Below are 115343 nucleotides of genomic sequence, written 5' to 3' on the forward strand. Positions count from 1 at the left end.
AAAGTAATGTAGCAGGATCAATTCCCAGTCTTGAGATTCGTTCCATGATTTTTGGCCACTCCACTTCCATAAAGTTCTTTTGTTCGGCGGCGAGTAAATTTTTTCTCGCACCTTCTAAAATATACATTCCAAGTCCCCTTCGTTTTTCGACAAGTCCTTCATCAACCAGCTCGGAATAGGCTTTTGAAGCTGTTATCGGATTAATCTGATATTCTACTGCAACCTTTCTAACCGAAGGGAGAGCCTCTCCCTCCTCAAGTATCCCATCCATGATCATTGAAAGAATTTGATCCTTCAGCTGGAGATATATAGGTCTGTCATCTGTCCATTGTTCTGTCACAGTATTTTCCAATCATAATAAATTTGTCTCAGTTTTGCTTTTGTGGACGATCCCATTCATTGGATGATTTATGCAACAAATGTTTTTTCAGTATGACTTTCTATTCCAAATCCCAATTGATGCTGACTGCCATTTGAAATTACAGACAGTATAAGCAGGCTAAGGACGGCAAAACCGGCAAAAATTCTGCGGTTATTGTTTTCAAGAATTTTTGTGTCGGCTTGTGGTTTGTTTCCTACAAGTCCTAGAAAGCTGTTTGGGCTAATTGCGTTTTTATATAAATTCAACATTTTTTAGTTCCTAAATTTCAATTTTACGTGTTTTAGTGTTTAAGTGTTGTAGTTATATATAACACTATATCGATTAAAGTCAATATCAAATATAAAATTTTGTGAAAAATCATAAAAAACATAATGAAAACAGTTAATTAAATATTATTTTATTTTCATTTTCTGGAAGGAATAAGTGTTATATAATGGTCAAAAGGGTGCTGCAGAGGTGTTTATTTAATGGAAAAAGAATCAAAATATCGACTTGTTGAGGCTGAAATTTATAGCGTTACCAGGGACGAACCCAATATAATAGCCAATATGTCTTCCATATCTTGTCTTCTTAATCTGGCATTTGAGGATTACTACTGGGTTGGATTTTACATCGTTGATCAGGAAAAGGAAAACGAACTTGTCGTGGGACCCTATCAGGGGACGCTTGGCTGCCTTCGTATTTCTTTTGACCGCGGTGTTTGTGGTAAGGCGGCGAGCACCCGCACAACACAAATAGTCGAAAATGTTCATGAATTTCCGGATCATATTGCTTGTGACAGTCGGTCAAATTCTGAAATTGTCGTGCCGGTTCTAAATGGCAAGGGTGATCTGATCGCTATATTTGATGTTGACAGCACAAAATTTGCCTCGTTTGATAAAACTGACCAGATTTGGCTGGAAAGAATTTTAAATACGGTTTTTTCAAAATATTAAAATGAATGAGTTCAATATGATTAAAAAAATTGCCCTTACCTTTCTATTGGTGTTTGTCGTTGGGTGTGAACAGCAATCGACTGATTTGAATAAGCAGGAAACCGAAATTGCAGATTCAATTCTAACAAATGGCAAAATATACAGTTTTTCATGGGGCGAGCCTTCTATAGAGGGAATACCTGCTGGCGATGCACCGATTAAAGACGGGAACTGGCAGCCGGATGCAGAGGCGGTCGCTATTAAAGATGGTGTCATATTAGCCATAGGCTCTAATCAGGATATTGAAAAATATAATGGGCCGCAGACAAATGTCATTGATGTAAAAGGAAACTATATTTATCCGGGATTTGTTGATACGCACGCTCATATAGAAGAACTGGGAGCAACACTTGATGATGTTAACCTGAAAGGCGTTGAAACAGAAGAAGAAGCGGTACAGCGAGTTGTTGATCATATTAAGAAATATAATGTTCCAAAAGGGCAATGGGTTGTTGCCCGGGGATGGGACGAGGGGCGTTGGGCTGATAAATATCCGACTGAGAAACTATTATCGGAACGGGTTCCTGATAATCCTGTCCTTATGGATGGCACGAATGGATTTGGTGCCTGGGGTAATAAGCTGGCGATGGCTGCAGCAGGAATAACGAAGGAAAGCGAAAATCCGGTAGGGGGCATTATTCACCGCTATGAGAATGGTGAACCAAACGGCGCAGTAAGAAATCGTGGTGTTGCCCTTTATCGTGAAGCCGTCCCGCCATTAAGCCATGAGCGGATGATGAACAGATTAAAAAACGGGCTTCAGTTAATGGCCAATGATGGCTATGCCATGGTTCATCATGCTGGCGCCAATACCCCGATCATGAAAGCCTATCAATCATTGAATGACGCAGATGAATTGCAAATCAGAGTTAGCGCGATGATCAGCGGCCGTGATAAGCCACAAATGCTGGAATGGATAAAGTCAGGGCCGATCAGATACGACAGCAATAAATTATTTGTCCATTCAGTTAAAGGATATTACGACGGTTCACTCGGTGCACGTGGCGCAAAAATGATTGAAGAATATTCCGATATGCCGGGGCAGTTTGGTGTATCAGGCGAAGGTTATGGATTTTTCACCAAAGAAATCAGCGATATAATGCAGGCAGGATTTCAGATAAACATCCATGCAATTGGTGATGGCGGCAACCGCGAAGTCTTGCATTTTTTTAAAGATAATATTGTAAAAAATCCGGAACTTCAAAAACTGCGTCACCGAGTTGAGCATGCACAGGTTGTTCACCCGGATGATTTCAAGCTTTATAATGATCTGGATATCATTGCAGCGGTACAGCCGCCGTTTGTGGCAGAAGATAAAGTCTGGACCGTTGACCGGATTGGGCCGGAACGGGCCAAAGGGGCCTATGCCTGGCGCACATTCCGTAGAAACCATGTTCCCCTAGCCTTTGGGTCTGATCTGATGGGGTATGACTGGAATATCTTTTATGGCCTTCATTCAGCCATAACGCGTCAAAGCCGTGATGGTGAGCCGGCAGGCGGGTGGTATCCGGAGGAAAAACTGACCGCAGAGGAAGCAATTCGAGGTTATACAAGCTGGGCGGCTTATGCTGCTTTTCTTGAAGATGAAACCGGCACCCTGGAGCCCGGAAAGTGGGCAGACATGACGATTACAGATATTGATTTACTTAATGTAGGAGCGCATAATCCAGCGGAGCTTCTTAATGGAAAAGTTGTAATGACCATTACTGGAGGAAATACCGTTTTTCAGAAGGATTAAAGCATGAATGACCATCAGGACAATGCGGGGATCATTACTCATCCGCCCGTTTTTTATATAGTCGCAATGGTTATTGGCCTGATTCTGGATTATATATTCCCGCTTTCTTTTGGCCTTGAGGGTAATGAAAAATTGGCAGCAATTATTCTGTTCATATTGGGCACCATTATCATAATTCTTGGGTTTAGAATTTTTGCCAGCAATAAACAGAGCCCCAGCGTTCATGCATCCGTTTCCAAGATTTATCAATCAGGTATTTATGCCTATTCAAGGAACCCCATTTATCTTGGGGTTGCACTAATGATGCTGGCAGTGGGACTATATCTTGATAAACTCTGGATACTTATCATGATGATCCCTCTAATCATTATTCTGAACAGATTGGTGATTGAAAAAGAAGAAGCTTATCTTGAAGCTAAATTTGGCGACGAATATATAAACTATAAGAAAAAAGTCCGCCGCTGGATTTAAGGTCTATTTGTCCATACATCACAAAAAATTGATGTGAATTCACTTTTTTCAAATTCGATTTAGCTTAAAATCAGCCGTTCTTAATTACAAATAATCCATAAAAATAATTGGGTGGAAAATGTCGACAAATCTGAAAAAAATTTCACTATTTATGCTAATTGCGCTTTTACCTGTTTTATCACAGACTGCTCATGCAGATCAGTATGATGATCTGATTAAAAAGGCAGTTGAGAACCCTGCAAGAAAAGAAGGCAACAGGTCAAAGGACCCGCTACGTAAACCAACCGAAGTGGTAAAATTTATGGGCGTAAAACCCGGCATGACAATTTTGGATATGTATGCTGATGGCTCATATTATACCGAAATTCTGTCCTCAATTGTTGGTGAAAACGGACGGGTGATAGCTCAGATGTTTCCCGATGCAGGAAGAGACCCAGATAATCCAACATCGACTTATATAAGAGCATCAAATCATCTTAAAAATGTTGTTCCTATATATTCAAATATCAATGATCTGGATTTTAAGGAAAACAGTCTGGATCAGGTTTTTATCATCCAGTTTTACCATGACTTTTATTATAAAGGTATTGAAGTAGACTTTGATAAAATTATGGCAACATACCACAAAGCCCTGAAACCTGGTGGCATCATAGCTATTGTAGATCATGAAGCGATCAAGGGCGCTCCTAGTAGCACGGGTGATACACTTCATCGAATTGATCCGGCAATTGTCAAAAGTGATATGGAAAAAGCCGGGTTTATTTATGAAGGTGGCATGGACATTCTTTTGAACGATACGGATGATAAATCCATTTCCGTTTTTGATGACAGTGTCCGTGGTAAAACAAGCCGCTTCATTATGAAATTCAGGAATCCCTGATAAAGTAGAATCAGACCCATTCTAAATAATGAATTATAACTACAATTCACGCTGATTTTTTGCTACTCTGATCATGAAGGGCGAATTTATAATGGATATTAATTTGGAGGAAGAAAGATGGTGACTAAATTTTTGAAAACTTCACTAGTGTATTTGATCTTTAGTATCTTTGCAAATGGCCCTGCTCACGCGCAGAACAATGATGCACTGATTGATGCTGCGGTGGCAAATCCAAACAGGATGGAAGCCAATAAAGTTCGTGATCCGCTGAGAAAACCGGGCGAAGTCATTAAATTTATGGGGGTCGGTCCTGGTGATACTGTGCTTGATATGGTTTCTAGTGGGGGTTATTACGCAGAAATACTTGCAGGGGTTGTTGGTAAAAATGGACGTGTGATTGCTCATTCTTTTCCGAATGCGGGAATGGACCCTGATAATGAATATGCGAAATATATTCGTGAAACACCGCACATGAGCAATGTTGTTCCAATATATGCAAGCTTTAATAGTCTTGATCTGAAAGAAAATAGTCTGGATTATGTTTTTCTGATTCAAAATTTCCATGATTTCTATTTTGAGAGATTTAATGTCGATGTGGATAGAATTCTTGGTGTATTTAGAAAAGCTTTGAAACCAGGTGGCATAATGGCGGTAATTGACCATCGTGCTATTGATGGATCTCCAAGTAGTACAGGCAATACGGTCCACAGAATTGATCCGGCAATTGTCAAGCGTGATATGGCGAAAGCAGGTTTTGAACTTGTTGGAGAGCTTGATATTCTTCAAAATGATACCGATGATCTTTCAAAATCTGTTTTTGATGAAAGTGTACGCGGAAAAACCAGCCGTTTTATTTTGAAATTCAGAAATCCATAAAGGCAGATTTATCAGTATTTTTAAAATCCCCCTGTATAATATACGGGGGATTTTTTTATCATTGCACATTCTCCGTGCTTTGAGTTATACAGGCTCGAAATTATTTAACCGAATGTGAGACGTAAATGGCATCTTATCAATATAGCTTCGTTATGAAGGGGCTCGGAAAAACGTATCCGGGGGCAAAACCGACTTTTAGTGACATTACGTTGTCATTCCTGCCGGATGCTAAAATTGCCGTAATTGGTGTAAACGGTGCCGGTAAGTCCACTTTGATGAAAATCATTGCCGGTATTGATAAGGATTATACAGGCGAAGCCTGGGCGGCCGAAGGTGTACGTGTAGGGTATCTTGAGCAGGAACCCCACCTTGATCCGAAAAAAACCGTATTCGAAAATGTCATGGATGGCATGGGGGAAATTAAAGGCATCGTTGATGAATTTAATGAAATCAGTGCAAAGTTTGCCGAGCCAATGTCAGATGATGAAATGAATGATCTGATTGCTAGACAGGGAGAGCTTCAGGACAAGATTGATGCAGCAGATGCCTGGGATCTGGACAGTCGTGTTGAGCTTGCGATGGAAGCCTTACGCTGTCCACCGAAAGATGCTGATGTTACGGTTCTTTCCGGCGGTGAGCGCCGACGCGTTGCTTTATGCCGGCTGCTCCTTGAAAAGCCAGAAATTTTGCTTCTTGACGAACCAACCAACCACCTGGATGCAGAATCCGTTGCCTGGCTAGAGAACCATCTCCAGGAATATAAAGGAACTGTTATTCTGGTTACCCATGACCGTTATTTTCTGGATAATGTTGTGAACTGGGTGCTGGAATTGGACCGTGGCCGGGCCATTCCCTATGAAGGCCATTATTCTTCATGGCTTGAGCAAAAGGAAAAACGCCTTCTGCAGGAAGAGCGAATGGAGGAAGGCCGTAAAAGAACCATGAAGCGTGAGCTAACATGGATTCAGCAGTCACCAAAAGCCCGTCAGGCTAAAAGCAAAGCCCGTATTAAGGCATATGATGATTTGCTTGCTGCCGCCCAAGAAGGTCGTAATGGTGAAGCGCAGATACAAATTCCGGTCGGGCCTCGTCTTGGTGGTGTGGTTATTGAAGCTGAGAACCTTAATAAAGGGTTTGATGATCGGCTTCTAATTGAAAATCTCAGCTTTAGATTGCCACCGGGGGGTATTGTCGGTGTTATCGGCCCGAACGGTGCCGGTAAATCGACGCTCTTTAAAATGATTACGGGTATTGAAAAACCGGATTCAGGTTCTATCCGTGTTGGTGAAACCGTGCTGCTTGGCTATGTCGATCAGAGCCGTGATGGTCTTGACAACAACAAAACGGTTTGGGAAGAAATATCAGACAAACTTGATGTATTTGATTTTAATGGTCGGAAAGTTCCAACCCGTGCTTATGTTGGCAACTTTAACTTTAAAGGGACTGATCAGCAAAAGAAACTAGGCCAGCTTTCCGGTGGGGAAAGAAACAGGGTGCATCTTGCCAAAATGTTAAGAACGCCTGCTAACGTACTGCTTCTTGACGAGCCAACCAATGATCTTGACGTGGAAACATTGAGTGCCCTTGAAGCGGCGCTCGAGGATTTCGCTGGATGCGCCGTTATCATCTCGCATGATAGATGGTTTTTAAACAGGATTGCGACGCATATTCTGGCGTTTGAGGGAAATTCCCATGTGGAATGGTTTGAAGGAAACTATGAGGATTATGAAGCAGACCGCCGCAGAAGATTGGGTGATGCTGCTGACCGTCCTCATAAAATGCAGTATAAAAAGCTTACGCGTTAGAGGATGTTTTTTCTCTATAAATGAAAACGCGTGCAGTATAGCCAAGTGCAAGAAGATATAGGCTAAGAGATGTGACGGGTGTCCACCAGGTTAGGTCAGGCCAACCGGTAAACAGCATTAGTCCCATAACGCCTCCAAAATACCCGCAATATACAACGGATTCTATATGCCGGCTAGAAAATGAATAACGACCTTCTATAACCGTATAGCCTCCTGTTCCGGCAAGATAACCGCCCACGATTTGTTCTATAGAAAAGTAATTTACAAGGGCACCAGTCAATACAAGGATACAGGCAACTATCGTAATCACTGTAAGGCTGAACCTCCATGCAAAGCCTGGATTTATTCCATATTTTAAAAGTATCGCAATTTGTGTCATCGCTGAAATAAGGAGGATAGTGCCAATGAGAGCCACTTCATCAACTGATCCAAAAAAAGGTAAAAGAATGCCGATCAGACCAAGAACCGTATAAACCGGCCATTGCATTAGCAACATTGTACGACTTGCTTTGATAGCACTGCTTCTTTTTTCATCATTTGTTGAAGGCATCAGGTTCGCCTGACTTACAGTATCAATATTTTGTGTCATGACTCAGCTCTTGTTATATTTTTTATATATAATAAGTACAAAAGAGATAAAAAAACAAGATCAAAGACTGCAGAACTTAAAAATCTTCATCAAAATCTTCGTCAAACAAATCATCTTCTTCACTGGTATCAAGATCACCATTGTTAATATCATAAAGTCTTAATTGACGATAACTGCTTCGATATGTGGCGTATAAATCTGTAGAAGATTTGCTTAAGTCGTCAAGGGTTTCAAGATTCTCTTCCCGGTAAATAAGACCTCTGAGGGCCAGTCTGCCATACCGGACATATGTCCAATGTTTATGGGCAAGCCAGAAACTGACTGGATCATAAAAGAAATCAAGTACAAATCCTGAAAAATCCCTGACATTGGAAGGCCCAAGAAACGGCAACATCAGAAAAGGCCCATCCGGAATTCCCCATACTGCAAATGTTTCTCCAAAATCTTCATCATGACCTTTAATGCCCCATCTTGATGCAGTATCAAAAACACCCAGTAATCCGAATGTGGAATTGATTAGAAAGCGGGATATTGATGTTCCCGCTCGCTTTGGCTCTGCCTGTAATACATCGTTTACAAAGGTTACTGGCTCTCGCCAGTTAACGACGAAATTTGCGATACCATTTCGTATATCCGGGGGACCCCATAAGCGATATAGCCTTGCCGTTGGTTCCAGAATTGTTTCATCAAAAAGTATATTAAAAGCAAAAATTTGCCTGTTCATTGGCTCAAGTGGATCATTGGCTTTTTCATAAGCCATTAAAGCTTCCGGATTTGATTCTGGAGGCCTTTTTGCACAGGAAGTTGCAAACAGAAGAATAAGTGTAACCACAGTAAACTTTATGAACGGAAGTCCAATCGATTTGCCGCCATTGTAATATTCAGGTCTTTTTCTTCTGTAAAGAATAGATTTCATAATCGATTTATAGCTATTTTTAGTGAATATTTTATGAATACAAAAACAGAGACTATTAGAGTCTGTTATAGAATATTCAATGCAATTAGCAACTATAAATCGGAATGTAAAAAAGCATATTTCAACTTGAAGATATGTTTCTGGCAGTAATTATTTACCTGTAGATCTTACCTCTGCAATTTTTATGTTATGCTCTAATATCTTTTTAATTCGCGGTATGTCTGAAGCTCTGCTGAAAGCACTTTTGTAGTCTGCTAGTGCCTGCTCAAAATTTTCAGTTTTATAATTTAATGATCCACGGCTGTTATAGGCCTGCCATCGTTTGGGGGATTGCTGAATGGCTTCATTGCAGGCGTCCATAGCTTTCTCATATTCCTTATTTGCTGTTAGGCTGACGCAAAGGGCATTATAGGCATCATATCTGTAATTTGATTTTTCCCCGGCTCTTTCACTCTGAGCGAGACTAGTAACAAGTTTAGTTGCTTCCCGGACAGCCCCGCTTGTGTCTCCTTCATTAATTAAATTTCTAATGGCATTTATGGTATCATCACTAGCGAAGTCTATTCTTGCTCCGACGACAGCACCTGTCCAGGGTTCATAATTCTGAGCTTTAACCGCAGATGAAATGGAAAGAAGAAAAAATAGAAAAGGGGTAGTAAGAAATATATGGCTATATAATTTGAACATTGTAAGATCAATGCACCTTTCTGGCTGTGATAAATATAGAGTCCGGCAATATTTAAGCTCTATGGCACAACAAGCTAAAATGAAGCTTGTTGCGCCAATGATATATTAATTTTTTGATTGGGCAAGACTGATGTTATGCTCCAGAATTTCTGAAATATTGTTTATTTTTGGGGCATGTTCCAACGCAAGCCGGTAATCTTTCTCAGCCTCAGCAAAATTCCCTGACCTGAAATTAAGAGATCCTCGACTGTTGTAGGCAAACCAGCGGGCAGGAGCTTCTGCTATAGCAGTGTTGCAGGCTTCCATTGCCTCATCATATTTTTTTTGTGCTGTTAGACCAAGACACAAGGCGTTATATGCATCATATTTATATTGGGATGTTTTGCCAGAACGCTCAAAGTTTTCCAGTGAAGAAATATACTTCTTTGCATTATTTACTGCACCTACATAATCCTGATTGTTCAGCATCCTGCGAATTGCGGACATTTCGTCAGTAGTAGCAAGGTTGATATTGTCACCTGGTATTGTCCCTACCCATGGTTCTGTTGCTCCCTGTGCATTTGATAGTGAAGGTAATATAGTCAGTCCAGCAACCAGCAGAAAGCCGGCTAAAACTTTTTTGGTTTTTAATAGTTCTTTCAGATTATTACGCATATTCATTCCTTTTAAAATTCTCTGAATTTCGCCAGTAGAATAATCTTTATCGTCTAAGGCAAAATTGTTTGGTTTGCTCCGTTCCATATACATATTATTTGGGTATTCTCTGAAAAAAGTCAAATCACATTGGAATATGAATTGATCACATTAATGTTATTTACATTATATAAATATATCTTTATATATTTCTTTATAAGGATAGGTGCATGGAGAACCGGAATATGGAACTTGGCCTGGATGATTTACTTGTTGCTTTAAAGGCTGCAGGTGAGGAAACGCGTCTACGCATACTCGCGCTTTTTAGGACAGGAGAACTGACCGTTACAGAATTAGTTTCTGTGCTGAGACAAAGTCAACCAAGAATTTCCAGGCATTTAAGATTGTTATGTGAAGCTGGACTTCTGGAACGGCACCGTGAAGGAACCTGGATATTTTACCGTTTGGCTGATGGTGGTGCCAAAGCTACGTTGGCAAAATCACTTCTCGATTATATTCCCTATTCTGATCAAATATTGCAACATGATCAGGAAAGACTGGCAGAGGTTAAAAAAGAGAGAGATAAAAAGGCTGCAAAATATTTCCGGGAAAATGCGGCAAACTGGGATAAAATAAGATCTCTATATGTGCCGGAAAAACAGGTTGAAGAATATCTTCTGAAAATATCTGCCGATATGGAAATTAATGACTTGCTTGATGTGGGGACAGGCACAGGGCGGATGCTTGAACTCTTTGCCGGACGGGCGGCTCATGGGACAGGCATTGATCTTAGCCGTGACATGCTTGCCATTGCCAGATCGCACCTGGAAAATAAGGCCATAAGCCATATGCAGGTTCGCCAGGGGGATATGTATGATCTAGCATTAAAGGATGAATGTATGGATTTGGTGCTTTTTCATCAGGTTCTGCATTTTGCCGATGATCCGTTAGCGGCCATTAAGGAGACCAGCCGAATTCTTCGCTCCGGAGGTCATGTAATCATTATCGATTTTCTTCCTCATAAACTGGAAAAATTAAGGGAGGAGTATGCGCACAGACGTTTAGGCTTTTCTAATAAGGAAGTAACCGACTGGTGCAAAATGACTGGTCTTCAGATTACGTCTATGGAGATCATGCGGGGCAGTGAGCTTGATATTGCGATTTGGGTAGCCACAAAGAATAATAAATCATGAAGTTAAAAAGTATGAATAATAAAAATACCAAGGACTATTTACTGCCTAGCCTGTTTGCCGAACGTGCACAGGGTATAGAGGTTTCTTTTGAATTTTTCCCGCCTAAGACGGAGCAAATGGAAGAAACACTCTGGCAAAGTATCAGAAAACTCGAAAATTTAAATCCGTCCATGGTTTCGGTAACATACGGAGCCGGCGGAAGTACGCGTGAGAGAACCCATAAGACGGTTTCCCGTATTTTAAAGGAAACAGCACTAACGCCCGCCGCGCATCTGACATGTGTTGGGGCTACTAAGGGCGAAGTCGATGATGTTGCCCGTGCCTATTGGGACGAAGGGGTACGCCATATTGTCGCCCTGCGCGGCGATATGCCAACAATAGGTCAGCCTTACAAACCCCATGCGCTAGGATATGAGAATGCGGCTGACTTGGTTAAGGGCTTAAAGAAAATAGCAGATTTTGATATTTCGGTTGCGGCCTATCCTGAAAAACACCCGGATAGTGCAGATGTTGATGCGGATATTGACAATCTGAAAAGAAAAATAGATGCCGGGGCAAACCGCGCCATTACCCAATATTTCTTTGATGTGGATATTTATTTTCGCTTTATGGATAAGGTCCTTGCCGCGGGCATTGATGTCCCGATTGTCCCGGGGATTATGCCGGTCACAAATTTTAATATGGCAAAAAACTTTTCAGAACGTTGTGGAACGTCTGTGCCGGCATGGCTTGAAAATCTTTTTTCCGGCCTTGACGATACACCCGACATCAGGCGGCATGTGGCGTCCATGATCACGGCTGAACAATGTCTTAAACTTTATAGGGGTGGCGTTAAGAACTATCATTTTTATACACTGAACCGCGCGGAACTTACATTTACCATCTGCCACATTCTAGGCATCAGACCAGAGGGAGAACCATCATGACCGATAGAACAGCCCTTTTGAAGCGGGCTTTGGCTTCACGCATACTTGTGCTCGATGGTGCGATGGGAACAATGATCCAGTCTTTTAAACTTGGCGAAGAAGATTTTCGTGGAGAGCTTTTTAAATCAAAAACCAAAGATATAAAGGGTAATAATGATATTCTTGCCATGACCAAACCGGATTTGATTTATGGTATCCATAAAAAATTTCTGGAAGCCGGGGCAGACATTATTGAAACCAACAGCTTTAACGCCACCAGCATTTCACAGGCCGATTATGATATGGAAGATGTCATATGCGACCTTAATGTTGCCTGCGCAAAAGTGGCGCGTAAAGCGGCTGATGAATTTACAGCAAAAACACCAGATAAGCCCCGGTTTGTTGCCGGGGTGCTTGGCCCCACCAGTCGTACGGCTTCACTCTCTCCGGATGTTAATGACCCGGCCTTTCGGAATGTCAGTTTTGATGAACTTGTCGAAAGTTATAAGGAAGCCACAAGGGGGCTTATTGATGGCGGGGTTGATATCATTTTGATTGAAACCATTTTTGACACGTTAAATGCCAAAGCGGCAATTTTCGCAGTTCAGTCGGTTTATGAGGAAAAAAATGTGGACCTGCCGATCATGATATCCGGTACAATTACCGACGCATCAGGCAGGACACTGTCAGGACAAACGGCTGAGGCGTTCTGGTATAGTATTCGCCACGCCAACCCGATCAGTGTAGGCTTTAACTGTGCCCTCGGTGCCAAAGAACTGAGACGTCATGTGGTGGCACTATCAAAAGTTGCCGAAACAGCGGTATCCGCCCATCCCAATGCGGGACTTCCCAACGAAATGGGTGAATATGATGAAAGTCCGGAAGAAATGAAAGCTCAGTTAAAGGAATGGGCCGAAAGCGGCTATCTTAATATTGTCGGCGGATGCTGCGGAACGCGCCCTGACCATATTAAAGCGATTGCTGCCGGGGTGGCCGGAATTAAGCCGCGCAAAATTCCCCATTTTGAGCCCCATATGCGCCTTAGTGGCCTTGAACCCTTTAAGGTAATATAAAATGACAAAAAGACAGGGTATTTTTATCAATATTGGTGAGCGGACCAATGTCACCGGATCAGCAAAATTTAAAAAACTTATTTTAAATGGCGAGTTTGATGCAGCTCTTGAAGTGGCACTGCAACAGGTAGAGGCAGGCGCCCAGATCATTGATGTCAATATGGATGAAGCCATGCTTGATTCAGAAGCGGCCATGGTCAAATTCCTAAATCTGATCGCTTCAGAGCCTGAAATTTCACGGGTGCCGATCATGATTGACAGCTCAAAATGGTCAGTTATCGAAGCGGGCCTTAAATGCGTGCAGGGCAAGGCAATCGTCAACAGTATCTCGCTTAAGGAAGGTGAAGATATATTTATCAGTCAGGCAAAGCTGATAAAGCGTTACGGCGCGGCAACCGTCGTTATGGCCTTTGATGAAAAAGGGCAGGCAGATACGCTGGACCGGAAATATGAAATATGTGAACGATCCTATAAAATTCTGACTGAAAAGGTTGGCTTCCCGCCGGAAGATATCATTTTTGATCCCAATATATTTGCTGTGGCAACCGGTATTGAGGACCATAATAATTACGGGGTCGATTTCATAGAAGCGACCCGCAAAATTACAGATAACCTGCCTTACTGTCATGTTTCCGGCGGCGTTAGTAATGTGTCATTCTCTTTCCGGGGTAACAATCCGGTACGAGAGGCAATGCACAGTGTCTTTCTGTATCATGCCATTCAGGCAGGGATGGATATGGGGATCGTCAATGCCGGTATGATGACTGTTTATTCTGAAATTCCGGATGAGCTAAGGGAGAGGGTTGAAGACGTTATCCTTAACCGCCGCAGTGATGCAACAGACCGACTACTTGAAATCGCCGAAAAATATAAAGGTGAGGCAGGAGAAGAAAAGAAAGAAGACCTTGAATGGCGGAAGGGAACCGCAGAGGAAAGGCTCTCCCATGCACTGGTTAAAGGAATTACCGCTTTTATTGAAGCGGATACCGAAGAGGCCAGACAAAAATTTGACCGACCGCTTGAAGTGATCGAAGGACCGCTGATGGCGGGAATGAATATTGTCGGTGACCTGTTTGGCTCAGGACAGATGTTTTTGCCGCAGGTGGTAAAATCGGCACGGGTCATGAAGCAGGCGGTTGCTTATCTGCTGCCTTTTATTGAAGCAGAGAAGGTGGAGGGTGAGGCATCATCATCCAATGGTAAAATCTTAATGGCAACCGTGAAAGGCGATGTTCATGATATTGGCAAAAATATTGTGGGCGTTGTCCTCCAATGCAATAATTATGAAGTGATTGACATGGGTGTCATGGTGCCATGTGAAGATATTCTGCAAAAAGCCAAAGATGAGAATGTCGATATGATTGGTCTTTCCGGTCTTATTACCCCATCATTAGAAGAAATGTGCACAGTCGCCGCTGAAATGGAACGGCTGGATATGAAGCTGCCGCTTTTGATCGGCGGGGCGACGACATCAAAAGTTCACACGGCTGTCAAAATTGCTCCGAATTACAGCGGACCACTTGTTTATGTGCTGGATGCATCGCGGGCGGTTGGGGTTGCCGGAAGTCTTCTGAATGAAACGACGAAAGATAAATTCAGTGCTGAAGTGGCTAAAGACTATCTTGATATGCGTATCAAATATGAAAATCGGGACAAGTCGGATAACCAGGTCACGATTGCTGAGGCACGCGAAAACCATTTTAAAATTGACTGGAACGGATATGTCCCGGAAAAGCCGAGTTTTACGGGCCTTAAAACCTTTGAAGATTATGATCTTTCCGATCTGGTCAATACCATTGACTGGACGCCGTTCTTCCGCACCTGGGAGCTGGCGGGAACATATCCTCAAATTTTAACGGATGAAGTTGTCGGGAAAAGTGCCTCTGACCTGTTTAAAGATGCGCAAGCCATGCTGCAGAAGATCGTTGATGAAAAATGGCTTAAAGCCAAGGCCGTCATTGGCTTCTGGCCGGCAAATGCGGTTGGGGATGATGTGGAGCTTTATACTGACGATGAACGATCAGAAACAATAGAAACCATCCATTTCCTGCGTCAGCAAATGAAAAAAAGAAGTGGCAAGGCCAATATGTGCCTTGCTGATTTTATTGCCCCGAAAGAAACAGGCATTCATGATTATATGGGTGGCTTTGCCTTGACAGCGGGCATCGGTATAGAAGAAAAACTAGCGCTCTTTAAGGGAACCCATGACGATTATAATGATATCTTACTTAAGGCACTTGCTGACCGTTTGGCAGAATCCTTTGCAGAGCATATGCACCTATGTGTCCGGAAAGAATTCTGGGGTTATGCCCGGAACGAGAATTTTGATAATCAGGATCTGATTAAAGAACGATTTCGTGGCATAAGACCGGCCCCCGGTTATCCGGCCTGTCCTGATCATACTGAAAAACCGGCACTATTTTCATTGCTGAATGCAAGGCAGAATGCCGGTATTGAACTGACGGACAGTATGGCTATGTTACCGGCCTCTTCGGTCAGTGGCTATTATATGGCGCATCCTGAAAGTCAGTTTTTTGGTATCGGAAAAATTTCCAAAGACCAGGTCGAGGATTATGCAAAAAGAAAAGACATGGATCTGGCCACTATGGAAAGATGGCTGGCCCCAAATCTTGCTTATGCGCGAAAATAGTCAATAGGCTTGCGAAGTTCCTTTTTATTCTATAAAATGCTACTCATCAGTAACATAATGCGGATTAGAGGGGTAATTAGGTGACAAAAAAACCTGAAACACTTTCAGACTGGCGTAAGCTTGTATCGGGTGAACTCCGCGGCAAGTCACCGGATGAACTTAATTGGTTGACCCCGGAAGGGATTAACGTCAAGCCACTTTATACGGCCGATGATTTATCGTCCATTGCTCATAAGGATAATCTACCGGGATTTTTCCCTTATACCCGCGGTGTTCGTGGCAGCATGTATGCCGGACGTCCGTGGACAATCCGCCAGTATGCCGGTTTTTCAACAGCAGAAGAAAGCAATGCTTTTTATCACCGGAACCTTGAAGCAGGTCAGATGGGGCTTTCAATTGCCTTTGATCTGGCAACGCACCGTGGATATGACAGTGACCACCCTAGGGTTGAAGGCGATGTGGGTAAAGCCGGGGTAGCTATTGATAGCGTAGAGGATATGAAAATATTATTTGACGGCATCCCGCTTGATAAAATGTCGGTGTCAATGACCATGAACGGCGCTGTTATTCCATGCTTAGCGTTCTATATTGTCGCGGCGGAAGAGCAGGGGGTGTCCCGGGACCAGCTCAGCGGCACCATTCAGAATGACATTTTAAAGGAATTTATGGTACGTAATACCTATATCTATCCGCCGGAACCCAGCATGCGTATCGTCGGTGATATTATTGAATATACATCAAAGGAAATGCCCCGTTATAACAGCATTTCCATTTCCGGTTATCATATGCAGGAAGCGGGGTCAAACCAGCTTCAGGAACTTGCCTATACCCTGGCCAACGGCATGGAATATGTTCGCACCGCTATGGCAAAAGGGCTTGATATTGATGATTTTGCCCCGCGACTGAGCTTCTTTTTTGCGATTGGTATGAATTTCTTTATGGAAGTGGCCAAATTGCGCGCAGCAAGAACTATTTGGGCACAGATCATGGAAAATTTCGGCGCCAAAGACCCGAAAAGCATGATGCTTAGAACCCATTGTCAGACATCGGGGGCTTCGCTGACTGAAAAAGACCCCTATAACAATGTGATCCGCACAACGATTGAGGCCATGGCGGCCATGCTTGGCGGCACCCAGTCCTTACACACAAATTCATTTGATGAAGCTATGGCCTTGCCTACCGATGCCTCTGCGCGGATAGCCCGAAACACTCAGATTATATTGCAGGAAGAAACAAATATGACCAATGTGGTCGACCCGCTTGGCGGATCATATTATGTGGAAAGCCTGACAGATCAACTGGTTCAGGAAGCCTGGAAAATTATTACTGAAATAGAAGAAATGGGCGGGATGACCAAGGCGGTGGAAAAAGGTCTTCCTAAACTGAATATTGAAAAAGCGGCAGCCATGAAGCAGGCCCGCATAGACAGGGGCGAGGAAACGGTTGTCGGGGTCAATAAATATCGCCTGAAAGAAGAAGATGATATAAATATTCTTGAAATTGATAATATCGCAGTTCGCAAGGCTCAGATTAAAAAACTGAAAGCCGTTAAGAAAAACCGTGACGCGGATAAATGTCGGGTAGCTCTGGAAGCATTGACAGACGCGGCAAGATCAGGCGACAATCTATTGGAAAAAGCGATTGAAGCGGCACGGGCAAGGGCAACTCTTGGGGAAATTTCCGCTGCGATGGAAGAGGTCTTTGGAAGGCACCGTGCAGAAATTAAATCAATTTCAGGTGTATATGGTGCGGCCTATAAAGGGGATAAAAATTACGTGGATATTCAGGATAAAATTACTGCGTTTATGGAGAAAGTCGGACGTCGGCCCCGGATACTGGTTGCCAAAATGGGGCAGGATGGTCATGACCGTGGTGCAAAAATAATTGCAACCGCTTTTGCGGATATCGGCTTTGATGTTGATGTCGGACCGCTGTTTCAGACACCCGCTGAAACGGCACGCGAAGCCATTGAAAATGATGTTCATATTATAGGTGTATCATCACAGGCAGCTGGCCACAAAACACTTATTCCAAGCCTGATAAAAGCCTTAAAAGCAGAAGGCGCAGACGATATCATGGTCGTTGCTGGCGGGGTAATTCCGGCACAGGATTATGATGATCTTTATAATGCAGGGGTCAGTGCCATTTTTGGTCCGGGTACCAATATTCCTGAAGCGGCTTCCAAAATACTTGATGTCCTTGAGGACAGGATACTTTGAACGATCAGTTTTGACACTTAATGTAATTTTTCCAGAATTTTATCGGCAATTTCAATATAGGCTTTGGTATGTGGACTTTCCGGCTGGCTGATCACAATCGGTTTGCCGTAATCGGAACTTGAGCGGATATCCATATCAAGCGGGATCGATCCCAGAAAATCCATATTCTTTTCTTTTGCCGTTTCACATGCACCACCGTGGCTGAAAATATCGGAACGCTCCCCGCAGTGCGGGCAGATGAAATAACTCATATTTTCTATTATACCGAAGATATTGGTATTGGTTTTATCAAACATGGTGATTGCTTTGCGCGCATCAATCAGGGCCAGATCCTGTGGGGTGGAGACGATCACTGCTCCATCCAGCCTGATATTTTGTACCATGGTGAGCTGTGCATCGCCCGTGCCGGGTGGCAGGTCAAGGACCAACACATCTATGGGGCCGAATAAATCCCATTTTACATCACGGAGCATTTGCTGAATTGCGCCCATAACCATGGGGCCGCGCCAGATTGTGGCAGCGTCCTTTTCCATAAGATAGCCGATCGACATGCTGACGATATCATAATTTTTCAGTGGAGTTATTTTACCGTCACCTAAGCTTTCCGGCCTGGCGTCTGGAAGCCCCATTAATCGTGGTACACTTGGCCCATAAATATCAAGATCGAAAATGCCGGCTTTAAGGCCGAGCTTTGAAAAGGCAAGAGCAAGGTTAATGGAGGTTGTTGATTTTCCGACCCCACCTTTGCCACTTGCAACGGCGATGACATGTTTTACGCCGGGAATGGCAGCGGGACCCTGCGGAGGAGGAGTGCCATGTCCGCCAAAGGCTCTTTTTTCACCGAAGCCTGGCTTTGGGGATTCATTCTTGGCATCGCGTTCAGCAGTCAGAACTGAAGTCACCTTTGTCACGCCATCAATCTGCATTAGCAGCCTGTCACATGTACCTCTCAGTTTTTCCATTAACTCAACCTCTGAAGGGTCAATATTCAGGGCAAATCCTACTGCACCATCTTTAACGACCAGCCCCTGGACAATGCCCAGATCAACAATATTTTTATTCTTTTCTGGATGATTGATGGTTTTTAGGGCTGATAAAAGCTGTTCTCGCTTGACGTCTGTCATTTCATGCTTACCTATAGTGCAATTAACTTTGTTCTACCGTTGATGTAGAACGGTAGTTAGCATATAAGATAGATATAATTTTTTAAAAGGGAATTCTGTGGATAATTGTATAATTCCTGTAAATATTTACAAGGAGCAATAGATGTCTTGGCAAAATAATGGTGGTGATCGTGGACCGTGGGGACAAGGCCCCAAAAAGGGCGGTGGCGGACAACCGCCGGACATTGATGAGCTCATTCGCAAAGGTCAGGATAAATTCAGAAGCGCTTTCGGCGGCGGCGGAAGTGGTGATGGTGGTGAAAATTTTGGAAGTGGTAAAAGCGTAAGCTTTATCATATTGGGTGTCGTCGCCCTTTGGTTATATCTTTGCATTTACATTGTTGATACAGATGAACAGGCTATCGTTTTACGATTTGGAAAATGGGTTGAAACCACAGATCCGGGCATTCATTTTATGTTTGCGCCTTTTGAAACAAAGCAGATTACAAAAGTAACAGCGATTAATGTCATCCAAATCGGATTTGGAAACAGCATCACAGCACAAAAAGAACGTCAGATGCTCACCGGTGATGAAAATATTGTCGATGCACCATTTTCAATTATGTGGAAAGTTCGGGATCCTGCAAAGTTTCAGTTTAACTTACGGGATAAGGAGGAAAGCGTTAAATCCATTGCTGAAAGTGCGATGCGTGAAGTTGTGGCAAAAACCGATGTTCAGAATGTTATGACCAATAATAAAAACGGAATTGAACTCGAAGTGATGCAGATTACTCAGGAAATTTTAGACCGGTATGATGCCGGTATTGAAATTACCCAGGTCAAAATGGAAGATGTGAAGCCACCAGCAGAAATTTCAGATGCCTTTAACGATGTACAGAAAGCGGAAGCCGATAGGGAACGTGTAATTAGTCTGGCGAAATTGGAACAAAATAAAATTGTTCCGCAGGCACGCGGTAAAGCGGCAAGTATGATACAGGAAGCAGAAGGGTATAAACAGAAAGTGATCGCCGAAGCGGAAGGTCAGGCATCCCGTTTTGAAGCTATTTTATCGGAATATCAAAAAGCAAAGGATGTAACAAAAAGACGTCTTTACCTTGATACGATGCAGGAAGTTTTGTCAGGCACGAATAAAATTGTCATTGATAATAAAGGCGGCGGCGTTGTGCCATATCTTCCGTTACCGGAACTCAATAAAAAATCGAACGATCAGCAATAGGATAGAGAGATGAGAAATATTAAAGCTATTATTGCACTTGTGATCGTCGGTGGCGGATTGATATTATTCGGAGCTGCGACGTTTCAGATAAAAGAAACCAACCAGGCAATTGTTCTGGAATTTGGGGAATGGAAAAGAACGGTTAAAGATGCCGGTCTTCATTTTAAAATTCCACTGATTCAGGATGTCATTTATTTCGACCGCCAGATCAGAATATTGGATATGCCAGAAATTATTGCGATCACATCCGATCAGAAAAGGATGATTGTTGATGCGTTTACGGAGTTTCGAATTCAGGATCCTCTAAAAGTCTATCAGGCGGTTCGAAATGAGAAAGGCGCTGAAAACAGATTATCAATTATTACCAACTCAAACCTGCGTAAAGTTTTCGGTGTTGAAGAACTCAATAAGGCATTAAGTGGCGAAAGACGTGAACTGCGTCAAAGTATTCGTGATGCGGTTTTTCAGGAAGCTTCTGATCTTGGGATAGAAATTGTTGACTTAAGGATTAAGCGTACTGATCTCCCTGAAGAAAATAGTGCACCGATTTTTCAAAGCATGATCGCCGACCGTAATCAGGTTGCCCGTGAAATCCGTGCCCGTGGTGAGGAAGAAGCCTTAAGAATTACGTCCAAGGCAAAACGTGATGAAACGGTAATTCTTGCTGAAGCGACTCGTGATGCGGAGAAACTACGTGGTGAAGGCGATGCAATTGCAGCAAAAATATATGCTGATGCCTATAGTAAGGATGCAGAATTTTATGCGTTTTACCGTTCAATGGAAGTTTATAAAAATGCAATGAAAAATGGGGATACATCAATGGTTCTGTCTCCCGATAGTGAGTTTTTCAAATATTTTGAAAGTATGGGAGGCAATTAACCCATAATTAATCGGCAGTTTAAATGACAGAATTTATAATTGCACTTGGCCTGTTATTTATTATTGAAGGCTTTATTTATGCCTTCTTTCCGGCATCAATGAAAAGAATGATAAAACTGGTGCTGGAACAGGATGAAAATTCAATAAGATTAGTGGGTCTGATCGCTGTCTTTATTGGCCTGGTCATTATATATATATTCAAATGACAGTTTTATAGGTTCTAATCCGTAATATTACCGTAATTTCGTCATATTTGAGGATAATATGATACTAAGTAACAATAAAATTTAAATTTGGTCTATCAGGAAAAAAATGATGAACATTAGTAAACGAATAGCAGGAGCTTTCTTCATATTGGTATATATGATTGTTGCTCCGTCATTATTAAATGCTCAGGGAGCACCAAAAAGTTTTGCGGATCTTTCCGAAAAATTGCTCCCTGCTGTAGTAAATGTTTATACAACGCAAAATATTCGTGTTGATAGAGGTGGCAGAGGTAATGGCTATAATTTTCCTCCCGGATCCCCATTTGAGGATTTCTTCAAGAGATTTCAAAATCCCGATCAGCAAGATGATGACAGTGGGAACAGCCGTCCACGTATGCAACAGAGAAGATCTCTTGGGTCCGGTTTTATCATTGATAAAGAAGGTATCATTGTTACGAATAATCACGTTATCGATGATGCAGATGAAATTTCAATAAAACTTCATGATGGTAGAGAATTCACCGCGGAACTTATTGGTAAGGATGACAAAGTCGATCTTGCTGTTCTCAAAATTGAAGTCGATGAAGATCTGCCGTTCGTTACCTTCGGCGATGATAAGAAATCCCGGGTTGGTGATTGGGTTCTGGCGATTGGCGAGCCGTTCGGCTTAGGTGGAACAGTAACAGCGGGCATCATTTCTGCGCGTAACCGTGACATACAATCAGGCCCATATGACCAGTATATCCAGACCGATGCATCCATTAACCGCGGCAATAGCGGTGGCCCGATGTTCAATATGGACGGTGAGGTGATTGGTATTAATACGGCAATTTATTCACAGACCGGTGGAAATATCGGTATTGGATTTGCCATCCCGTCAACTCAGGCTAAAGTCGTTATTGACCAGTTGCGTGAGTTCGGACGGACAAAACGCGGCCGTATCGGTGTTCGCATCGGCCCGGTTTCCAAGGAGATTGCGGAAAGTCTGGGTATGGATGAAGCGGTTGGCGCAATTGTCAGTACCGTTGAAGATGACAGCCCATCAAGCAAAGCCGGTGTACAGTTTGGCGATATAATTGTTGAATTTGACGGTACCAAAATTAAAGAAGTCCGTGATCTGACAACAAAAGTGGCCAATACAAAAATCGGCAGCACTGTTAATATGATTGTGCTCAGGAAAGGCAAGCGCATTACTTTGAAGATTACAGTTGATGAGCTTGATGAAGGTACAACAGTGAAGGATGATGCTGCTCAAAAAGACACCAAAGAAGAGCTGGAATCAGTTCTGGGTCTAAGTCTGACCAATCTTGATGACAAAGCTCGTGAAGAGCTTGAAATCGAAGATAATATTGACGGTGTTCTTATTACCAGTGTTGACTATGATTCCGGCAGGGAAGGGCTTCGCTCACTGCGTCGTGGCGACGTGATTGTGGAAGTAACCCAGCAGGAAGTCAAAACGGTGGAAGACGTGAAGAAGCAGATCGAAGAGCAGCGTAATGCTGGTCGGACAGCCGTACTTCTTTCAATTTACCGAAGCGGTCAATATGCACATATTCCCGTCAAGCTGGATAAGCCGGAATAGCATAATATTTGACAAATAATAATAAGAAGGCTCGGAATAATTCCGGGCCTTTTTTTATTTGAGCGCTTTGCTTGCAATTAAAAGATAATTACCATAGGATTTTTTCTAAAATAAATTCTAACGGGAGAAATGAAGTGGGCCGCAAAAAAATAAATTTGGCTAACCTGATTAAAGCAACGGCATTACTGGCAGTGACAGCGACCAGTGCAAATGCTGCTGAAACCATTCGTGGTTTTACGAAGGAAAATAGTGACAAACAATATGCCCTGGAAGCAGAGTTGGATAAAAGTATCAATAAACAGAATATGGATGACTGGATGAAGTTTATGACATCCAGACCGCATGCAACAGGACAGCCATTTGATAAGGAGGTCGCCGAATTTGTAGCTGCCAAATATAATGAATGGGGATATGATACAAAAATTGAAACCTATAATGTTCTCATGCCAACACCAAAAGTTCGTGTTGTTGAGCTGGTTGAACCTGAAAAATGGACAGCTTCACTAAAGGAAGTGTCAGTTCCGGAAGACCCGACTTCTAATGAAGACGACCGTCTACCGGTTTATCATGCCTTTTCACCGGATGGGGATGTGACGGCAGAAGTGGTCTTTGTTAATCAGGGCCTGAGGGAGGATTATGAAGATCTGGCACGGCGCGGGGTTGATGTAAAGGGAAAAATCATTCTCGCCAAATATGGCGGTTCGTGGAGGGGCATAAAACCAAAAATGGCTGAGGAATATGGTGCGATCGGCGCGCTTATTTATTCTGATCCGGAAGATGACGGTTATGGTCAGGGGGATATTTATCCGGAAGGGGCATGGAAACATCCTACCGGTGCTCAGCGCGGATCAATCATGGATCTGCCGACCCGACCCGGTGACCCGCTCACTCCGAATGTCGGGGCGACGGAAAAAGCAAAAAGAATTGATTTGAAGGATGTGGAAATTTTTGTCGGTATTCCGACATTGCCAATTTCATATAGCGACGCCCTTCCAATCCTGAAGGCTCTAAAAGGTCCGGTTGCACCGCCGCGTTGGCGTGGTGCTTTACCGGTTACCTATCACATGGGGCCTGGCCCGGCAAAACTTCATCTTAAACTTGAGTTTAACTGGGATGTTGTTCCGACATACGACATTATTGCCACCATGAAGGGTTCGGAATTTCCGGATCAGTGGATTATGCGCGGCAATCACCATGATGCCTGGGTGCATGGTGCGGCTGATCCGATTTCAGGACTTGTAGTCGAAATGGAAGAAGCCCGTATTCTTGCTGAATATGCAAAGAAAACAGGATGGAAGCCGAAAAGATCAATTGTTTTTGCGACCTGGGGGTCTGAAGAGCAGGGACTTATGGGGTCTGTCGAATGGGTTGAACAACATGCCAAGGAAATTTCTGAAAAAGTTGTCGCCTATATCAATACGGATGGTAATGGTGCAGGGTTCCTTGGTGCAGGCGGTTCCCATACTCTGGAAGCGTTCTTTGACCAGATTGCTCATGCTGTAAAAGACCCTATTCAAGGAATGACAGCGGCTGAAAGAGTTCAGTCAAAAAATCTTATGTCTTCGAACTCGATGACCCGGTCCCGTGCTGAAAAATCCAGCCATTATTATCTAAGCGCACTGGGTTCAGGTTCTGACTATTCAGGATTTTTCCAACATCTTGGTATCGCCTCAATGAATATAGGATTTGGCGGCGAATTTGATGGTGGGTCATATCATACCAATTATGATAGCTATCATTATTACACCAAATTCCGTGATCCTGGTCTTTATTACACAGGCGCACTAGGGGAGGTTACCGGTCGTGTTGTCACCCGTCTTGCCAATGCAGATGTTCTGCCATTTGAATTTGGTAATATGGCGCGCACGGTTTCTGAATATGCTGATGAAATGGTTTCCGCCATGGAAAAAACCCGCAAAGAAGTTGAACGTCATAATATGCTGGTAAAAGGCGGCCATTATAAAGCTGCGGCAAATATTCGTGAAGGCTACGTTGTTCCAGAACTCAGGGAAGAAGTCCCCTATATCAATCTGTCACCGATGCAAAATGCGGTTGAGCGTCTTAAATTGTCTTCCAAGGCATTTGATGACGCCTATAAGGCAATGTCTGAAGGTGGATATAAACTGAGCAAAGGCAATGTTAACAAGCTTGACAAGCTGATGTATCAGATTGAGGCCAGATTGACCAGACCGGAAGGCTTGCCTCGTCGTCCGTGGTATCGCCATCATATTTATGCACCAGGATACTATACTGGATATGGCGTTAAAACGCTTCCCGGTGTCCGTGAAGGTATTGAGGAATATAAATGGGGCGAAACCCAGGAACAAATGGCCAAGCTGGCTGAGGTCCTGAATGCCTATTGCGATCAGCTTGATACTGCAACGAAAGTGATGCAGTAAACGTGAAAATTTAATTTATAAAAAAGGCCGGACATTTAATGTCCGGCCTTTTCCGTTTTAGAATGTGATTGTGAATTTTATAAGCTGAGCCGCCGATCGGCCAGCAGAACATTTACGCCGGGAAGGTCCTTTCCTTCCATCCATTCCAGGAATGCTCCCCCTGCTGTTGAGACGTGTGTAAACTTGTCAGCAACACCGGCATGGTTTAAGGCAGCAACGGTGTCACCGCCACCGGCGACGGATATGAGTTGCCCTTTTTCTGTAAGCTCGGCCGCCTTAACAGCTAAAGCAACGGTGGCGACATCAAACGGTTCAATTTCAAAAGCGCCCATTGGGCCGTTCCAGATCAGCGTTTTGCACTCTTCCAGATCTGCAGAAATGTCTTTTACAGTGTCCAGGCCCACATCAAGGATCATTTCGTCGCTTTGGACATCATTGATACTGGTTGTTCTGTTAGCGGTGTTTGCGGCAAATTCCTTCGCGACAACCACGTCTGTTGGCAGATGGATTTTACAGTCATTTAAAGTCGCATTTTCCAGAATTGAGACAACAGTACCGGATAGTTCGTGTTCACAGAGGGAAGAGCCAACATCAATGCCTTGAGCAGCAAGGAATGTATTTGCCATGCCGCCGCCGATAATAAGATGGTCAACTTTTTCGACCAGATGAGTAAGCACATCAAGTTTGGTGGAAACTTTGGCCCCACCAACCAATGCGGCAACCGGATGCTTTGGCGACCCCAATGCCTTTTCAAGAGCATCAAGTTCCTTTTCAAGGGCAAGACCGGCAGCACTTGGCAAGATCTCCGCAACGCCAACTGTGGAGGCGTGGGCACGATGGCAGCAGGAAAATGCATCATTAACAAAAAAATCGGCATTTCTGGCAAGCTGCTCAGCAAAGTCCGGATCGTTTTTTGTTTCTTCTTTATAAAAACGTACATTTTCCAGGAGAAGCACTGCGCCATCTTCCATTGCTTCTGTGATCGCCACAACTTCATCACCAATGCAGTCATCAACATAGGAAACCGGAAGCTTTAAAATATTGGCCAGCGGTTGACCCAGAGGCTCTAGCGACATTTCAGGATTTCTGACCCCTTGTGGCCGACCAAAATGGGAGAGGATTATGACCCTTGCGCCCTGATCGGAAAGGGCCTTTATGGTAGGGGCCACGGATAAAATTCGTGTATTGTCGGTGACAATACGCTCGCCTTCTTCATTTACCGTCATTGGTACATTTAGATCGGCCCGAAGCAGGACCCGCGTTCCTTCAAGCGGGCCCAGGCTTTCTATGTTTCTGAAGCGCGCCATCAGCCGACTTCATGAAGAACTTTTGCGGTATCAGACATGCGGTTGGCAAAGCCCCATTCATTGTCATACCAGGTTAGAATACGAACCAGGTTTCCGCCCATCACTGATGTTTGTGATGCGTCAAAGCTTGAGCTGTGGGCGTCATGGTTGAGGTCAATTGAAACAACAGGCTCATCAATATAGGCCAGAATATTTTTAAGCCTTCCATTGGCGGCTTCTTTAATGGCGGCATTAATTTCTTCCGCTGTTGTATCCCTTTTGGAAATGAATGTCAGATCAACCATAGAAACATTTGGTGTCGGTACACGAACAGAAGTACCATCAAGCTTTCCGGCAAGTTCAGGAAGAACCAGACCAACGGCACGCGCAGCACCAGTTGAAGTTGGGATCATGCTAAGGGCGCAGGCACGAGCACGTCTTGGGTCTTTATGAAGCGTATCAAGAATTCTCTGATCCCCTGTGTAAGCATGAACGGTGGTCATGATCCCTTTTTCCATACCGACAGCTTCATTTAAAACCTGTGCAACCGGGGCAAGACAGTTTGTGGTGCAGGACGCATTGGAAACAATGGTATCACCAGCTTCCAGAGTGTTATGGTTTACGCCATATACGATTGTTTTACTGACACCGGTGGCCGGCGCAGAAATCAGAACTTTTTTGGCTCCCGCCGCAATATGGGCGGATGCTTTTTCCTGTGATGTAAAAATACCGGTACATTCATATACGACATCAACATCAAGCGCACCCCATGGAAGGTCAGAAGGATTGCGCTCAGCAGTTACCGCAATTTTATCTTCACCAATGATGATATTATTGCCGTCGACACTTACGTTAAATGGGAACGACCCATGGACGCTGTCCCGTTTCAGCAAATAGGCGTTCATCTCCACGTCACCAAGATCGTTAATCCCGACCACTTTTATATCTTTGCGGCCACTTTCATAAATACCGCGAAGGGCCAAGCGGCCAATACGACCAAAACCGTTAATTGCGACACGAATTGCCATAATATTTTCTCCAGTTTATTAATTATAATTTTTCTTTTATTGATGCGACCAGATTGTCTTTTGTCACACCAAAATATTTATATAAGTCTTTTGCAGGGGCAGATGCGCCAAACTGATCAATGCCAATTTTAACACCATCACGTCCTACATATTTATCCCATCCGTAAGTTGCGCCGGCTTCTATGGATGCATAAACCTTTGCATTGCCCATGACACTGTTTTGATAGCTTTTTTCCTGGGCGTCAAACTTTTCTGTCGAAGGCATCGAAACCACGCGGGTGGACGTACCACCTGCTTCAAGTTCCTTTTGCGCCTCGATGGCAATTTCTACTTCTGAACCGGTGGCAATAATTACTACATCTGCATCACCACTTTCTTTACTGATGATATAACCGCCTTTTGCCGATAAATTCTCATCCGTATGTTCAAGCCGTGCCTGTTTTAATCCCTGACGGGTAAGAACAAGGATAGATGGTCTATCTTTATCTTCCAGCGCTGCAAGCCAGCATTCAGCTGTTTCAATTGCGTCGCAAGGGCGAAATACATTAACATCCGGCATTGCCCGGAGCGAAGCCAGATGCTCAATCGGCTGATGGGTTGGGCCGTCTTCGCCAAGTCCTATGCTGTCATGGGACATAACATAAATCACCCGTTGCTTCATTAGGGCACTTAGCCTTATTGCCGGGCGACAGTAATCGGTGAAAACCAGAAATGTTCCGCCATATGGCACATATTCACCGTGAAGCGCCAACCCGTTCATCGCGGCAGCCATTCCAAACTCACGCACGCCATAATACATATAACGCCCGGAGAAATCATTTTCCATAATCGGGCTGAGATCTTTGGTCAGTGTCATGTTAGACCCGGTAAGGTCAGCCGACCCACCAATTGTTTCCTTCAGGATCGGGTTAATGACTTCAAGCGCCATTTGCGATGCAATGCGGGTGGCCGGGCCAACAGGATTTTCGGCCAGGTTTTTCTTGAAAAGATTGATTGCCGGAACAAGATCGGCCGGAAGATCTTTGTTTAGGCGGCGATTAAAATCAGCTTTGATTTTGCTGTCCAATGCATCAAATTTTTCTTTCCATGAAGATGCAATATTTTTGCTTCTTGCTCCTGCTTTTCTCCATGTGGAAAGAATATGGTCAGGAACCTCAAAAGGTGGATATGACCAACCAAGGAATTCGCGTGCGGCGGCAATTTCATCATCGCCAAGCGGTGCACCATGCGTTGCTGAGGTTCCGGCTTTATTCGGAGCACCGTACCCGATAATCGTTTTGCAGGCGATTAATGATGGTCGATCATCTTTTTTTGCAGCTTCAATGGCTGCATCAACCGCGTCCGGATCATGGCCATCAACAGCAAGTGTGTGCCAGCCGGATGCTTCAAAGCGTTTTCTCTGATTATCGGAAACAGTCATATCGGTGGGGCCATCAATACAAATGCTGTTATCATCCCAAAGCACGATAAGTTTACCAAGCTTCAAATGGCCGGCAAGGGAGATGGCTTCATGAGAAACCCCTTCCATCAGGCAGCCGTCACCGGCAATAACATAGGTATGATGATCGATGATGTTTCCCATCCTGCTGGCGCTTAATTTTTCGGCAATCGCAAATCCGACAGATGTTGCGATTCCCTGACCAAGCGGACCAGTTGTCATTTCAATGCCCGGAATTTCGCCATATTCAGGATGACCGGCACAGGGATGATGAAGTTGGCGAAAGTTTTTAATATCATCAATCGTCGGGCTTTTATATCCGGCCAGATATAAAAGTGAATAAAGCAGCATAGAACCATGACCGGCAGAAAGGATGAAGCGGTCACGATCAGGCCATTCCGGCCAGTCCGGATCAAACTTCAAATGTTTGCTGAAAAGTACTGTGGCCGCATCGGCCATTCCCATCGGCATACCCGGATGCCCGGATTTTGCTGCCTGAACCGCATCCATGCTGAGGGCACGTATTGCGTTTGCCATTTCCTTTGTTGACGCTGTCATTTTAATAGAACAAAACCTTATAATTTTAAATTAAACAAACCCTGATTTTTGTCAGAGTAATAACATAACAATTCCCACCCGATAATTACCAAGCGCACAATGGACTTTCTGGGCCTCAGGGTCAATAATGTTATGCGAAAAACTGCTGTTTTTATGCCAAGTTTTTACTTTTTTTTGCGGTTTTTAAATTTCTTCAGCTTTTTGGTGGATTTTTTTGGTAAAATATTGCTAGTCTCACGGCTCATGTTTGGAAAAAATTGTCAGGAGTTAAAATGGTTGAGAAAGAAAAAAGGCTATCCGCAGATAAAACCGTAATGGCACTGGAAGAAGTGCTTGCAAGGCTTGAGCGGGCCATTTTATCAAAACAGGCAAAATTCAAGTCCGGCTCAAGTGAACAGGCTGATTTCATAAATCAGCTGGAAAAAGAAAACCGGGCATTGTCAAGAGAACTTGAAGTGGCAAGAGATAATGTTGAGAAACTTGAGGAGCGTCTGGAGAGACTTGAAAAAGCGGGCGATTCGGCTCAGCAGGAAATCGGTATCATGATCAGGCAGCTGGACAGTCTGATTGCAGAGCAGAATACTCAGTAATAAGGACAGGATTATGGGACAGGTTACAGTAAAGTTTAATAATCAGGAACATCATCTTGCCTGTCAGGACGGTGGCGAAGAACGGCTTAGAATGCTTGCAGAATATATTGATAAACGTGCTGCAAGTCTTGTTGAACGGATGGGGCCGGTCGGTGATTTGAGATTGCTGTTGATGACAGCCATTATCATTGCGGATGAAATGCAGGAAATTAACGACGGAGAACTTCCAAGCAACGCCGAAGCAGAGGCAGAAGTAAAACGTATGGATGTTGCAATGGGTAAAGCCGTCCTCAGGATTGAGGAACTTGCCCGGAGCCTAGAGGCCTAGTTAATCTGCCGGGTCAATCCCCCAAAGTTCGGCATATTTTTTATACATATCTATCCGGTTATAATGTTTTCTCACGTGGGCTAGATTGGCATCGCCTATGGTTTTTTGCGCATTACGGTCAGTGATCAGTTTTTTCATAGCTTCATTAAAGGTCTGATCATTTCCGGGGGCGACGATAAAATCCTTATTTTCGTCTGAGACCATATGTTTTACATCACCCACATCCAACCCGACAATTGGCAGTCCTGCAGCCATGGCTTCATTTACAGAATTGGGCATTTGTTCGGTGTCAGAGGATATGGCAAAAATATCAAGCGCCCCGATAGCTTTGGCAGGCTCAGAAATATGCCCGGTAAATAAAACTCTGTCTTCAATGCCAAGATTTTTTACCAGTTTATCAAGCTTTGGCCTTTCAACGCCTTCGCCCATGATCAGTAGTCTTGTTTTTATGTCCGGGTTTTCTGATATAACAGTGTGAAAACAGTTGATCATTCTTGAAATATTTTTTTCCGCCCGGAGCGGCGCAATAGTGCCGATGATGACTTCATCAGTATTTTTCTGAAAACCGGAAATGGAATAATGTTCAGCGGCATTGCTGAATTTTTCAAGATCAACCCCGTTTGGTATATATTTTATCTTTTTTTCAGGAATTTTCCATTTTGTTCGGGCAATTTCAACCAGCTTCATTGACGGAACAGATAAAAATTCAATATTGCGCAGGGCAATTCTCCTGAATAAATTTCTGCGCGGGATAGTATTCGTTGCCTCCTCCGGTCCAAAACCGCTTTCCACGTGAATGTGGCGCATGATCGGTCCGAAACTGTTGGCCAGCGCCCATTCTACGGCACCCCAATTATAAGTGATCAGTAAATCACCGTGACAGTTTTTTAGATATTTTCTGTGTTTTTTAATCCTGTGAAGCAAACCACCGCGAATGTCGTGATGGGACATGTCAATTACAACGTTCAGACCATTCTGTATAATATCTTCACTACTATAATCCTTATTGGTGGAAATGATAGTGTGCCGTGCTTTAGTGCCAAAATAATTAATTGAATGGCTGATTTTTATTGGCACACCTCCCCGTCCGAAAGACGGAAAAACATGGATTATATGGGGAGCGGTTTTTTTCATTTTTTACAATAATGGGTACTCAATTTATAAAATAAGCTAAACTTTTATGTTAAATTACACGATAATGCAATCTTGACATTGAGTTAAGCAAAAAGAAGCCTTACATATATGTTGCGGGTTCTGTTTTGTTAGTGGCTTAACTTATCCCCGGGGCGATAATTCTCCATTGGGAGCTGCCTCTGTCTTGGCCGTGGCCTTGTTATTGCGGCGCCCACCTATACGTATTAGGTTCTGGAGGATATATAACAGTCACGGCAAACCGGTCCCGCACCCTAATTTTAGTTGTGTCTGGAAGTAGCAGGTAAATGTCTGATAAAAAATCATTAAGAGAGGCATCTTTAATCCGCAGGGCAGAAGCCAAAGCCAAAGATAATGGCATGGCAGCCAGAAAAATAGCCTCACAGGTAATCATGCTTCCTGAACTTGATGAAATCAGAACTATTTCAGGATTTATCCCCATTAATGATGAAATGGACTGCTTGACGATATTAAAGGTTTTGCATGCGGCGCGTTTTCCATTATGTCTTCCAACAATCAGGGCGAAGAAAGAACCTCTTGAATTTAATTCCTGGGACTTAAGGGAACCACTTGATAATGGCCCCTTTGGCACAAAACAGTCCACAGGGGCAATTGTTTCACCGGACGTTTTGCTGGTACCGCTTCTTGCCTTTGATAAAAATGGCGCCCGTTTGGGTTATGGTGGCGGCTATTATGATCGGACACTTGAAAAGCTGAGGAATAAAAACCCGGATGTAATTGCAATCGGCATAGCCTATGATGATCAAAAACTTGATAGCGTTCCAACGGAAAGCTATGATCAACCGTTAGATATGGTTATAACCGAAAAAACAACATACAGGTTTAAATAAGTGAGAATTATATATCTTGGTGATCTGATCGGCCGCAGTGGTCGCAATATTGTCGCAGAAAAATTACCCGAAATCAAAGACCGGCTAAAACCAGATGCAATTATTGTTAATGGTGAAAATTCAGCAGCCGGGTTCGGTATTACTGAAAAAATAGCGCGGGAACTTTTTGATCTCGGCGTTAATGTTATATCAACGGGTAATCATGTCTGGGATCAAAAAGATATTAAAAGCTATATCAATAATGAACCGCGACTGATCAGGCCGATCAATTATCCGGAAGGAACGCCCGGTAAAGGCTCAACAATTTTTGAAGATAAAAGGGGCAGGCGTCTTCTTGTTATAAACGTGATGGGTAGGGTCTTTATGGATCCTCTTGATGATCCCTTTAAAGCTGTTGATGACGAACTTAAAAGACATCAGCTTGGTTCAACGGTCCATTTTGCTCTGGTTGATATACATGCGGAGGCAACATCGGAAAAAATGGCCATGGGCCATTATCTGGACGGACGCGTATCTTTTGTCGTTGGAACACATAGCCATATACCAACTGCGGATGCCCAAATTTTTGATGGCGGCACAGCTTACCAGACGGATGCGGGCATGTGCGGCGACTATAACAGTGTCATCGGTATGGATAAGGTGGAACCAATAAGCCGGTTTACCAAAAAACTTCGCGGGGATCGTTATTCTCCGGCTCTTGGTCCTGCAACCCTATGTGGCGTATTTGTCGAAACAGATGACAAATCCGGTCTTGCCAAAAGAATTGCGCCAATCAGAATGGGCGCGAGGCTTATTGAAACTTTTCCTGAACTTTAGCTAAAAGTTATTCACAAATTGCAACGGTTGCTTTATCAAGGGGTTATAAAGCAATTTAAGATGTTTTAATCCCGAATTCGGGACAAAAAGAGAGAAGAAAATGGCAGGCCATTCCAAGTTTAAGAATATTATGTATAGAAAAGGCGCGCAGGATAAAAAGCGCTCCTCGCTATTCAGTAAATTATCAAAAGAAATCACCGTTGCGGCAAAAATGGGCGGTCCTGACCCGGACTCAAATGCACGGCTTCGTCTCGCTGTTCAGAATGCCCGCACACAAAGTATGCCCAAGGATAATATCACCCGTGCCATCAATAAATCACAAGGCGGTGATAGTGATAATTATGATGAAATCCGTTATGAGGGGTTCGGCCCCGGCGGTACTGCGATTATTGTTGAAAGTCTTACTGATAACAGAAACCGTGCAGCAACGGATATCCGCACGGCTTTCTCGAAAAACGGTGGAAATATGGGTGAAAATGGCAGTGTTTCCTATCAGTTTGACAAGGTGGGGGAAATTATTTTCGAGGATAGCGATATATCCGCAGATGATATGTTTGAATTGGCGCTGGAGGCCGGTGCGGAAAATGTTGAAACGGATGGCACCACCCACGAAATTACCTGTGCAATGGAAGAGTTGAATAATGTTTCAACAGCTCTTGAAAAAGCAGCTGGCGTCGAAGCCAAATCAACTAAACTGGTGTGGAAAGCTCAGAATACCATTGAACTTGGTCTTGAAGATGCAACCAGACTAATGAAAATGATTGATGCCCTGGAAGATCTTGATGATGTTCAGGACGTTTATGGAAATTATGAAATTCCTGATGATGTAATGGAGCAGCTCGACGCGTGATCAATAGTCGGCAACGATTGGTGGGGTTTGATCCCGGTCTGCGAAAAACCGGCTGGGGGATTATTGACGTCGAAGGATCACGCTTAAGCCATGTCGCAAATGGTATCATAAAAACAGACAACAGTCTTTCACTTGCGGAGAGACTGGTGCAGCTATACGAAGGGCTTGGACAGGTCATTGCTGACTGGCAACCGGTATCCGCAGCCGTTGAGGAAACGTTTGTTAATAAAAATCCAAACTCAACCTTGAAACTTGGTCAGGCCAGAGGAATATCACTTTTGGTGCCGGCAATGGCGGGAATTCCCGTTTCTGAATATTCCCCAAATCATATAAAAAAAGCGGTCGTGGGCTCAGGACATGCGGGAAAAGAACAGGTAACCGCTATGCTTGGAATATTGCTGCCGGGAGTAAAAATAAACGGTGAAGATGCCGGCGATGCACTGGCAGTCGCAATTTGTCATGCACATAGCGGGGGGGTACACGGAAGACTTGCTGAAGCTATGCGTAATGAAAACCTGAAAACCGCTGGTGCTCAAATCATAATGAAAGGGGCAAGGTCATGATCGCCAAGCTCAGGGGAATTCTGGACAGTTATGGTGAAGACTGGTGTATCATTGATGTTGGGGGTGTTGGGTATCATGTTTTTTGTTCATCAAAAACGCTTAATAATTTGAACGCAGTCGGACAGGAAGTCACTCTCTATATTGAAACGCATATTCGTGAAGATCATTTTCATTTATATGGCTTTGCGACTGAACTGGAACGGGATTGGTTCAGGCTGGTTCAAACAGTTCAGGGGGTTGGGGCAAAAGTGGCGCTGGCCATTCTGTCCGTTGCTGGCCCTGATGAGCTTTCAAGCTCTATAGCAGCGCAGGATAAAACAGTCGTGGGTCAGGCCGCAGGTGTCGGTCCCAAACTGGCAACCCGGATCGTCAATGAGTTAAAAGACAAAGTCGCTAAATTTGCTGTGTTGCCTATTAAATCAGCTGGAGGAACATCCGTTAAGCAGACGGCACTTGCTGATGCGGTTTCCGCACTCACCAATCTGGGCTATAAACAGGCGGAAGCTTACCGTGCCGTATCAAAAGCATTAAGTGACGGGGCGGATGATGATGTCCAGACCCTAATCAGGCTTGGATTAAAGGAGCTGTCTAAATGACCGATCAGGAAGACCGCATCATCAGTAGCGAAAAAATGGAAGGGGATTTTGAAGCTTCCCTTCGTCCTGCAACATTGGCCGAATTTATTGGACAGCGTAAAGCCTGTGATAATTTAAAAGTGTTTATCGAGGCCGCGAAAGCACGGGGCAAATCCCTTGATCATGTGCTTTTTTTTGGCCCTCCGGGCCTTGGAAAAACCACTCTCGCACAGATAATGGCAAGAGAACTGGGCGTGAATTTTCGGGCTACAGCGGGGCCGGTGATATCAAAATCAGGTGACCTTGCTGCGCTTCTGACCAATCTTGAAGAAAATGATATTCTTTTTATCGATGAAATTCATCGTCTTAATCCGGCGGTGGAAGAAATTTTATATCCGGCGATGGAGGATTTTCATCTAGATCTGATCATTGGTGAAGGTCCGGCAGCAAGATCGGTAAGGATTGATCTGCCACCATTCACGCTGGTCGGGGCAACTACGCGTTCGGGGTTGCTGACAACGCCGCTGCGGGATCGTTTTGGCATTCCGACACGGCTTAATTTTTACGAACCGGAAGATCTTGAGAAAATCGTAAGCAGGGCAGCCCGCGTGCTTGGTGTTGAAATGACCAGGGACGGGGCCCTTGAAATTGCCAGACGTGCGCGGGGTACACCGCGTATTGCCGGTCGACTGCTGCGGCGGGTCAGCGATTTTGCCCTAGTCGCCGGCAGCGGACCGATCACTGCTGAAATTGCTGATAGTGCCCTAAAAAGGCTGGAAGTCGATAAACGCGGCCTTGATGCCATGGACCATAAATATATGAAATGCATTGGCGAACATTATGGTGGTGGCCCGGTCGGTATTGAAACCCTCGCGGCCGCTTTAAGTGAGCCAAGGGATGCTATTGAGGATATTATTGAGCCTTATCTGATGCAAATGGGGCTCGTCCAGCGGACGCCAAGAGGGCGCATGCTTTCCCCGCAGGCATTTGAACATATCGGCCTAAAAGCACCGAAGAATTTTGAAGCGGCCCAGCTTAACCTGCTCGAAAATGAGACAAAAAAGTAAATATGACTGAAATTTTGCCACATTCTGGAACTATTAAAGAAAATATACATTATTTTCCGCTACGTGTTTATTACGAAGATACTGATGTCGGCGGAGTGGTTTATTATGCCAATTATCTTAAATTCATGGAGCGTGCACGTTCCGAGATGCTCAGGGTACTTGGTATTGATCAAAAGGGTATGTTAGATTATAACAACCCGGAAGACGTCAGTTTTGTAGTAAAAAGAGCGGAAATTGACTTTAAAAAACCTGCTCGATTTGATGATAATTTGATTGTGAGGAGCGAAATCATCGACCGCGGCGGTGCCAGCATCGTTATCAGGCAAATTATCACTAAAAAAGAAGAAGAACTGGTTCTGGGAATAATAAAAATTGCCGCAATCGGCAAAGACGGAAAACCAAAAAGATTGCCTAAGGCAATTGCAGAAAGATTTGAATAATAAATTTAACAACGTGAAGTTTTTTTAGGGACATAGGAATGGCACAAGACGTTGCACAAAGTGCAGTAGAGGCGGTAGAAGCAATTGACTTAGGTGGTACTTCGCCGGATTTTTCATTTTTCGGCATGTTTTGGCAGGCAAATTTTACTGTTCAGGTCGTTATGCTGATTTTGCTTGCAGCATCAGTTTGGTGTTGGGCAATTATTTACGACAAATACAGAAGATTACGGAAAGTGCATGAAAGCGCAGATGAATTTGAAGGTGAATTCTGGTCTGGAAACAGTCTTGAAGACCTGTATGAGCGGACACGACATGCTGCCGATCATCCACTTGCCATGCTTTTTGTAGCCGCAATGCGTGAATGGCAAAGGTCTTCCATTGCCAGCACAGGCAGAATTGCCATGGGCGCCCAGGAAAGAATTTACCGTGTCATGCAGGTTACTGTCAGCCGGGAAATGGAAAGACTTGAGCATTATTTAAGTGTGCTGGCCACCGTCGGCTCCACAGCACCATTTGTTGGTCTGTTTGGAACCGTTTGGGGTATTATGAACAGTTTTCAGTCAATCGCCTCGTCAAATAATTCATCACTGGCGGTCGTGGCCCCCGGTATTGCAGAGGCGCTTGCCGCAACGGCCATGGGGCTGGTCGCCGCGATCCCGGCTGTGGTTGCTTATAACGTACTTTCAGCGGATTTAGGCCGATATGCCAACAGGCTTGAGAGCTTTGCTGAAGAATTTGGCACAATTCTCTCGCGCCAGATGGATGAGGAGTAAGCTTATGCAGATGCATAGTGGTGGCGGCGGACGCCAGATGGGACGCACGAAACGATATCAGCAAATGAGTGAAATTAACGTTACACCTTTTGTTGATGTTATGCTCGTACTGCTTGTGGTTTTTATGGTTGCAGCGCCTTTGCTCACAGTAGGTGTGCCGATTGACCTACCGAATTCACGGGCAAATAACCTGCCAGAAAATGATACGCCGCTGTCCATTACCATTGATAAGGAAGGTAAAATTTATCTTCAGGATGAGCAGGTGGAACTCAACCAGATGGTTGCCCGCATTAGCGTAATTTTTGAAAACCGCAAGGAAGACCGCATTTATGTTCATGGGGATAAGGGCGTAAGTTATGGACGGGTCATGGAAGTAATTGGCATGTTAAACGGGAACGGTTTTTCACGGGTCGCCATGGTAACCGATCCACCACGGTAATATTTGAGTTTTTAAGGTAAATGAGAAACGCACTTATCATATCAGGAATTTTTCACGCCGCTTTTTTAATTATAGCGGCGATGGATATTGCTTGGTTTGACAGTGTGGAAGATTCAGAAATGGTTGTCATCCCGGTTGAAATATTGCCGTTTGATGAAGAAACCAGAACCATGGAAATTGCCAAATTGCCGGAGCCACAGAAAGAAAAGCCTGAACCGCCTAAAAAACTTCCTGAGCGTCAGGCAGAGTTACCGCCTCCGCCACCTTTAATGCAGTCGTCAATGCCTTTGCCGGAAGAGGCAAAAAAGCCGGCCGTAAAGCCAAAACCGCCTGAGAAAAAGTCTGAGCCACCACAGGTTGCCCAGCGGGCCAAGCCGAAACCGCCCAGCAGGTATGATGCGGACAGAATTGCACAGCTTCTTAACAAAGTGCCGGAGCAGGAAAACATCACAGACAGGCTTGCTGAAAAATTTGGGCCACAGGAACAGAAGGCAACTTCACTTGATGTACAACGTCAGACAATGAGCATCAGTGCAGCAATTCAAAAAAAAATTGAAGAGCAGTGCTGGAACCCGCCTTCTGGCGCTCTTGATGCGGGAAGCCTCAGGGTTAAGGTTTATATGTATCTGACTTTGGACGGTAATCTGGCAAGGCCGCCTGTAGCAGATGATTATGTCAGAATGTCCGGGGCGATGAAGGTCGCAGCGGACAGCGCGCTACGGGCCGTAAGAATGTGCGCCCCCTATAGTGATTTAAAATTGCCAAAAACAATGTATGATCAATGGCGGGAAGTCATCCTGAACTTTGACCCTTCAGGAATGATTTCATAATGAAGAAAACGAGAAACAATAGAGACAATTGGGAGATTGAAAGTGAATTTGTTTAAGATTTTGTTGGTATCTGTTATTGGGGTTGTTTCTGCAACTGTATCGGCAAATGCTGTGATAGAAATTGATATCACGCGCGGTAATGTTCAGCCGCTCCCAATTGCTGTTACACCGCTTGCCGGAAGTGGAGCACAAATGACAACAGCCGGTTCCGTTATGGAAATCGGCAAGCAGATTTCCCAGGTTGTAACCGCTGATCTTGAACGCTCGGGTCTTTTTAATGCAATTGATCCTCGCGCTTTTATTAATTCGGATAACGCGACGGCGGCTCCCCAATTTGCAAACTGGCGTGCTGTTGGTGCCCAGGCTCTTGTAACAGGGGCGACAATTTTGCGTGAAGATGGCCAGCTGCGGGTGGAATTCAGACTTTGGGATGTTTTGGCAGGATCACAAATGGCCGGACTTGCGCTGACGGGCTCGCCACAAAGCTGGCGCCGTGTAGCGCATAAAATTTCAGACGCCATCTACAAAAGGCTTACGGGGGAAGAAGGCTATTTTGACACCCGGATCGTGTATATTTCGGAAAGTGGTCCATATCTAAACCGTATTAAGCGTCTCGCGATTATGGATCAGGATGGGTATAACCATCAATTCATGACAGACGGGTCTTTCATGGTACTTAATCCCCGTTTTTCACCAACATCACAGGAAATTACATATCTTTCCTATTATAACGATACACCGCGTGTTTATCTTTTTAATATCAATACCGGCAAATCGGAAATGTTGGGTGAATTCAGGGGCATGACCTTCGCGCCACGTTTTTCACCGGACGGTAAAAATGTCATTATGTCAAAAGCCGAGCATGGCAATACCGATATTTTTGTTATGGAGCTGGCAACCCGCAGGATTAAGCAGCTGACGACAAATTCAGCGATTGATACCAGCCCGAGTTATTCACCCTTTGGTCGTTATATTACATTTACATCTGACCGTGGAGGCACCCCGCAGCTTTATGTGATGGATGCGGATGGCGGCAATATTAAAAGGATCAGTTTTGGTCAGGGCCTTTATTCAACACCTGTCTGGTCTCCCCGTGGTGACCTGATTGCGTTTACTAAGCAGACTGGAGGCAAATTTTATATAGGGGTCATTCGTCCGGACGGGTCCGGCGAACGGATATTAACCGAAAGTTATTTTGAGGAAGGGCCGACATGGTCACCAAATGGACGGGTCATCATGTACTATCGGAAATATCCTTATGATAACAGGGGAGGAGGCGGAGAAACCCAGTTATGGTCGATTGATTTGACTGGATATAATGAAAGACAGGTCTTAACGCCCCTTGATGGATCAGACCCTGCCTGGTCACCATTATTGGATAGACGTTAAGGGATTGATAATGAATTGGTGATAATATTAACAAATAGTTAGTATTATGCCGCTAAATAGCGAGTATTGTTGCTTGATTCCTCTATAATCTACGTTTATAGTCGATGTAATTATGTAGGCCAAAGGAATGTATGATTGGATGCGTTTGTCAATTCTTATGGGGAATGACAGTAGTTTTAGGAAAAAAATAAAAAGATAAATATGTGAAGGATCACTAAATGCTAAATAAATTTTATGCAAAATTATTAATTATGGCCGGGGCAGCACTGGTTTTAAGTGCGTGTGCGAATTCAGGGAGTGATACAATGGATAACACACCTCCTCCTGAGCCAGCACCAGCACCAGCACCGGCGCCAGCACCTACACCGGCACCTGTTGACACAACAACTCAGGAATACCTTGAAAATCAAGTTATGGGCGGTGGAATGGATGCTTCATTGGTGCATTTCGCTTTTGACCGTTATGATATTGATGCAACAGCACGTAACATTCTGCAGGCGCAGGCAAACTGGATGAAAGCCAACTCATCTGTAAATGTTATTATTGAAGGTCACTGTGACGAGCGCGGTACACGTGAATATAACATTGCTCTTGGTGATCGTCGTGCCAACGCGGTTAAAAACTACCTTGTTGCGATGGGTGTCAGCGCGTCACGTATTCGTACTGTCAGCTACGGCAAGGAACGCCCGATCAGCACAGTCGATGCGGAAAACCGGCGCGGAAAAACACGCGTAAATTAATTTTATTGTAGCTTAGAAGATGCCCGTGCGACTAACCTGGTCATGCGGGCATTTTTTTTAGAAGAAAAATTGAAGCAGAGCGGAGCGCTATATGTTGAACAAAATTTTGATAATGAAAGATATATTGCCTGGATTTTTAGTATTCTCCCTGTCAGCAGTGATTTTACTGGGCACAACGGATCATGTGTCTGCTCAATCAACCAGAGAACGTCTTACGGCAATTGAAAAACAGCTCAATGCATTGCAACGAAGGGTATTTACGCCGGGTAGCCGTTTTCAGTCAGGGAGTGATGGCGGAAGTAATGACGCGGCAGGCATTGATACATCTGCTGTTGCCGCCGCCCCGGCCGGGTCCGAAGGTCAGCTGATTGCTGAAATAAATATTCGTATTTCCGAACTTGAAACCCAGCTTCGCCAGATGACAGGAAAAGTGGAAGAGGCAAATTTCAAAGTTGAAAATATGGCTCGTCAGCTTGAGACCATGCAAAAAGATTATGAATTTCGCTTTGCCGAGCTTGAAAAAGGGGTTGGTGCAGGAACTTTGCCAGCGATGGGTGGTGCAGCGGCCTCTATGCCGTCTGGAGGTGCCCCGCTTCCTACAGGATCGCCAAAACAGCAATATGATTATGCATATGGTCTTGTGTCCAATGCACAATATGAGCAGGCCGAAATCAGTTTCCTTGAATTTTTAAAAGCGCACCCCGATGATGAGCTTGCCGGCAATGCCCAGTATTGGCTGGGTCAGACTTATTACGCCCGTGGGAATTATACGGATGCTACCCGCACCTTCCTGGAAGGGATGAGCAAATATCCGGACAGTTCGAAAGCACCGGCATATCTTCTTAAGGTGGGAATGTCGCTTAATCTGCTGGGCGAAAAACAGGAAGCCTGTGAAGTATACCGCGAACTGAATGCCCGTTTTCCGAACAGTTCTGAAAACACGCGTATGCGGCCCGTTGAGGAAAGAAAAGCAGGATGCAATTAGGCGGCAGAAATAATTTTTCCGCTTTATCTGCTGACGAATTCGAAACAATCATTGACCCGCTAAATATTGGTTCCCCCGACAATATTGCAGTTGCCGTTTCCGGTGGCGCCGATAGTATGGCGCTTACGCTGCTTTTAAATGAATTTTGCCAAAGCCGTCATATTTCTCTTGTTGCATTAACGGTTGATCACGGCTTAAGGCAGAAATCAAATCAGGAAGCGGAACAGGTTGGGAAATGGTTAAGTGAACGGGGAATTGAACATCATATTCTGACCTGGGTTGGTCACAAGCCCGACACCAATATTCAGGACGAAGCCCGTAATGCCCGTTATGCGCTGATGGGGCAATGGTGTGTGGATAATAAAATTGAACATCTCTTTCTTGCTCACCATATGAATGATCAGGCGGAAACTTTTCTGATCCGGCTATTTCGGGGGAGTGGAATTGACGGCCTTTCTGCTATGGACAAAATCGCTTCATTTCCGTTATCCGATGCAAATGGTCTTTATCCCAAAATTTATCGGCCTCTACTTGATATAAGTAAAGACCGGCTTGTTGCATTTTTAAGGGCCAATGGCCAGGAATGGATCGAGGATCCGAGTAACCAGAATGAGAAATATACCCGTATTCAAATTCGGGAACTGTTACGAAGTTCAGAAATAGAGGGCTTCGATATAGAACGGCTGTCATCGACAGCGGATAAAATGAGACGGGTAAGGTCACTACTTGAAGGGCAAACTGAAAAAGCCGAATCGGAATTTGTGAGCTATAATAAATATGGATACGCAACTTTAAATTCTGAATTTCACCAAAAACTTCATGAAGAAATTTCCCTTAGACTTTTAAGCAACATTCTTAAGAAGGTTAGTGGAAATACATATCCACCCCGTTATAATAAACTTGAATTTCTGTTTCAAAGTTTGAAATCGGACGATTTCTCAGGGCAAACACTTTCAGGAGTGATCCTTTTTAAAATTTCTGAAAAGGACATAATTTTCTGTCGGGAATATAAGGATATTGATAAACGGGTTAACATTAAACAGGCGAAACGATGCTTGTGGGATAACAGGTTTGTCGTTGATACAAAAAGTATTTCGGGAGAAATTGTTCCATTAGGGCAGGATATAATAGAGAAAATTGTTCAAAAAGTACCGGATTTCAAACAAAGACTATCTGATTTATTTAAGGATCATAGAATAAGGGACAGAGTAATACCCACTTTGCCCTGTATAATTGATGTGGAAAATAAACTTTGGCTTCCAGACTTTTTGCTTCAGGAAACCGGCGTTACAGATTTTAATGGATTTTCAGTTGTTTTTAAGAAATAAAAGCTATCCTAAATAAAAATTGTATAACAAGCTTGTTTCAAATTAAATTGCACCTATTTAATGTATATGAAACAATGGTTTTCAATATCGCTAATTAACTAAAGGTTCGACGCGTGAACAATATGAAACGTAATTTTGCATTCTGGCTTATTATATTAATCTTACTGCTTGCTTTGTTTAGCGCCTTTAAAGGGCCATCAGGCGGAGATGCGCGAGCCGACATTTCCTATTCCGAATTTCTTTCAGGCGTTGAATCCGGGAAAGTGACCAGTGTCACTATTCAGGAAAATAATATCGCCGGACAGATGGCGGACGGCACAACATTCCAGACTTATGCGCCATATGATGCCACCTTGATTGATAAGCTTAATCAAAAAGGCGTTAATATTAATGCCAAACCGGTTGAAAGCAGCCCGTTTCTGAATTTCCTTTATTCAATGCTTCCTTTCTTATTGCTGATTGGTGTGTGGATATTTTTCATGCGGCAAATGCAGGGCGGTAGCGGTAAGGCAATGGGTTTTGGAAAATCAAAAGCCAAATTGCTTAACGAAATGTCAGGCCGTGTGACCTTTGACGATGTGGCGGGCATTGAAGAAGCAAAAGAAGAGCTGGAAGAAATTGTCGAATTTTTAAAAGACCCAAGTAAATATCAGCGTCTGGGCGCGGTGATTCCGAAAGGTGCGCTGCTTGTTGGTCCTCCGGGAACCGGTAAAACATTGCTTGCCCGTGCCATTGCCGGTGAAGCGAATGTGCCATTCTTTACAATTTCCGGTTCTGATTTCGTAGAAATGTTTGTTGGTGTTGGTGCCAGCCGGGTTCGTGATATGTTTGAACAGGGAAAAAATAATGCGCCCTGTATCATATTCATTGATGAAATTGACGCAGTTGGCCGTCATCGTGGTGCCGGCCTTGGTGGCGGAAATGATGAGCGCGAACAGACTTTGAACCAATTGCTTGTTGAAATGGATGGTTTTGAGGCCAATGAAGGGATTATCCTTCTTGCTGCTACCAACCGTCCTGATGTGCTTGATCCAGCCTTATTGCGTCCAGGTCGATTTGACCGTCAGGTGGTTGTATCAAACCCTGATATTCTGGGCCGTGAAAAAATACTAAAAGTCCATATGAAGAAAGTACCGCTGGCTGCTGATGTAAAACCACGCGTTATCGCGCGCGGAACACCCGGCTTTTCTGGTGCTGATCTGGCCAATTTGGTGAATGAAGCGGCATTGCTCGCTGCACGTAAAGGAAAACGTGTGGTCACTATGGAAGATTTTGAGCAGTCAAAAGATAAAGTGATGATGGGTGCTGAACGCCGTTCAATGGTCATGCAGGAAGAAGAAAGAAAGCTGACCGCATATCATGAAGGCGGACATGCTCTGGTAGCCCTTCACTGCCCAGCATCTGACCCGATCCATAAGGCAACAATTATTCCGCGCGGGCGTGCTTTGGGGATGGTTATGCGTCTTCCAGAACATGACCAGCTTTCAAGAAGCCGTGAAAAAATGCATGCGGATCTGGCAGTTGCTATGGGTGGCCGCGTTGCGGAGGAGCTTATCTTTGGTTATGATAAAGTAACTTCAGGGGCCTCTTCCGATATTTCCTACGCGACTAAAATGGCCCGTGCCATGGTTACGCAGTGGGGTATGAGCGATAAACTGGGACCTCTTGAATATGGTGAAAACCAGCAGGAAGTGTTTCTGGGACATTCTGTGGCACAAAGTCAGAATGTATCTGCGGCAACAGCAAAAATCATTGACGAGGAAATCCGTAAGATTGTGGATACCGCTTATAAAAGGGCAACAAAAATTCTGACTGAAAATATTGATGACCTTCATAAGCTGGGTAAAGGTCTGCTTGAATATGAAACACTTAGCGGTGAAGAGATTAATGATCTTCTGGCGGGTAAGGAAATTCAGAGAAACCTGAGCGATGATGACAAATCGGATAGCAAGCCTACGGGTTCTGTACCCTCGACAAAGAAACCTAAGGATAAAGGCGATAATATTGGCTCAGAACCGGTAACAGAAAGCTGATAAAGCCATTGTCAGGCGACTTGACTAAAAGATCTATATACGCGCAGCCCCTGGGTTTACTCAGGGGCTCTGCTTTTAATGATGGTAACTTTAAAAACCTTGCTGGTGGGGATATTTATTTTTCTGCCCTAAAAATAATCTGTCGTGAACAGAATGAAATAACTGAACAGACCATCCCGGTATCGGCGCTTGATGACTATTTAGCAAGACAATCGGAAAATTTTGGACTGGAATTAGAAAAGCTTTTAAAAAATATTACCAGTGCAAGGGAAGCTATTCATTTAATTTCTGCGCCGCCACTTGATCCATGTAGGCCTCTCATACAGGGAATATTAAATGTTACGCCAGACAGTTTTTCAGATGGGGGGGCTTTTATTGATCCGGAAAATTCAGTTGCCCATGCCATTCATATGATCGGGGCAGGGGCAGATATAATTGACATCGGCGGGGAAAGCACGAAGCCCGGCGCGAAGCCAGTACCAACCGATATGGAAAAAGAAAGAGTAATACCGGTTATTAAGGCTTTATCTGAAAAAAATATCCCCATTTCAATCGACAGCCGTAATGCCGATGTTATGAAAGAAGCGATCAATGCTGGCGCGAACATCATAAACGATGTCAGTGCACTTTCCCATGATCCGGACAGTATCAAAATAGCAAAAGAAACGAATGTGCCTGTGATACTGATGCATGCGCTTGGAACCCCTGAAACAATGCAGGATAATCCGGTATATGAAAATGTGTTGTTGGATATTTATGATTATCTTGAAAGCAGGATTAATTTTTGCATTGAAGCAGGCATCCCCCGAAACAGAATAATCATTGACCCGGGGATCGGTTTTGGGAAAACGGTTGACCATAATCTTCAAATAATTTCGAACCTTGCCCTGTTTCATGGTCTAGGGGTTCCGATCCTAGTTGGTGTATCCCGTAAAAGCTTTATTGGAAAAATCACTGGTGAAAGTAAGGCGGAGAACAGATTGGCTGGCTCTCTTGCCGCTGCTATGCTATGCTTGGAACAGGGGGCGCAGATTATCCGAGTACATGATGTATTGCAAACCCGACAGGCGATAGCAATTTTGCTATCGGCAGGCAGGGGGGAAGTCACATTTTAGCCAAACTTTTTTCGAATATTCAGTTTCTATTAACATACTCGTGCTATTAAATGGTTATAGTTAATTTCCCAAAATGAGATAAGAGCAAAAATGACAAGAAAATATTTTGGAACCGATGGGATTCGCGGTAAAGCGAATGAAGGGAAAATGACAGCAGAGGTTGCCATGCGCGTTGGTATGGCAGCAGGACGCCATTTTACCCGTGGTGAACATCAGCATAGGGTCGTTATCGGAAAAGATACGCGACTGTCAGGTTACCTTCTTGAGCCTGCACTCACATCCGGCTTTATTTCTATGGGTATGGATGTTGTGCTTCTTGGACCGATGCCAACGCCGGCAGTTGCCATGCTCACCCGGTCTCTTCGTGCGGATCTTGGCGTTATGCTCTCGGCTTCTCATAATCCATATTATGATAACGGGATTAAACTTTTCGACCATGATGGCAATAAGCTTTCTGACGAAATTGAGCTTGAAATTGAAAAAAGAATGGATAATGGATATGACAAGCATTTGGTCGAATCCTCTAAACTCGGCCGCGCTCAGAGACTTCATAATGCCGTAGGACGATATATTGAATTCGCAAAAAACACATTTCCAAAACATTTGCGCCTAGACGGTCTCAGGGTAGTTCTCGACTGTGCCAATGGTGCTGCCTACCGAACCGCCCCAAGCGTACTTTGGGAATTGGGTGCAGAAGTCATTGCCTTAGGAACGTCTCCGAACGGAACAAATATTAATGATGCCTGTGGGTCCACAAAACCGCAGGCGATGTGTGATAGAGTTATAGAAACCCGTGCGGATATTGGTATTGCTCTGGACGGTGATGCTGACCGGCTCATTATCTGTGACGAAAACGGTAAAATTATTGATGGTGATCAGGTCATGGCGACAATTGCGACCAATTGGCATCAGAATGGTAGATTAAAAGGCGATGCCCTTGTCGCAACAATCATGTCAAACATCGGCCTTGAAAAATATATTAAATCAATCGGATTGCGTCTGGAACGGACATCAGTCGGCGACAGATATGTTGTTGCCGCAATGCAGCAGCTTGGCTGCAATATTGGCGGTGAACAGTCCGGCCACATTGTATTGAGCGATTTTAATACGACGGGTGACGGTCTGGTGGCGGCTTTGCAGGTGCTGGCCGTTCTGACGGAAAAAGGACGTCCGGTCAGTAATTTATTTAAATCGTTTGAGCCATATCCCCAACTTCTTAAAAATGTCAGATATAAAGAAGGGGATGAGCCTCTTGAGAACAGTCATGTCAAACAGGCAATCTCTGATGGTGAAAGCAGTTTAAATGGTGATGGCCGTGTTGTCATTCGTAAGTCAGGAACAGAACCACTCATCCGCGTTATGGTCGAAGGGTCTGATGATAACCTGATCAACACTGTTGCCAACGATATTGTCGCTTCTGTCCAGGCAAGCGTGCGAAGCGAATAATTGATGAAAGGCAAGGTTTTAACAATCGCCGGCTCTGATTCAAGTGGTGGTGCAGGGATTCAGGCGGACATTAAAACCATTTCTTCACTGGGCGCCTATGCCATGTCGGCCATTACGGCCATAACGGTTCAGGATACCAATATGGTCAGTGACGTTTTTCCTATTCCGGCAAAGATTGTAAAGGCTCAAATATTATCGGTTCTTGGGGATATTGGTGCCGATGCTATCAAAACAGGCATGTTGCTTTCTCCGGATATTATCCTGGCTGTTAGTGATGTTCTAAAAGAACACGGTAAGTCAATTCCACTCGTTGTTGACCCGGTGATGATGTCCACCAGCGGCCATATGCTTTTAAAGCCCCACAGTGTAAATACGCTGGTCAACGAAATTCTTCCAAAAACGACGTTGCTTACCCCTAATCTTGCCGAAGCAGCAAAACTAACCGGGACCGAGCTTCTCAAAAATATGGACGACATGCGCCGTGCTGCAGACGATCTACTCAAAATGGGGCCTGGCGCAGTTCTTATTAAAGGCGGGCATCTAAAAGGTGATATCCTGACCGACCTTCTGGTAACTCAGAATTCGGAAAAAATATTTTCTTCCCTTAGAGTGCCGGGAAAGGATAACCACGGAACCGGCTGCACCTTGGCGTCGGGCATTGCAACGGGTCTGGCACAAAATATGACATTGGTGGATGCTGTGGCGCGTGCCCACAATTTTGTTCATAAAGCGCTGGAGCAGGCACCGGGCTACGGCAGTGGCTGTGGACCCATAAATCACCTGGTTTCGGTTGATTAAAAGCATACTGGACTAAAGTCGTAATACTATATAGTATCCTTTGAATAAATAATGCATTGAAGGTTATTTGAGGGAATTTTTATTATGATTAAGGTGAAATCCACATTTTTGGGATTGTTTGTAAGTGCTGTTTTTATTGTGACGTCTCAGGCACAAACTCAAAATCAGATCAACGACAAATTCAGGCAGCTGAATGAATATCTGCCCACAGCCAACAGTTATCGAACCGCATCAGGCGCACCCGGTTACGCATATTGGCAGCAACGGGCAGATTATAAAATTGATGTAACTCTTGATGATGACAAGCAGACATTAACTGGGAAAGCAACAATCAAATATTATAATAATTCGCCGGATGCCCTTAAATATATCTGGATGCAAATGGATCAGAACCGTTTTGATCCAAAAACATCCATGGACAAAAAAAGCGAAACCATGCCGAAAACGACAAAAGGCATGACCATGGAGCGCTTTAGAAAATATGTAGATGAAAGGTCTTTTGACGGTGGGTTTAAGGTCACATCGTTGACGGACAGTACTGGAAGTGATCTTAAGAATGTTGTGGTTGGCTCAATGATGCGAATTGACCTTCCGGAGCCACTGGCGGCCGGTGCAATAACTGAATTTAATATAAGCTGGTGGTATAATATTCCGGATGCGAAGAAATATAAACTTTCCCGTCAGGGCTATGAATTTTTTCCACGCGACGAAAACAGAATTTATGAAATAGCCCAATGGTACCCGCGTGTAACAGCCTATTCTGATTATGAAGGCTGGCATAATAAGGAATATCAGGGGAGCGGCGAATTCACACTGGAATTTGGTGATTATGATGTTGCGATCACTGCGCCATCAGATCATATCGTTGCTGCATCCGGCGAGCTTCAAAATAGTGCAGACGTGCTTACACAGGATCAACGCGACCGGCTGATTGAAGCGCGAACAGCGTCAGTGCCTGTGTTTATTGTGACGCCAAAAGAAGCTGTTGAGAATGAAAAAAGCCATTCTACACAAATGAAAACTTGGCGGTTCAAAGCCGAAAATGTTCGGGATTTTGCTTTTGCTTCAAGCCGCAAATTTATCTGGGATGCTATGGGATATTATATGTCAGAAAATGGTGAAACCGTTATGGCGATGTCATTTTATCCAATGGCGGGTGAACCATTATGGTCTGATATTTCAACCCATGCGGTGCGGCATACATTGAATGTTTATAATAAATACGCTCTTACCTACCCATATCCAGTGGCAATTTCGGTTAACGGCCCGATTGGTGGCATGGAATATCCGATGATCAGCTTTAATGGCGCCCGTCCGACTACCCATGAAGATGGGACCCGAACCTACAGCCGTCGGACAAAACATGGACTGATTGGCGTAATTATCCATGAAGTGGGTCATAATTATTACCCGATGGTCATCAATTCAGATGAAAGACAATGGACCTGGATGGATGAGGGGATGAATACTTTTGTGCAGAACCTGGCCCACCAGGAATGGAAAGAAGATTATCCGCTTGGCCGGATTGATCCAAGAAATATTACCGGCTATATGACCAGCACCAATCAGGTGCCGATTATGAGCAATGCTGAATCTGTAATACAAAAAGGTAACAATGCATATGCCAAACCGGCCACAGCATTTAATATTCTCCGTGAAAGTATTATGGGACATGAGCTTTTCGATTTTGCGTTTCGTGAATATGCACAGCGCTGGAAATTTAAACGCCCAACACCGGCAGACTTTTTCCGCACTATGGAAGATGCCAGCGGTGTCGATCTCGACTGGTTCTGGCGTGGATGGTTCTATACCACGGATCATGTGGATATTTCCCTTGATAATGTCCGTCGCTTTACTATCGACACGAAAAATCCGGAAATTGAGGAAGCCTTCAAGCGTAAGCAGGAAATGGAAAAAAGAACTCATCCAAGCTATTTCAGCAACGATGATCTGCCAAAACGTGTTGATGAATTTCCGGGCATCAAGGATTTTTATAATGATCATGATGAATTTACGGTAACAAACAAGCAACGCAACGAATATAACAAGCTGATTGCGGACCTTGAGCCGTGGCAGGTCGATATGCTTAAAGATGACAGTAACATTTATTTGCTTGATTTTACCAATATTGGCGGTCTTTTGATGCCCCTTTATCTTGAAATTGAATATACAGACGGAACAAAAGAAGAAAAACGTTTCCCGGCTGAAATTTGGAAGCTGGACTATAATCAGGTGACAAAAATGATTGTTACCGATAAGGAAATTGCTTCCGTGGTTCTTGATCCGAAATATGAAACTGCGGACACGGATATGTTTAATAACTTCTTCCCGCGCCGCATTCTGGAAAGCCGCTTTGATCTGGTTAAGGAAAAAGCAAATCAGGGCCGCGATATGCTGAAAGAAAATCTGGAAGAACCTAAATCTCTTGATGATTATAAAAAAGAGAAACAAAAAGAAGATGATAAGAACAAGAAATCATCAGAAGAAAATTTCAAAAAGCTATTGGATGAATATAAATAGTGACTTTTGGAAATTTTTCTAAATTACTGATCATTATATTAACATTGTGCGTGGCCGGTATCGGGCACGCACATCGTTTTTATGCATCATTTACACAGATTGAATTACAGCCGACAAAAGGCACAATTGAAATTACCCATCGGATATTTACGCACGATATTGAAGATCTGCTAATGCGCTATCAGGGATCAACCGGTGAGCTTTCGGACGAGGTCATCGAATCATTTCTGAAAGATTATATTGTTCAGGCATTCGCCATCTATTCTCCGGACGGGGATATGATCCCGCTGAACTGGATTGCTGTTGAAGTGACCCTTGATAATATTTTTGTCTATCAGGAGGCGCCGCTTCAGGAAGGACAGCAGACTCTGATCATTGCCGATCGGATTCTCCAGGATCTTTTTGACGATCAAAGCAACACAGTGAACCTGAAACTGGACGGAAAAGTGAAAAGCCATACGTTCCAGAAAGACAGCAAAATGTACCAGATTTCCTTTAATGGAAGGACGGGTGATTACCCTTTTGAAAATTAATTTTTCCATTTTTAAATCTCCTGATTGACAATTAAAATTACTTCTCTATAGTCCGCTGTGGGCTATCCTTCCCCAACGAGGGACAGCTATTCTGGAAGGAATAGGAGACATAAAATGTTACCAGAAAAGAAACCAGCGTCAGCGCTGTTTTCGTCAGGACCGTGTGCTAAACGCCCGGGCTGGACGATAAAAAATTTAGAAAATGCCCCACTTGGCCGTTCTCATCGTGCCGCAATAGGCAAGTCCCGTTTAAAAGAAGCAATTGATAAAACCCATGAATTACTGGGTCTGCCGGCTGATTATCTTGTCGGTATTGTTCCCGGTTCTGATACCGGTGCCGTCGAAATGGCCCTTTGGTCACTGCTCGGGGCCCGTGGTGTTGATATGCTTGCCTGGGAAAGCTTCGGCAGTGGTTGGATTACAGATGTTGTAAAACAGCTTAAACTTGACGACGTCCGTAAAATAGAAGCACCATATGGCCAGCTTTCCGATTTATCTATCATTGATCCGTCTCGTGATGTGGTCTTCACCTGGAATGGGACGACATCCGGTGTCAAAGTTCCAAATGGGGACTGGATTTCTGATAATCGCGCAGGATTGACCATTTGTGATGCAACTTCAGCTGCCTTTGCAATGGACCTTCCATGGCATAAGCTGGATGTAGCCACATTCTCCTGGCAAAAAGTTTTGGGCGGTGAAGGTGCGCATGGTATTCTTATATTATCGCCGCGTGCTGTAGAGCGTCTTGAAAATTACGCACCGGCCTGGCCACTTCCAAAAATATTCCGCCTTACCAAAAACGGTAAACTGATAAGCGATATCTTTAGTGGTGCAACCATCAATACACCTTCAATGCTTTGTGTTGAAGATTATCTGGATGCCCTTAACTGGGGCTTTGAGGTTGGTGGGCTAAAAGGCCTAATCAAACGATCCGAGGATAATTTAGCCGTACTACGTAACTGGGTTGAAAAAACCGATTGGGTTGATTTTCTGGCGGAAGATCCACAGACAATTTCAAATACTTCTGTGTGCCTCAAAATAACTGCAGACTGGTTCTCGGCACTTAGTGACGAGGATAAAGCTGCGGCAGCCAAGAAGCTTGCAAAACTTCTGGATGAGCAGGATGTTGCTTATGACATCGGCGCTTATCGTGATGCACCAGCGGGTCTTCGTATCTGGGCAGGATCCACGATTGAAGCACAGGACCTTCGTGATCTCACCCCTTGGCTTGACTGGGCTTACGGCGAAGTTCGCAAAAGCTATAATTAATATTTTTTATTTAGATCAAAATTGAAAGGTACACCTTATGGTTAAGGTACTTATTTCTGATAAATTAAGCCCGCTTGCCAAAGAAATTTTTGAGCGTCGCGGCATTGAAACGGACCAGATTGTTGGTTTGACCAAAGAAGAACTTGAGGAAAAAATTCATGAATATGATGGTCTGGCGATCAGATCAGCAACAAAAGTAACACCAAAAATTCTGGCTGCGGCTAAAAATCTGAAAGTGGTTGGCCGTGCCGGTATTGGTGTTGATAATGTGGATATTCCGGCCGCAACAGCAAATGGTGTTGTAGTAATGAACACCCCATTTGGGAACAGCATAACAACAGCTGAACATGCAATTGCCCTGATGTTTGCAGTTGCAAGACAAATTCCGGAGGCCAGTGCGTCAACCCACGCAGGGAAATGGGAAAAATCCCGCTTTATGGGGGTTGAGCTGACTTCTAAAACACTGGGTATCATCGGATGCGGGAATATCGGTGCTATAGTTGCAAACCGTGCTCTTGGCCTTAAAATGAAAGTGGTTGCCTTTGATCCGTTTTTATTAGAAGAACGGGCAGAGGAAATCGGTGTCGAGAAAGTAGATCTTGATACACTTTTGGCCCGCGCTGATTTCATTTCGCTTCATACGCCACTTACTGATTCAACCCGTGGCATTTTAGGCAAAGAGGCTTTTGCAAAAATGAAAGATGGTGTGCGCATTATCAATTGTGCCCGTGGTGGTCTTATTGATGAAGCAGCCTTAAAGGACGCTCTGGACAGTGGCAAGGTGGCTGGTGCAGGACTTGATGTATTTGAAGTTGAGCCGGCCAAGGAAAATGCCCTGTTTGGTCATGAAAATGTTGTGGCCACACCGCATCTTGGTGCCTCTACTGCTGAAGCACAGGTCAATGTTGCCGTTCAGGTGGCAGAGCAGATGGCTGATTATCTTCTGGATGGTGCTGTAACGAACGCATTGAATATGCCAAGTCTGACAGCGGAAGAATCAAAGCGCTTAAGTCCTTATATGTCATTGGTCAGACAGCTCGGTAGTTTTGTAGGCCAGCTGACTGAAGACGCGATTAAGGAAATTCAAATTGAATATCAGGGCGATGTTACAGAACTGAATGTCCGTCCATTGACATCAATAGTTGTTGAAGGTCTGTTAAGTCCTTTAATGGGCAACGTTAATATGGTCAATGCCTTAAGTATTGCAAAAGAGCGCGATATCAATGTGATTGAAAGTAAACATGAAGGTGAAGGTGATTATCATACACTTGTGAGTGTGACTGTGGTTACGGATAAAGGTGAATTCTCTGTTGAGGGTACTTTGTTTGCTGATCGTCGTCCGCGGATTGTTCAGGTTGATGATATTCGTCTTGAAGGTGAACTGACCGAAAATATGATATTTGCAACAAATGATGACCAGCCAGGATTTATCGGTGCCCTTGGTACAATTCTTGGTGAAGGTAACCTGAATATTGCGACATTTAATCTTGGTCGTCACAATGAAGGTGGCCGCGCAATTGCACTGGTGGCGGTTGATCAGCCAGCGCCGGCGGAAATAATTGCCAAGATCAGCAAGATTAATCAGGTGCGCCGGGTAAAAGCCTTAAATTTTTAAAAAAGTAGAAACTGTATCCAAAACATTCTACTGATTGGGAGAGCTTAAAGGCTCTCCCTTTTTTTGTTTAAATTCAGCTTTTATTTTTGGGAATTAATGCTAAAGGTGATATAAGCACTTCGAATCTTTTTATGAAATTGAGACGGCACCACTAAAGAATGATTGAACCTAATGAAACAGCTCTCCTGCCAGAAGGATTGCATGATAGTCTTGTGGGTGATGCTGCACATGAGCGGAAAACAGTTGAAAAACTTCTGAATATTTTTTCAGTTTATGGATATGATCTGATTTTGCCGCCACTTGTCGAATTTGAAGAAAGCCTTTTACTTGGTCCTGGTAAAGCGCAGTCCAGGAATATGTTCAGGCTACTTGATCCTGCATCACAACGTATGATGGGGGTCCGCACTGACATGACGGGGCAGGTTGCCCGCATTTCACATACACGGCTTGGAAATGCGCCAAGACCGCTTCGCTTAAGTTATGCGGGGGATGTGCTTAGAATTAATGGCACGCAGCTACGCCCGGAAAGGCAGTTTACGCAGGCAGGCGTCGAACTGATCGGCTCAAACACAACAGAAGCTTATATTGAAATTATTCTTCTTGCATTTGAAGCCCTTAAAAATGCCGGGGCCAAAAAAATTAGCATTGATCTGGCCATGCCGTTATTGGTTCCAACGATTACCGAAGGGCTTGGACTGGATAAAAAAATGAGCGATCAGGTGCGTCATGCACTTGATTCAAAGGATATAGGCGAGCTTTCAAATATTGAAGGTGAAATTGGGTTGATCAGCCGTGCATTGCTCAAGGCGGCCGGGCCCGCTGATAAAAGTCTGAAAATTCTTTCCGAATTAAACCTGCCAAGAGAGGCCGGTGATATGTGTAATGAACTGGAAAAGCTTGTTACGCGCCTTAATGCTTTGGCCTCCGATCTGGTGATCACGGTTGACCCTGGTGAATTTACCGGGTTTGAATATCAGACAGGGATCAGTTTTTGTCTTTTCGCTGGCGGGGTTCATGGTGAAATTGGCCGTGGGGGACGATATATTGTTAATGCGGAACTGGGAGAGGGTGAACCGGCAACCGGATTTTCCCTTTATCTTGACAGTCTTATGCGAGCACTTGAAATCACTGATAATGACAAAAAAATATATGTTCCTGTGGGCGCAGACCGTGAATTGCTGACAAAGCTCCATTCCCAAGGATACAGAACAATAAAGGGATTGGAAGAAGTCTCAGACATTAAGGCAGAGGCTTTAAGAATGAATTGTGAATTTGTTTGGCTTGAAGACAAAATTAAAAAACTAACCGAATGAAAGGTTTAAAACGTGTCTAATGTTGTTGTGGTCGGCTCCCAGTGGGGCGACGAGGGAAAAGGGAAAATCGTTGACTGGCTTAGCGAGCGCGCCGATGTTGTTGTGCGTTTTCAGGGTGGCCATAATGCTGGACATACACTTGTCATAGATGGTCAGGTTTATAAATTAAGTCTGCTCCCTTCTGGCATCGTTCGTGGTGGTAAACTGTCCATTATAGGAAATGGCGTAGTGGTTGATCCTTGGGCGCTGGTTGAGGAAATGAAAAAACTCAGCAGTCAGGGTGTCACAATTGATGCAGAAAGTCTGCTTATTTCTGAAAACTGCGCGCTGATCCTGCCCCTTCATGGTGAACTCGACGGTATTCGTGAGGATGCATCAAAAAACCGTACCGAGTCAGGGCCGATGATCGGCACGACACGGCGTGGTATCGGTCCCGCATACGAGGACAAGGTTGCCCGTCGTGCCATCCGTATTTGCGACCTAAAATCGCGCGAAACGATCGAAAAACGTGTTGATGTCCTGCTGGCGCATCATAATCCTCTTCGTAAAGGATTAGGATTTGATGAAGTGGACCGTGAAGAGCTTATTGAGAAGATTGTCAATGTTTCAAAGCACGTTCTTCCCCTTGTCGGCGCCAGCTGGCGTGTGCTTGATCAGGCAAAGCGGGATGGTAAGAAAATCCTTTTTGAAGGCGCACAAGGCGTTATGCTCGATATTGACCATGGTACGTATCCGTTTGTGACCTCGTCCAATGTTGTTGCTTCACAGGCGGCGGGCGGTTCCGGTTTTGGCGTTAATAATCTGGGCTATATTCTTGGCATTACAAAAGCATACACAACCCGTGTCGGCAGCGGGCCATTCCCAACGGAACTTATTGATGAAGTGGGCCGTGGTCTGGGTGAACGTGGTCATGAATTTGGTACCGTAACCGGGCGTAGTCGTCGTTGTGGCTGGTTTGATGCTGTGATGGTCCGTCAGGTCATGAAAATATCGGGCATTACCGGTATTGCCCTCACCAAGCTTGATGTGCTTGACGGGATGAGCGAGCTTAAAATCTGCGTCGGTTATGAGCTTGATGGCCAGAAACTGGATTATTTCCCGGCTTCAACCGATGATCAGGCAAAGGTTACACCAATTTATGAAACAATGGACGGATGGAGCGAAAGTACATTTGGGGCAAGAAGCTGGGTTGATCTGCCAGCACGTGCCATTAAATATGTTCGCCGCATTGAAGAGCTTATTGAAACGCCGGTGGCAATCCTTTCAACCAGTCCGGAACGTGAAGATACAATATTGGTCAAAAACCCGTTTGAGTAAAATTTCTTGTTAATCCTGTTCTAGCATGCCGTCATCATTGGCGGCCTGCTGCATGGCGGATTGCAGCTTTTCAAAGGCGCGGGCTTCGATCTGACGCACACGTTCGCGGCTTATATTATATTCCAGGCTAAGTGATTCCAGTGTTTTGGGGTTATCACTTAATCTGCGCTCGGTGATAATATGCTGCTCACGCTCATTTAATGTACTCATGGCATCAGCCATAAGGCCGCGTCTATAATCCATTTCCTCGTTGTCAGCATAGGCGGTTTCCTGATCAGGGGTATCCTCGTCAACCAGCCAGTCCTGCCATTCGCCTTCTATATCAGCGCGCATTGGTGCATTAAGGGAATGATCACCGCCGGACATACGGCGGTTCATCTGCACCACTTCATCTTCCTTTACATCAAGTTTATCAGCAATTTCCTTAACCTGTTCCGGGTTCAGATCCCCGTCATCGATGGCTTCAAGCTGGCCTTTGATGCGGCGCAGGTTAAAAAATAATTTTTTCTGTGCGGCTGTGGTGCCGATCTTTACGAGTGACCATGAGCGCAGAATATATTCATGGATTGATGCCTTAATCCACCACATGGCATAGGTTGCCAGTCTGAAGCCTTTATCCGGATCAAACCGTTTCACTGCCTGCATCATGCCGACATTGCCTTCCGAAATAAGGTCCCCGATGGGTAATCCATATCCGCGATATCCCATAGCGATTTTGGCAACCAGTCTAAGATGGGACGTCACCAGCTTATGGGCAGCTTCTGTGTCGCCATGCTCAGTCCAGGCTTTTGCCAGCATAAATTCCTCGTCCGCTTTAAGCATCGGAAATTTACGAATTTCATGCAGGTAGCTTGTCAGACTGCCTTCCGGCGATAACGTCGGTAAATTATTTTCTGCCATTTTGCTTTTTACCCCTGGTCCTTTTATTCATTCTAAGCCTATCTGAAGATTAGGGCGGTAATTAGGCGGCCTCTAATGCATTTATAAGGCATTTCATATCATTTGGTAATTCTGTTTCAAATGTCAAGGTTTCCTTGGTAACAGGATGGATAAAACCTATCAGATATGCGTGAAGGGCCTGTCTTTTAAATGTTGAAAGGGCGTCCTTTGCCCGGTCGGAAAAGTTTTTTTGTGGGTTATTTCTTCTACTATATAGCGGGTCACCAACCAGAGGATAGCCCATATGTGCCATATGTGCTCTTACCTGATGCGTCCGTCCGGTTTCAAGTCTGCATTCAACCAGCGACAGGCTTGGAGCAATACCCTGCATCACATTTGTTCTGGAAGTGACTTTTCTTGGCGGTTCAAGTCTTTTGACCACCTGATAATGGGTAATTGCCTCCTTTCCATTTTCCCGAACGGCAATTTTTAATCTGTTTTTGCTGTCACGTCCCAATGGCAGATCAATGGTACCGCTGGTCGGATTGGGCACACCCCAGCAAATGGCAAGATATGCGCGTTCAATTGTATGTTTTGCAAATTGCTTTGAAAGCCCTTTATGTGCGGCATCTGATTTTGCGACGACCATCAATCCACTGGTGTCTTTGTCTATTCTATGAACAATGCCCGGGCGTCTGACACCATTGATACCTGAAAGGCTGTCGCCGCAATGATGGATTAGGGCATTTACCAAGGTTCCGGTGTTATTTCCTGGTGCCGGATGCACTACCAGTCCTGCCGGTTTATAAAGAACCAGCAAGTCATCATCTTCATAACGGATATCAAGCGGGATATCCTCACCTTCTGGTTCCGGCTCAACAATTTCCGGTATTTCTATGGAAAAAGTTTCGCCTGCCTTCACTTTATGTGAAGGGTCGTTCATAATCTTTCCGTCCTTTGTCATTAAAACTTGACCTTCTGTGATCAGACTTTTAAGACGGGAACGACTGATAGTGTCCAGTTTAAGGCTAAGAAATTTATCAAGGCGCTGACCCTGATCGCTTTCTTCAACGACTGTTTCATATTTATAAGGTGCTTGCTTTATCATGACAGAAGAACCAATGCCAAAAAATTACAGATTACTCAAGGGAATAGTGATAACTTTGGGTATATTAATTGTCGCCATGGTCATTTTAATAATCACGGCCTCCATCATGAAATATAATGACCAGAAGAGCGCAGAAGCCGCTTTGGTTGAAAAATATCAGTCTTCCCAGAATATAGTTTCCGAAAATATGAAACCCTTTAAGCTTGATTTACCTCTGGAAGCTGGAGAAAAAGTCATGTCTGTAAGCAGCAATGATAGGGGCATTCTTGTCAGCATAGGAGAAGAGGGAAGAATTCAAAAAATTCTTCTGATCGGTTATAGTGGGAAAGTATTGGGCACGATCAATGTAAACTGATTAATCTTCCTTAATGGGAAGAGAAAATTTTACAAGTCCCTTCATTTTATTTGGATCAATCGGCTTGCCACGGCGGAGTATGGAAATTCTTCCTGCGCGGGCCAGTGATTTTGCCTGCTGTTTTACGGCAAGCATATATTTTCGCCATTGGTCATCGGGATCACTTTCCCTGGCGCGGTCTTTGGCAATTTTAATAGCGATATCATTAGGGCTCACATGGCTTCCGCCAGCGATTGCCTCCAATATATAAAGCCGAATTGGATCTTCCTTATTTTCAGCTTCTGCATTTTGTTCATTTACATCAGTCATGTTCGCCGTTTAACATGTTTTAAACAGAGATGCACTATAATTAAATTAATCAAAGTAAAAAGTATTAATGGAAGATCGTTTATAGATGTCGCTTACATATCTGCTCTGGGGAATTTTTATTGGCCTGATTATGGCGGCACCAATTGGCCCGGTTAATATTATCTGTATCAGACGGGCTCTTACAATGGGGTCAATGAACGGGTTTGTTGTGGGTCTTGGCGCCGCGCTGGCGGATGGTTTTTTTGGTGCGCTTGCAGCCTTCGGATTAGCCGGCCTGACACGGGTCCTTAATGATTTCAACGGATGGATTGAAATTGTCGGCGGAACAGTGCTCTTAATTATTGGGGCCAAATTATGGTTTAGCCATCCCCATGTTGCAGATGTTAATGACAGTTATAAGGATCGGTTAAAAGCCGCCATGGGCACATTTCTGCTCACTATGACTAACCCTCTTACAGTGCTTGGTTTTGTCGCCGTCTTTGTCAGTCTTGGCCTTGGGAATATGGGCAATAATTATCTGAATGCGACGGTTATTTCTGTTGGCATAATATTGGGATCAACCTTATGGTGGGCGATATTATCATTCGGTGCGGGCAAAATATCAAAAAAACTGACCGATGAGCATCTGGAGAAGGTCAATAAAGTATCTGCGGTTATTATTGTTATTTTTGGGCTCATAGCCATATTAAAAAACCTGGCTTTATAATTTCATGTTTCCCATTGCAATGAATGGCCCGTTCCGAAATTCCGGCTTATTATATTTAAAGGGCGTACCATCCGGGTTGGTAACTGATCCTCCGGCCGCATTTAAAATGGCATGACCTGCGGCAATGTCCCACTCCATGGTTGGTCCAAATCTCGGGTAGATATCAGCTTTCCCCGTTGCGACAACACAAAATTTTAAGGAACTCCCGGCAGAAGTTTTGTTCTTTATATTAAGAGTATCAAGGAAAGCTCTGGTTTTTTCATCCAGATGGGATTTGCTGGCAAGCACTGTTAAATTATCTTTATCAGCTTTGCGAACTTTTATCCGCTTTTCTTCACCAATTAATTTACCACCCTTCACTTTCTGAACAGTGGCCGTGGTCGGGTTTTTTGTAATATATAGATCACCTGATGCCGGGGTATAAATTATTCCAAATGTAGGATTTCCGTTTTCAATCAGTCCTATATTGACTGTAAAGTCAGTTCCACCGGCAATAAACTCTTTAGTGCCATCAAGCGGATCGATAAGCCAGAATTTATCACTGACTTTGGGAATATATCCACGGCTTGCGCTTTCCTCGGCAATGACAGGAATTTCAGGGGCGATTTTCATTAAATCACGCAGTATGATTTTTTCAGCGGCCTGATCGGCTATTGTTACCGGTGTCTGGTCATCTTTATAGCTGACACCGACTTTACCCCCTCTTATTTCCATTATTTTTTCACCGGCTTCTATGGCTGAGTTGGGCAATATGCCTAGATATTGGTCATAAGGGCTTTGTGTCATATTTCTCTGCTTAAGGAAGATTAAGTTTAGTTTATATGTTGTCGTTTGGATAATGATCGCTATTATATGAAGCTAATATGAATTACCGCAAGATAGAAAGTTGATTTATGAAAGAATTGGATTTTGCAGCACTCTTATGTTCACGCCTCTGTCACGATTTAATCAGTCCGGTCGGGGCAATTTCAAACGGCATTGAAATACTGGCTGACGAAGATGATGAAGCGATGAGAACAGAAGTTGTGAAATTGCTTGAACTCAGCGCAGGGCAGACTTCAAATCGACTGAAATTTTATCGGCTTGCCTTTGGTGCTGCCGGGGGCATTGGCTCACAAGTACCAATCAGAGACGCCAAAAATGCCACTATGGCTTTATTTGATGGCACGCCAATGACACTGAATTGGAATTCTGAATTAGGGGAGCTTGATAAAAGTGCGGTTAAACTGCTAATGAATATGACCCTGGTTGCCAGTGAAACATTAATTCGTGGCGGCGAGCTGATGGTCGGTATTAATGTCGCCGGTCAAAAGATAAAAATAGAAGTATCCGTGAGGGCTGACCGCGTTATTTTCCAGGATAAAGTCCGTGATATGATATGTGGCGCCTTGGACAAGATGGAAGCTGATCCGAAGTTGGCACCGGCCTATCTGGCTGCAAGTGTAGCCCATCAGCTTGGCAGTAAAGTGGATTATATAAATCATAATGAGAATAGTTTTACTTTAAAAGCACTCATCTGATCTGTGTATGACGCTATAGTATAATTTTATTAAAATTCAAAAATCGTTAAAAGCTTTACCTCATTTTAACCTATTTCCTAGAAATTAGTGGATGGTATACCCGTAACTAGTAAAAAAGGTAATAGGCATGGATGATTTGCTGAATGAGTTTTTAACGGAAACATTCGAAAGTATTGAAGTTGTAGACTTGGAGTTGGTCGAGCTTGAAAAAGATCCCAACAATAAGTCTGTTCTGGATAATATCTTTAGATTGGTACATACGATCAAAGGAACCTGTGGCTTTCTGGGTCTTCCCCGTCTTGAGGCAGTGGCCCATTCAGGAGAGAATGTACTAGGAAAATTTCGTGATGGCGAAATGAAGGTTACCCCGGAAGCGGTTACCCTGATTTTGAGCGCGCTTGACCGCATTAAAGAAATTCTCGTGGGTCTTGAGCAAAATCAGGAAGAACCCGCAGGTGATGATAGCGAAATCATTAATCAACTGAATGCCATGGCTGAAGGCAAACTTCATCTTGTTGAAAAGACAGAAGTTACTGAAGAAGCATCTATTGAAGTTTCAGACGTAAGGCCGACAGTGCCGGGTGAAGTGACCCTTGATGAACTGGAAGCGGCATTTCTGGCGGCACCAGGACCAGATGATGAAGACCCTGTTGAAGAGGCCGTCAATGACAGCATCCAGAAAACAGTGGCAGCAGAAAAAGTCAAAAATGAAGACGTTGCCAAAGCAAACGGTTCTTCGAAAGAAGGCAGCATTGCAAATCAGTCAATCCGTGTAACAGTTGATGTCCTTGATAACCTGATGAACATGGTTAGTGAACTGGTTCTGACCAGAAACCAGTTGATGCAGATTTCCCGTCGTACAGGGGAAAGCGAATTTGAAATTCCGCTACAGCGCCTGAGCCAATGCACAACAGAGCTGCAGGAAGGTGTTATGAAAACACGTATGCAACCAATCGGAAATGCCTGGTCAAAGCTGCCTAGAATTATTCGTGATCTGCAGATGGAGCTTGGCAAAAAAATTGACCTCCAAATGCTCGGTGCAGAAACTGAACTTGATCGTCAGGTTTTGGAACTGATTAAAGATCCACTAACACACATGATCAGAAATTCTGCGGATCATGGAATTGAAAAAATTGAAGACCGTATTGCCGCCGGTAAAAAGGAGACAGGGACTATTCGTCTTAATGCTTTTCATGAAGGCGGCCAGATTATTATTGAAATATCGGACGATGGTGCCGGATTATCAGTTGAGAAATTGAAGGCAAAGGCCCTTTCAAACGGTCTTGCGAGCGAAGAGGAGCTCGCTGAAATGTCTGATCAGCAGATTCAGCGCTTCATCTTCCATGCAGGGTTCTCGACGGCTGCAAAAGTAACAAGCGTCTCTGGCCGTGGTGTCGGTATGGATGTTGTCCGCAGCAATATTGAGAAAATCGGAGGTGCGATTGAGCTTAAATCCACCGAAGGAAAAGGAACAACTTTCCTAATTAAGATACCATTGACCCTTGCAATCGTTTCTGCCCTTATTGTTGAGTCCGGTACCGAAAGATTTGCCATCCCGCAAATTAGTGTTCTGGAACTGGTCAGGGCATCGGGGGATTCAAACCATAAAATTGAGTATATTAATGCTACGCCAGTATTAAGGCTGCGTGATCGATTATTACCACTTCTCCATTTAAATAAAATCCTTGGATTTGAAGAGGGGGACAAGGTGGATGCGAACAGTCTGCGTGAAGATTTCATCATTATTACACAGGTTGGGGATTTCACATTCGGGATCGTTGTTGACCGTGTATTTGATACAGAAGAAATCGTCGTGAAACCCGTGGCACCAATTCTACGTGATTTAAATGTTTTCTCCGGCAACACAATATTGGGAGACGGGACCGTTATTATGATTCTTGATCCAAATGGCATTGCCAGTGAAGCAAATGAAGCGATGTCGGAACTTTCTGACCAGCGGGCTGAGCAGGAGGAAGACGTGTCTAGGTCTACATTTGATGACAAAGAAGCAATTCTTCTGTTCCGGGCCGGTGGTGACACCAAACGGGCTGTTCCGCTTTCACTTGTGTCACGACTTGAGGAAATTGACGTCAGCAAGATTGAAATTTCGGAAGGCACTAAAATGGTTCAGTATCGTGGAAAACTTATGCCTCTGGTTCTGATCAATGACAAATATGATATCAAATCTGAAGGTCGCCAGCCTATGCTGGTATTTACAGATGATGATAAGGCAATGGGCATCATTGTCGATGAAATATCAGATATTAAGGAAGATTCCATAAAAGTTGAGTTAAGTTCAAAAGCCATTGGACAGCTTGGCACGGCTATTATTGATGGAGTTGCTACCGAAGTAATAGATATCGCCTATTATTTTGAAAGAACGTTTAATAATTGGCAAATGGGGATGGACTCCATTCAGGTTGAAGTCAAATCGAAACGTAAGAATATCCTTATCGTTGATGACAGCACATTCTTCTTAAATCTTTTAAAACCCCTTTTAACAGCGGCTGGCTATAACGTCACTATTGCAAGCACAGCCACAGAAGCTCTTAAGTTAAGAGAAAAAGGTTTAGATTTTGATCTTATTATTAGTGACATTGATATGCCGGAAATGAACGGTTTTGAATTTGCTGAAGAGGTAAGAGAAAGCGGAATCTGGCGGGAAACGCCTCTGGTTGCTCTTTCTGCAAACAGTTCACAATCAAGGTTTGAAAAAGGCCGTGAGGTTGGTTTTGATAACTATGTTGAAAAACTTGACCGTGACACGCTCTTAAAGGCAATTGAAGAGCAAATCAGCAACCATGAAACTGCAGCATAAATTTATAAAGCGGATTATTTGAAGGATTACTAATGGAAAATCTGAATAAAAATGATTTTGTGACAATTTGGCTTGATGGTCAGATGTGTGGCATTCCTGTGCTGGAAGTTCATGACGTTTTATCGAAACAGACAATTACAAAAGTACCAAAATCACCAGTTGCCGTCGCCGGCGTGTTAAACCTTCGTGGGCAGATCGTCACCGCTATCGATTTAAGGAAGCGCCTTAAACTTAAAGACCGTGATGAAGGTATGGAAGAAATGAATGTGGTCGTCGAGTATCAGAAAGAACCATACAGTCTGATAATAGACAGCGTTGGGGATGTTCTCTCCCTTTCAGAGGAAGCATTTGAAAGAAATCCGGTAACACTTGAACCACACTGGCAAAGTGTTTCCAACGGCATCTTCAGGCTGGAAAATGAACTTCTGGTTATTCTGGATATCGAGAAACTCCTGACCCTGGATGAAAATAAGGTTGCGGCATAAAGGTTCAGTAAAAAGGGTGTGAACCACGGAAAACAAGTTGGAATTAAAAAATGAAATCATGTCTTGTAGTCGATGATTCTAAAATCATTAGAAAAGTTGCCAGAAGAATTCTTGAAGAACTGGATTTTGATATCCAGGAAGCGGTTGATGGTCAGGATGCTTTGGAATTATGTAAAAATTCCATGCCGGATGTCGTTTTGCTGGATTGGAATATGCCGGTAATGAATGGTCTGGATTTTCTAAAAGCACTCCGTAAAACCGAAGGGGGGACCTCACCTGTAGTTGTTTTCTGTACAACTGAAAATGACATGTCCCATATCAGCGCTGCAATTTCTGCCGGAGCAGACGAATATATCATGAAGCCATTTGATCGGGAGATTATTGAATCGAAATTCGTTCAGGTTGGATTATTATAAAGTGAGCAGTATTCCATTGGAAAATAACAGAGGGTATAAAAAACCGGTAGGGGCCAGCCCTTATCGTGTAATGCTTGTTGATGATTCATCTGTGATCAGAGGACTGATGTCCCGTTGGTTAGGGGCTGATCCTGCCATTGAAATTGTGGCCAGTGCTTCGAACGGCCAGGTTGCCCTGAATACATTAGAGCGGGCGGATCCGGAGATAATCGTTCTTGATATTGAAATGCCAGTTATGGATGGTCTGACAGCTTTGCCAAAATTACTATCCATCAAGCCGGATGTTCAGGTCGTTATGTCGTCTACATTGACCGTTCAAAATGCGAAAGTAAGTCTTCAGGCAATGTCATTGGGGGCTGCTGACTATGTTCCAAAGCCAACCACAAATAGGGACGTGATTACATCGCAGTCTTTTCAGGTGGAAATCATTGAGAAGATTAAAAGCCTGGCAGAAGCAAAAAGAAAACAATTAGGGTTACCACTTTTTAAAGCAGAACGGGAAACCCTGCTAACGGCCGAAAAGAAGATTAATAACCCACAGATTGTCAAAATTTCAAAAACGGTTAAATCTTCTTCGGTTAAGCCAAAAATTATAGGTGTAGGCAGTTCCACAGGTGGACCGCAGGCACTTATGGAATTTGTAAATGGTATCAAAGACAAACTGACATTGCCAGTGGTCGTAACGCAACATATGCCACCGTCTTTTACAAAAATTCTGGCGGGCCATTTAGCCCGTTCGACTGGGCTGACGTGTGAAGAAGCTGAAGATGGAATGGAACTTGTGGGGGGACGCGTTTATATCGCCCCTGGGAACTACCATTTGACGGTTACTGAAAAGGCAGGAAAATATTATATAAAGTTAAATCAGGATTCGCCTGAAAATTTCTGTCGACCTGCCGTTGACCCTATGTTTAGAAGCCTGTCGCAGGTATTTGGTCCGGCTGTTTTAGGGGTTATCCTTACCGGAATGGGGCATGATGGCCTTGCCGGAAGCATGAAGATTGTGGAAGGTGGCGGTACAATACTTGCACAGGATGAAGCGACAAGCGTGGTCTGGGGTATGCCGGGTGCTGTCAGCGAAGCTGGTTTATGTAATGCCGTATTACCGCTAAGGGAATTGGCAGGAAAAGTTAATAATCTTGTAATGGGGGGCAGATGATGAAATCAGAAGATTTTGAACTAATCAGTGGTCTGCTCAAACAACGGTCCGGTCTTATTCTGCCTAAAGATAAAGTTTATCTTCTGGAAAGCAGGCTGACACCAATAGCACACAGGCGTGGCCTGGACTCTCTTGATGAACTGGTCAGTGAAGTACGTCTTAAACGAAAAGAAGATTTGCTTACTGAAATTACAGAAGCAATGACAACGAATGAATCATTTTTCTTTCGAGACAATAAACCCTTTGATTTATTTAAAGAGTCTGTATTGCCGCAGCTTTTGGAAAGTCGTGCATCAAAGAAAAAAATACGCATCTGGTGTGCCGCTGCCTCAACCGGTCAGGAGCCATATTCCCTGGCAATTATTTTAAAAGAATTATCTGCAAAACTGGTTGGCTGGAATATAGAAATTATTGGTACCGATATTTCGCAGAAAGTTCTTGATAAGGCAAAAATGGGATTATTTTCACAGTTTGAAGTTCAACGCGGCCTGCCTATTCAACTGCTCATAAAATACTTCAATCAGGTTGGGGAACTTTGGCAGATTTCTGAAGATATCAGAAATATGGTCAGCTATCGTAAATTTAATCTTCTTGATCCATATACCCTTCTTGGGTCGTTTGATGTAATTTTTTGCAGAAATGTTCTTATTTATTTTGATCAGCAGACCAAAACGGAGGTTTTGGAAAAAATGAGAAAGCTGCTCCCCAATGATGGAACATTGTTCCTGGGTGCGGCTGAAACCGTACTCGGCATAACGGACAAATTTAAACCTGTGCAGGGTCAACGCGGGCTTTATTCAACCGCAGATGCCAGCACAGAAGTTATTGGAAAATTACGCGCTGTCTAGAAAATCCAAAAAAATAAAAAGAGCTAACCTTTACAATGAGTTAGCTCTTTTCTATTTATGATTTTAATAAATAACTATTAGCCTGCAGCGGCGATTGAAGAGCCGTTGTCTTCATCAGGATCGCGAAGAACATATCCACGTCCCCAAACAGTTTCAATATAATTCTCACCACTGATGGACGCCAGTTTTTTGCGGAGTTTACAAATAAACACATCGATAATTTTAAGCTCAGGCTCGTCCATTCCGCCATAAAGGTGGTTTAAGAACATTTCTTTTGTAAGAGTTGTTGTTTTGCGTAAGGAAAGAAGCTCAAGCATAGCATATTCTTTTCCTGTAAGATGAACGCGCTGACCATCAATTTCCACAGTTTTCTTATCAAGATTAACAGACAGTTTTCCTGTTCTTATAATGGATTCTGCATGGCCTTTTGAGCGGCGGATAATGGCTTGAATTCTGGCGACAAGCTCTTCTTTATAAAATGGCTTTGTCAGATAATCGTCAGCACCAAAACCAAGACCCTTAACTTTATTTTCAAGTTCCACCATGCCGGAAAGAATAAGAATTGGTGTATTTACTTTTGAAAGACGTAATTTTTTAAGAACGTCATATCCGTGCATGTCAGGCAGATTCAGATCAAGTAGTATGATGTCATAATCATAAAGTTTTCCAAGATCTATTCCCTCTTCTCCCAAGTCAGTACTATAAATATTAAACCCCTCGGCTGAAAGCATCAGCTCAATGCTTTTTGATGTTGAAGGATCATCTTCTATGAGTAAAACCCGCATTTTTTAGGTTCCTTTCTTATTGTTATTAACCATTTCTTGGTTTTGTTAACCATTTAACGTTAACCATTCTTAACACAACTGGTTAATAAATTGTTACTAATATCGAAATATCGGTTATTTCTGCACCTGATCTTAATGATTATTTAAATATAAGGGAGTAATGTTAATAAAATAAGTTATTGATAATAAATAATTATTTTGCATTTTAATTGAAAATAAATTATAATAAATTACAATTAAATAAAGTTAATTTTTATTATAATAATTTGGATATTTTTGTAATTAATACTTATAATTTTCTTCTATTTGATAGAATCTAGGGACAATTTGATAAATTGCAGACACTCAAAACAGAAATAGAGCGAATCCAGTCAAACAAAATTTATGGCCGCGTTATGGGCATACAGGGGTTGCTTGTTGAAGTGGCTGGTGCACAGCGCAATATGAGTATTGGATCCCGTGTTAATATATTGTCCCGAACAGAACAGATTATTCCCTGCGAAGTTGTCGGCTTTAAAAGTGACCGGGCACTTCTAATGCCCTATTCAACACTTGAAGGGGTTGGTGTCGGCTGTAAAGCATTTATTGATAGCGATATTGCTCACGTACATCCAAGTGATGCCTGGCTTGGCCGGGTGGTAAATGCTATGGGCGAGCCAATTGACGGCAAAGGGCCTATAAAATTTGGTCCTGTGGCCTATCCGGTAAAAAACACACCCCCACCCGCGCACTTGCGCGGCCGTGTCAGGGGGAAAATGGATCTGGGTGTGCGGTCAATTAATACCTTTGCTACCTGTTGCAAGGGGCAGCGAATGGGTATCTTTGCCGGGTCCGGTGTTGGTAAATCCATTTTACTGTCCATGTTTGCCAGATACACAGCGTCCGATATAACGGTGATTGGACTGATCGGTGAACGGGGTCGGGAAGTGCAGGAATTTATTGAAGATGATCTCGGGGAAGAGGGACTAAAGAGAAGCGTGGTTGTCGTGGCGACATCCGATGAGACGGCACTGATGAGAAGGCAGGCGGCTTACCTTACATTGACGATCTGTGAATATTTCCGTGACCGTGGTAAAGATATTTTATGTCTGATGGACAGTGTGACCAGATTTGCGATGGCCCAGCGGGAAATTGGACTTGCCGGAGGTGAGCCACCAGCGAGCAAAGGCTATACGCCGACCGTATTTTCAGAACTTCCAAAGCTTCTGGAGAGGGCAGGCCCTGGTATTAATGGCGGATCAATTACGGGTCTTTTTACAGTTCTGGTGGAAGGGGATGATCATAATGAGCCCGTTTCTGATGCTGTAAGGGGAATACTGGATGGTCATATTGTTCTTGACCGGGCTATCGCGGAAAGAGGACGATTTCCTGCTGTCAATATCTTAAGATCGGTAAGTCGGACTATGCCAGGCTGTAATTCGGATGAGGAAAATCAGCTTTTATCTATGGCAAGAAAATATATTGCTGATTATAACGATATGGAAGAAATGATTCGTCTTGGGGCTTATCGGCCCGGAGCAAACCGGGAAATTGATGAAGCGATATATTTTCACCCGGAATTGGAGAATTTTCTATCTCAATCAAAAAATGAACAAAGTAATTTAGCTTCTGGATACGAGTTGTTAAGTAATATATTGCATAATCGTCCCCAGTTAGAGGATACTGGGCCGAAGAAAAAATGATACCCGGTAAAAGTTGGGTATACATAAAGAGTTAAGGTTATGGCAAAAGGATTAAAAGGCATTATAAGGCTTCATAAGTGGCAGGTAGATGAAAAGCGCCGCCAGATTACCGAGCTTGAGGTAATGCGTGGTGAACTTTTGGAGAAACTCAATAAACTGATCAATGAACTTGAAAATGAAAAAGAGGCTTTTTCAAGATCAACGGTCGTCAGCATTAATTTTGCCAATTATGCCTCTTCCGTCATGAAACGTCGTGAAAATCTGGAGGCATCAGTTACGGAAATTGACGTCTCTATTGAAAATATGAAAGACGAGCTCTCGGAAGCGTTCAAAGAACTTAAAAAATATGAAATTGTTGAGCAGCGAGCACTTGAGCGTAAAAGACAGGAAGAGAAAAGACGGGAACAGGAGCGTCTTGATGAAATTTCCCTAAATATGTATCGAAGCAGCGCCAAGTAATATCGTTTAGGCAGGTGGAGAAAAATTCTCAAGTCCCGGCTGTTGGTCCTCCAGTTTTATACTAACCCCATTTTTTGAATAAAAGACTTCCACCCATTTTGGAACCAATTCATTATTGATATCTTCAATAATTGTTAAAATCATTTCTTCCGGTGACGGCCAGGCTTGCGTTAAAACCCTAGCCAAATAGTTTTTTATAGAAACATGATCAGCAATTAGCTTATCAGGTACAAAACACACTTTTAAATATATCGGTTCATTGATTTCAACAGATATAACCCAGTTTTTTCGTCCGTCTGGTATTGAAGTAACATCGATGATCTTGGTCATTTAAATTCTTTTCTCAAAATTTTTATTAATCGAAAGTGACTCAAATATTTTTTTTACTGAAATATTGGGCAGAGCGTTATCATTGATGATTAGTTCACCACTAAAGTCATTTTGCTTGAGAGCATCATTATAGCGTTGTGATAATTTTGTTTTAACGGCAAATGGTATCGTGTTTGCTGCTTTCAGAATTATATCAAGCGTTTTTCCTTTCAAAAGTCCGTCCAAATGGACCATACCAAATCTGCTGAACTTGATTTCAAGCATAAAACGTGTCGCTTTTACTTTCTGACTTTCCTCGTTTTCCTGATCTTTCTTACTTTTATTACGGTCGTCATTTGAAATCTGTTTAATCAGAATAGGTACCGCGGAAATATCAGATCCATTATGTATTGGTACCAGATATGGGCGCCACTCAGCCGTTGGCCTGTCCGTTGCCATTTGGGCTATTCTTGTAAAATCATGACCAATTCTGTCGATTATTTTTTCTGCACCAACCTGCTTTAATCTGTCACTCACTTCAGGTCCCAACCATACCCGTGCCGGATGGACCGCGTTAATGGCACTAAGAAAAAAAATTATTCCACTGGTAAGCTGTCCCGGATTTTGCATAGCGGGTATCCTGCTTAGAAAAGCGGATGCTTCGGCTGTTGAAGCAGAACCCTGAAGTGTGCTGAGGGCTAACCCTAAACTGCCCCAGTCTTCCTGAAGTTGGTCAATTGTCTGAGGCAGAAAATTTTCTATCCTGTTGCTTAGCTGGGTTGTGAGAGGGTTTAGGGGAAGTTCACCGCTGGTCGGTTTTCCACTTGTTACATTGATAGCCGAAGGCTGCTCTGAAATGGATGTTGTCGTTTCGGGATTTAATGGTAGCCTGTTATCCGTTAGATGATCAGCTGACAGGTGAGCAGGACTATTTTTTTCTACTGTAAAGCTGACAATTGTTCCTGGAATTAAGGGTAAATGGCTTTGAAATTTAAGTACGGATGTGGGGGTCGCCAAATAATACGTCTTTTCGTTATTTCCATCCGTTAGGTCAGGCTTTTTGGATAAAGTTGAAGCTAAACTCTGACCATAAAGGATTGCGGAAGATCTATTTGCCTGGGCTGCCGATGCAGGATTTTGATCTTTATTTATATTTCGGGCTGTATCAATGATAATACCTGAAATTACAGTATCATTTATACCTTGTTTTACATCGCCTTCATGTGGGCCTTCCAAAACAGATGATCTGGAAACTATGTTGTCGGGCGTTGCTTCTAAGGCCGTTTTTAATACTGCTTCTGTCTGGCCAGAGGTGTTTTGAGTTAGAAGTCCAGCTGGCTTCTCAGCTTGAGGACCATTAAAATTATTTTCTTCCGGTATCGCAATTGCAGCAATATTTAATTTTAAATTTTGACCGACACTGACATAATCCAACGGTGTTAGCGCATTCAGCTCTTTGATCACGGCTTCCGGCAAGCCTGCGGGAAGCACATGGTCTGTTCTGGGGACTGCCTTTATGACCTGTACGGGTATATTTTTTCCCAGAAGCTGCTCAAGTACAGATGCGGAAATACCAGAGGGGTTAGCTGTTCCATTCCCTGCTGCAATATCAGGTGAAATCTCCTGTATAAAAACATTTGATGAAACCTGACGTGGTGCAAGATTGGATGCTGCATCACGATTGGGGCTTAGCGCACCATAAACTGTGTAATTTGGTGAAGTTGTTGGTAGTGGGAGATTATCGAGTTTGTCGCCGATTTCTCTAGCAATACGCTCAGCTTTATAGAGTGTTGTTGCCTGATACTGGGACCGAATGTCAGCAATTCTGGTCTCAGCAGGCGGAGTAACAGGCGATTTTACTGGATTATTCTGCCCGGCAATTTCCGTGAGCGTTAACGATACGGGTATCGGTACCGGTTTTTTTGATGTGGTATTATTTTGTGACGATTCAATTATTTCTGCTTTAATTTCCTTATCTACGGTTATCACGCGTATTTCAATGGGCGTATCAGGTTTTAATTGTTTAATCTCGGCCGCAAATTTCTGATCAACATTGACAAGATATGTGCCGAGTTCTGATGTGATAACAGTTCTGCCATCTGCGTCCTGACCATTTACTGTTGCACTAAACCGGCTGCCTGAGTCCAGTTTTGCCAGCGTAGAAGCAAGTGTAACTGCCGGGTCATGATGTGAAATAACCTTTTCTTTTTCAGTTTCTGTACTTGTCTTTCCGGTTTGTTTGTCTGCGGACTGTTCTTTTGAAGTGCTTTGGTCAGAGGCCGCACTTAACCTGTTCACGCGGGCATTGGGGTCCTGCGCGTGTACGTCCGGTGGCGGCTGCGTTATTTCACTCATCTATCTTTTAGTCCAGTCTAAGTGAATGATTATGACCTAAGTCTACACCAGATCAGAGCTTTTTGGCAATTTCAATGACATTTTCCCCGGCAACGCTTTGCGGATATCGTCCCAGAAGAGGAGCCTGAGCCCTGATAGCATCAGCAACATGCTTGTCTCGGTTAATAACCCCGAGTAATTTTGGCGAGATATTAAGGAAGTTCTGACATACCTTAAGTATTTTTTCAAATGCTCGTCGACCTTCATTCTGATCTTCTGCCATATTGACGACAATTTGGATTTCCGCATCATTATTGCGCATATTATGCAGCTTAATAAAAGCATAGGCATCAGTAAGGGACGTGGGATCAGAGGTTATAACCACAATTACCTTGTCAGAAGCTCTGGCAAGAGTCATTACGGAATTCTCAACCCCGGCACCAAGATCCATAATTGTGTAATCATATTCTTCAGCCAGATTACAAATTCTTGCGCCCAGATCAATGAGCCTTTCAATTTTGAGAGAGGCGAGGGCGCCACTGCCGGATTGCCCTGATATCACATCAAAATTCAAGCCTGATGAAGCTTTGTCATAAATAGCGTCTTTTAGGGTAATTTCATTTGAAATGACCTGTCCCAGATCATGTGGTGGCATCAATCCCAATTGAATATCCACATTGGCAAGGCCAAAATCACAATCAAAGAGAAGTGTTTTCTTGCCTTTTTGTGCAAGAGCCTGACATAAAGTCGCGGCAAACCATGTTTTGCCTACACCACCCTTGCCTGAAGCAACCGTGATGAGATTATGTTGTAAATTATCTTGCGACTTATTCATCTCTTCATTCACTTTCAAAGTTAATAATTTTCTTTTCAGGAATTCTGGTAAGTAATTTTGCCAATTTCAAGGCGTCCAGGGGTTCAATTCCATCTCCGAGATAGGGCGTAATGCCAACCCCGGCAAATGCCATTTTGCCATTTTCTGCAACGGTTATTAGGCTGGCATAACGTCGGGCCACATCAATTTTGGTAGTGATAAATCTTTTAACACCAAGAGCAGCGTATGTTTCGCTTATTTCCCTTGCTTCAAATGGATCAATCCCAGCCTGTGTGACAAGGATAGGTTCAACATCCACTTTTGCTAGAAAACTGTGCAGCTCTGTCATTTCCTTTTTGCTGTACGGGTTATACCCCATGGTATCAATAAGTATTACTTCATTGTTTTTCCGGGCGTTCTTAATCGCCAGCACCAGATCATCGGGCTTTTCCGCTTCTGTGACATTGACTTTTAGTACGCTTGCATATCCTTCAAGTTGGGCAAGCCCGCCCGTCCGGTAAACATCGGTATTGATAAGATGGACATTTTTCCCACTTAATACGAACTGGCTGGCAATTTTGGCTGTGGTAATTGTTTTGCCAGCTCCTGGTGGACCGATCAGCATTAAAGGGCGCGGTGGGGCCACACTGGTTATCGGTTCAAAATGATACATGCTGGAAAGTGCGGATGCCAGTGTTAGCTCCGGCGTTTCACACTCTAGCGATTGACCAATGTCCAGCAGTTTAAGTTTAATACTGTCCGCCAGCCCATGATGGCTCAGGCTGCTTACCAGATCGACAGTTTCCCGTGCAATATATTCTTCTTCAAGCTCACGCAGTGACTTTTTTATTGGCGCTGAAACAGGGGCAGGTGCGGGGTTTTTGTGGGGATTAATTCTTGGGGCAGGTGCTTCAATAGCGGCAGTGACCTTTACCGTTACCTTGCCGCCGATTTTATGCTCGGTCGTATCAATGATGACCGCATCATCACCCAGCGCATCGCGAACATTCTTTAGAGCCTCTTTTATCGTTGGCGCACTAAAGATTTTAAGCTTCATTAACCCCACCCTCAATAGTTTTTAATTGAGCTTTCCTTATAACAACATTAATCAAAAAAAGCACTAAATCTGACCCAATGTTTTAATTTTGACTTTTGGATGAATTTCATTCTGGGAAAGAACAACGGTTGCCGGTCTGAACCGCTCAATGATTGATCTTACATAAGGGCGGATCATTGGGCTCGTCAGTAGAACAGGAAGTTCACCGGAATGCGCCTGATCTTCAAAAGTCATTCGGACCAGACCGATAAACTCCTGTAATTTGCTGGGTGCCATAGCCAGCTGTTTTTCTTCACCATTACCGACAAGACTTTCAATGAAATTCTGTTCCCATTCTGGTGAAAGGGTGATCAGGGAAACTATGCCATCTGAATCTGCATTATCATAACTGATTTGACGGGCTAGACGGGTTCTGACATGTTCCGTTACCATGACGATATTTTGTGTATAACCACTTGCTTCAGAAATGCCTTCCATGATGGTTGGAAGGTCTCTGATCGAAATTCTTTCACTTAGCAGGTTCTGTAATATGCGTTGAACACCGCTTTGTGAAATCTGTGACGGGATCAGATCAGAAACCAGCTTCTGATGTTCAGACGGTAAATCATCCAGCAGTTTTTGCACTTCAGCATAGGATAGAAGCTCTGACATATTATCCTTGATGACTTCTGTAATATGGGTCGTAATGACAGTTGAGGCATCGACGACTGTATAGCCACGAAATGATGCTTCCTCTTTCATACTCTGATCAACCCACACGGCCGGTAGACCAAATGCCGGTTCCTTTGTTGTCTCACCCTGAAGAGCAACGGGCTCGCCACGAGGATCCATCACCAGAAGCATATTGGGGCGTATATCACCCCGTCCGCATTCAGTTTCCTTAAGGCGAATGACATAGGTGTTGGCAGGAAGCTGCATATTATCAAGGATGCGAACCGAAGGCATGACAAAGCCCATTTCTGAGGCCATTTGTCGTCTTAACGCTTTAATCTGGTCGGTAAGCCTGACACCGGACTCGTCATTAATTAATGAAAGAAGGCTATAGCCAAGCTCAAGACGGATCGGATCAATGGCCAATGCCGTTGTAATAGGTTCTTCTACTGGTTGAGCTTCTCTCGCACGATCCTCAATTGCAAGTGTTTCAGCACGTTTTTCTTCTTCGACCTGTAATCTTGATATGGTAACACCAATTGTGGTGAGCAGTGCTGAGAAAAGAGCAAATGGGAAAAATGGAATTCCAGGCAGCCATGCAAGACAGAATAAAAGTCCGGCTGTAACGAAAATTGCCTTAGGGTTTTTAGATAGCTGCCCAAATAAGGCTTCGTTTGTTTTACCGGTAATGCCGGCTTTGGTAATGAGAAGACCGGCAGCGGTTGAGACTATAAGGGCAGGAATCTGACTGACAAGACCATCACCGATTGTCAATAATGTATAGGCGTTGGCAGCAGCAGAAAATGACATTCCATTCTGGGCCACCCCAATGATAATGCCACCAATAATATTGACGAATGTAATCAATAGCCCGGCAACGGCATCTCCACGGACGAATTTTGACGCTCCGTCCATTGCCCCAAAAAAGGTGCTTTCACTTTCAAGATCTTTACGGCGTTGCCGTGCCTGGTCCTCATCAATAAGGCCTGATGACATATCTGCATCAATGGCCATCTGTTTGCCCGGCATGGCATCAAGGCTAAATCTGGCTGCAACCTCCGCAATACGGCCGGAACCTTTGGTAATGACCATGAAATTTACAATGAGCAGAATAATAAAAACGATAATACCAATGACATAATTACCGCCCATTACGAAGGAGCCAAAGGCCGCAATAACGTTTCCGGCAGCTTCTGGTCCAGTATGCCCTTCTGTCAGAATAAGCCTGGTGGACGCCATATTAAGCGCTAGCCTGATCATGGTTGATATCAACAGAACTGTCGGAAAAGCGTTAAATTCCAGTGGCTTTTCAACAAAAAGACAAGTCATCAATATCATGATCGAAAAAGTAATTGATATTGTAAGACACATGTCGAGCAGCCAGGGCGGCATCGGCAAGATCAGGACAACCAGAATGCAGACGACCCCAAGGGCCATCATGACATCGGATCGGCCGGTAAAAATTCCGGTAATTCCGCCGGAGGCGTTATTTGCGGAAGTATCACTCATCTAAGTTATTGTTCCACATCATAAGCTGTCCATCTGCCCGTCACCCGGACTTGGAACATTTACGCCTTCTGACATGTAAATATTCAGTTTATTTCTCAACGTTCTGATTGAAATGCCTAAAATATTGGCCGCATGGGTTCTGTTGCCAAGACAATGTTTTAATGTATCAATAATTAAATCACGCTCTACATCGGAAACGGTTTTGCCGACCATACTGTTTTTGGAAAGTGGTCCTGTCCCTTCAGGTGCACTGCTGCTGTCTTCACCAGACTGTATATCAACATGTGGTTTGCCGTCTGGTAACAGTATATCATTCTTACCAATTTTTGCACCGGTGGTCAGCAGAACAGCGCGGTGTAATGTATTTTCGAGTTCTCTGACATTTCCCGGCCATGAATGGTTTATAAGCACCTGCATTGCCTCGTCTGAAATTTCTTTTTCAGGAATAGCATTAAATTCAGCATATTTTTTTGCAAAATGTTTGCAAAGTACTCTGATATCCTCGGGGCGTTCCTTTAATGGGGGAATGTTTAAATTGACCACATTCAGGCGGAAATGAAGGTCTTCCCGAAAGCGTCCCTGTTTGATTTCTTCCTTCAAATCCCGATTTGAAGTTGCCAGCACACGAATATTGACTTTTACAGGCCCGGAACCACCAACACGATCAATTTCACGTTCCTGAATTGCTCTGAGTAGTTTTGCCTGCAGGCGAATGTCCATTTCGCTAATTTCATCAAGGAAGAGGGTACCGCCGTCGGCTTCCTCAAATTTACCGATACGTCGGGCAACAGCGCCGGTGAATGACCCTTTTTCATGTCCAAATAATTCAGATTCAAGCAGATTTTCCGGGATGGCAGCGCAGTTCACGCTCACAAAGGGTTTGTTGGCACGTCTACTTTTGTTATGGACATAACGTGCCATAACTTCCTTACCAGTGCCTGATTCACCAGTAATCATAATGCTGGCCTCACTGGGGGCAATCTGATCAGCCAGGCTGACCACTTTCATCATGACGCGGTCCCGGTAGATAAATTCATGCTCATCTTTTGAAATTGCTGTCAGAACGGCAGCAATCAGTTCAGGGTCAGGAGGAAGCGGAATAAATTCTTTTGCCCCTGCTTTAATTGCGGCGACGGCTTCATCAGAATCATCACCAACACCACAGGCAACAACAGGTGTCGAAATGCGTTCCGATTCCAGCTGCGAAATCAGGCCGGCAATATCAAGCTTCACATCAACCATTAACAGATCAGCACCTTTTGAGCGAATGAGCTTAAGGGCTGTTTCAGTGTCAGGGGCGTGAATGACCTGTGCCCCGTTGTTAATAGCGATTTTTGATGCGGTACTTAACTGGTCTTGAAGTGATCCGACAATAATGAGACGCATTAAAACTTTCCTAAATCATTAATCAAAATAAGCTATCCTCTGATATTGAGGTAGCATGGCATTCAGCTGTATTTCGAGACGCCTTGGATTTTCTTCACGGCCGATTGAAAGAACTCCAACCATATAGAGTGAATTCATTACAGACTCGTTCTGATAATTCCGTTCGGCTTTACTGGCCAGAGGCAGTAAAATCATATGGGCAAGCACAGCACCATAAAATGTCGTGAGCAGGGCCACCTGCATTGCCGGGCCAATTGTGCTTGGATCACTTAGATTACCAAGCATCTGTACCAGACCTATTAAAGTCCCAATAAGGCCCATCGCTGGTGCAACCTCAGCACCGCGGCGCAGAAGATCCACACTTTTAGACTGGATGCTCTGTGTATAATTAATTTCCTGTTGTAATATTTTTTCTATTTCGTCAGGTTTTGTACCATCAACAGTAAGGTTAAGGCCCTTTTGCAGGAATGGTTCATGGTTCAAATTTTTGGCCACATTTGCCATTGCCAACAATCCTTCTGTTCTTGCCTTTTCCGCAATTTGTATCATTGAAACGCCGACATCACGAGGATCATGAGGCTTATAGACAAGCATATTAAGAAGGGCTTTTGGAATATTGATAAGATCTTTGATCGAAAAACTTACCATTGTGATGGCAACGGTACCGAATACCACAATAAGGATAGAAGGCGGGTTTAAAAATGCCATGGGTGAACCGCCAATAAATATGGCGGATAATACCAGGATAAAACCGAGAACGATGCCAAGAAGTGTAATCAAAATATCACCTAATCTTCTACTTTAATAATTTCCGTCATGGTTATCCCGAGTTTTTCTTCAACCAATACAACTTCACCACGGGCGACTAACCGGTTATTAACGAAAATATCAACAGCTTCTCCCACCTTTCGATCCAGCTCAAGTACAGCACCAGGGCCCAGCTGCAGTAATTTGGAGACTTGTAAATTTGTCTTTCCAAGTACGGCAGACACGCGAACCGGAACATCATAAATCGCTTCAAGGCTTTTTTCGTCAGTCTGTCCTTTCCCGGAACCGTTTGACGAAGCACCTTGGTTTTCTAGTTCCTGCCAGTCGACATTTTCTGTATCAGACATTAGCATTTTGTCCTTAATTTTTAGTTAGCTGCAGCAAAATTGCTCTTTTATAGTTTTGTTGTTTAGTATTAACTTCAAGTTTCCGGAAAATCATCCAATACGCTTTTATAAGAACCCTTGTGGTCAATATTACTTTCGGTCATTGACGGGGCATCAATAAATATCTGCACCGCTTCCTCAATTGATTTCATAAGTCCATCAAAATCTCTTTCCGCTCCCCCGTCTATCCATTCCACTTTACAGTCACTGATATTTGACATCGTGTCACTGATAAGAACAATCTGACCGTTATAATCACTTGATGTTTTTATTGTATCGATTTTCTTTCTGAGCATAGGGAGCATTTTTTCATCAACGCGAATAACCATTCGTGGTTCCGTTGGATTGTTTCTCATGCATTCCTCTACCAGATTTTCAATTTCTCTGATCGGTTTATCAGACACAATAGCAGGGGCTAGTTTCTGAATAATAGCCAGAACAAGGGCTGTTGCATTCTTTTCCATAATCGCAACCTGTTCTTCATGGCGGGCTAATAATGTTGAAAAAGAACTCCTGATATCCTCCAGAATTATTTCACAACTTTTTTCTATGGAACCGAGCGATTCAGAATATCCCTGCTCTTTTCCTTGCGCAAAAGCTTCATCACGGGCAAATTGCATTTTGCTCGAATAACCACCGCTGGAAGCGTCAGCTGAAAAGTCATCATCGAATGTAAATTTAACGGATTCCATATTATTTCTCTAATATACCAATTCTTCTTCGCCTTTTTCGGAAAGTATAATCTCCCCGGCATCGGCCAGGTCTTTGGCGACAGCAACAATTTCCATTTGGGCTTCATCAACATCTTTAAGTTTTACAGGGCCCATGGCCTCCATGTCTTCTTTAAGAATTTTAGCAGCGCGTTCAGACATATTGCTGAAAAATAAATCCCTGATTTTATCGGATGCCCCCTTCATTGCGAGACCAAGTCTGTCTTTGTCTATATTTCTCAGCAGTGTCTGTGCGCCAGTGGCATCAAGTTTCTGAAGATCTTCAAAAGTAAACATGAGCGCCCGAATTCTTTCAGCACTTTCCCTGTTCCGGTCCTCAAGGGCCGTAAGGAAACGAGCCTCCGATGCGCGGTCCAGATAATTGAAAATATCAGCAATGGTTTCATGGCTGTCTTTTCGACTGGTTCGGGCCAGATTGTTCATAAACTCAACACGAAGGGTACTTTCAACCTTATCAAGAATATCTTTTTGAACAGGTTCCATTTTCAGCATACGGTTGATCACTTCCATTGCAAATTCGTCTGGAAGAACGCTTAATACAGCAGAAGCATGTTCGGGCTTAATTTTGGAAAGGATGACCGAAACCGTTTGCGGATATTCATTTTTAAGATAAGTGGCAAGGACGACTTCATTTACATTGCCAAGCTTATCCCACATGGTACGTCCGGCCGGACCGCGTATCTCATCCATAATTTGCGATACACGATCATCAGGCAGCATTTTATGAAGCAGCCTTTCTGTGTTATCAAAGCTTCCTGTCAATGATCCTACTGAAGAGACACCATTGGCAAATTCCAGAAAAAGCTCTTCAACCACCTGCGCTTCAACGGTACCAAGCGATGACATTGCCAAAGAGAGCTCTTTGATTTCCTCATCATCCAGCAGACTCCAGATAATCCGACCATGTTCCTCGCCAAGCGCGATCATCAACGCTGCGGCTTTGTCATAGGAATTTAAGTCCTGTATTCGTGTAATGTTTCCCACTATTTATTATCCATATAGCCAGCTTCTAACAACAGCAACGGACTCGTCCGGATGCCGTTCAACAAGCTCACCCACTTTTTTCAAGGTGGTTGCCTGAATTCTTCCTTCTACAGCGGCGACGTCAATCGCCGCTTCCATACCCTGTTGCTGGGCAACTTCACGGGCGGAAATTCTGTCTTCACGTCTTACGGGCAATGGTGGTGGCGCAGGCGGCGCAAGTGCTGCCTGTTGCTGATCATAGCCGGTAATCTGCTGTTGCGGTGCATACCCGGCACCAGGGGCAACGGCACCTGCCAATTGCGCCTGTCTTGGCATTCCATCACCACTTTGCGATGTCATCATATAAGAAATAAGTGGTCGCAAGCCAAACAGGATAAGCAAAACAGATACGATAAAGAGCGTAGCTATTTCAGCAACACGCATAATATCTATATTAGCCAAATCAAACATTGACTTTTCAACTTCTGCTTCACCATAATCAATTGGTGCGAATTCCATATTAATGACGCTTACCGTATCACCGCGTGTTTCATCAAATCCGATTGTTGATTTAACCAGCTCTTCAATCTGTGTAATTTCAGCATCTGAACGGGGTTGATATGTGATTGGCGTTACGGTTCCATCGTCAGCAGTTTCGCCGCCCTGATAACGACCATCAACCAATACGGCGACGGATAGTTTTCTGACTGAACCAGCCTCATTAACCTGTGTACTGATTGTCTTGGAAATGCTGTAATTCGTAACTTCTTCACTCTCGGAAGAATTATTCTGACTTTGGATGTCCGGTCCTGTGTCTTCTGCAATGCCGGCATTGGGCAGGTTGTTTGCGACTGAAATTGCCTGGTCTTCTTCTGCATTTTGAACATCCGTAGAAGATTTTTCCCGCGTTGTTGTTGAAAGGACAACGGCTCCATCCGGATCATAAGTCTCCGAATTGCTGGTGGTTCTGTTCATATCCAGTTCTGCTGTTACTTCGGCTCTTACTTTGCCTTGGCCAACAGTTTTGGCAATCAGTTCTTCAATCTGTGTACGCAGCCTGTTTTCCAAAGAAATTTTCTTTTCTTCAATTGATGTTGCCAGCGAACCAACTTCACCTTCGGGAGAACTGCGGGCAAGCAGAGAGCCTTGCTGGTCAACAATTGAAATACGCTCCTGATTTAGCTCCGGTACAGCCGCCGCAACCAGATTTTGAATTGCGATAATTTGTCCGCGGCCAAGTCTGCCTCCTCTTGTCTTGATAAAAATAGAGGCGGACCCTTCGCGGCTTTCATTACTAAAAAGCCGTCTTTGGGGAAGAACCAGATGAATTCTTGAACTGGATACCTGGTCAATAGAATTAATGGTTCTTGCCAGTTCACCTTCCAGGGCACGCAGGCTGTTAATATTCTGCACAAAACTTGTCGTGCCAAGATTATCCTGATTATCGAAAATTTCATATCCGACGGAACCACCTGTATTGAGGCCCTGTGCGGCAATATCCATCCGAAGTCTGGATACCCTGTCTTTTGGCACCAGAATGGTACTTCCATCTCCAACGAGTTCGTATGGTATGTTCTGCCCTTCAAGATTCTGGACAATCTGAGAGCTGTCCGCCAGGTCAAGACCACTAAAAAGCAGTGACATTTGTGGCGTAGATAAACGCATCGTTAAAAATGCAAAGAAACCTATGGTAATTAAGGCGACAGTCGCCATAGCGGCTAGTCTCGGGGCGCCCAACGTCCTAAAGAATTCTGCTAAACCATTCACAATATTAATCCCTTGTATGTGATTTAACAAATAGACCCCGTTCTGTGTATCTATCTGATTCTTACTATTTTTTCGTTGGAGCACATTCTTGCTCAACTTAAGCTAAAGAGAGTGTATCAGCTCTTTAGTAAACAGAAAGTTAATACTAGGCAGATATTGCCTAGTTTAATTTTTTTTTCAAGAGACATTCGTAAAAATAATGCTTTTTATGCGAAAAAAAACCATTTTTATAAATCTAAGGTTGTGGCATGTTAATGTATGAATCGTTTAAGTGTTAAAAAAAATACCGCGTGGAAAAATTCCCGCGGTATTTTATCCAATTTTCTTGGCAAACAATTTTAATGATTTTGAATTTTACTCTTATCCTGACGATAGTCCTGTACACGTGTCGTGCGCAGACCAAGAAGTCCGTCTTCATCTATGGCTCTTTGCCATGAGAGGAACTCCTCAACAGAAAGGGTATATTTTCTGCAAGCATCTTCTAATGAAAGGAGACCACCCCTCACTGCTGCAACAACTTCTGCCTTTCTTCGGACAACCCACCGTTTTGTATCTTTCGGCGGTAAATCCTTCAAGGTTAATTGTTCACCAGTTGGCCCAACAACTGAATCTGTTTCTACCATATTTTTATTACTCATATTAGGTTATTTTTCCGGTAACTTGGATTAACGGTTACAAGAATATGACAAGTGTCTAAAAATATGATTAATGAACAGCGTAAATTTGTGGTGAATGTTTGATAAAATTTTATCATATCCCGATATGGCACAAAAAAACCCCCTGGAGAAACAGGGGGTTTTAGTGTTAAGATATTGATTATTAACGTTTAATCGAGTTAAGCTCGTTTAACATTTCATCAGCAGTTGTGATGATTTTTGTGCTCGCAGAAAATGCTCTTTGTACCGTAATAAGATTGGTAAATTCAGCAGCAAGATCAACTGTAGATGCTTCCAGAGTCGATGGTGCCACCAAACCTGCACCACCTTTACCGGCCAATTTTAAGTCACCTTCACCGGATGCATCGGAAATTGTGTAACTGTTTCCTTGTCTTCGTGTAAGACCATCGGGATTTTGGAAAGTTGAGATTGGCAGGATAAAGACATCTCTGGCAAGACCGTTGTTAAAGAGGGCCGTCACAATACCTTCTTCATTCACGGAGACGCCAATAACACTACCGAATTTTGCACCGTTCGCGGTCGTTGAGATCACAGTTGATTCTCCGGCGAATTCAGAAATACCGTCGCTTTGTCCATCTGATCCAAGATTAAATGAAATTAAACCTGGATCCGCTCCACCTCCCCAGTTAATTGTCAACGGTGCAAGAAGGCTAGCTGATGTGCCGGCAATATCAATTGTACCATCGCCGTTAAAGGCAATTTGCCCAGCCGCTATTTGACCGGTACCTGGTAGAGATTGAACTCCAAGGTCAGAGGCAGGGCTTACAAAAATTTCTGCGTTCCACAAATTATCTGTCTGTTTAAGGGCAGCAAAAGTGACTGTATGAACGCCACCTTTTGCGTCATAAACCTGAATATTTGTCTGGAAATCAGGTTTGGTCCCCTGAGTAGCAGGAACTATACCGGCTGATATATCGGCATCATAACCTGCCATAGAACCAGCAGCAGTACCGGAGTTATAGGTTGCCCCGGTCACGGCAGCGCTAATGGGCTGGGATGATTGTAAGTTAGCCCGGATTGCCACGTCTGTTGTCGCTTCAGCGGTAATTGTGAAGTTTGAAACGTTGATAGGTGTTAGATTGGCAATATTCACTGTCGGCGGGTTACCGTTTGAATCAAGCTGATAGCCTTGCAGATAAAGTCCTGCAGTATTTTGCAAAAAGCCGTTATCATCCGGCGTAAAAGATCCAGCACGAGTGAAGGATATTGTTGCATCAGGATTTTGGCTGTTTACCTGATTCGAGACCACGAAAAAGCCACTTCCGTCGATACTTAGATCTGTTGCCGAGGTTGAACCCTGCAACAGACCCTGATGACTGATCAAGGCTTGAGGTTTGGCAATTACACCACCAGGTGAATAGGAAGCGGTGGAATTGGACTCAGTTACGAGTGAAGAGAATTTAGCTTCTGTACCTTTATAGCCCACGGTATTAATGTTCACGATATTATCGGAAATCATACCCATGGCGCTACTGTTCGCGGCCAGACCGGACACTCCGGAAAAAAGTGATGCGTAAAGACTCATTTTGGTACTCCTTTTCTAATTGAATGACCTAATTGTCAGACAGTTGTTTCTTTAAATTGTTTTGCGTTTCACGCATTATTCAGTACCGCTTTCTACCGGTGTGGTTTCTTGTTTAATGTCTTTTACTGTAAGAACATTTGTTGGTGATGTTAAAAGACCGTTTGCGGCAAGTAATACGTTACCGTTCACGGTTTCAAGGCTCTCAACTATTCCTTTTGAATAAATACTAAAATCCACTTTCTCGTCATTTGGAGAAATGGCCTCTACTTCAAGTGTGTAGATTTCTTTTTCCGTTCCTTCAGGAGCGTTCCAGACGAACTGATGCAGACCGGATTTCAATTCACCGGTTTCAGAGTGAACCTCTAATCCGTTTTGATCTTTAACAATCAGCTTTGTTGTTTTGGTTGGCGCGCTTAGGGCATATTCCCATTTCACGGTACCATCGTCGCCCAAACCAGCTTTATCAGAAGCGATGGTAACTTCCTTACCAAGGTAACCGACTGCATTTGTTGTTGTTAAAGCCTGATTTTGCGCAATCAGGCTTTCCAGATTTTTATTGGTTGCGATAGACTGTTCAACACCAGTGAATGAAACAAGTTGTTGTGTGAATTGGTTGGAATCCATCGGCGCCAGCGGATCCTGATATTGCAGCTGCGTGGTAAGCAGATGCAGAAAATTATTAAAATCTTTTGCAAGTGTGGCCGTGGATGCACCAGCAGTTGACTGTCCCTGACTTCCTGTTACTGAATTAATATCCATTTTACTTCCTTTTCTTACACACTTATATCAATAGCCTGATTTGAATATCCCAGGCTTACATATTGGGGTAGGTCAACTTGCATAAATTCTTCACTCTTCATCGGCTCACTGAAATGTCTGCCTGAGGAAGTGAATTGTTGCGAATTTTGTTCCTGACTTTGTTTCATGAGTGAAAAACTCATCTCTTTCTGTGATAGATTTATTCCTGCATCCTGAAGCGCTCTTCCAAGAGAGTGCTGGTCACGCTGAAGCATTGATAAAGTTTTTTCACTTTCGACCATCATTGATGCATGCATTTTACCATCGGCCATAAATTCAACTTTTACATCGACCAGTCCCAGTTCTACCGGATGAAGTCTGATACTGAAATTATGATGGCCACCACCAATATTTCTGTTTATGGCTACTGTAATTTGCTCATTGATCATTCTGGTCATGGCTGGATTATCAGCTTTTAAAATGCCGATCTGGTGTGTTGCTGCATTTTGTGTATGGACCTGCTGCGCTATCAGTAAACCACCATTGGCAATAAGCGGTTGGCCATTTAGAGGGTTATTTTGGGGTAGCAGAGTCTCGAATTTCTGCCCATTCGTTCCCAAATCAAGCTGAATATCACTTTTAGCGGCATTTTGGGTTGTTGATGCTGTGGTGATATTCTGATTTTCTTTACTTATGGAAGCTGCTGTGTTCGCAGGAATCTGAGCCGACTTTTTCCCTCTTACAGATGATAATGAATCTTCTTCAATTTTGCGAGAAGGCGATAGAGTCTGATCATTCTTGGCATTCTGGACCGCAGCTTGAGGGAGTAATTCAGCATGCGAGCTTTCATCCTTATTATTCAGGACGGGCTGCTCGGAATTCACATTGGCTTCAGTTGAATTTTCGTGATTTGATTTTGCCGCATCAGAAATTATTGTGCCGGCCTCTTGTGGCAAAATGCTGTCCGGCGCGGAAGTATTATTTTCATCAGATTTTTTTCCGGCTTCAGTATTTTGTGTCCTTATTTCTTTTTGTTCATTTTGTGTATTATGGACAAAATCCGAAAACTCATTTTGGGAAGACTTCAAATCTGAGTTTTGTGCATAGTCTTCACCCGCCGTCTTATCTACCTGCGTTTTGGCATGATTACTGACCACATTAGAGTCAGGACCATTGGGGTTTTTCTTCTGGTTATTTTCAGAAATTTCAGGCAGTTTTTCTTCAGGCTTACTTTCGTTTCTTTCTGATCTTTCAGGGTTAACAGTTCCAGTGCTGGCAGGGATAGTGCTATTGGCACTGCTTTTGGTTTCCTGACCTGTTTCAACATTTTCTTGCACATTTTCATTGATCGCTTCATTGCTGTCATTTGCTAATTCTTCAGGCGATAATGAAGTTTCACCTAAATTATGAGTGACCTGAACTGTTTCACCAGCAGTATTCCCGGCATTGAGTATATTTTCATTAGTTTCATTAACGGTTTTCTGATCAGCTTTTATGACATCAACCTGAGGGGCTGCGACCTGCTCAATTTTTTCTTCGTCGATAAATTGTTTCTGTTCATCTTTGTTTTTGACATCAGTTTTCTCAGAAGCAACGAAAGTTTTTTCTGTGCTCTGTTCTGCTTCGTTAGAAGGTTCCTTATCTTTAATAATCTTTTTATCGACACTTTGATTTTCAGAACGACTTTCAGTTTTGCTTACAGAAGTCTTTTCCTTTTTTACCGCATGGTCATCAAGGTGATCAGAAAATGATTTTTCATATTTCCCATCGGAATTGTTACTGATTTCGGATGTGCGCTCCTTTGCATTAGACGTGCCAACAGATGATGCATCAGGTCTTCTGATGCGATCACCCGCCTGGCTCGCTGGAGGAAGCTCTTTCAATAATATTTCAACACTCGTTGTCATATAGAATTTAATCCGAATAATTTCATTCGGTCAGTTAAATGCAAAAAGAGGGCCAGATTCAATTATCAATATAACTCATTGATTATAAATGATTTTATTAGATGATATAATTTAATAAATTCGGTTTAGGCAAAAGATTCCGAGAGTGAATGTACGTTTTTTACCTAAAAGAAACAAAAATTGCCCAGGCTTAAATTTAAGGAGGAGAAGCGCCAAGAATAGATGATTTAATCAATTGGCATTAACTTTGCATATAATCAGACGAATGAAGAAATTCAAAAACCAGAAATTTTGAAATATAAAGTAGTGTTTAAGTCTAAAAAATGAGTTTTTGCAAGTAGTTAGGAAGAAAAAACAGTGTTTGATAATAGAGCTTACAGTTGCAGGAAAATACCAGGGCATTTATTGGTCATAATACAATTTTGCTTTTTAAGGCAACTGTTGCCTAGTCTTCTGAACCAAATTGCACTGATCGGAGAAGAATGAAATGACCATTAGTTCTATCATAAATAATTCTTTGACTGGTCTATTTACCAGCCAGGCGGCCCTTCGGACAATTTCTGATAATGTTGCCAACGTCAATACGGAAGGTTATGCCCGGAAGGTTGTGCGTCTTGACCCGAAAATTACGGGTGCACAAGGCGCGGGTGTTGAAATTTCCGGTATAGAAAGAGTGGTCGATAAATTTCTTGTAAAGGCGACATATGAGACGCAAGCTGATGCGGCAAGATACGAGCTGGAAAATACTTTCCACTCCCGGATGCAGGCATTGCTTGGCCGTCCTGATGCCAATAATTCCTTAAGTGGCAAAATTAATGATGTATTCGATTCAATTTCCGAGCTTTCGTTAAACCCGCTTTCTACCATTTTAAAAGAAAGTGCAGTCTCCAAAATCAATTCTTTTGGTGAAGAGATTGGCATGCTTGCTGAAAATATTCAGACCATGCGCCTTGACGCCAGCAACCAGATTGCGGAAACGACGGCCAAAATTAACAGCCTTTTGAAGCGGATTGATTTTCTGAACCCCCTTATCGTTAAGGAAACAGTTTCAAGCGGTGATGCCGGTGCGCTGATTGAACAACGGGCACAGGCGTTAAGCAGCCTGTCAGAACTTATCGACATTAATATTATCGATGCCGGCAATAATAAAATAGATATCAGTACCAAATCAGGGGTCTATCTGATAGGAACCACCCGTAGGGAGCTTCAATATAACCCGCCAGGTACGGTTTCACCGTCAACCCCGTTTCCTCCAATTAATATATATGATGTGGATCCTACAACAGGTAATCTGTCAACAACCGGTCTGACACTGGATCAGAATGTTTCTTCTGGGGAACTCTATGGACTTTTGAATTTAAGAGATAATGACCTGGTGGCAATGTCAGAAGAACTGGGTGCCCTGGCGACCGGCGTGATGACTGAATTTAACCGGGTTCATAATGAAAATACGGCTGCACCACCACCAAATAGTCTGGTTGGAATCAATACAGGTTTAGGCGCGGCAGATCCCCATAATTTTACCGGGCAAAGTACCTTTGCAGTAACAGACAGCAGCGGCAATCTCGTCAATAGTGTAACCATTGATTTTGGATCTGTCGGGCCAAATATTTCAGATGTTATTACGGCAGTGAATGCCGGACTTGGCGGTAGCGGAACGCTGTCCATGACAGATGGCGTTTTAAGTTTTACGGCGGCTGCGGCAACGAACGGCGTATCCATATCACAGGTGGCAGGAAGTGAAAGCGACAGGGCAGGGAAAGGGTTTTCCCACTTTTTCGGAATGAACAACCTGATCGAGGCAAGGTCAACCGGGCTGTATGAGACCGGTGTGGTTGGCACTGACGCACATGGATTTAATGGCGGCGGGACAATCAATCTCGAAATTAACGGGCAGGGTGGTACCAAACTTGCCAGTTATACTATGACCATTACCGCCGGGCAGACATTCAATGATATTATCAATGATTTGAATTCGAGCTCTCTTGGCTATTACACAACATTTTCCTTAAGTCCGAGTGGTGAGCTGATTTCAACCCCGAACACCGGATATGAATATACAAGAGTTCATGTTAAATCAGATTCAACCTCACGCGGCACAACAAGTGTGCCACTTTCTGAATTCTTTGGTATTGGTAACCGCTATCAGATTGATGCCGCCTTTGATTTTGGTGTGGTAGATAGAATAGCAAATGACGTTAATCTGCTCTCCCTGGCAAAATTTGACGATACCGCCCTCGTTGGCGATACCGCCATTAGTTTTGGTGATCAGCGTGGCGGTATAGCTTTACAGGAACTGGAAAATCAGAACGTAACCATTAAAAAAGCCGGTGGTCTGAATGCTTTTTACAGCACCCTTGGTCAGTATTCAGCGGCGGTACTTGCCGATTTCGGGTTCAGGGCCCAGCTAGCCGAAGATTACAGTGCGGATAGCAGCACTCTGCTTGGCGAGCTTAATCAAAGAAGCCAGTCCATTTCCGGGGTAAACGTTGACGAGGAACTAAGCAATATGATCGTGTTTCAGAATGCCTATAGTTCAAGCGCAAGAATGCTGTCCGTAGCTCAGGATTTATTCGATGAAATTCTTGGTATTGTATAATTATAAAGACAGGATAAGAACATGACACGTGTATCAAGTTTTGGCCAGCAACAGGTAATGCTTAACAGCATTCTGAATAATCAGGCACAAATGTTTAAAGACCAGAAGCAGGTTGCCTCCGGAAAAATACATGAAACCTATAAGGAATTTACCGGTGAAGTCAGCACTTTGCTTGGCTCAAAAAATCTTCTTGACCGGACACAAAGTTATATCGGCGCGGCAACCCATGTGAAGAGAAACCTTGATGTTAATAATCTGCAGATGGAAAATATAATCGGCAAAGCGGAAGATATCCGTCAGTCAATCCTTGAATCTCTGGCCCAGGATAAAACATTTGTTTTAATGGACACAATCAAGGAAGCGTTTGGATCTATGATTGCGTCCTTTAATACGGATATAGGCGGTGTCCACATTTTTAGCGGTGGACGCACCGACATAAAACCGGTGACTGCCACAGACTTAAGCGATCTGGTTTCAGCCGCGTCAGCAAGTGATCTTTTTCAGAATGATCAGCGCAAAGCGATCGCAAAAATCGGCAAAAATACCAATATGGAATATGGGCTTTTGGCCGATGAAGTGGGAACAGGCATTTTTGCCGCCATTAAAAATATTGCCGACTTTGATAATCTGACACCGATATCAGGTGATCTGACCCCGGCCCAGAATACGTTTCTTGAAAGCCAGCTTGCCGTCTTTGATGCGGCGATTGATGATCTTCGGATCGTCAGTTCTAGCAATGGCATGCGTTACGGCCGGGCAGATGAGCTGCTGACAGAGCATCAGGAAAAGGAAACATTCATGCTTAATTTCATTTCCGATATTGAAGACGTCAACATGGCCGAGGCGATAACCCGGGTCAATAACGATCAGATAGCCCTTGATGTTTCCTATAAGTTGACATCGGACCTTTCAAAAATGTCACTGCTGAACTTTATTTAATTAATGGCTTAAAGTCTTGCAGTTTCCCCTAAAGAGTATTATGTGACGGGGATGCGAAATGAAAATTTAAACAGTCTTGGTATAAACAAAGCCCCCGAAGACACACGTGTTGTCGTTGCTATGTCAGGCGGGGTTGACAGTTCTGTTGTTGCCGCCATGCTCAAAGAACAGGGCTATGATGTGGTCGGTATCACCCTGCAGCTTTATGATCATGGCGTCGCTATTCAGAAAAAAGGGGCCTGTTGCGCCGGTCAGGATATTCATGATGCTAGACGGGTTAGCGAAGCCATTGGTATACCCCATTATGTGCTCGATTATGAAAGCCGGTTTAAAGACAGCGTTATGGAGGATTTTGCCGACAGTTATATTCGCGGTGAAACCCCGATCCCCTGTGTTCGCTGCAATCAGGAAGTTAAATTTAAAGACCTGCTGCTCACGGCCCGTGATCTTGACGCCGATGTTTTGGCGACGGGACATTATGTTCAGCGTATGGGGGATAACCAAAAAGCGGAAATGCACAAGGCGGTCGATGATTTTAAAGACCAAAGCTATTTTTTATTCGCAACAACCCAGGAACAGCTTGACTATCTGCGCTTTCCGCTTGGCGGAATGGTGAAGGAAGATGTGCGGGAACTTGCCGAAAAATACGGTCTTAAAGTGGCCAATAAACCGGATAGTCAGGATATATGTTTTGTCCCTGAAGGGGGATACGCCAGCGTGATTGAACGCTTAAGACCGGGTGCCGGAGAGCCGGGTGAAATTGTTCATCTTGATGGCAGGGTGCTTGGAGAGCATAAAGGTATCATTTATTATACGATCGGGCAGCGCCGGGGTATTGGTGTCGGCGGCGGCGAGCCGCTTTATGTCGTACGACTGGACCCTGATAAAAAACAGGTCATTGTCGGCCCCAAGGAAGCCCTCGAAATTTCAAAAGTTTATATAAAGGAATTGAACTGGCTGGGGGATGAGGATATTCCCGAAACGGGTAAGAAAATATACGTAAAAGTACGCTCAACAAGGCCGGCGGAGCCGGCAACTCTCTTTCCGGGAAGCGGGAAGGATGATTCTTACTTTATTCTGGATAATCCCGAATATGGTGTTTCCGCCGGACAGGCGGCCGTCTTTTATAATGGGCAAAGACTTCTGGGCGGCGGCTGGATTGTTCGTGCCGTTTCCGCATATGCGGCATAAGTTAAAATATGTGTTTACAGCTATTGGACAATTCTCTATAAGATGCCGGGTTCGGCAAATAAAGAGTCGACCATAAATATTTTGGTAGGGCGGGGTAGCTCAGCTGGTTAGAGCAGCGGAATCATAATCCGCGTGTCGGGGGTTCAAGTCCCTCTCCCGCTACCAAAATTGAAAAACGCCTCTAATATTATTCTTCCCTAATAAAACCAATTCAATTAATCTGCTTCCATAGGGTAAATCTGGGAAAGAAAAGTATGGTATTTCATTATCTGCAGCGACTTGGCGCGTACACGGGGTATAGGGGCGCGAGATTTTTAGGAAGAAACCATTCACCACTCAGTTCATTTTCTAGCGAAACAATAATCCATGCACCTGAAGAAAAGGGCTATTATCTGCCGCCTGTTACGCTGGATGGACAGCTGGAACGTGCCACAGGTAATTTCTGGCGCCCATTAGATGAGGTGGTCATCAACGCTGTGGAAACCGAAAGTACCCATACAGCGACAATTTTATACAAGATAGATAATGTGACCGTTGATAATGGCTTCCTCTATAAGGGGGGGAATGCTGATTATTTAAGTTCCCTCGGCCCGCCGAAATTTGAAAAACCCAAGCATAAGACTGAAGGTATATTATGCAGTTCACCTGCCGGGTCACTTTATTTTGGCTGCTGGATGTATGGGGATAATCTTCTGGACGGAATTGCAAAAGAACGTGATCAGTATGCGATAAAAGTCATGCCGCATAAGAATTACGTTCACCTGCCGGAGGCAAATCAGATACTAAATCTTTCTGATCAATATATAAACCAGCCAACGACATTCGATCATATATATATCATTGATGATGGCGGATATAACAAAAATAAAGTTGAGCGGATTAAAAATCTCAGAAAACTTTATCAACAATCAGCAAGTTCAGTAAAAGAAAAAAACAGATATGTTTATCTGCTACGGGGCAAGAGTGCCAACCCCAGAATATTAAGTAATGAAAAGGAAATCACAGACTATCTGGCATCCTGCGGCTTTAAAATAATTAATCCCGAACATATGACATTTGGCGAATTAGCAGACGAGATATCAGGATGTGAAATTGTTTTGGGCGTGGAAGGCAGTCAGCTTACACATGGAATACTAGGATTAAAAGAAGGTGGATTTGTTATACAGCTGCAACCCCCTTATCATTTTCAGCCAACTGATCGTCCAAGATGTGAATCAGTTGGCGTGAGATGGGGATATCTGGTGGGTTTTGAAAATGACAAAGGGTTTGAAATCCCTCTCGATGATGTCAAAAAACTGCTTGGGAAAATTTTATGAAGTTATAATATGATGAACTTTATAAAGTATTTGGGATTGGTAAAGCTTTATGGGGCACCATCAAATGATAAATCCAATGGTGCCCTCATTAATATTTTAGAATTTTAACACAACCCCGGCAGAGCCGCCAAGAGCTGAAGAATCTCCGTCAAAATCCTGCCAGTCACCTTGCACACGGATCGCAAGAGTATCAGAAATAGGCACTTCGGCACCAATTCCCGCTCTAATACCGTCACCACTTGAGCTTGCTGCAGCGCTTGCCCCGCCGGATACGGCTTTTGCTGAAATATCATTCCAGCCATATCCAGCCATAATAAAGAAAAGCGCCTGTTCTGTGGCAAAGCCTAAAGTGGCGTTAAGACCATATGACACATCAGCGTCCAATCGGGCTGATACACCACTGATGGTATAAGTTTTATTGGCTGTATTTGAATTTACAAAACCTTCAATACCGGCAAGTACGCCTTCAGAAATTGCGCTACGAAACCCAAAAATACCGCCAAAAGTAGCACCACTCATTTTATCATCTGTTTTTCCACCGAAAGCAGAGGTGTCACCAAGGGAATAGGAATTAAATCCTACCATCGCACCAACATATGGCCCTTCAAAACGACTGGCGCTATCCTGTGCGGAAGCAAAACTGGCCATGGATATAAAACACAGCGCAGTACAAATTATTCTAGACAAAGCAAATCTCCTGTTATTTATATTTAGTTTTAAAAAGGAGAATTTCTAAACTAAGTTAGATAATCCCCCATTTCAGTTGAAGGATTATTTAAACAACATCCTTCAAAGTTGTAGTGTATGCTATTTATACACGATAGACAAAATATATTTAAACTATTAAATTTCTCTAAATTATTGATACAATATATTATATCATTACATAATAGTAAAATAGAGCGTTATGGGTGCTTTTCTGAAGTTATTTATTACTTGAGTTACTTAGACACTCTCAAGTTTGGCGATTTCCCGGCAGACGGCATTAAAATGGTCAACATCGCTTTGATTATTAAAGAGTGATGCGCCGATGCGGATTTTTTTGCCTTCGTGCTTATAGCTGACCTTAATATTTTCATTCTGATAAAGTTCGCGAACCTTGGCATTATCCTTGCCATGAAAAAAGGAAACAATGGCAGAGCGGTTTTCTTCCGGTGTGTCGGTCTTAAGGCCGATATTGACAAGATTATCACGGATCTGATGGGCAAGCGCGACAGTATGGGTTTCAATATTTTTGACACCGACCCTGTTAATATAATCAAGGGCGGTACCAACCACTGAAATAGCACCGAAGGCCGGGGTGGCCTGGCCGTATTTGGCGGCATCGGGATAGGACCTGAAATCAGTGAATTTTTCCATATCATAAACGGAGAAAGTACCAAGCCTGTCCGCTTTGATAAGCTCAAGAAGATCACGCCGCACATAGAAAAACGCCGTACCATAGCTCGCCAGCAGCCACTTATATGTGCCGCATCCCATAAAATCTATATCGGCTTTTTTAACGTCAAGTTCAAGCATGCCGACGCCCTGAATGGCATCTACATAAATATAGGCATTATGGGCATGGGCCAGATCGGCAAGCGGTCGCAGATCATGGCAAAGACCATTTTCATGGGAGACGAAAGACACGGATACAATACGCGTTTTATTATCAATAGCCGCTTCAAATTCCTTGAATGGGATACGGCCTGTCTGATCGCTTCTGACCATTCTGACTTCAACACCGCGGGTTTTGGCAAGATGATCATATAAAATATAAGACGCATTATATTGAAGATCATCAGTAACCACATTGTCACCGGCTTTTAGATCAAGATTATTAACGACAATATTTTCCGCTTCTGTCGTGGCCTGGATCAGTCCAATCTCGCCCTGTTCGGCTCCAACCAGCTTTGCAAATTTGGCTCTTACTTCTCTTCCCTCAGCAAGAAATGGTCCAATACTTTCAGCCGGGTTGCCACGGTCTTTATAAAACTGGACACCGGCATCAACAACCTGATTTGGAGAAACAGAATGATAAGGCGTATTTAAATAATTGGTCGTCTTTAAAATCGGAAAGTCATTGCGGACACCAAGTGGGTCAATATCCCGCAAAGTGGCGGCCCGTGCCTTGCCAAGAAGAGGGGAGGCAACAACAGCTGCCGTCCCCAGATTGACAAAATTTCTTCTTGAAATCTTCATGATGTTGATCTTTTTATAATTATTCTTCTTTTAAATCTTCCGCAGTGAATTTGGATGCCGGATCAATAATAAAATTTTTCCGGTTGGGCATTTTTATCGCTGCCAGAGATTTTGCATCCAGCGTCAGGTCAGGGTTCTTGATCACACCTGTTTCATTAAGCAGATAGGCGACAAGCCCGTATACTTCGTCATTGCTGAGTGTGCCCGGGTCGGTCAGCGGCATGGCGCGGTGGATGAAATCAAACATGGACGTCGAATGGGGAAGTTTGGCGATGGCTCTGCGGCCCTCCCGCATGGACTGGGTACCCATTTCACGCATTCCTTCCAGATTTTCACCGTGACAGATTGCGCACTGCACATCAAAAACCTCCTTGCCCAAAGCAACATTGCCGCTGCCACTTGGCAGGCCCTGGCCATCAATATGGATATCTGTTTCATAGCTGGCAATTTCGTCGGCACTGGCGTGATGACCAAATCCGTATTTTTCCTGTGCACTGGCATAGAGCGTTCCAAATGACAATCCGATGGCAACAGTGCTTAAAGCTATTATTTTTTTTCTATTATGAACGGACATTGGTAATCTCCCCGTCTTGTGCGATGTGCCAGTTTTGTATGGCGTTATTATGCATCATGCCGATCGGGCCCTGAAGCTTGTACATTTCCTGATAGGTGGGTTGAACATATCCTGTATCATCGGTTGAGCGGGACATGATCGTTGTTTCTTTCCCGTCCCAAGTCCAGGGAAGTGTGAAGCGGGTATGACATTTTGGCAGGACCGGACTATTCAGATTGGCAACCTGCCATGTGTTGCCGTTATCGGTTGAAACTTCAACCTTTTTGACAGTTCCTTTTCCGCTCCAGGCCAGACCGCTTATTTCATAAAAGCCAGGACCATCCAGCTTCATTCCCCCTGATGGGGACGTGATGACAGATCGGCCTTCCATGAAGAATGAAAAGGCACGGATTTTATCATCCGGTCTCGGGTCGGCATATTCCGTAACCTCATGATGTGTCCACCATGGCTTGTCGCTAAGCTCAAGACGGCGGATCCATTTAATATTCATATTGCCCTCAAATCCGGGCACAATAAGACGAAGCGGGAAGCCCTGTTCTGGCCTAAAAAACTCGCCATTCTGGGCATAGGCCAGGAAAGCATCATCCATGGCTTTCCAGTAAGGAATGCTGCGGGTCAGTCTTGCCCCGTCGTCCCCTTCAGCCAGGATCCATTTAGGATCGCCTCTAACGCCGAGCTCGCTCAGCAGCAATTTAAGAGAAACCCCTGTCCATTCCGAGCAACTGGTCAGACCGTGTGTTTGCTGAACTGTTTTACCGCGTGGGGCCATCCATTCCCCCATACCATTTCCGGCACATTCCAGAAAATGAAAATGACTAACGGACGGGAAGCGTAGCAGGTCTTCCATGGTGAAGATTCTGGCATCATTGACCATTCCGTGAATAAGCAGTTTATGCTCACTCGGGTCGATCTCGGGAACACCGCTGTGGTGAACTTCAAAATGCAGACCTGATGGTGTGACCATGCCGCGGCTGTTTTGCAGCGGTGTAAAACCGCCACCGCTTAAACCGTTGGCGGAACCTCTCATTTTAGCATCTTTAACAAATGGGGAGCGGCTTGCGTAAGTGACACTGGAATCAATAGTATCCCCTGGACCGCGGCTTGGTATGAGTGTCGTTTCCTGCGCCAGTGAGCTGCTGGCAAGCAGGGCAGCGCTGGATGCCATACCAGCCTGAATAACCCGTCTGCGGGTTGGATGGATATTTGAAATGTTTTTCATCGTTGAAAGATTTTTCATAGGGGTGCCTCTATCCTTTTTACCTGATAAGTTATGTAGAGTTCGCTCACCCTACAAATTCACGTATCCTGAGACAAGTTATACTTTAGTTGAGTATGACTGTTTCCGACTGATTAAGCAGGGCTGTTATTTTTTATTAAAGGAAGCTTAGTCCCATTTATGGCTAATTGCAAGGGAGCTAAAATTTGTTTTTAGAATGAAAAAAGCCCCGCCAGGTTACCCTGGCGGGGCTTTGGAAGACAGTTATCGTTCCTTAATTTCTGTTGCCCATAAAGCGTAGCAGATAAAGGAACATATTGATGAAATCAAGATAGAGGCTAAGTGCGCCCATAATGGCTTTTTTGGAGGCAATTTCACTATGGTCGCTTTCAAGATACATCAATTTAATCCGTTGTGTGTCATAAGCGGTCAGTCCGGCAAAGATCAGCAGACCAATGACAGAAATGACAAAGTCCATCATTGTTGACTGCATGAACAAATTCACCAGGCTGGCGATAATCAGGCCAAACAGACCCATGATCAGGAATGAACCAAAACCGCTTAAATTTTTCCTGGTTGTATACCCATAAAGGCTAAGGGAACCAAAAGCTGCGGCCGTAATGAAAAATGTCTTGGCAACACTTGCACCTGTATACATAAGCAGGATGTTGGATAGGGACAGCCCCATCACAACAGAGAAGCCCCAGAATACCATCTGCATGGTCGAAGCCTGCATTCTGTAAACCCCGAAGCTCAGCGCGAGCACAAAGGCAAGCGGTGAAAACATTACGATATAGCCCAGCAATGTTGGTGCAACCATCCCACCCTGAACGGAATAGAACAGATTAAGCAAAGCCGGTGTGTTTGCGGTCACATAAGCCGCGAGGCCGGTCAACGCCAGTGCGGAAGCCATGTAATTATACACAGTCAGCATATATGCGCGCAGGCCCTCATCAATCTCGGCTTTTTGCGCAGGCGATACTGAATAATAATTGTTACGGTCAACCATTCATTAAAATCCTTTCAATAGGTTAATACCCTGTAAAATGCTACTGTATCATATATTGTACTTGACGTATATATTTTCAAGTCTTTTAGAGATGATGTTCTCTTTTTATATGTTTTAGAAATCCCTGTGAGGCGCGTTCAATAAAATCATAGGCTTTATCGAAATCCTCAATGTCGCCGTAATAAGGGTCAGGGATTTCAGTGATTCCTGGGCTGTTTTCGGCAAAAGACATAAACAGATGCAGCTTATCCTGATGTTCGGGCGGGCAGTGTTTTTTCATCATGGCAAGATTGTCGCTATCCATGGCGAGGATATAGGTGAAATCAGCAAAATCCTGCGGGCTTAGTTTTCTTGCTCTTAAATCGCCAATATCAATGCCATATTTAAGCGCTGTCAATTGTGCCCTTTTGTCAGGAGGGGCAGCCATATGAAAACCAGCGGTTCCTGCTGAATCAATATAAATTTCTTTTGTGAAGCCGTCTTCAATACCTGCCTTGTTGGCCAAATGTCTGAATACACCTTCGGCTGTGGGGGATCTGCATATATTGCCCATACATACAAAAAGGATCTTAACCATCTGATTATATTTCCAAATTATTTTTACTCAAGTCTTACTTACCTGGAGCCGACTATAAAATTAAATTGTCTATATACGCAATAATTATTTCAGATATTCCTGGTTTTGCTGCGGTTCTTTGTTGCTTCGCGATAGGCAATGAATAGGGTCGACGAACAAATGATAATACCGCCACTTATGGTCCATATATCAGGAAATTCGGAAAATATTATGTACCCTGCCAATGCGGCAAAAATAATTCGCAGATATTCAAAAGGGGTTACCAAAGTCACATCGGCATATTTATATGCGCTGATCATTGAATATTGGGCGCAGAAAGTTGTTATACCAAGCCCAGCGATTAAAAGCAGCTGTTGCGGGGTTGGAGTTATCCAATAATAAGCCGCCGGCAGTGCGCAAAGAAGGACAGTGGCACAATTGGCATAGAGTACCATGGTCGTCGGATTGTGATTTTTTGTAAGCATTTTAGACATTATCGCCAAAACAGCCATTGAAAAAGAAGACGCAAGAATAGACAGATGGGCCCATTTTAAGCCACCCGATGATGCATTGTCCCAGGGATGGAGTATGATCAAGATACCGATGAAACCGAATATTGTTGCGGTCGTTCTGCGGAATCTGATTTTTTCTCCCAGAAAAAGAGCGGCAAGAATGATCAAAAATAGCGGTTTGGAAAATTGAAGCGAAGTCACTTCAACAAGCGGTAGCCGGGATACTGCGTAAAAATTACTCACCACGACGAACCATGTCAGCGCCGAACGATAGGCCATCAGTTTTGGACTGGTAGTTATAAAAAGTGCACTGCCCTGCCTTAAATTAAGGAGCAGCGTAATGATCACTGTAAATGTGCAGCGGATCATAACCACTTCAAAGGTATTAAGGTCCTGCCCCAGTTTTTTTATCAATGATGCGCTGGCTGTTACGATTAGACAAAATGCGAGCACAAATAAAATGCCCTTAAAACTGTTTTCCCTGGGTGATTTAATGGTTGGCATCATTGGCCTTCATGTATTTTAAACTTTTGGCTACCCAGAAGTATTTAACGTATGTCGACGTCAAGCCAGTCTTCTATCTCATCAAGGATTTCAGGATTGGGGAGGTCTTCTTTCTCCATCATCAAAAAAGCAAAATTGTCGGCAATAATTTCTTCCGGGTGAATATCGAAGTCTGTATTGTGACCGACTTTTTCGTAAAAATCAGGGACTTCATCATGTTTGTAAATGCTTGGGGAGCCGTCAGCTTTCAGGACTGGTTTGCAAATATCATTATTCACCGTTACTTCCAGCAGATCACCGCTGATATGCCCGTCAAATCCACGTTTTACTGTCGGGTCAAATCCGTCATATGTTGTATGAAGATAAGACATGACATAAGTATCTTTGCCGTTAATCTCCACAGGAAGATAATATTCAGTAAATGGCGCTTCAGGATTTCTAATTGTATATTTATCAACTTCTTCATTTGGCTGGAAATCACAATGCTGGAAGCCGATGACTTTATAAAGCTCGGCACTCCTGCTTCTGTTATTTCTGGAGATTATATGAAAAATCTGATGGAAAAACAGCTTGGTTGAGAGGGATCTTTCTCTGACAGGGGATACAAAAGCATTTCCACGTGTATGTGGAATTCCGCTTTCAACAGCTGACGTTACTTTTATGAAATAAACAGTTTTGGGAAGCAAATGGGCAATCTTGGCCAGCTTCTTTTTTTGTGTAACGAGCAGAGCTTTCATAAGCTCTTTTTCCGCTTCCGGCCATTCAATTACATTTGCAGCATAAAATGCTTTCAAATCATCAATGGTTTTGTCGGCAGTTGGAGAGCCGATCTGAAGCGCAATTTCAATCGGTTTCATATTTCTTAAATATTCATCATCCGCCGTCAGAATTCTGATTGCTGTTTCCTTAGTCGCAAACTTATAGTCTGTTGCATAGGCAGGCATCGAAATGAGCAGAAACATTCCCATTAACATAAGAATGGTAGATTTTACCTGTACCATCAATAACTTATCTCTTTTTACTTATTATTTTTTTATGATCCCAAAATCATAATAAGGTATTTTATAACATAATAGAATTATATTGGTAACAATTGTTTATCAATTTTAAAATTTGCTTCTGTACGTTTTTTTACATCATCTATTGTAATTTCAGGGGCCAGTTCAATAAGTATTGGCCCATTTTCGTCAATTTCAAACACACCAACATCGGATATAATCATATCGACAACTTTAACGCCAGTCAGGGGCAAAGAGCATTTTTTAAGAAATTTGGCGCTGCCGTCTCTGGCGTTGTGATCCATAATAACGACAACTTTTTTAACCCCGGCAACCAAATCCATGGCACCACCCATTCCTTTTACCATTTTGCCCGGAATCATCCAGTTTGCCAGATCACCTTCTTCAGAAACCTGCATCGCTCCTAAAATACTAAGATCAATATGTCCACCACGGATCATGGCAAAACTGTCTGCAGAAGAAAAATAACTGGTCCGTCTCAGTTCCGTAATTGTCTGTTTCCCGGCATTAATAAGATCGGGGTCTGCTTCCCCTTCATATGGGAAGGGGCCCATTCCGAGCATACCATTTTCGCTTTGTAATGTGACATCCACGCCTTCTGGAATAAAATTTGCTACGAGTGTCGGGATTCCAATACCCAGATTCACATAATAACCATCAACCAGTTCCTGGGCCGCACGTTTTGCCATATCTTCTCTTGTCCAGCTCATGGTTATATTCCTTCTTTTTTAGTTCTGGTCGTTAGTTGTTCAATACGTTTTTCCAGATCTTTTGAAACGATAACACGTTGCACATAAATTCCCGGCGTATGAATCTGATCCGGGTCCAGTTCGCCAACCTCAACAAGCTCCTCAACTTCAGCAACGGTAATTTTTCCGGCGGTTGCCATCATCGGGTTAAAGTTTCGGGCCGTTTTTCGATATATCAGATTACCTTCGGCATCGCCTTTCCAGGCTTTAACCAGTGAAACGTCAGCTTTTAGTCCTGTTTCCAGGATAAATGTCTCACCTTCAAACTCTTTATGTTCCTTTCCATCAGCAACTAGGGTTCCAACGCCGGTTTTGGTATAAAATCCGGGAATTCCGGCTCCGCCGGCCCTGATACGCTCTGCCAGGGTGCCCTGCGGATTAAATTCCAGTTCAAGTTCCTGTGCCAAGAACTGCCTTTCAAATTCCTTATTCTCACCAACATATGAAGAAATCATTTTTTTTATCTGCCGTGTTTGCAGGAGAAGTCCGAGCCCAAAATCGTCGACACCGGCATTGTTGCTGATCGCAGTAATCTTCTGTATGCCACTATTACGAAGCGCATCTATTAAATTTTCAGGGATACCGCAAAGGCCGAAACCACCTGCCATTATTGTCATTCCGTCAAATAATATGCCTTCAAGTGATGAAGCGGCATTTTTGTATATTTTGCTCATAATTATATGACCTTTAATAATTAGTTTCATATGTAACAAAATGACAGTTACAATATTTATTATCATTTGGCTATGATAAACGCTATTTGCTTCTATAAATAGCTTTAATTATAAGATTAGGAGGGTGTCAGAGTTGACAAAATATATTAATTATTCAAAATTCTGACAAAATTAGTTTATAACGTTACACGAATATTTGTTAAGGTGACAAAAGTAGTAAATAAAAGGAAGACCAATGATTAAAATTATGACGTGGTTATCAATAGCCATTTCATTAGTAGCCCTGTCAACAGTAAACGCCAGTGCGGATAGCCGCCAGCTTCTCAGCAGTTTTAAGGATTGGGATGCTTTCGTCCTTAAAACCGATTCTGGTGAAACCGTATGTTATATGATCTCGGTACCCAAAGTTAAATCACCGAGTTCACTAAGACATGGAAATCCTTTTATTACAGTTACTCATAAACCAGCCAAAGAAATCCGGAATGAATTTAATTTCATTGCTGGATATAAATTTCAAAAAGGCTCAACAGTAAGGATGATTATTGATAAATCCGCAAAGGATAATCTTTTTACCTCTGAGGATGGTGCCTGGGCTTATGATTCAAAACAGGATGATGCCATCGTAGCGGCAATGAAACGTGGAACCAGTCTGACTTTGGAAGCGAGAAGCGGTCGCGGCAATAAAACAAGTTACCAATTTTCACTTTCGGGCTTTACAGCGGCGCATAACGCCATTACAAACGCCTGCCGTTAATTACATTAAAGTAAATTGCAACACTTTATATATTAAGTGAGATAAGCTATGAAGACTTTACCTTTGGGTGTAGAGCCCGTTGTTGCCCCGCGTCATCAATTTGATGACAGCAGAAGTCTAATCGGTTTATCCCATGCAGAGGTGGCGGAAAAATTAAAAGAGATTGGTATCCCTGAAAAGCATTGCCGGATGCGTGCACAGCAAATCTGGCACTGGATATATTATAGAGGCGCTAAATCCTTTGATGAAATGAGCAATATTTCAAAGGATATGAGAGAAAAGCTGGCTCAGAATTTTGACGTGGGTCGTCCTGAAATCACAGAAGCGCTTGTATCTAAAGATGGTACACGTAAGTGGCTGATGAAATTTCCAGACGGACAGGAAGTGGAAACCGTTTTTATCCCTGAAGAAGACAGGGGCACCTTATGTGTTTCATCGCAAGTCGGATGTACTTTAACCTGTAAATTCTGCCATACCGGCACCCAGCGACTTGTTCGTAATCTGACACCAACAGAAATCGTCATGCAACTTCTTGTGGCCAGGGATTATCTGGGGGAGTGGCCGAGCCCGTCTGAAGGAAGACTGGTTTCGACCATCGTGCTTATGGGCATGGGTGAACCCCTTTATAATTTTGAAAATGTCAAAAAAGCGATGCATATTGTTATGGATGATAACGGTATTAATCTGTCGCGGCGCCGGATTACATTATCGACATCCGGTGTCGTGCCGGAAATTTATCGCTGCGGAGAAGAGATGGGGGTTAATCTGGCCATTTCTTTGCATGCGGTTGATGATGAAACAAGAAGCAAGATTATGCCTATAAACAACAAATATCCGATTGATGAATTATTGACCGCCTGTAAGAATTATGCTGGTATAAAAAACAGCCGCAAAATTACATTCGAGTATATTTTACTTAAAGATATCAATGACAGTGACGAAGCTGCCCTGAAGCTGGTCAAACTGATTAAAGATTATAAAATTCCGGCAAAAGTAAATCTGATTCCCTTCAATCCATGGCCCGGATCAGATTTTGAAAGACCCAGCAAAGAGAGGGTGGCAAGATTTTCTGACCTGATATTCAGTCGGGGTATTTCAGCACCAATCAGAACCACGAGAGGCGAGGACATTCTTGCTGCCTGTGGACAGTTAAAGTCAGAATCTGAAAAAGCACGAAAATCTGCACGTCTGTAACAATAAATTAATTTGTAGTTATGTTATAAAATTGCTTGAAATGCTTTTAGACATAGTCTATGACATTTTTTTCTTGCATATTATTTAATGTATTTAATATGCTTGATTATATACAATTAATATATTATTTTGAACATTTAATAAATCTATAGTTAGTCGTATTAATACCTATCGTAGATAATTTAAAGGAAGGATGTCCATGAGACTAACTTCATTTACTGATTATTCTGTGCGTGTGCTTATGCATGTTGCTAAAAAAAATGGGGCGCTTTCGTCTATTCGAGAAGTCTCGGAAGAATATGACATTTCAAAAAATCATCTTATGAAGATTGTGCATGCTCTGGGTAAAGGGGGATATCTGGAAACAGTTCGCGGTAAGAATGGTGGTTTTAAACTTGGTCAGGATGCCAGGAATATTAATATCGGTGAATTAATCAGATATACAGAAGAAGATATGAAAATTGTCGATTGTTTAGGTGTCAAAGATGGATTCTGTACAATACATAATAAATGTCACTTTGCATGTATAATTAACGAAGCGAGGAATGCTTTTCTGTCAACCATTGATAAATATACACTTGAAGATATTGTCAATGAACGGCGACAGATGCAACTATCCTGAAAATTCTGACATTTCCGAAAATTGAATTCATAATGAATTTTATTCTTTAACTCGGCATTATTGTCGAGTAAAAAAGAAACAATAATTTTGTTTCAAAGGTATAAACTTATGATAGCCCGTATTTTCAAGCCTACCAAGAATGCCATGCAGTCGGGAATGAAGCGCTCTAAAAAATGGCATTTTGAATATGCTCCAGAGAAAGCAAGAGATCTGGATCCCCTGATGGGATGGACCGGTTCTTCAGATATGAAGAGCCAGATAAGATTAACCTTTGACACAAAGCAGGAAGCTGTGGCATATGCTGAGCGCAATGGAATTGATTATGTTGTGCAGGAGCCGCATACACGGAAAAAACGTCTTAAAAGTTATGCTGACGTTTTTGCTTTTCGCCCTCAATAATCACCAATTATTTGCGCGCTCGTAGCTCAGCTGGATAGAGCACCGGATTTCTAATCCGTAGGTCGCAGGTTCGAATCCTGCCGAGCGCGCCAATTTACTTATTTAATATTTTTCTTTAAATTCTTTCGACCTTTCCCTGTCCTATACCATGCATTAAAGCCGGTGAAGCAAAGCAGAGCTAATGCAAACCCGGATAAGGCCACAAGAAATTTATATATAAACCCGCCGGTTTTTCCTGCATGAAGGGCATAATATGTGCGGGATACATGATAATATTCCGGCGCATGACGGTAATCTTCAAATCTTACAATTTTCTGTTTCTCCAAATCGGCGGAGAGGAAACTGGCACCAAATGGGGATAAGCCTTCCGGGTATCTGAATCTTATTCTGGCAATGGTCGGTGTTTCAGGTTTTGGCATATAAAATCGTGCCAGATCACCCTCCGGTATATTTTTAAAATAAAATCGGGTGAAATCCTCAAGATTTGCAATGGTAATGTTGGTTGGCAGCGTGCCTAGTGCCTTTTCATATCTTTGATCAAGATCTTCCTGGCTGACCACTTCCCCCAGAAATGTTGAAACTATTTTCTGACTGGGGGCATAAAATACAAGCGCGACACCGGTTAAGGTGACAATAAACATTACAAGTGCATTGAAAAAACCAAATGACCGATGTGATTTAAGGGATGATTTGCGTTTAAGATTAAATGGGATCATTTCTTTAAAATTAAACCCGCGGCGAAATGGCCACCAAATCCAGATACCGCTGATGATCATAAAAATAAGGACTATCCCGGTATAGCCCAGAATTTGCTCCCCCATATGGCCGCCCAGAAAATGAATATGCAGATCAGATAAAAATATCATGATTTCAGTCATGTTATATTTAACCGGCATTTTTTCGAGAGTGACGGGATCATAATAGGAAATGGAGCCGTTCCAGTCCCAGACACGGTACCAGGGGGCATCCGCCATCGGGAAGTCAATAAAATTAATATCTGGGCCGGTTAATTCTCTAATTGCTTTTACGGCGTCTTCTTCTTCGATTTTTTTATAGTCGGGTGTTTTTGCATCAAGTGAAAGTGAAATAATTTCAGGTCGATAAACCAGGATCGTGCCTGAAATGGCCGTTAACATAAACGCAATGCCAAGAATTAAGCCCAAGTATAAATGAATTTTTCTAAGCAGTTTCATGTTTCACTCATTCATGCGGAAAATAAAAAAGCAGAGGACCGTTTAGGTGAGGAGCGGAAGGACGGTCCTCTGCTTCATGGCATTGACCTTTAGAAGTCCACCATATATCCCAATGTAAATGTTCTGCCTATGCCACTGAAATAACGGTTATCAGTTGCAAATGAATAGGTCTGTGAATTGTAGGTTATATAATATTCATCCAACAGATTTTCGATGCCAAGGCTGATTTTACCGATCTCACTTTGATAGGTCAGGCTAAAGTCCACCAATGTATATCCGTCAAAATTACCGGCAGTGCTGGAATCAGTAATATCAAATTCACGGTCCAGATAATGGCTTGACTGAAGTCTTGCTGTTAAGCCGTTCTGGAGATCGGCCTGAACATATAAATTTACTGTATCAGGGCTGATATTTATTGAAGGTAGCCTTGTATCAATCACATTGTCGCCGTCACTGTCATAATGACCTTCAATGTTGGAATAATTTCCACCAATTTTGAAGTAATCATTGACCTGTGCACTAAGTGCGATTTCAAAACCCTTGATGCGCGTTTTTTCACGGTTGACCGAGAAAATGCCGTCACTGTTTGGGCTCAAGCGTGAGCCCAGATCAGATTTTGAAATAAAATAGCTGAATTTTGTGTCAAAAATGTCGTCGGTATAACTTACACCAAATTCAAGATTATCTGAAATGACCGGCTCAAGATCGAGAAGATTTGCCACCATGACGCCTGGGGTGCTTACTGCGCGTAGAACGCGGCCGACATCAGGCATGGTGAAGCCTTGAGAATAGGAACTGAAGAAGGTGATTTCATCCGTTGCATCAAAAACCAGACCGACATTGAACAATGGCTCAGTAAAAGATTGCGACCCTCCTTCAACAGTGAGTATTTGATAAGGGTTAACAGGATCATTACGGGTATTACCAGCTAATGTTTCATAATCATCGGCGGAAAGCTTTGCATATTCAAGACGGACGCCGCCACTGAGCGTTAGGTCAGGAACGATTTCACGGTCAAGCTGGATAAAGGGGGCTATATTGTTGAATTTTGTTTCCGGTACCCAGTTGCGCTTAGTAATATATAGTTCCTGGAATGTTTTATCATTAAGCCAGTCAACACCGGTAATTAAATTGACGCCACTACCTGCAACATTCTGAAGGTTATATGTGGTTCGTGCACCGATTTTTTGTGACGTATTTCGGGACTGCTCATAAAGGGTGCCGAATGGTGGAATAGCAGGATCCTGGAATGTTGCTGAAATACTGCCACCATAGAGTGCCGAGAAATCCTGGAAATAAATGCTGGCAGAAAACGTGCCGCCAGCAAAGTCTGTATCATCGTAAGTCAGCGAGGAAGTAAGTGCTTTGTTTATCGGCGGTGTTCCTGGTTCAACCCCTTTCAGTCCCGAAGTTGGAATACCCAGGGCTTTATTACCGTTTACGGTCACATAATTTCCGGATGCTTTCAGATTAAAGCGGTTCACCATTAGCGATAATTTACCGGTATCAGTTATTTCATAACCGACTTTACCGTATAAGTCATATTGCTTTGAGTCCTGTAAATCACCCTGAACCGAATAAATACCGACTATGTTATCATTTCCATCATAGCTGATCCCTCTTTTGTGATAGGATCCGGCAAAATAAAAATCAAACTTATCAACTTTTTGTCCGACCGAATAAAAACCCTTATAACCGAAACCGTTTGAATGAAAATCATCATCTGAGGTTAATTGAAAACCGGCTCTTTGTTCCAGTGATCCGTCATCATTTGCTTCGCGAGTGACATAATTGATGATGCCGCCCGTGGCCCCAAGTCCCTGAATGGCGTTTGAACCATGGATGACTTCCACACGGCTGATCATAAACGGGTCAATCGTATAGCTTGAGCGGGAGCCATCACGTAACGGGTTGCTTTGTGGTACACCATCAATCAAATAAAGTGGTTTACGGCCACGAAAACTTTCACCGGAACTGGTCAGTTTCTGAATACTCGGAGACAGGCTGGGAACCAGATTGCCAATTGCTGAAAACAAATCATTGGAAATGCTTAATTGGTTTTCCAGCTCGTCTTCACCAACGAGTGTAATGGTACTGGGAATGGCTTTTGCGCTTTTTTGACTGCGTGAAGCTGTAACAGTAATCACTTCATCTGAATTATCGTCGATACTGTCTTGTGCATTTGCCTGATTTACTATCACCATGGATAATGCTGACGATAAAAGGCATGTCGTTGTTGTTAAATGTCTTAAAAATACATTTTTGCGGGTAATCATAAACTCATCTTTCTTATTAATAATAATAATGAGAATGATTCTTAATAATAATGAGAATAAATATCAACAGAAAAATTTATATTTATCAAAAAAATCCGTTACTCTGATTTTTGTTTTAACGATTGGTTTCTTAATTTTAGGAAAATAAACAGGGTCACAGCCCCACATAAGAAGAAGCCGGCAATCATTGGCTGGACTGTGCCATCATAAAGTCTGGCAATTGAGCCGCCCACTAGAACGGCCAGTAATGTTTGAATAGAGGTAATGACTGAAGTGGCCAATCCTGCCATATGACCAAAAGGTTGTAGGGCCATGCTGCTGAAATTGCCGAACAGACATCCAAGACAGAAAAAATTAGCCATCTGGTAAAAATAAAACAGCTCAAATGTAAGGTTTCCACCTGAAAAAATGCTCACAATGAGAAAAGTCAGTGAAAGGGATGATTGAAGAACAAGAAAGAAAAAACACACTTGCTCTATCGTAAATCTGGCAACCAGTTTTGAGTTAATATAAGACGAAATTCCATATGCAATAGCAAGAATTCCAAAATATATCGGGAACAGTTCACCAAGATTATATTGCACCTGCATAATCTGCTGTGCCGAACTTAAATATGAAACGAAAGCACCAAACATGGTTCCTGACGCAAATGTATAGCCTAATGAAATGGGATGTTTCACCGTTTCAATCATACCATAGAGTATAGGCTTAAATGAGAATGACCTGACATTCTCAATAGCCAAAGTTTCTCGTTGTCTAAAATGCATCCATGTGACACCTGCAACGGCAAAGAAAAAGATAAACCAGAATATAGCCTGCCATCCGGCGAACAGTAATATGGTCTGACCGATGAGAGGGGCAAGGGCAGGGACCATAATGAAGACCATAATGATGAGTGACATAATTTTTGCCATTTCCCGGCCTTCATATTTATCACGGATAATGGCAAGGCTGACCACCCGGCATGACGCAGAACCAAAGCCCTGGATCACGCGCCCGAGTAGCATCATATTCAAACTTGTGGAAAAAATAGCAATCAAAGTACCAAGCAGAAAAATGGAAACACCAACATAAATAGCCTTCTTCCGACCATAACTGTCGGCAAACGGACCATAAATTACGACGCCAAAAGCTATTCCGAAAAATATCGCGGATATGACAAGCTGAATATCATTTGCATTTATAACATTAAGGTCTTTTGTCATCTGCCCTAGTGCAGGAATCATAGAATCAACAGACAGGGCCGTAATCGACATTAGCATAGCCATTATGCAGATAAATTCATTTCGATTAAGGAGATTTACTCTCTTTGCCATAAGATTTCCAAGCACTAACAGCTGAAGCGGTTATAATTCAATTTATTAAAATTACGGGAACATGGATAAAAAATGATAAGTTTGTAATTCACCGTAAGGTCGTTGTTCTATATCAGATCGCTTTAAACTTGTCGAAAAAATAATTTGTTCTATAAATGTTCTTGATTTATTCTAAAAAATAGGCTATATGTTCTCAAAAATTAGGAGGAAAACAATGGCTTTTACTTTTAAACAGAAAAAAATATGCTTTAAAAAGGGGCTGTATAAATGCCCTGTTCCACCTGCTGATATTAGCCGTTATTGGTCAGAGCAGGATTGGTTCCGCCATGTGGATACTCATGGCGTCTGGTGTCATTAACCGCCTATTCTGTCCATTTTTCAGATTTTAGCGATAGCCGAACTTGCAAACAATTCTGCTGTGGGTATTTCATGCATTAACATAAGCAGGAGAATTAACCGGTTCCCCTGTTTAAACCAAGCCTGTGTCGGGTTGAGAAATATCCGCTAAAGAATAAATTTCGACAAATCGGACGTATCTGCCAGATTACCGATATGTTTGGTGACATAGTCGGCGTCGATTTTAACTTCTGTTGACGGCATATCCGTCGCATCAAAACTGATTTCATCCAGAACTCGCTCGAGAACAGTATGTAGTCTTCGTGCACCAATATTTTCAACACTTTCGTTAATATTTGCTGACATTTTGGCAATGGCTGCAATACCATCGTCGGTGAAATTCAGTGTAATGTCCTCAGTACCTAGAAGGGCGACATACTGCTTAATCAGGCTGAAATCAGGTTCCACTAAAATATGTTTGAAATCATCCTCAGTAAGGGCATCCAACTCAACCCGGATTGGCAGGCGGCCTTGTAATTCCGGCAGCAGGTCTGATGGTTTGGCAATGGAGAATGCTCCGGATGCAATAAATAATATATGATCGGTTTTAATGTTGCCATACTTGGTTGATACCGTACATCCCTCAATAAGTGGCAGCAGGTCACGCTGAACACCTTCACGGCTGACTTCACCGCTGTTTCGGTTTGCCCGCCCAGCAATTTTATCTATCTCATCAATGAACACGATACCGGTCTGTTCAGTATTTTCGATGGCTTCGCGAATGATACTGTCTTCATCGAGCAGCTTTTCCGCTTCATCGCTGGAAAGCACTTCTAGTGCTTCTGATACCGGCATTTTTTTCTTTTCGGTTTTTTGACCGAACTGACCACCCAGAATATCACCTAGATTTAACATACCCATACTGGCACCCGGCATGCCGGGAATTTCAAAGGACGGCATGCTTGAGCTCTGATTTTCCAGAACGTCAACTTCGATTTCCTTGTCATCCAGCTGGCCTTCACGCAGCATTTTTCTGAATTTCTGGCGTGTATCGTCAGACGCAGTTGCCCCGACCAGCGCATCAAGAACGCGCTCTTCCGCTGATAATTCAGCTTTGCTGACAACACTGTTTCTTTTTTTCTCACGGATCAGGCTGATGGATATTTCCATCAGATCACGGATAATCTGCTCTACATCTCGGCCCACATAGCCGACTTCTGTGAATTTGGTGGCTTCAACTTTCACAAACGGTGCACCGGCCAGTTTTGCCAGTCGCCTTGAAATTTCCGTTTTGCCAACACCGGTCGGGCCGATCATAAGAATATTTTTTGGAAGAACTTCTTCCTTCATTTCCCCGCTGAGTTCCTGTCTGCGCCAACGGTTTCTAAGGGCAATAGCAACGGCGCGTTTTGCGGCTTTCTGACCGATAATATAACGGTCCAGTTCCGATACAATTTCACGTGGTGAAAAAGTTGTCATTTATTATTTCCAGTATTATTTAATTTCTAGTGTTTCAACGGTCAGGTTATCATTGGTATAGACGCAAATTTCGGCGGCGATCTTTAAAGCACGCTTGCCGATTTCTTCTGCATCAAGATCCTGATCCATAAGCGCTTTCGCAGCTGCAAGGGCATAATTTCCCCCTGATCCAATGGCGATCAGTCCGTCTGACGGTTCCAAAACATCACCATTTCCAGTAAGAATAAGGGATACATCCTTGTCAACAACAGCCATCATGGCTTCAAGTCTGCGAAGATATCTGTCGGTACGCCAGTCTTTTGCCATTTCAACACAAGCACGGGTCAGTTGACCGTTAAAGCGTTCCAGTTTTTCTTCCAGTCTTTCAAAAAGCGCGAAGGCATCAGCTGTTGAGCCCGCAAATCCGGCAATCACATTACCATCACCAATTCGTCTTACTTTTCTGGCATTTGCCTTAATGACCGTGTTTCCGAGCGATACCTGACCGTCGCCAACAACGACAACTTTGTCATTTTTGCGGACGCTTAAAATAGTTGTACCACGCCAGCCTTTTGGTTGATCTGTCATTTGATTTTAACCTGTTTTGCAATAATCATGACCTAACATGTGGGAAATTTTTCAAGTTTGGTCAAGGGGCATGTGATTTTTTCTTTAAAAATATTGGAAAGTTTATCGCGTGACACTGGCACTTTTAATAAACTACTGCTATATGTCATGCAAAACTGATATGGCTCATAAAAGGAGAAGATCATGCGCACAGCAACAGTAAAGCGCACGACCAAGGAAACATCTGTTTCTGCAACTGTAAATCTTGATGGTACCGGCATTTATAATGTTAATACCGGGATCGGATTTCTTGACCATATGATGGAACAGCTTTCCCGTCATAGTCTTATTGATCTGAACCTGAAAGCAGAAGGGGATACCCATATCGATTTCCATCATACAACAGAGGATGTCGGTATTGTCGTCGGTCAGGCTGTGGCTAAAGCGCTTGGCGATCTTCGCGGGATTACGCGCTATGGTAATGCGATCATTCCCATGGATGAAACATGTACCCGTTGTTCGGTTGATATTTCAGGGCGTCCTTTTATCGTATTCAAGGTTAATTTTACCCGCGATAAACTTGGGGAAATGGATACCGAATTATTCCTGGAATGGTTCCGCGCCTTTGCCCACGGGGCTGGCATGACACTACATGTGGAAAATATGTATGGTGAAAATAATCACCATATTATTGAAAGCTCTTATAAGGCATTGGCCCGTGCCATGCGTCAGGCGATTGAAATTGATCCGCGTAAATCGGATGCCATTCCCTCAACCAAGGGCATGCTTGGGGACAAGACAGACTAGATTATGAAAACGGTCATTATCGATTACGGGTCCGGCAATCTTCGTTCAGCGGAAAAGGGAACAGTCCGGGCTGCCGAAGGGCTTGATATGGATGTGTTGGTCACATCGTCACCGGAAGAGGTTAGAAAAGCAGACAGAATTATTCTGCCGGGGGTAGGTGCCTTTGCCGATTGCATGAAAGGTCTCTTATCGCTGGACGGAATGAGAGATGCCCTTGAAGAAGCGGTGATAAAAGAGACGAAACCATTTCTTGGAATATGTGTCGGAATGCAGCTGCTTGCGGACGCGGGGCTTGAGCATGGTCGCACAGAAGGACTGGGTTGGATTGGCGGTACCGTCGAAGAAATAAAATCTGATACCCTTAAAGTACCCCATATGGGCTGGAATGATCTGATCATTGATCAGGGCAGCCATCCGGTGCTTAAAGACATTGAAACTGGTGAGCACGCTTATTTTGTTCATAGTTATTTTTTCAAGGCGAATGATCAAAAAAATGTCTTGGCCCATGTTGAATATGGCGGATATATTAGTGCGGTGATCGGGCGGGAAAATATAATAGGGACCCAGTTCCATCCGGAAAAAAGTCAGGACCTGGGACTTAGGCTGATCAGGAATTTTTTGAAATGGGCACCGTAGAATGAATGATCTGAAAAAAGAAAGCAAAGGTCCCCGCCTTAGTGTTGAGGAAGTGAAATCCCTTGATAATGTGGATATTCTTGAGCTGTGTGAGACAACCCGCGTAGCCATTCTTACTCATGAGGGCTTTAACTGGTTGACCCCACCGCCTGAAAAAACACTGGAAAGTTTCTGGAAAGGGGTATTCCTGATTCCAGAACGAACATTGATTATTGCCCGTATGGATGGACAAATCGCCGGATGTTGTCAGCTGGTCAGGCCACCAAAAAATAACGAGGCAGGCGCTTTCCGTGGCACAATTGAGACATTTTTC

General features: G+C 43.5%; 109 protein-coding genes and 2 tRNA genes (2 of these 111 cut by a window edge). 65 read left to right on the forward strand and 46 right to left on the reverse strand.

Going from position 1 to position 115343, the window contains the following annotated elements; all coding sequences use genetic code 11:
• Positions 1–340, reverse strand: the 5' portion of a protein-coding gene (locus R3D86_07150; protein ID MEZ5757980.1) for a GntR family transcriptional regulator. It extends 44 nt beyond the left edge of the window; 340 of the gene's 384 nt are visible here — the first part of the coding sequence; its start codon is at positions 338–340; the stop codon falls past the left edge of the window.
• Between the two features lie 68 nt (positions 341–408).
• The gene (locus R3D86_07155; protein ID MEZ5757981.1) at positions 409–630 is read right to left on the reverse strand and encodes a hypothetical protein; all 222 of its coding nucleotides are present in this window, start codon (positions 628–630) and stop codon (positions 409–411) included.
• 219 nt (positions 631–849) lie between these two features.
• Between R3D86_07155 and R3D86_07160 the strand changes: the two genes are divergently transcribed.
• The 6 genes from R3D86_07160 (at position 850) to ettA (ending at position 7126) form a co-directional block, all read left to right on the forward strand.
• Positions 850–1317, forward strand: coding sequence for a GAF domain-containing protein (locus tag R3D86_07160; GenBank protein MEZ5757982.1), 468 nt, complete (start codon positions 850–852; stop codon positions 1315–1317).
• Between the two features lie 16 nt (positions 1318–1333).
• A complete protein-coding gene (locus tag R3D86_07165) occupies positions 1334–3094 on the forward strand; it encodes an amidohydrolase (GenBank protein ID MEZ5757983.1) in 1761 nt (586 codons plus the stop codon).
• A gap of 3 nt (positions 3095–3097) precedes the next feature.
• Positions 3098–3565, forward strand: a complete 468-nt coding sequence (locus R3D86_07170) for an isoprenylcysteine carboxylmethyltransferase family protein (GenBank protein MEZ5757984.1) — start codon at positions 3098–3100, stop codon at positions 3563–3565.
• Positions 3566–3683: 118 nt separating this feature from the next.
• A complete protein-coding gene (locus R3D86_07175) occupies positions 3684–4445 on the forward strand; it encodes a methyltransferase domain-containing protein (GenBank protein ID MEZ5757985.1) in 762 nt (253 codons plus the stop codon).
• 117 nt (positions 4446–4562) lie between these two features.
• Positions 4563–5321 (forward strand): methyltransferase domain-containing protein, encoded by a 759-nt coding sequence (locus R3D86_07180; GenBank protein MEZ5757986.1) that lies wholly within the window; start codon positions 4563–4565, stop codon positions 5319–5321.
• A 125-nt stretch (positions 5322–5446) separates the two neighbouring features.
• Complete coding sequence (gene ettA, locus R3D86_07185; GenBank protein ID MEZ5757987.1) at positions 5447–7126, forward strand: energy-dependent translational throttle protein EttA; 1680 nt, start codon at positions 5447–5449, stop codon at positions 7124–7126.
• Here the strand turns inward: ettA and R3D86_07190 are convergent.
• From R3D86_07190 to R3D86_07205, 4 genes are all read right to left on the reverse strand, one after another.
• Positions 7116–7715 (reverse strand): hypothetical protein, encoded by a 600-nt coding sequence (locus R3D86_07190; protein ID MEZ5757988.1) that lies wholly within the window; start codon positions 7713–7715, stop codon positions 7116–7118. The genes ettA and R3D86_07190 overlap by 11 nt on opposite strands.
• A 76-nt stretch (positions 7716–7791) precedes the next feature.
• Positions 7792–8475, reverse strand: coding sequence for a VacJ family lipoprotein (locus R3D86_07195; GenBank protein MEZ5757989.1), 684 nt, complete (start codon positions 8473–8475; stop codon positions 7792–7794).
• A 306-nt stretch (positions 8476–8781) separates the two neighbouring features.
• Positions 8782–9318, reverse strand: a complete 537-nt coding sequence (locus R3D86_07200) for a hypothetical protein (GenBank protein MEZ5757990.1) — start codon at positions 9316–9318, stop codon at positions 8782–8784.
• 105 nt (positions 9319–9423) lie between these two features.
• Positions 9424–10065 (reverse strand): tetratricopeptide repeat protein, encoded by a 642-nt coding sequence (locus R3D86_07205; GenBank protein MEZ5757991.1) that lies wholly within the window; start codon positions 10063–10065, stop codon positions 9424–9426.
• A 116-nt stretch (positions 10066–10181) separates the two neighbouring features.
• Here R3D86_07205 and R3D86_07210 point away from each other — a divergent pair, with 116 nt between their 5' ends.
• From R3D86_07210 to scpA, 5 genes are all read left to right on the forward strand, one after another.
• The gene (locus tag R3D86_07210) at positions 10182–11144 is read left to right on the forward strand and encodes a metalloregulator ArsR/SmtB family transcription factor (protein ID MEZ5757992.1); all 963 of its coding nucleotides are present in this window, start codon (positions 10182–10184) and stop codon (positions 11142–11144) included.
• Positions 11141–12070 (forward strand): methylenetetrahydrofolate reductase, encoded by a 930-nt coding sequence (gene metF, locus R3D86_07215; GenBank protein MEZ5757993.1) that lies wholly within the window; start codon positions 11141–11143, stop codon positions 12068–12070. Before R3D86_07210 ends, metF begins: the two co-directional genes overlap by 4 nt.
• The gene (locus R3D86_07220; GenBank protein ID MEZ5757994.1) at positions 12067–13122 is read left to right on the forward strand and encodes a homocysteine S-methyltransferase family protein; all 1056 of its coding nucleotides are present in this window, start codon (positions 12067–12069) and stop codon (positions 13120–13122) included. The genes metF and R3D86_07220 overlap by 4 nt, the downstream gene beginning before the upstream one ends.
• A gap of 1 nt (position 13123) precedes the next feature.
• Positions 13124–15772, forward strand: a complete 2649-nt coding sequence (gene metH, locus R3D86_07225) for a methionine synthase (GenBank protein MEZ5757995.1) — start codon at positions 13124–13126, stop codon at positions 15770–15772.
• A gap of 80 nt (positions 15773–15852) precedes the next feature.
• Positions 15853–17991 (forward strand): methylmalonyl-CoA mutase, encoded by a 2139-nt coding sequence (gene scpA / locus R3D86_07230; GenBank protein MEZ5757996.1) that lies wholly within the window; start codon positions 15853–15855, stop codon positions 17989–17991.
• 17 nt (positions 17992–18008) lie between these two features.
• On the opposite strand, the gene R3D86_07235 is transcribed toward scpA, so the two are convergent.
• Complete coding sequence (locus R3D86_07235) at positions 18009–19115, reverse strand: Mrp/NBP35 family ATP-binding protein (protein MEZ5757997.1); 1107 nt, start codon at positions 19113–19115, stop codon at positions 18009–18011.
• Positions 19116–19257: 142 nt separating this feature from the next.
• Here R3D86_07235 and hflK point away from each other — a divergent pair, with 142 nt between their 5' ends.
• The 5 genes from hflK (at position 19258) to R3D86_07260 (ending at position 25397) form a co-directional block, all read left to right on the forward strand.
• Positions 19258–20331 (forward strand): FtsH protease activity modulator HflK, encoded by a 1074-nt coding sequence (gene hflK / locus R3D86_07240; GenBank protein MEZ5757998.1) that lies wholly within the window; start codon positions 19258–19260, stop codon positions 20329–20331.
• Between the two features lie 9 nt (positions 20332–20340).
• Positions 20341–21210: a protease modulator HflC gene (gene hflC, locus R3D86_07245; GenBank protein ID MEZ5757999.1), complete on the forward strand. Its 870-nt coding sequence runs from the start codon at positions 20341–20343 to the stop codon at positions 21208–21210.
• 23 nt (positions 21211–21233) lie between these two features.
• Entirely contained in the window at positions 21234–21416 is a 183-nt protein-coding gene (locus R3D86_07250) for a DUF2065 domain-containing protein (GenBank protein ID MEZ5758000.1), read from the forward strand.
• A gap of 106 nt (positions 21417–21522) precedes the next feature.
• Positions 21523–22998 (forward strand): DegQ family serine endoprotease, encoded by a 1476-nt coding sequence (locus R3D86_07255; protein MEZ5758001.1) that lies wholly within the window; start codon positions 21523–21525, stop codon positions 22996–22998.
• A gap of 134 nt (positions 22999–23132) precedes the next feature.
• Positions 23133–25397 carry a transferrin receptor-like dimerization domain-containing protein gene (locus R3D86_07260; GenBank protein ID MEZ5758002.1) on the forward strand — a complete coding sequence of 755 codons (2265 nt, stop codon included), beginning with the start codon at positions 23133–23135 and terminating at the stop codon, positions 25395–25397.
• Between the two features lie 77 nt (positions 25398–25474).
• Here R3D86_07260 and R3D86_07265 read toward each other — a convergent pair whose 3' ends face one another.
• From R3D86_07265 to tkt, 3 genes are read right to left on the reverse strand one after another with little or no spacing between them, the layout of a single operon-like run.
• Complete coding sequence (locus R3D86_07265) at positions 25475–26704, reverse strand: phosphoglycerate kinase (GenBank protein ID MEZ5758003.1); 1230 nt, start codon at positions 26702–26704, stop codon at positions 25475–25477.
• Positions 26704–27711, reverse strand: coding sequence for a type I glyceraldehyde-3-phosphate dehydrogenase (gene gap / locus R3D86_07270; GenBank protein MEZ5758004.1), 1008 nt, complete (start codon positions 27709–27711; stop codon positions 26704–26706). The genes R3D86_07265 and gap overlap by 1 nt, the downstream gene beginning before the upstream one ends.
• Before the next feature lie 22 nt (positions 27712–27733).
• Positions 27734–29707, reverse strand: coding sequence for a transketolase (gene tkt / locus R3D86_07275; GenBank protein MEZ5758005.1), 1974 nt, complete (start codon positions 29705–29707; stop codon positions 27734–27736).
• Positions 29708–29979: 272 nt separating this feature from the next.
• Here tkt and R3D86_07280 point away from each other — a divergent pair, with 272 nt between their 5' ends.
• Both R3D86_07280 and R3D86_07285 read left to right on the forward strand, forming a co-directional pair.
• Entirely contained in the window at positions 29980–30297 is a 318-nt protein-coding gene (locus tag R3D86_07280; protein ID MEZ5758006.1) for a hypothetical protein, read from the forward strand.
• Between the two features lie 13 nt (positions 30298–30310).
• Positions 30311–30625: a cell division protein ZapA gene (locus R3D86_07285; GenBank protein ID MEZ5758007.1), complete on the forward strand. Its 315-nt coding sequence runs from the start codon at positions 30311–30313 to the stop codon at positions 30623–30625.
• On the opposite strand, the gene R3D86_07290 is transcribed toward R3D86_07285, so the two are convergent.
• Entirely contained in the window at positions 30626–31702 is a 1077-nt protein-coding gene (locus R3D86_07290; protein MEZ5758008.1) for a glycosyltransferase, read from the reverse strand.
• Between the two features lie 362 nt (positions 31703–32064).
• Between R3D86_07290 and R3D86_07295 the strand changes: the two genes are divergently transcribed.
• The 24 genes from R3D86_07295 (at position 32065) to R3D86_07410 (ending at position 57382) form a co-directional block, all read left to right on the forward strand.
• On the forward strand, positions 32065–32628 hold the full coding sequence (locus R3D86_07295) for a 5-formyltetrahydrofolate cyclo-ligase (protein MEZ5758009.1): 564 nt from the start codon (positions 32065–32067) through the stop codon (positions 32626–32628).
• On the forward strand, positions 32629–33444 hold the full coding sequence (locus tag R3D86_07300) for a TIGR00282 family metallophosphoesterase (GenBank protein MEZ5758010.1): 816 nt from the start codon (positions 32629–32631) through the stop codon (positions 33442–33444).
• Positions 33445–33544: 100 nt separating this feature from the next.
• Positions 33545–34294 (forward strand): YebC/PmpR family DNA-binding transcriptional regulator, encoded by a 750-nt coding sequence (locus R3D86_07305; protein MEZ5758011.1) that lies wholly within the window; start codon positions 33545–33547, stop codon positions 34292–34294.
• The gene (ruvC, locus tag R3D86_07310; GenBank protein ID MEZ5758012.1) at positions 34291–34857 is read left to right on the forward strand and encodes a crossover junction endodeoxyribonuclease RuvC; all 567 of its coding nucleotides are present in this window, start codon (positions 34291–34293) and stop codon (positions 34855–34857) included. The genes R3D86_07305 and ruvC overlap by 4 nt, the downstream gene beginning before the upstream one ends.
• On the forward strand, positions 34854–35453 hold the full coding sequence (ruvA, locus tag R3D86_07315; protein MEZ5758013.1) for a Holliday junction branch migration protein RuvA: 600 nt from the start codon (positions 34854–34856) through the stop codon (positions 35451–35453). Before ruvC ends, ruvA begins: the two co-directional genes overlap by 4 nt.
• Positions 35450–36499 (forward strand): Holliday junction branch migration DNA helicase RuvB, encoded by a 1050-nt coding sequence (gene ruvB, locus R3D86_07320; GenBank protein MEZ5758014.1) that lies wholly within the window; start codon positions 35450–35452, stop codon positions 36497–36499. The genes ruvA and ruvB overlap by 4 nt, the downstream gene beginning before the upstream one ends.
• Before the next feature lie 2 nt (positions 36500–36501).
• Positions 36502–36939, forward strand: coding sequence for a tol-pal system-associated acyl-CoA thioesterase (gene ybgC / locus R3D86_07325; GenBank protein ID MEZ5758015.1), 438 nt, complete (start codon positions 36502–36504; stop codon positions 36937–36939).
• A 38-nt stretch (positions 36940–36977) separates the two neighbouring features.
• On the forward strand, positions 36978–37712 hold the full coding sequence (gene tolQ / locus R3D86_07330; protein ID MEZ5758016.1) for a protein TolQ: 735 nt from the start codon (positions 36978–36980) through the stop codon (positions 37710–37712).
• A 4-nt stretch (positions 37713–37716) separates the two neighbouring features.
• Positions 37717–38151 carry a protein TolR gene (gene tolR, locus R3D86_07335; GenBank protein ID MEZ5758017.1) on the forward strand — a complete coding sequence of 145 codons (435 nt, stop codon included), beginning with the start codon at positions 37717–37719 and terminating at the stop codon, positions 38149–38151.
• A gap of 20 nt (positions 38152–38171) precedes the next feature.
• Entirely contained in the window at positions 38172–38981 is an 810-nt protein-coding gene (locus R3D86_07340) for a hypothetical protein (GenBank protein ID MEZ5758018.1), read from the forward strand.
• A gap of 42 nt (positions 38982–39023) precedes the next feature.
• Positions 39024–40370 (forward strand): Tol-Pal system beta propeller repeat protein TolB, encoded by a 1347-nt coding sequence (tolB, locus tag R3D86_07345; GenBank protein MEZ5758019.1) that lies wholly within the window; start codon positions 39024–39026, stop codon positions 40368–40370.
• A 218-nt stretch (positions 40371–40588) separates the two neighbouring features.
• Positions 40589–41110, forward strand: coding sequence for a peptidoglycan-associated lipoprotein Pal (gene pal, locus R3D86_07350; GenBank protein ID MEZ5758020.1), 522 nt, complete (start codon positions 40589–40591; stop codon positions 41108–41110).
• 91 nt (positions 41111–41201) lie between these two features.
• Positions 41202–42095, forward strand: a complete 894-nt coding sequence (gene ybgF / locus R3D86_07355; GenBank protein MEZ5758021.1) for a tol-pal system protein YbgF — start codon at positions 41202–41204, stop codon at positions 42093–42095.
• Complete coding sequence (gene tilS, locus R3D86_07360; protein ID MEZ5758022.1) at positions 42086–43423, forward strand: tRNA lysidine(34) synthetase TilS; 1338 nt, start codon at positions 42086–42088, stop codon at positions 43421–43423. Before ybgF ends, tilS begins: the two co-directional genes overlap by 10 nt.
• 122 nt (positions 43424–43545) lie before the next feature.
• Positions 43546–45456 (forward strand): ATP-dependent zinc metalloprotease FtsH, encoded by a 1911-nt coding sequence (gene ftsH, locus R3D86_07365; protein ID MEZ5758023.1) that lies wholly within the window; start codon positions 43546–43548, stop codon positions 45454–45456.
• Positions 45457–45476: 20 nt separating this feature from the next.
• Complete coding sequence (folP, locus tag R3D86_07370) at positions 45477–46571, forward strand: dihydropteroate synthase (protein MEZ5758024.1); 1095 nt, start codon at positions 45477–45479, stop codon at positions 46569–46571.
• Positions 46572–46661: 90 nt separating this feature from the next.
• Complete coding sequence (glmM, locus tag R3D86_07375; protein MEZ5758025.1) at positions 46662–48017, forward strand: phosphoglucosamine mutase; 1356 nt, start codon at positions 46662–46664, stop codon at positions 48015–48017.
• Positions 48018–48020: 3 nt separating this feature from the next.
• Positions 48021–48815: a bifunctional hydroxymethylpyrimidine kinase/phosphomethylpyrimidine kinase gene (thiD, locus tag R3D86_07380; protein MEZ5758026.1), complete on the forward strand. Its 795-nt coding sequence runs from the start codon at positions 48021–48023 to the stop codon at positions 48813–48815.
• Positions 48816–48899: 84 nt separating this feature from the next.
• Positions 48900–51335, forward strand: a complete 2436-nt coding sequence (locus R3D86_07385) for a M1 family metallopeptidase (protein ID MEZ5758027.1) — start codon at positions 48900–48902, stop codon at positions 51333–51335.
• Entirely contained in the window at positions 51335–51868 is a 534-nt protein-coding gene (locus R3D86_07390) for a DUF6702 family protein (protein ID MEZ5758028.1), read from the forward strand. Before R3D86_07385 ends, R3D86_07390 begins: the two co-directional genes overlap by 1 nt.
• A gap of 114 nt (positions 51869–51982) precedes the next feature.
• Positions 51983–53137, forward strand: a complete 1155-nt coding sequence (locus tag R3D86_07395) for a phosphoserine transaminase (protein MEZ5758029.1) — start codon at positions 51983–51985, stop codon at positions 53135–53137.
• A gap of 37 nt (positions 53138–53174) precedes the next feature.
• Positions 53175–54752 (forward strand): phosphoglycerate dehydrogenase, encoded by a 1578-nt coding sequence (gene serA / locus R3D86_07400; GenBank protein ID MEZ5758030.1) that lies wholly within the window; start codon positions 53175–53177, stop codon positions 54750–54752.
• 158 nt (positions 54753–54910) lie between these two features.
• Positions 54911–56065, forward strand: coding sequence for an ATP phosphoribosyltransferase regulatory subunit (locus tag R3D86_07405; protein ID MEZ5758031.1), 1155 nt, complete (start codon positions 54911–54913; stop codon positions 56063–56065).
• A 12-nt stretch (positions 56066–56077) separates the two neighbouring features.
• Positions 56078–57382 (forward strand): adenylosuccinate synthase, encoded by a 1305-nt coding sequence (locus R3D86_07410; protein ID MEZ5758032.1) that lies wholly within the window; start codon positions 56078–56080, stop codon positions 57380–57382.
• Positions 57383–57391: 9 nt separating this feature from the next.
• On the opposite strand, the gene rpoH is transcribed toward R3D86_07410, so the two are convergent.
• On the reverse strand, positions 57392–58282 hold the full coding sequence (rpoH, locus tag R3D86_07415; GenBank protein MEZ5758033.1) for an RNA polymerase sigma factor RpoH: 891 nt from the start codon (positions 58280–58282) through the stop codon (positions 57392–57394).
• A gap of 61 nt (positions 58283–58343) precedes the next feature.
• Positions 58344–59369, reverse strand: a complete 1026-nt coding sequence (locus tag R3D86_07420) for an RluA family pseudouridine synthase (protein ID MEZ5758034.1) — start codon at positions 59367–59369, stop codon at positions 58344–58346.
• Here R3D86_07420 and R3D86_07425 point away from each other — a divergent pair.
• Positions 59368–59724 (forward strand): hypothetical protein, encoded by a 357-nt coding sequence (locus R3D86_07425; GenBank protein MEZ5758035.1) that lies wholly within the window; start codon positions 59368–59370, stop codon positions 59722–59724. The two genes, R3D86_07420 and R3D86_07425, sit on opposite strands and share 2 nt — an antisense overlap.
• Here the strand turns inward: R3D86_07425 and R3D86_07430 are convergent, their stop codons facing one another.
• Positions 59725–60033 carry a DUF3253 domain-containing protein gene (locus tag R3D86_07430; GenBank protein ID MEZ5758036.1) on the reverse strand — a complete coding sequence of 103 codons (309 nt, stop codon included), beginning with the start codon at positions 60031–60033 and terminating at the stop codon, positions 59725–59727.
• Between the two features lie 85 nt (positions 60034–60118).
• On the opposite strand from R3D86_07430, the gene R3D86_07435 reads away from it, so the two are divergent.
• Positions 60119–60739 (forward strand): LysE family transporter, encoded by a 621-nt coding sequence (locus R3D86_07435; GenBank protein MEZ5758037.1) that lies wholly within the window; start codon positions 60119–60121, stop codon positions 60737–60739.
• On the opposite strand, the gene cysQ is transcribed toward R3D86_07435, so the two are convergent.
• The gene (gene cysQ, locus R3D86_07440) at positions 60734–61525 is read right to left on the reverse strand and encodes a 3'(2'),5'-bisphosphate nucleotidase CysQ (GenBank protein MEZ5758038.1); all 792 of its coding nucleotides are present in this window, start codon (positions 61523–61525) and stop codon (positions 60734–60736) included. The genes R3D86_07435 and cysQ overlap by 6 nt on opposite strands.
• Before the next feature lie 107 nt (positions 61526–61632).
• On the opposite strand from cysQ, the gene R3D86_07445 reads away from it, so the two are divergent.
• From R3D86_07445 to R3D86_07470, 6 genes are all read left to right on the forward strand, one after another.
• A complete protein-coding gene (locus R3D86_07445) occupies positions 61633–62259 on the forward strand; it encodes a histidine phosphotransferase family protein (GenBank protein ID MEZ5758039.1) in 627 nt (208 codons plus the stop codon).
• A gap of 127 nt (positions 62260–62386) precedes the next feature.
• Complete coding sequence (locus R3D86_07450; GenBank protein MEZ5758040.1) at positions 62387–65077, forward strand: chemotaxis protein CheW; 2691 nt, start codon at positions 62387–62389, stop codon at positions 65075–65077.
• A gap of 32 nt (positions 65078–65109) precedes the next feature.
• Positions 65110–65562, forward strand: a complete 453-nt coding sequence (locus R3D86_07455; GenBank protein MEZ5758041.1) for a chemotaxis protein CheW — start codon at positions 65110–65112, stop codon at positions 65560–65562.
• A 50-nt stretch (positions 65563–65612) separates the two neighbouring features.
• Positions 65613–65978: a response regulator gene (locus R3D86_07460; protein ID MEZ5758042.1), complete on the forward strand. Its 366-nt coding sequence runs from the start codon at positions 65613–65615 to the stop codon at positions 65976–65978.
• 1 nt (position 65979) lies between these two features.
• A complete protein-coding gene (locus R3D86_07465; GenBank protein MEZ5758043.1) occupies positions 65980–67137 on the forward strand; it encodes a chemotaxis response regulator protein-glutamate methylesterase in 1158 nt (385 codons plus the stop codon).
• Positions 67134–67985, forward strand: a complete 852-nt coding sequence (locus R3D86_07470) for a protein-glutamate O-methyltransferase (protein ID MEZ5758044.1) — start codon at positions 67134–67136, stop codon at positions 67983–67985. The genes R3D86_07465 and R3D86_07470 overlap by 4 nt, the downstream gene beginning before the upstream one ends.
• Positions 67986–68062: 77 nt before the next feature.
• Here R3D86_07470 and R3D86_07475 read toward each other — a convergent pair whose 3' ends face one another.
• Positions 68063–68770 carry a response regulator transcription factor gene (locus R3D86_07475; protein MEZ5758045.1) on the reverse strand — a complete coding sequence of 236 codons (708 nt, stop codon included), beginning with the start codon at positions 68768–68770 and terminating at the stop codon, positions 68063–68065.
• Positions 68771–69105: 335 nt separating this feature from the next.
• On the opposite strand from R3D86_07475, the gene fliI reads away from it, so the two are divergent.
• Both fliI and R3D86_07485 read left to right on the forward strand, forming a co-directional pair.
• On the forward strand, positions 69106–70452 hold the full coding sequence (fliI, locus tag R3D86_07480) for a flagellar protein export ATPase FliI (GenBank protein ID MEZ5758046.1): 1347 nt from the start codon (positions 69106–69108) through the stop codon (positions 70450–70452).
• Positions 70453–70491: 39 nt separating this feature from the next.
• The gene (locus tag R3D86_07485) at positions 70492–70911 is read left to right on the forward strand and encodes a flagellar FliJ family protein (GenBank protein MEZ5758047.1); all 420 of its coding nucleotides are present in this window, start codon (positions 70492–70494) and stop codon (positions 70909–70911) included.
• Positions 70912–70917: 6 nt separating this feature from the next.
• On the opposite strand, the gene R3D86_07490 is transcribed toward R3D86_07485, so the two are convergent.
• From R3D86_07490 to R3D86_07560, 15 genes are all read right to left on the reverse strand, one after another.
• Complete coding sequence (locus R3D86_07490) at positions 70918–71241, reverse strand: hypothetical protein (GenBank protein MEZ5758048.1); 324 nt, start codon at positions 71239–71241, stop codon at positions 70918–70920.
• Positions 71242–73575 (reverse strand): hypothetical protein, encoded by a 2334-nt coding sequence (locus R3D86_07495; GenBank protein ID MEZ5758049.1) that lies wholly within the window; start codon positions 73573–73575, stop codon positions 71242–71244.
• Between the two features lie 52 nt (positions 73576–73627).
• On the reverse strand, positions 73628–74389 hold the full coding sequence (locus R3D86_07500; GenBank protein MEZ5758050.1) for a MinD/ParA family protein: 762 nt from the start codon (positions 74387–74389) through the stop codon (positions 73628–73630).
• A 4-nt stretch (positions 74390–74393) separates the two neighbouring features.
• Entirely contained in the window at positions 74394–75425 is a 1032-nt protein-coding gene (locus R3D86_07505; protein MEZ5758051.1) for an AAA family ATPase, read from the reverse strand.
• Positions 75426–75488: 63 nt separating this feature from the next.
• Positions 75489–77585, reverse strand: a complete 2097-nt coding sequence (flhA, locus tag R3D86_07510; protein MEZ5758052.1) for a flagellar biosynthesis protein FlhA — start codon at positions 77583–77585, stop codon at positions 75489–75491.
• A gap of 18 nt (positions 77586–77603) precedes the next feature.
• Entirely contained in the window at positions 77604–78971 is a 1368-nt protein-coding gene (locus tag R3D86_07515) for a sigma-54 dependent transcriptional regulator (GenBank protein ID MEZ5758053.1), read from the reverse strand.
• 18 nt (positions 78972–78989) lie between these two features.
• Positions 78990–79751 (reverse strand): MotA/TolQ/ExbB proton channel family protein, encoded by a 762-nt coding sequence (locus R3D86_07520; protein MEZ5758054.1) that lies wholly within the window; start codon positions 79749–79751, stop codon positions 78990–78992.
• Positions 79752–79759: 8 nt separating this feature from the next.
• Positions 79760–80092 carry a flagellar motor switch protein FliN gene (gene fliN, locus R3D86_07525; protein ID MEZ5758055.1) on the reverse strand — a complete coding sequence of 111 codons (333 nt, stop codon included), beginning with the start codon at positions 80090–80092 and terminating at the stop codon, positions 79760–79762.
• A 68-nt stretch (positions 80093–80160) separates the two neighbouring features.
• Complete coding sequence (locus R3D86_07530) at positions 80161–80817, reverse strand: FliH/SctL family protein (GenBank protein ID MEZ5758056.1); 657 nt, start codon at positions 80815–80817, stop codon at positions 80161–80163.
• A gap of 9 nt (positions 80818–80826) precedes the next feature.
• Positions 80827–81840 (reverse strand): flagellar motor switch protein FliG, encoded by a 1014-nt coding sequence (gene fliG, locus R3D86_07535; GenBank protein ID MEZ5758057.1) that lies wholly within the window; start codon positions 81838–81840, stop codon positions 80827–80829.
• A 6-nt stretch (positions 81841–81846) separates the two neighbouring features.
• Positions 81847–83586, reverse strand: coding sequence for a flagellar basal-body MS-ring/collar protein FliF (gene fliF / locus R3D86_07540; GenBank protein ID MEZ5758058.1), 1740 nt, complete (start codon positions 83584–83586; stop codon positions 81847–81849).
• A 338-nt stretch (positions 83587–83924) separates the two neighbouring features.
• The gene (locus tag R3D86_07545; protein ID MEZ5758059.1) at positions 83925–84224 is read right to left on the reverse strand and encodes a DUF1153 domain-containing protein; all 300 of its coding nucleotides are present in this window, start codon (positions 84222–84224) and stop codon (positions 83925–83927) included.
• A 181-nt stretch (positions 84225–84405) separates the two neighbouring features.
• The gene (locus tag R3D86_07550) at positions 84406–85788 is read right to left on the reverse strand and encodes a flagellar hook protein FlgE (GenBank protein MEZ5758060.1); all 1383 of its coding nucleotides are present in this window, start codon (positions 85786–85788) and stop codon (positions 84406–84408) included.
• Between the two features lie 75 nt (positions 85789–85863).
• Complete coding sequence (locus R3D86_07555; GenBank protein ID MEZ5758061.1) at positions 85864–86547, reverse strand: flagellar hook capping FlgD N-terminal domain-containing protein; 684 nt, start codon at positions 86545–86547, stop codon at positions 85864–85866.
• A 14-nt stretch (positions 86548–86561) separates the two neighbouring features.
• Positions 86562–88433 carry a flagellar hook-length control protein FliK gene (locus R3D86_07560; GenBank protein MEZ5758062.1) on the reverse strand — a complete coding sequence of 624 codons (1872 nt, stop codon included), beginning with the start codon at positions 88431–88433 and terminating at the stop codon, positions 86562–86564.
• 487 nt (positions 88434–88920) lie between these two features.
• On the opposite strand from R3D86_07560, the gene flgK reads away from it, so the two are divergent.
• From flgK to R3D86_07585, 5 genes are all read left to right on the forward strand, one after another.
• On the forward strand, positions 88921–91032 hold the full coding sequence (flgK, locus tag R3D86_07565; protein ID MEZ5758063.1) for a flagellar hook-associated protein FlgK: 2112 nt from the start codon (positions 88921–88923) through the stop codon (positions 91030–91032).
• Between the two features lie 21 nt (positions 91033–91053).
• Positions 91054–91971, forward strand: coding sequence for a flagellin (locus R3D86_07570; GenBank protein MEZ5758064.1), 918 nt, complete (start codon positions 91054–91056; stop codon positions 91969–91971).
• A 51-nt stretch (positions 91972–92022) separates the two neighbouring features.
• A complete protein-coding gene (mnmA, locus tag R3D86_07575; protein MEZ5758065.1) occupies positions 92023–93162 on the forward strand; it encodes a tRNA 2-thiouridine(34) synthase MnmA in 1140 nt (379 codons plus the stop codon).
• An 88-nt stretch (positions 93163–93250) separates the two neighbouring features.
• Positions 93251–93327: transfer RNA gene (locus tag R3D86_07580), tRNA-Met, on the forward strand.
• An 89-nt stretch (positions 93328–93416) separates the two neighbouring features.
• Positions 93417–94478: a glycosyltransferase family 61 protein gene (locus R3D86_07585; protein MEZ5758066.1), complete on the forward strand. Its 1062-nt coding sequence runs from the start codon at positions 93417–93419 to the stop codon at positions 94476–94478.
• A 96-nt stretch (positions 94479–94574) separates the two neighbouring features.
• On the opposite strand, the gene R3D86_07590 is transcribed toward R3D86_07585, so the two are convergent.
• From R3D86_07590 to R3D86_07635, 10 genes are all read right to left on the reverse strand, one after another.
• On the reverse strand, positions 94575–95165 hold the full coding sequence (locus tag R3D86_07590) for an outer membrane beta-barrel protein (GenBank protein MEZ5758067.1): 591 nt from the start codon (positions 95163–95165) through the stop codon (positions 94575–94577).
• Between the two features lie 258 nt (positions 95166–95423).
• Positions 95424–96659 (reverse strand): aminotransferase class V-fold PLP-dependent enzyme, encoded by a 1236-nt coding sequence (locus R3D86_07595; protein ID MEZ5758068.1) that lies wholly within the window; start codon positions 96657–96659, stop codon positions 95424–95426.
• Between the two features lie 19 nt (positions 96660–96678).
• Positions 96679–97233 carry a c-type cytochrome gene (locus R3D86_07600; GenBank protein ID MEZ5758069.1) on the reverse strand — a complete coding sequence of 185 codons (555 nt, stop codon included), beginning with the start codon at positions 97231–97233 and terminating at the stop codon, positions 96679–96681.
• Positions 97220–98470: a sulfite dehydrogenase gene (soxC, locus tag R3D86_07605; protein MEZ5758070.1), complete on the reverse strand. Its 1251-nt coding sequence runs from the start codon at positions 98468–98470 to the stop codon at positions 97220–97222. The genes R3D86_07600 and soxC overlap by 14 nt, the downstream gene beginning before the upstream one ends.
• A gap of 253 nt (positions 98471–98723) precedes the next feature.
• Positions 98724–99458, reverse strand: coding sequence for a Bax inhibitor-1/YccA family protein (locus R3D86_07610; protein MEZ5758071.1), 735 nt, complete (start codon positions 99456–99458; stop codon positions 98724–98726).
• A gap of 85 nt (positions 99459–99543) precedes the next feature.
• Positions 99544–100035: a low molecular weight protein-tyrosine-phosphatase gene (locus R3D86_07615; protein MEZ5758072.1), complete on the reverse strand. Its 492-nt coding sequence runs from the start codon at positions 100033–100035 to the stop codon at positions 99544–99546.
• Between the two features lie 89 nt (positions 100036–100124).
• A complete protein-coding gene (locus tag R3D86_07620) occupies positions 100125–101033 on the reverse strand; it encodes a DMT family transporter (GenBank protein ID MEZ5758073.1) in 909 nt (302 codons plus the stop codon).
• Positions 101034–101074: 41 nt separating this feature from the next.
• Complete coding sequence (locus tag R3D86_07625) at positions 101075–102031, reverse strand: hypothetical protein (protein ID MEZ5758074.1); 957 nt, start codon at positions 102029–102031, stop codon at positions 101075–101077.
• Positions 102032–102108: 77 nt separating this feature from the next.
• On the reverse strand, positions 102109–102759 hold the full coding sequence (locus R3D86_07630; GenBank protein ID MEZ5758075.1) for a CoA transferase subunit B: 651 nt from the start codon (positions 102757–102759) through the stop codon (positions 102109–102111).
• Positions 102760–102761: 2 nt separating this feature from the next.
• Entirely contained in the window at positions 102762–103472 is a 711-nt protein-coding gene (locus tag R3D86_07635) for a CoA transferase subunit A (protein ID MEZ5758076.1), read from the reverse strand.
• 235 nt (positions 103473–103707) lie between these two features.
• On the opposite strand from R3D86_07635, the gene R3D86_07640 reads away from it, so the two are divergent.
• From R3D86_07640 to R3D86_07660, 5 genes are all read left to right on the forward strand, one after another.
• A complete protein-coding gene (locus R3D86_07640; protein MEZ5758077.1) occupies positions 103708–104226 on the forward strand; it encodes an invasion associated locus B family protein in 519 nt (172 codons plus the stop codon).
• Between the two features lie 48 nt (positions 104227–104274).
• The gene (gene rlmN / locus R3D86_07645) at positions 104275–105420 is read left to right on the forward strand and encodes a 23S rRNA (adenine(2503)-C(2))-methyltransferase RlmN (protein MEZ5758078.1); all 1146 of its coding nucleotides are present in this window, start codon (positions 104275–104277) and stop codon (positions 105418–105420) included.
• A gap of 199 nt (positions 105421–105619) precedes the next feature.
• Positions 105620–106042 (forward strand): Rrf2 family transcriptional regulator, encoded by a 423-nt coding sequence (locus R3D86_07650; protein MEZ5758079.1) that lies wholly within the window; start codon positions 105620–105622, stop codon positions 106040–106042.
• Between the two features lie 108 nt (positions 106043–106150).
• The gene (locus R3D86_07655; protein MEZ5758080.1) at positions 106151–106441 is read left to right on the forward strand and encodes an ETC complex I subunit; all 291 of its coding nucleotides are present in this window, start codon (positions 106151–106153) and stop codon (positions 106439–106441) included.
• A gap of 15 nt (positions 106442–106456) precedes the next feature.
• A tRNA-Arg gene (locus R3D86_07660) sits at positions 106457–106533 on the forward strand.
• Positions 106534–106539: 6 nt separating this feature from the next.
• Here R3D86_07660 and R3D86_07665 read toward each other — a convergent pair.
• From R3D86_07665 to hslV, 5 genes are all read right to left on the reverse strand, one after another.
• Positions 106540–107577, reverse strand: a complete 1038-nt coding sequence (locus tag R3D86_07665) for a PepSY-associated TM helix domain-containing protein (protein MEZ5758081.1) — start codon at positions 107575–107577, stop codon at positions 106540–106542.
• A 146-nt stretch (positions 107578–107723) separates the two neighbouring features.
• Positions 107724–109838: a TonB-dependent receptor gene (locus R3D86_07670; protein MEZ5758082.1), complete on the reverse strand. Its 2115-nt coding sequence runs from the start codon at positions 109836–109838 to the stop codon at positions 107724–107726.
• A gap of 170 nt (positions 109839–110008) precedes the next feature.
• Entirely contained in the window at positions 110009–111226 is a 1218-nt protein-coding gene (locus tag R3D86_07675) for a multidrug effflux MFS transporter (GenBank protein MEZ5758083.1), read from the reverse strand.
• A 504-nt stretch (positions 111227–111730) separates the two neighbouring features.
• Positions 111731–113041, reverse strand: coding sequence for an ATP-dependent protease ATPase subunit HslU (hslU, locus tag R3D86_07680; GenBank protein MEZ5758084.1), 1311 nt, complete (start codon positions 113039–113041; stop codon positions 111731–111733).
• A 15-nt stretch (positions 113042–113056) separates the two neighbouring features.
• The gene (gene hslV / locus R3D86_07685) at positions 113057–113608 is read right to left on the reverse strand and encodes an ATP-dependent protease subunit HslV (protein MEZ5758085.1); all 552 of its coding nucleotides are present in this window, start codon (positions 113606–113608) and stop codon (positions 113057–113059) included.
• A 183-nt stretch (positions 113609–113791) separates the two neighbouring features.
• On the opposite strand from hslV, the gene hisB reads away from it, so the two are divergent.
• The 3 genes in view from hisB to R3D86_07700 are tightly spaced (at most 3 nt apart) and all read left to right on the forward strand, a layout consistent with a single transcriptional unit that may run on beyond the window.
• Positions 113792–114394 (forward strand): imidazoleglycerol-phosphate dehydratase HisB, encoded by a 603-nt coding sequence (gene hisB, locus R3D86_07690; GenBank protein MEZ5758086.1) that lies wholly within the window; start codon positions 113792–113794, stop codon positions 114392–114394.
• A 3-nt stretch (positions 114395–114397) separates the two neighbouring features.
• Complete coding sequence (hisH, locus tag R3D86_07695; protein MEZ5758087.1) at positions 114398–115030, forward strand: imidazole glycerol phosphate synthase subunit HisH; 633 nt, start codon at positions 114398–114400, stop codon at positions 115028–115030.
• 1 nt (position 115031) lies between these two features.
• A protein-coding gene (locus R3D86_07700) for a GNAT family N-acetyltransferase (protein ID MEZ5758088.1) crosses the window boundary here: on the forward strand, positions 115032–115343 show its 5' portion. Its footprint extends 240 nt past the window's final position; the window shows 312 of its 552 coding nt (coding positions 1–312); its start codon is at positions 115032–115034; its stop codon lies off the right edge, out of view.

Source organism: Emcibacteraceae bacterium (assembly GCA_041396985.1).
Lineage (GTDB): Bacteria > Pseudomonadota > Alphaproteobacteria > Sphingomonadales > Emcibacteraceae > Pseudemcibacter.

Coding starts and splice junctions, on each gene's coding strand:
- R3D86_07295 (MEZ5758009.1), top strand. CDS start 32,065: ATGTCTGATAAAAAATCATTAAGAGAGGCATCTTTAATCCGCAGGGCA.
- R3D86_07305 (MEZ5758011.1), top strand. CDS start 33,545: ATGGCAGGCCATTCCAAGTTTAAGAATATTATGTATAGAAAAGGCGCG.
- R3D86_07170 (MEZ5757984.1), top strand. CDS start 3,098: ATGAATGACCATCAGGACAATGCGGGGATCATTACTCATCCGCCCGTT.
- R3D86_07175 (MEZ5757985.1), top strand. CDS start 3,684: ATGTCGACAAATCTGAAAAAAATTTCACTATTTATGCTAATTGCGCTT.
- hflC (MEZ5757999.1), top strand. CDS start 20,341: ATGAGAAATATTAAAGCTATTATTGCACTTGTGATCGTCGGTGGCGGA.
- tilS (MEZ5758022.1), top strand. CDS start 42,086: ATGCAATTAGGCGGCAGAAATAATTTTTCCGCTTTATCTGCTGACGAA.
- tkt (MEZ5758005.1), bottom strand. CDS start 29,707: ATGACAGCGTCAACAAAGGAAATGGCAAACGCAATACGTGCCCTCAGC.
- soxC (MEZ5758070.1), bottom strand. CDS start 98,470: ATGAAAAATCTTTCAACGATGAAAAACATTTCAAATATCCATCCAACC.
- R3D86_07530 (MEZ5758056.1), bottom strand. CDS start 80,817: ATGGAATCCGTTAAATTTACATTCGATGATGACTTTTCAGCTGACGCT.
- glmM (MEZ5758025.1), top strand. CDS start 46,662: ATGACAAGAAAATATTTTGGAACCGATGGGATTCGCGGTAAAGCGAAT.
- R3D86_07455 (MEZ5758041.1), top strand. CDS start 65,110: ATGGAAAATCTGAATAAAAATGATTTTGTGACAATTTGGCTTGATGGT.
- hslU (MEZ5758084.1), bottom strand. CDS start 113,041: ATGACAACTTTTTCACCACGTGAAATTGTATCGGAACTGGACCGTTAT.
- R3D86_07655 (MEZ5758080.1), top strand. CDS start 106,151: ATGATAGCCCGTATTTTCAAGCCTACCAAGAATGCCATGCAGTCGGGA.
- R3D86_07385 (MEZ5758027.1), top strand. CDS start 48,900: ATGATTAAGGTGAAATCCACATTTTTGGGATTGTTTGTAAGTGCTGTT.
- R3D86_07600 (MEZ5758069.1), bottom strand. CDS start 97,233: ATGTCCGTTCATAATAGAAAAAAAATAATAGCTTTAAGCACTGTTGCC.
- thiD (MEZ5758026.1), top strand. CDS start 48,021: ATGAAAGGCAAGGTTTTAACAATCGCCGGCTCTGATTCAAGTGGTGGT.
- R3D86_07485 (MEZ5758047.1), top strand. CDS start 70,492: ATGGCAAAAGGATTAAAAGGCATTATAAGGCTTCATAAGTGGCAGGTA.
- R3D86_07450 (MEZ5758040.1), top strand. CDS start 62,387: ATGGATGATTTGCTGAATGAGTTTTTAACGGAAACATTCGAAAGTATT.
- R3D86_07615 (MEZ5758072.1), bottom strand. CDS start 100,035: ATGGTTAAGATCCTTTTTGTATGTATGGGCAATATATGCAGATCCCCC.
- R3D86_07550 (MEZ5758060.1), bottom strand. CDS start 85,788: ATGAGTCTTTACGCATCACTTTTTTCCGGAGTGTCCGGTCTGGCCGCG.
- R3D86_07495 (MEZ5758049.1), bottom strand. CDS start 73,575: ATGAGTGAAATAACGCAGCCGCCACCGGACGTACACGCGCAGGACCCC.
- R3D86_07630 (MEZ5758075.1), bottom strand. CDS start 102,759: ATGAGCTGGACAAGAGAAGATATGGCAAAACGTGCGGCCCAGGAACTG.
- R3D86_07200 (MEZ5757990.1), bottom strand. CDS start 9,318: ATGTTCAAATTATATAGCCATATATTTCTTACTACCCCTTTTCTATTT.
- R3D86_07625 (MEZ5758074.1), bottom strand. CDS start 102,031: ATGGTACAGGTAAAATCTACCATTCTTATGTTAATGGGAATGTTTCTG.
- R3D86_07180 (MEZ5757986.1), top strand. CDS start 4,563: ATGGTGACTAAATTTTTGAAAACTTCACTAGTGTATTTGATCTTTAGT.
- R3D86_07265 (MEZ5758003.1), bottom strand. CDS start 26,704: ATGGCGCGCTTCAGAAACATAGAAAGCCTGGGCCCGCTTGAAGGAACG.
- ybgF (MEZ5758021.1), top strand. CDS start 41,202: ATGTTGAACAAAATTTTGATAATGAAAGATATATTGCCTGGATTTTTA.
- R3D86_07570 (MEZ5758064.1), top strand. CDS start 91,054: ATGACACGTGTATCAAGTTTTGGCCAGCAACAGGTAATGCTTAACAGC.
- R3D86_07635 (MEZ5758076.1), bottom strand. CDS start 103,472: ATGAGCAAAATATACAAAAATGCCGCTTCATCACTTGAAGGCATATTA.
- R3D86_07675 (MEZ5758083.1), bottom strand. CDS start 111,226: ATGGCAAAGAGAGTAAATCTCCTTAATCGAAATGAATTTATCTGCATA.
- R3D86_07405 (MEZ5758031.1), top strand. CDS start 54,911: ATGATTGAACCTAATGAAACAGCTCTCCTGCCAGAAGGATTGCATGAT.
- ruvB (MEZ5758014.1), top strand. CDS start 35,450: ATGACCGATCAGGAAGACCGCATCATCAGTAGCGAAAAAATGGAAGGG.
- R3D86_07205 (MEZ5757991.1), bottom strand. CDS start 10,065: ATGTATATGGAACGGAGCAAACCAAACAATTTTGCCTTAGACGATAAA.
- metF (MEZ5757993.1), top strand. CDS start 11,141: ATGAAGTTAAAAAGTATGAATAATAAAAATACCAAGGACTATTTACTG.
- R3D86_07490 (MEZ5758048.1), bottom strand. CDS start 71,241: ATGACCAAGATCATCGATGTTACTTCAATACCAGACGGACGAAAAAAC.
- rpoH (MEZ5758033.1), bottom strand. CDS start 58,282: ATGGCAGAAAATAATTTACCGACGTTATCGCCGGAAGGCAGTCTGACA.
- R3D86_07515 (MEZ5758053.1), bottom strand. CDS start 78,971: ATGCGTCTCATTATTGTCGGATCACTTCAAGACCAGTTAAGTACCGCA.
- R3D86_07665 (MEZ5758081.1), bottom strand. CDS start 107,577: ATGTTAACGGCCATTTCAGGCACGATCCTGGTTTATCGACCTGAAATT.
- R3D86_07555 (MEZ5758061.1), bottom strand. CDS start 86,547: ATGGATATTAATTCAGTAACAGGAAGTCAGGGACAGTCAACTGCTGGT.
- R3D86_07560 (MEZ5758062.1), bottom strand. CDS start 88,433: ATGACAACGAGTGTTGAAATATTATTGAAAGAGCTTCCTCCAGCGAGC.
- R3D86_07250 (MEZ5758000.1), top strand. CDS start 21,234: ATGACAGAATTTATAATTGCACTTGGCCTGTTATTTATTATTGAAGGC.
- flhA (MEZ5758052.1), bottom strand. CDS start 77,585: ATGAGTGATACTTCCGCAAATAACGCCTCCGGCGGAATTACCGGAATT.
- R3D86_07190 (MEZ5757988.1), bottom strand. CDS start 7,715: ATGACACAAAATATTGATACTGTAAGTCAGGCGAACCTGATGCCTTCA.
- R3D86_07220 (MEZ5757994.1), top strand. CDS start 12,067: ATGACCGATAGAACAGCCCTTTTGAAGCGGGCTTTGGCTTCACGCATA.
- hisB (MEZ5758086.1), top strand. CDS start 113,792: ATGCGCACAGCAACAGTAAAGCGCACGACCAAGGAAACATCTGTTTCT.
- R3D86_07475 (MEZ5758045.1), bottom strand. CDS start 68,770: ATGCGGGTTTTACTCATAGAAGATGATCCTTCAACATCAAAAAGCATT.
- ybgC (MEZ5758015.1), top strand. CDS start 36,502: ATGACTGAAATTTTGCCACATTCTGGAACTATTAAAGAAAATATACAT.
- R3D86_07285 (MEZ5758007.1), top strand. CDS start 30,311: ATGGGACAGGTTACAGTAAAGTTTAATAATCAGGAACATCATCTTGCC.
- pal (MEZ5758020.1), top strand. CDS start 40,589: ATGCTAAATAAATTTTATGCAAAATTATTAATTATGGCCGGGGCAGCA.
- R3D86_07500 (MEZ5758050.1), bottom strand. CDS start 74,389: ATGAATAAGTCGCAAGATAATTTACAACATAATCTCATCACGGTTGCT.
- R3D86_07595 (MEZ5758068.1), bottom strand. CDS start 96,659: ATGAAGATTTCAAGAAGAAATTTTGTCAATCTGGGGACGGCAGCTGTT.
- R3D86_07430 (MEZ5758036.1), bottom strand. CDS start 60,033: ATGACTGATGTAAATGAACAAAATGCAGAAGCTGAAAATAAGGAAGAT.
- R3D86_07210 (MEZ5757992.1), top strand. CDS start 10,182: ATGGAGAACCGGAATATGGAACTTGGCCTGGATGATTTACTTGTTGCT.
- R3D86_07435 (MEZ5758037.1), top strand. CDS start 60,119: ATGTCGCTTACATATCTGCTCTGGGGAATTTTTATTGGCCTGATTATG.
- hisH (MEZ5758087.1), top strand. CDS start 114,398: ATGAAAACGGTCATTATCGATTACGGGTCCGGCAATCTTCGTTCAGCG.
- ftsH (MEZ5758023.1), top strand. CDS start 43,546: ATGAAACGTAATTTTGCATTCTGGCTTATTATATTAATCTTACTGCTT.
- R3D86_07585 (MEZ5758066.1), top strand. CDS start 93,417: ATGGTATTTCATTATCTGCAGCGACTTGGCGCGTACACGGGGTATAGG.
- R3D86_07545 (MEZ5758059.1), bottom strand. CDS start 84,224: ATGAGTAATAAAAATATGGTAGAAACAGATTCAGTTGTTGGGCCAACT.
- R3D86_07255 (MEZ5758001.1), top strand. CDS start 21,523: ATGATGAACATTAGTAAACGAATAGCAGGAGCTTTCTTCATATTGGTA.
- rlmN (MEZ5758078.1), top strand. CDS start 104,275: ATGAAGACTTTACCTTTGGGTGTAGAGCCCGTTGTTGCCCCGCGTCAT.
- R3D86_07195 (MEZ5757989.1), bottom strand. CDS start 8,475: ATGGCTTATGAAAAAGCCAATGATCCACTTGAGCCAATGAACAGGCAA.
- fliN (MEZ5758055.1), bottom strand. CDS start 80,092: ATGCTAATGTCTGATACAGAAAATGTCGACTGGCAGGAACTAGAAAAC.
- R3D86_07470 (MEZ5758044.1), top strand. CDS start 67,134: ATGATGAAATCAGAAGATTTTGAACTAATCAGTGGTCTGCTCAAACAA.
- R3D86_07620 (MEZ5758073.1), bottom strand. CDS start 101,033: ATGATGCCAACCATTAAATCACCCAGGGAAAACAGTTTTAAGGGCATT.
- hflK (MEZ5757998.1), top strand. CDS start 19,258: ATGTCTTGGCAAAATAATGGTGGTGATCGTGGACCGTGGGGACAAGGC.
- flgK (MEZ5758063.1), top strand. CDS start 88,921: ATGACCATTAGTTCTATCATAAATAATTCTTTGACTGGTCTATTTACC.
- R3D86_07420 (MEZ5758034.1), bottom strand. CDS start 59,369: ATGATAAAGCAAGCACCTTATAAATATGAAACAGTCGTTGAAGAAAGC.
- R3D86_07280 (MEZ5758006.1), top strand. CDS start 29,980: ATGGTTGAGAAAGAAAAAAGGCTATCCGCAGATAAAACCGTAATGGCA.
- R3D86_07650 (MEZ5758079.1), top strand. CDS start 105,620: ATGAGACTAACTTCATTTACTGATTATTCTGTGCGTGTGCTTATGCAT.
- tolR (MEZ5758017.1), top strand. CDS start 37,717: ATGCAGATGCATAGTGGTGGCGGCGGACGCCAGATGGGACGCACGAAA.
- ettA (MEZ5757987.1), top strand. CDS start 5,447: ATGGCATCTTATCAATATAGCTTCGTTATGAAGGGGCTCGGAAAAACG.
- R3D86_07425 (MEZ5758035.1), top strand. CDS start 59,368: ATGACAGAAGAACCAATGCCAAAAAATTACAGATTACTCAAGGGAATA.
- R3D86_07505 (MEZ5758051.1), bottom strand. CDS start 75,425: ATGAAGCTTAAAATCTTTAGTGCGCCAACGATAAAAGAGGCTCTAAAG.
- serA (MEZ5758030.1), top strand. CDS start 53,175: ATGGTTAAGGTACTTATTTCTGATAAATTAAGCCCGCTTGCCAAAGAA.
- gap (MEZ5758004.1), bottom strand. CDS start 27,711: ATGGCAATTCGTGTCGCAATTAACGGTTTTGGTCGTATTGGCCGCTTG.
- R3D86_07160 (MEZ5757982.1), top strand. CDS start 850: ATGGAAAAAGAATCAAAATATCGACTTGTTGAGGCTGAAATTTATAGC.
- mnmA (MEZ5758065.1), top strand. CDS start 92,023: ATGCGAAATGAAAATTTAAACAGTCTTGGTATAAACAAAGCCCCCGAA.
- R3D86_07445 (MEZ5758039.1), top strand. CDS start 61,633: ATGAAAGAATTGGATTTTGCAGCACTCTTATGTTCACGCCTCTGTCAC.
- R3D86_07165 (MEZ5757983.1), top strand. CDS start 1,334: ATGATTAAAAAAATTGCCCTTACCTTTCTATTGGTGTTTGTCGTTGGG.
- tolQ (MEZ5758016.1), top strand. CDS start 36,978: ATGGCACAAGACGTTGCACAAAGTGCAGTAGAGGCGGTAGAAGCAATT.
- R3D86_07155 (MEZ5757981.1), bottom strand. CDS start 630: ATGTTGAATTTATATAAAAACGCAATTAGCCCAAACAGCTTTCTAGGA.
- R3D86_07460 (MEZ5758042.1), top strand. CDS start 65,613: ATGAAATCATGTCTTGTAGTCGATGATTCTAAAATCATTAGAAAAGTT.
- R3D86_07670 (MEZ5758082.1), bottom strand. CDS start 109,838: ATGGTGATAGTAAATCAGGCAAATGCACAAGACAGTATCGACGATAAT.
- hslV (MEZ5758085.1), bottom strand. CDS start 113,608: ATGACAGATCAACCAAAAGGCTGGCGTGGTACAACTATTTTAAGCGTC.
- R3D86_07235 (MEZ5757997.1), bottom strand. CDS start 19,115: ATGACAGACGTCAAGCGAGAACAGCTTTTATCAGCCCTAAAAACCATC.
- metH (MEZ5757995.1), top strand. CDS start 13,124: ATGACAAAAAGACAGGGTATTTTTATCAATATTGGTGAGCGGACCAAT.
- R3D86_07610 (MEZ5758071.1), bottom strand. CDS start 99,458: ATGGTTGACCGTAACAATTATTATTCAGTATCGCCTGCGCAAAAAGCC.
- R3D86_07640 (MEZ5758077.1), top strand. CDS start 103,708: ATGATTAAAATTATGACGTGGTTATCAATAGCCATTTCATTAGTAGCC.
- cysQ (MEZ5758038.1), bottom strand. CDS start 61,525: ATGACACAAAGCCCTTATGACCAATATCTAGGCATATTGCCCAACTCA.
- R3D86_07340 (MEZ5758018.1), top strand. CDS start 38,172: ATGAGAAACGCACTTATCATATCAGGAATTTTTCACGCCGCTTTTTTA.
- R3D86_07395 (MEZ5758029.1), top strand. CDS start 51,983: ATGTTACCAGAAAAGAAACCAGCGTCAGCGCTGTTTTCGTCAGGACCG.
- ruvA (MEZ5758013.1), top strand. CDS start 34,854: ATGATCGCCAAGCTCAGGGGAATTCTGGACAGTTATGGTGAAGACTGG.